Source organism: Megasphaera sp. DISK 18, assembly GCF_001682955.1.
GTDB lineage: Bacteria > Bacillota > Negativicutes > Veillonellales > Megasphaeraceae > Megasphaera > Megasphaera massiliensis.
The window spans coordinates 1-96,626 of the sequence record NZ_LUGJ01000009.1 but is presented as its reverse complement, the minus strand read 5'-3'; the positions used below and the strand labels follow the sequence as shown (position 1 = coordinate 96,626).

Sequence of the window (96,626 nt, the reverse complement as noted above, 5' to 3'; positions counted from 1 at the left end):
TTACCCACTCCGAAGTTTCACTTCGGAGTAAGCGACTCACGAAGGTTTATGCGTCCCTTCGGTCCTTTAAACCTGGTTCGCTGCTTAAACCTGCTTCTCTGCTTAGTCGCCTCCACCCGTAAAACGGGTGGAGGCGACTAAGCAGAGAAGCAGGTTTAAGCAGCGAACCAGGTTTAAAGGACCGAAGGGACGCATAAACCTTCGTGAGTCGCTTACTCCGAAGTGAAACTTCGGAGTGGGTAAGGGAATCTAGAATCAGATAATTCCGGAAAAGCGACGCATAAAACAGACTGAATCACTTACTCCGAAGCTTGACTTCGGAGTGGGTGGGGGAGTCTCGATGTAGCTTTTTTACGGATGCTGTAGGCGACAAAGCTGATGAAATCTTGCCTATGAGGCAGCTTTTAAGACGGATGCCGAAGGTGACTAGACTGTCGCCTTCAGTCCCATGGGCTTTTCTCTGACAGGAAGCCGAAAGGCGACTAGTCTAAGGTTTTCGAAATATGTGTCAGTCTTAACTGACGGATGTCGAAGACGACGAGATTGCCATCATCAGACCGATGAATCATTTAATCCATCCTTTATCACTCTCGAATACTATACCGACGATTGATCAAAATTACGCTGAATTATCAAATCTCTATAAAAAATATATCTATGTGCTTTTTGCAGAATCATAAAAACTGCCACCAGATTCCCCCGTCCGATGGCAGTTAATTTTTATTTTGATGTCTTACTGAGGTCCCTCTTGAGATACCTCGTTAAGTTCCATTTTTGTTTCTTTATCGATTCCTTTTACCGGGAAGATGACCGAAACCGTCGTGCCTTCATGTACCTTGCTTTTCAGGGTTATTTCAGCCTTGTTGGCCTTCGCAATGTATTGGGCGATAGACAGGCCTAAACCCGATCCGCCCGTAGCTTTGGTTCGCGATGAATCGACGCGGTAGAAACGTTCAAATACGCGGTTTAAATCCTTTTCCGGGATACCGATGCCGGTATCGGCAATGCGATAGATTACTTCTTTTTCATCAGCTCGGCAGGATAAGGTAATTTGTTTACCGGCAGGCGTGTATTTTATGGCATTGTCGATAAAAATGCGGAGCATCTGTTTGACACTTCCCGGTTCGGCGATGATGACGGCCTTATCGTTATCGGTAAGGCGAATGTCGTGTTCCTTATCGATAAGGGTGATTTCGCTGTAAACTTCTTGCAGCAGCTGGGCCGTGTCGATTTCCGTAAAGTGTTTGATAAGAGTGCCGTTATTGGAACGGGCGAAAAAGAGCAGTCGTTCCGTAAGCTGCTTCATATAATCCGTTTCGGATTTTATGGCGGTCAGGCCTTCGTTGAGGACGGCCGGATCTTCTTTTCCCCAGCGGTCGAGGAGATCGGCATAACCGGCGATGACCGTAATGGGGGTCCGAAGTTCATGAGAGGCGTCGCTGATAAACTGCTGCTGCTTCTTGTAGCCGTATTCGATTCGGTCTAGGGCCTGATTGATGGTTACGGCTAAGTCGTGGAGTTCATTTTTATTGTCCGATAGGGCAATTCGGTTGTCGAGGCGGTTGACTTCGATGGTCTTTACGGTGTCATTGATGACCTTTAACGGTGCCAATGATTTTCTCATGAAGTACATGCCGGTGACGATGGTTAGAATCAGGCTGATGAGAATGGAGGCTAACAGCTGTTTGGACAGGAGGGAGATGAAGTTCGTTTCTTTATCCGGCCGCTGTGAAAAACGGAGGTAATAATTCATCCCCTGTTTATTTGTCCAAAGACGGTAATAGGAGAATTCTGAAGCTTCATTCCCTTGGACCTTCGTAGGCAAGGGGTTTTCTTCAGGCGTACTGATAGCGTCGTCGATATAACGGTCGCTGAGTTTTCGAACGGCGTGAGTCGGCCCATTGTCGATGATAAGATGGCCGGCACCGTCATAGATTTGTAAATTCATCTGTGGCGGTAGATTGGCTTGGACGAAGATGGTCGTATCGACTTTTCCATACGTATCTAAATAGTGCACGGCTGCTTCGGCATTATCCATCAGTTGATCGCGCAAGGCGTTGTTCATAATATAATGAATGCTGGTAAGAGTGGCGACGGATACTGTCAGCAGGATGAAGAAGACGATGGCGGAGTAGAGCAGGACCATCTTGGCAAAGATGGGCAGTGGTGCGATAAGAACTTGCCGGATAAGCCAGCGATTAATCTTCTGCCACATAGCCGACTCCCCGAACCGTACGGATATAGTTGCGGTAGTCGGGACCGAGTTTGCCGCGAAGATAACGGATATAGACGTCGACGATATTCGTATCACCGGCAAAGCCGTATCCCCAGACTTCTTCCAGAATACGCGACCGCGATAAGACGATATTTTTATTCACGATTAGATAGACGAGAAGCTCGAATTCTGTCTTCGAGAAGCGGATTTTCCGAGGGCCGATGACGGCTTCATGGCGGTCGACAAATACCGTCATTTCACGGAGATGGAGATATCGTTCCTGATTTTCAAGCTGGCGTCGTTCTCTCAGAAGGGCACGGATACGGGCAAAGAGCTCTTTACTGTTAAAGGGTTTCGTCAGGTAATCGTTGGCCCCGCTGTCCAAGCTGTAGACCTTGGTTTCGATATCATCCCTTGCCGATAACATCATAATCGGAACATTCGATAACTCTCTCGTTCGTTTACAGATGCTCAGTCCGTCGATGTCGGGGAGCATGATGTCGAGGAGTATGAGATCGAAGCGTTCCTGGCAAATGCGGTCTAAGGCGGCGGCGCCGTTATACTCAATCCCGCAGTCATAGCCTTCGTGCTCCAGTTCCATTTGGATGAACCGAGCGATTGGTTTTTCATCTTCAACGATCAAAATACTTGTGTTTCCAGGCATATAAAAACCTCCGATCAAAAGTAGTTTTACACCCCGTTTACTTATATACTTTCTATTATAACGTATATCCTCTCTCTTTTGTACCATCGGCTTATGTCTTTTTTGTATCGCTCACCTGGACATTATCACAAAAAAGTCACAACAATTTAATCTATTTTTCATGTTTAGGCATTTACTTTTTCCGAGAACCTGTTATGATAGTAAGTGTAGAAGAGATCATCTACGAGATGTTGGAGATTTAAGTCTGTTCATTACACCCCTCGAACACCCCTTATCTTATTTCTTCAACTGCTGAGATATTGTCTTCCCCCGATGATATCTTGCAATAAGAAAAAGCCGGCCCCCCTCGCCGGCTTTTTTCTATGGGTGCAATGATGACTGTGAACTATGATTTTGAATAAATTTTGAGAAAAATATTTTGTGTTATGCCAAAAAGCTAGGAAATACCTATATCTTCACCCTTTCGGTATTCATTGACAAGTTTTTGGATTCGTGCAATAATGGAACAGACGACGGGGGTTACCCCGAAAATTGATGTTGGGAGGTGAAAAATATGCATGTTATTTCCGACGAATGCGTAAAATGCGGCGCTTGCGCTAGCACCTGTCCTACGGGCGCTATCGAAGAAGGCGAAACGAAATACGTTGTAACTGATTCCTGCATCGATTGCGGCGCTTGTGAATCCGCTTGTCCTACCGGCGCAATTTCTGCTGAATAATTGCCAGGGCAATTCAATAAGAAAAGAGACATGTATTGGCATGTCTCTTTTTTTATTGAATTGTATCCTTGTCCTATGCTAAAATAAAGTGACTGTAAGTTACATAGTAGGAGGAATTTACCTTGTATGTATTAGGCATTGCCTTGGCCGTCGCCTTTGTCGACCAACTCACGAAGTTTGTTGTGCAGCAGGAAATGGCCCTTCATGAATCCATTCCGGTTATTCCGGGATTTTTTCATATTACTTATATTTTGAATAAAGGCGCTGCTTTTGGTATTTTAGAACATCAACAGTGGCTTTTTTTAATTATTGCCCTTATTTTATTCCTTTTATACGGTATTTTTCGAAAGAAAATGCCGAAACATCCTGTAGTTTCCGGCGGAACCGGACTGCTTCTAGGAGGAGCTTTGGGCAACGCTGTCGACCGGACCTTTGCCGGTGCCGTGACGGATTTCTTTGATTTTAGAATCTGGCCGGTGTTTAATGTAGCCGACATCGGCATCGTCGTCGGTGTGGCTTTATTGTTATGGTATAGTTGGACGCATCTGTCGGATAAATGAGGTTGAAAAATGGAACATAAAGAATTTGTTATTACAGCGGAAGAGAAGGGAAAACGCCTCGATGTCTATTTGGCGGCAGCCCTCGATGTTTCGCGAAGCTATGCGCAGCAGCTCATCCAGGGAGAAGACGTTTTTGTAAATGATAAGCAGGCAAAGTCTAATTATCGTTTGAGTGAAGGCGACGTCGTCTGCGCTCAGTTAGACGTGCAGGAAGAATATAATGTGGAGCCTGAGAATATCCCCCTCGATGTCGTTTATGAGGATAAGGACATCATCGTCGTCAATAAGGCGCGAGGCATGGTCGTTCATCCGGCAGCCGGAAATTTTGACGGGACATTGGTCAATGCCCTGCTCTACCACTGTCAGGGGGAACTGTCCGGCATCAATGGCGTCATCCGGCCAGGCATCGTTCATCGCTTGGACAAGGATACGTCAGGAGTCATGGTCGCGGCTAAGACGGACGAGGCTCATAAAGGCCTTGCTGTGCAGATCAAGGCCCATTCGGCGCACCGAACCTACTGGGCCTTGGTCCATGGCAATATTTCCGAAGAAAAGGGCGTTATCGACGCTCCTATCGGCAGACATCCGAAGGACCGCATACGGATGGCGGTGACCTTTAAGGGCGGCCGCGAGGCCGTTACTCATTTCCGGGTCCTTAAACGTTACGGTGACTATACCTGGGTGGAATGTAAACTGGAGACGGGGCGGACTCATCAAATTCGCGTTCATATGGCCTATATCCATCATCCCGTTGTAAATGACCCTTTATATGGGTATAAGAAAGATGATTTTCCCATTGACGGGCAGGCACTTCATTCTCATTCGCTAGACTTAGTTCATCCAGTCACGAAACAGTTGATGCACTTTGAAGCCCCGGCGCCGGACGATTTTCTCGAATGCCTGAAGCGGGCCGAACAGAAGGAGTGACAGTATGTGGAAAGAAAAGACACTGCTCATGGATGAAAAAGCGATGGGGCGGGCCATTCGCCGTATTGCTCATGAAATCATTGAACATAATAAAGGTCTCGACAGTACGATCCTGGTCGGCATCCATACCCGAGGCGTTCCTTTAGCCAAACGACTGGGGCAGGAACTGACGGCCATCGAAGGGCGAACGGTCCCGGTCTACGATCTGGATATTTCGGCCTACCGTGACGATGGCCGCAAGAGTCCCATTGCTATTACCGATGCCAGTAAGTTCGATGCTGACGGCAAGACCGTCGTTCTCGTCGATGACGTCTTGTTTACCGGTCGGACAGTCCGGTCGGCCTTAAACGCCATCATGGAATTGGGGCGTCCGCAGTTCATCGAGCTTGCCGTCCTCGTCGACAGAGGGCATCGAGAACTCCCAATCCGGGCCGATTATGTCGGCAAAAATGTACCGACGTCACGTAGAGAAGACGTGGCCGTTCAATTGAAGGAAACGGACCGACAGGATCGCGTTATTCTGCGGGAATTGACGAAATAAAGACCCAGAGGCTGCCGCTTTGCGGCAGTCTTTTTTTATTGATTTCCCCTTTATTTATGCTATACTAAAAAAAACATATATTTTGCTATATATTCAGAAAGAAGGGGTTGTGGTCAACGACTCCTGCTTATAGAAGCGGGAGCTTGTAAGTCAGAGAAACATAGGTGCAGCGATGTTGAGAACAACATCTCCCTAATTCTGCCTACATCATCGGGCAGTTGACATTGCCCGTTTTGCCAAGGAGATTTACTCCGAGGCAGTGGTTGTCCTCTCGTAACGAGGGTGATTATTCCCCGAAAGCCATTGGGTTCCGAGGTACTGAATGTTCATAGCTCCGATTCGATCATCATTGGACTGGTATCCGCACTGGCAATGATACAGGTGTTGGTGAGGCTTACGGTTTTCCTTACGGATTGTACTGCATTTCGGGCAACGCTGAGAGGTGTATTTGGCCGAGAATTTCAATACTTCCGAGCGATTTTCGTGAGCCTTGTAGGTCAGATATTGCTCAAGCTGATAGAAAGTCCAACTCCGCAGGTCATAGTTCTGCTTTGCAGTTTTGGAGAGATTCGATGCTTCAAAGCTGACACCTGTTAAATCTTCCAGCACAAACAATGTATCTTTGCCGTATTTCGTAACGAGTGTCTTAGAAATCCGATGATTTACATCAGACATCCAACGGTTCTCTCGTCCGGAAAGGGCTTTGAGTCTACGCTTTGCAGATTTTGTGCCTTTGGATTGGAGCTGCTGTCTGATTTTGAGGAACTTATGTCGTTTGGCTGCAATCTTCCGCCCAGAAACAAATTCGGTTTTGCCTTGTTCATCGTAACTGACCGTCAGGAATCGCAATCCACGGTCTATACCGACAACATGTCGGACATTCTCCTTCCGGAAACCTTCAACCGCTTTGGTGACGGGAATATGCAGATACCACCGGCCTTTGAGTTCAACTAACTTTGCCGTGCCAAGATTCCATGAGCCATCCAGATATTTCGAAAATAGCTTGCTTTCAAAGGTGCAACGAGTTCGTTTACCCAGGGTGTTGATAGACAGGCTTTGTCCATTATCCACGAAGCTGTAATCACGGTTACGAACCAAATCCGCTTGTGGGCGCTTGAAAAAGATGGGTTTCCAAAGCCATTCGAGTGTTTTTGTTATGTATTTCCAGTTGCCATCTTCATCCTTGTATTTGTAGGGCTTTTGGAATAGCTGCTGCTTGACCGTCTTATAACGAGCAATAACTGTCTTGATTGACGACTGTGCAAGCTGCGACTTTAAGCCAAACAACGCACGAAGGTCGCGATATAGTTCTTTGTTGAGGCTTTGATAAGCAATGTTAAATTGATTGTCGAAGATGTATTGCGACACAAAATTACAAGCCTGACGGTACTGTTCGGTCATCTGTTGGAACAATATCTCTTGTTCTGGAGAAATATGGATGCGAAGTTTTATAGTTTTGGTTAGGTCGGACACTTTTTCTCACCTGCCTTTCTAAGAATATATTGCATTCATCAAGGCCACCATACCATATATTTTACTAAAACTCTAGTATTTTAAGAAAGTGAGGTGAAGCGGGCATTCCTTCCCGACCTAAGAGGTCGGAGTATCCTGCCCGTATTTAGATGAAAAAGATTTTAAATGATGTCGATAGTGTCGAAGCCGAAATGATTCAGGGTTTGGTCAAATCGGCACCGAAGATGCTGCGCAAACTCGATTACGGTACGATTGTCGTGAGAGCCAATAAAAAAGAAGGCAAGGTTGCCTTGGTCAGCGGCGGCGGAAGCGGTCATGAACCGGCCCATGCCGGTTATGTCGGAGCGGGGATGCTCGATGGTGCCGTTGCCGGTACGGTATTTACGTCGCCTACACCGGACCAGGTACTGGAAGGTATTAAAGCCGTGGCCACGGAGCAAGGCGTCCTCTGTATCGTTAAAAACTATACCGGTGATATCATGAATTTTGAAATGGCCGTTGAAATGGCCGCCGATGAAGGCATCAAGGCAGACTATGTCGTTGTCAATGATGACGTCGCCGTTCGTGACAGTCTGTATACCACGGGTCGCCGCGGTGTAGCCGGTACCGTTTTCGTCCATAAGCTTGCCGGCGCCAAGGCGGAACAGGGGGCATCGCTGGCAGACGTAAAAGGCGTTGCCGAAAAGGTCGTTGCCAACGTCCGCTCCATGGGCATGGCTATTGAACCGTGCACCGTTCCGGCAGCGGGGAAGCCGGGATTCGAACTGGCCGATGACGAAATGGAAATCGGAATCGGCATCCACGGCGAACCGGGGACTCATCGGGAGAAACTGCGTCCGGCTAATGAAATCGCCAAGATGCTCATCGATGAAATTCTATCCGACCTCGACTATAAAGGCCGGGACGTCGTCGTTATGGTCAATGGCATGGGCGGCACTCCGCTCATGGAACTGTATATCGTCAATAATTTTGTACAGGATTATCTCAAAGAGCAGGGCGTCCATGTCTATGACACGATGGTTGGCAACTACATGACCTCCATTGAAATGGCAGGATTTTCCTTGACGCTCCTGCGCTTGGACGATGACATGAAAGCCCTCTATGACGCACCGGCAGAGACACTGGCTTGGAAAAAATAAAAGGGGATGATTTCGTTGGATACGAAGCAGATGGCGGCCATCATCGAAGGAATGGCTAAGAAGATTGAAGCAGAAAAAGACTTTTTGACCCAGCTCGACAATGAAATTGGCGATGGGGATCATGGAATCAATATGGCACGAGGCTTTGCAGCCGTAGAAAAGAAACTGCCGTCTTTGCGTGACGGTGATATCGGTTCTCTTCTTAAAGGCGTGGGTATGCAACTCGTGTCGACGGTCGGCGGCGCTTCGGGGCCGCTCTATGGAACGGCTTTCATGAAAGCCGGTATGGCCTGCAAGGGCTTGACGGAACTCGATGGGCCGGCCTTTGTCAAAGCGATGGAAGCTGCTGTAGACGGTATTAAGATGCGCGGCAAGGCGACAGAAGGCGAAAAGACGATGCTCGATGCCTTGTGCCCGGCCTTAAAAGCCTTGCAGGACGATGTCGCTGCCGGCAAATCGTTAAAAGAAGCCCTGACAGATGCAGCCGCAGCTGCTGAAAAAGGGGTAGAATATACCAAGACCATTATTGCTACGAAGGGGCGGGCCAGCTATTTAGGAGAACGCAGTGTAGGCCATCAAGACCCGGGGGCGACATCGGCTTTTTATTTGCTGCAGGTCTTGGCAGAAATGGCATAAGATATAGGAGTTGAAGAAAATGGTAGGAGTCGTATTGGTTTCACATAGTCAGAAAGCTGCCGAAGGGGCGGCGGAACTCGCCCTTATGATGGCACCGGATGCGCCGGTCAAGGCTGCCGGAGGCCTCGAAGACGGTAGTCTCGGTACGAGTTTTGAAAAAATCAGTGCTGCCGTTGAAGCGGCAGATCAAGGGGATGGGGTAGCCTTGATCATGGATATGGGCAGCGCCGTCATGACGGCTGAAATGGTGGCCGAAAGCATGGACGATCGGAAGATCCGTCTCTTGGATTGCCCTTTTATCGAAGGCGCTGTCATTGCCGCTATTGAAGCGGCCGGCGGCACCCCTCTTTCGGCCATGCAGGAAAAAGTAGAATCCAGCCGGGATAGGAAGTTGTAAGCAGTCACGATGAAACACTTTTTTAAACGACTCTCCCTCATCTTTATTTGTCTGGCCGTTCTCGTCGCCGGTGTCGGCATGTATATCGGCAATATGGCCTACGAAGAATTTTACGATGCACCGTGGGATCAGATACTGGGGATTGAAAATCACAGCCGCGACGTTTCGACAATCCGTCAATGGGAACGGGAACGGGATTGGGAACCGGTCCGGGTCAATGCGCCGGACGGAAAAATCCTGCGCGGGACCTATATTGAAAATCGCCGCGACTCACACAAGACGGTTATCCTCATCCATGGTTTGTACCAAAATAGAACAATGTGTCTGCCCTACATGGACGAATACCGCCGCCTGGGTTATAACATTCTGCTCATCGATTTGCGGGGCCATGGCGAAAGTGAAGGCGACCACACCGAATGGGGGATAAGCGAAGTCGATGACTTACTGATGTGGTGTCAGTGGCTGCAAAACCGCGATCCGCAGATGACCATCGGTCTGCACGGTATTTCCCTTGGTGCCTCGATGGCCTTATTGTACGCCGGCAGTGAATACGGTCAGGATTTATCCTTTGTCGTCGCCGACAGTGCTTATGGCAATATCATCGCCCTCGGACGGGAAAAATTATGGCAGGCCGTCGGTGATAAACGGGCTATTTGGGGGTATAATCTTCTTGATCCCTTCTTCCAGGCAGCCATGTTCTACCATACTCATAAAATGGTGTCGTCCCTGGAACCGGCCCAGGCTGTAAAACGGATGAAAGTCCCGGTACTTTTTCTTCACGGCAGTGAGGATGAATTGGTTCCGGTGAAGACCGCCAGAAGTTTATATGACAACTGTACAAGTCCTAAGAAGGAAATTCATATTTTTGAAGGATCTCCTCATGCCGTTGGCATTGAGACCAATCAAAGTGAATATATGCGTGTTTTGAGCCAATTCTTAGAAGCGGATGCCGATTCAGTCTAAAAAAGGTCTGGATCTATGCATTTCCGATACTTGACTATTTTTCGATACCCGACTATTATTAGTATAGTACATTTCCGCCATCTACTAGATATGGTAGATGGCGGTTGTATGTCTACGATACATTGTTGGAGGAGGAAATGGAATGAACGAACAAGAATGGCTCGGCAGTGACAATCAGCTGGGACTCGATATTTGGAAGAATAAATACTGTGATGATGGCGAAACTTTCGACCACTGGCTTGAACGAATCAGTGGCGGCGACAGTGAAGTGGCTGATTTGATCAAAGAAAAAAAGTTTCTCTTTGGCGGCCGTATCTTGGCAAACCGCGGACTGGAATGCGAAGGCAAAAAGATAACCTTATCCAATTGCTACGTCATGACACCGCCGGAAGACAGTATTGAAAGCATCTTCGACCGGGCCGGGAAACTGGCGCGTACCTATAGCTACGGCGGCGGATGCGGCATCGATATTTCTCAGCTCAGTCCAAAGGGCGCCCGCATCAACAACGCGGCTAAAGAAACGAGCGGTTCCATTTCCTTTATGACTCTCTATTCGCTGGTTACGGAACTTATCGGCCAGAACGGGCGCCGCGGCGCACTGATGATTTCCATCGACTGTGCTCACCCGGACGTGCTGGATTTCATTAAGCTTAAAACGGACCTTGATAAAGTTACGAAGGCCAATATTTCGATTCGCCTTAGCGATGAATTCATGGAAGCCGTCAAGGAGCATAAGCAGTTCCGCCTGCACTTCACTCGTAAAGAAACAGGGCAGGTCATCGAAAGCTTGGTCAACGCAGCTGATGTATTCCGTCTCGTTGCTGAAACGAACTGGGATTATGCTGAACCGGGAGCCCTCTTTTGGGACCGCATCAAGTCGTGGAACCTCTTGGCCAATACGCCGGAATTCTCCTTTGCCGGTGTCAATCCCTGTGCCGAAGAACCCTTGCCGGCCGGTGGTTCATGCCTCCTCGGCAGCCTCAACTTGGCAAACTTCGTAACATCCCCCTTTACGCCGAATGCTTCCTTTGACTTTGACGAATTCAAGCGCTGCGTCGTCATCGCCGTTCGCGCTTTAAATGACGTTCTTGAAGAAGGTCTCCCTCTCCATCCCTTGGAAGAACAGCGGGAAAGCGTTACGGCTTGGCGCCAGATCGGCCTCGGTATCATGGGCCTTGGTGACATGCTTATTCAGATGGGACTGACCTATGGCAGTAAGGATGCCGTTGATTTCTGCCATGATATCGGCTTTGCCATGGCGGATACGGCCATTGCCGCTTCGGCGGATCTGGCACACGAACGCGGTGCCTTTGCTAAATGCCATATCGATGAAATCATGAGCACACCGTATTTTAAAGCCAATACGACGGATGCAACGGCCGAAAAGGTAAAGGAATACGGCCTGCGCAATTCCCAGTTGCTCACCATCGCGCCGACGGGAACCTTGTCGACGATGCTCGGAATTTCCGGCGGGATTGAACCGATTTACGCCAATTTCTACGAAAGAAAAACTGAATCCCTTCATGGGACGGACGTCTACTACAAAGTCTATACGCCTATCGTGGAACGGTATATGAAGGCCCGTAAGCTGAAAGATGACGGCGAACTGCCGGATTACTTCGTAACTGCCTTGACCCTCGACTACCGCGAACGCGTCGCTATGCAGGCTGCTTGGCAGCGGCACATCGATGCGTCCATCAGTTCGACAGTCAATGTACCCAACAGCTTCACCGTCGAAGATACGGAAAACCTCTACCTCCTGGCCTATGAAAACGGCTGCAAGGGCCTGACCTTATTCCGTGACGGCTGCAAACGGGCCGGCATCCTGACGACGCATGAAGAAGAAAAACCGGTACCGACGGCCGGCGAAGGCCTCGAACGCGGTGAAATCGTCAGTATCGACGACAACGTCATCGGCAAGAAGCGCAAGCTCATTACGGGCTGCGGCAGTCTGCACTGCATGGCCTTCTTTGATCCCCAGACCGGGGCCCTGCTTGAAACGTATTTGAGTAAGGGATCTACGGGCGGCTGCAATAACTTCATGATCGGCCTGTCGCGTATGATTTCTATCAGCGCCCGTGCCGGCATCGATATTTATACTATCGTCGATCAGCTCAATTCGACGGGGAACTGCCCGTCCTATTCGGTCCGCCGGGTGACGCGCGGTGATACCAGCCGCGGCTCGTGCTGCCCCATGGCCGTCGGCAATGCCCTCCTCGACATGTTCGACGAAGTCCAGCAGGAACTGCAGCAGACGGAATCCGTCGCCAGCGGTCATACCCCACCGGTGAAAAAAGCTCCGGTCCGCCCGAGAGCTGAAAAGAAAGTCACGGCTGAAAGCATCCTTTGCCCCCAGTGCGGCGAACCTTTGACCTTCGAAGGCGGCTGCAATACCTGCAAGAACTGCGGCTGGAGTAAATGCAGTTAAGGTAAGTGGGAGGGCTCATCGCCCCAAAAATCGATGCGTCATCCCACTATAGTTATGATGTCGTATCGATCCTATAGGCTGAGATGAGGGGAACCATTTATTAAAAAAATTCCTTGTGTGAATGAGAATGCAGTCTGTAAAGGCCGTAAATGTTTTTTTACTAAAGCCAGTATTGACAGACTGGGACATTATGTTTATAATATACATAATTTTACAGAAAGCGATGAAAGAGAAGCAAATTACGGGTCTTTTCAGAGAGCTGCCGGTCGGTGCGAGGCAGTAGGGCTGTAAGGCGTTCCGCTCCGGAGCTGCAAATGATGAATTTGACGGGTACGCCCGATACAGCGGTACAAGTTGGCCGAAAGGCAAGTTGGGTGGCAACGCGGGAATACAACTCTCGTCCCTTTGATGGGACGGGAGTTTTTTTTATAGCAGAAGACTTTCCCTGCGGTCTTCGCTGCACAAGAGGGGGAGAAACATGAAAAGAGTGTACAATTTCAATGCCGGTCCATCGGCAATGCCTTTGGAAGTACTGAAAGAAGTGCAAGATGAATTTCTCGATTTTAATGGAACCGGTATGAGTATCGTTGAAATCAGTCATCGCAGTGCCGCCTATCAAGCTATGCAGGATGATACGGTGGCCATGCTGAAGAAGCTCTTGGTCGTTCCGGATGATTATCATATCGTCTTTATCCAAGGCGGCGGCAGTATGCAGTTTACCATGCATGCAGCCAATTTCCTGAAAAATCGCGGCGGGTATTTGAATACCGGCGTCTGGTCCAATAAGGCTATGGAAGCGGCGTCCTTTTTCGGCGAAACCTATGAAGTCGCTTCGAGTAAGGCTGAGGGATTTTCTTATATTCCCAAAGCGGACAGCTTCGCCGTAAAAGCGGATACGGACTATGTCTATATGACGTCGAACAACACGATTCACGGGACGCAGTGGAAGAGTTTTCCCTCCTTCGACGTGCCTTTGTTCTGCGATATGTCCAGCGACTTTCTCAGCCGTCCCGTCGATATCAAGCAGTTTGATTTCATCTATGCCGGTGTTCAGAAAAATGTCGGTCCTGCCGGCGTTGTCGTAGCCATCATCAAAGATGATCTCTTGAAAAAAGTCTGCCGCGACTTGCCGGTCATGATGCAGTATAAGACCTACGTCGATCATGATTCAACGTATAATACACCGCCGGTGTTCAATATTTACTTCGTCAATAAAGTCGCTCACTGGCTTGATCGTAACGGCGGCCTCTCGGCCATGGCGAAGCGCAATCAGGAAAAAGCAGCTATCGTCTATGATGCCATCGATGAAAGCAACGGTTTTTATCGGGGCCATGCCGCGAAAGATTCACGCAGCCTGATGAACGTCACCTTCAACCTGCCGACACCGGAATTGGAAGCTCAGTTCGTTGCAGCCGCAGCCGAACAGGATCTCATCGGCATCAAAGGGCACCGCTCCATCGGCGGCTGCCGGGCTTCTCTGTATAATGCCGTTACGGAAGAAGGCTGCCGGGCCTTGGCGGATTTCATGAAAGATTTCCATAAAAAGCATTAATATTGTATATAAGGAATAGGATCTATAGGGGGATACGAAAATGAAAATTTTAGTCAGCGATGACGTATCGATGAAGGGCGTAGAGCTCCTTCGTGAAAATGGTTACGAAGTCGACGTTAAGAAAAATCTCGATGAAGACGGCCTCATTGCCTGCATTGGCGAATACGACGGCCTCATTACCCGGTCGATGACCCACGTTACGGAAAAGGTCATCGCCGCCGCAACGAAACTGAAAGTCGTCGGCCGTGCCGGTGTCGGTGTCGACAGCATCGACTTGAAGAGCGCTACTGCGCGGGGCATCGTCGTTGTCAACACGCCGACGTCGAATACGTTAGCGGCAACGGAACACACTTGTGCCATGATCATGGCCATTACCCGACACATTCCGCAGGCCCATAATTCACTCATGGCCGGCAACTGGGACCGCAAGACATTCACGGGCATTCAGCTCCAGAATAAGACCCTCGGCATCATCGGCGTCGGCCGTATCGGCTCGCGCATTGCAAAACGGATGCAGGCCATGGAAATGAAGACCATCGGCTATGACCCGTATATTCCCGAAGAACGGTTTAAACAACTCGGTGTTGAACCCGTCGATTTAGATACCCTTCTCGAACGGTCCGACTACATTACGATGCACACGCCGCTTACGAAAGAAACGACAGGCCTTATCGGTAAGGATGAAATTGCCAAAATGAAAGATGGCGTGCGGGTCATCAACGTCTCGCGCGGTGCCGTCCTCGACATCAATGCCCTGGCCGATGCCTTGAAGAGCGGCCACGTAGCCGGCGCTGCCATCGACGTATTTCCGACGGAACCGCTTACGACGGATATCAATCCCTTCGTTGGCATGGACAATGTCGTCATCACGCCGCATCTCGGCGCTTCGACCGTAGAAGCGCAGATCGGTGTTTCCGTTGACGTTGCCGAAGGCGTCATGGAAGCTTTGAAAGGGGAACCCGTTGCTACGGCTGTCAATATGGCTCCCGTTCCGCCTCATGTCTACAACGTTATCCATCCTTATTTCGACCTCATGGAACGGATGGGGAATTTAGGCGTATATTTGGCCGATGCACCCATGAAGGAAATCGAAGTCGAATATACGGGCGAACTGGCCGATACGGAAACGCGCCTCTTGACGACGGCCGTCCTCAAAGGGGCTTTAAATCCCATCCTGCAGGAATCGGTCAATTACGTCAACGCTTCTGAAGTGGCTAAGACGCGCCACATTGCCGTTAAGGAAATCAACAGTCAGTCCAACAACTACTTTGTAAACTCGGTTACTGTCCGCGTTCGGACCAATAAGGGCGAACACGCCATTGTTGGCGTCCTGTTCAATGGGACGGAAGCGAAAATCGTTCAGATCGATGAATACCGCGTCGACTTTAAACCGGAAGGCTACTTGCTCCTCGTACCCCACGTCGACCAGCCGAATATGATCGGTCAGATTTCGACCATCCTCGGCCAGGCTCATATCAACATCATGGGCATGCAGGTCGGCCGCATGACGACGACGGGCAACAACATCATGGCCATTGCCGTCCAGGATGATATTCCTAACGACATCATGGTCAAGCTCCGCTCGATCAACGGGATTCTCGACATTAAACTCATTCACTGTGACACACACTAAAAGGGGAAGATTATGGTACGCATCATACTTATTCGCCACGGCGAAACACAATGGAACATTGAAGGCCGCTACCAGGGACAGGAAGACACGCACCTCAGCGAACGGGGCCAGCTCCAGGGCCGCATGGTTGCTGACGGCTTAAAGAATACGCCCATTGACGTGGCTATTTCAAGTCCGCTCGAACGGTCCTACATGACCTGCTCTTTCTGTGCGGCGCTTCACGGTCTCACGGTCTTAAAAGATGACCGCCTCCTTGAAATCAATCACGGCGATTGGGAAGGGCGGCTGGCTGATGACATCAAGGCTCAGTATCCTGATGAATTTCAGCGCTGGCATACGGCGCCTCACACGGTCACCATGCCGGGCAAGGGCGGCGAGTCTTTGGAAGACGTCCGCAGCCGTGTCCGGGCGGCCTTCGATGATTACGTTCAGAAATATGACGGCAAGACGGTCTTGGTGGCAGCTCACGATGCCGTAAACAAGGCCATCATTTGTGACGTTCTGGGCCTTGATTTAAGCCATTTTTGGCAGATCAAGCAGGACAATACCTGCATCAACGTCTTAGAATGGCAGGATGGGACCTGGCGTTTGGTCCTGCTCAATTCGACGAATCATATGGGGTATTTGTTCAGTGGTATTGAACAAAAAGGGTTATAATACTATCGCAGCGAGGTAGTTAAAGTATATTTACAGAGGAAGGAAGCAGCTATCATGTTAGATACGAAATTCATCCGCGACCACGTAGAAGAAGTTAAGGAAAACATTAAGAATCGCCACGCCCATGCCGACGTCGACGCCTTCGTCGCCTTAGACGATAAACGGCGTGAAATCCTTCAAAAAGTCGAAGCCATGAAGAATGAACGCAATACGGTTACCAAGGAAATCAGCCAGCTCAAACGCAATAAAGAAAATGCCGACGCCCAGATTGCAGCTATGAAGAAGCTCGGCGACGACATCGACGTCCTCGATAAGGAAGTCAAGGCTGTCGAAGCCGATATGCACGCCATCCAGCTCATGATCCCTAATATGTGCCATCCGTCGGTTCCGGTCGGCAACGACGACAGCGATAACCCGGAAGTCCGCAAGTGGGGCGAACCGAAACAGTTCGACTTTGAACCGCTGAACCACTGGGACGTCGGAGAACGCTTAGGTCTTCTCGACTCTGAACGGGCCGCAAAGGTTACTGGTGCCCGTTTCTATTACTATGTCGGCGCCGGCGCCCGTTTGGAACGCGCTGTGTACAATTTCATGCTCGACCAACATACGGAAAAAGACGGCTACACCGAAGTCATTCCGCCATATATCGTCAATCGCGATTCCATGACCGGTACGGGTCAGCTGCCGAAATTTGCGGAAGACATGTATAAGCTCAATGTCGAAGGCGAAGAAATGTATATGATCCCGACGGCAGAAGTACCGCTTACCAACTATTACCGCGGTGAAATCATCGACGGCAGTAAACTGCCGATTTACTTCACATCCCTGACACCGTGCTTCCGCGCTGAAGCCGGTTCTGCCGGCCGCGATACGCGAGGCCTCATTCGCCAGCATCAGTTCCATAAAGTCGAAATGGTAAAATATTCGGCTCCGGAAACGAGCTACGATGAACTCGATAAACTGACACAGAATGCCGAAGATATCTTAAAGGCTTTGGGCCTTCCCTATCACGTCGTCTGCCTCTGCACGGGCGATATCGGTTTCTCGGCTGCCAAGACTTTCGACGTCGAAGTCTGGTTCCCGGCCCAGGGGAAATACCGTGAAATTTCTTCGTGTTCCAATACGGAAGATTTCCAGGCACGGCGGGCTAACATCCGCTTCCGCCGGAACCCGAAATCGAAGCCGGAATTCGTCCATACCTTAAACGGTTCGGGCTTGGCTGTAGGCCGCACGGTCGCTGCTATTCTCGAAAACTATCAGCAGGCTGACGGTTCGGTCGTAGTACCGGAAGTCCTTCGTCCGTACATGCACTGCGACGTCATTACGAAAGAAAAATAAAAGCCTCGTCCCTGAGATGCTGTTAAAAAAAACTCCTGTCTAAAAGCAGGAGTTTTTTACTTTGCCTAGAAATAATACTATATATGTGTTTTCGTTATTTTTAGACAAGGAGGTTCCTTATGAATCGCGTATTGACCTTGGAGTTTGTTCGCGTTACGGAAGCGGCAGCGGTAAAAGCCGGCCGTCTCATGGGGAAGGGCGATAAGAATGGCGCCGATCAACTGGCTGTCGACGGTATGCATTCGATCTTGTCGACGGTTCCCATCGACGGTACGGTCGTCATTGGCGAAGGGGAAATGGATGAGGCCCCCATGTTATATATCGGCGAAAAAGTCGGAGCCGGCGGTACGGAAGTCGATATTGCCGTCGATCCCTTGGAAGGGACGAATTTGACGGCCAAAGGGCAGGACGGATCCATTTCGGTCATGGCTATTGCCGGGAAAGGTGATTTACTTCACGCGCCGGACATGTATATGGAAAAGCTCTGCGTCGGACCGCGGGCTAAGGGGCGCATCGACTTGAATCAGTCCGTGCCGGAAAACCTGCGCCGCATCGCCGAGGGCTTAGAACGAGGCATCGATGACTTGACCGTCGTCATCCTCGACCGGCCGCGCCACAAAGACCTTATCGACGAGTGCCGCAGCGCCGGTGCCCGTATCAAGCTCATTACCGACGGCGACGTTTCACCGGCGGTCGACGCCGGTATCGAAGGTTCCGGCGTCCACGTCGTCATGGGAATCGGCGGTGCACCGGAAGGGGTTCTGGCAGCGGCCGCCTTGAAGTGCCTCGGCGGCGATATGCAGGCCCGCCTCATTCCTTATACCGACGAAGAACGGCAGCGCTGTTTGGATATGGGCATCAAAGATATTAACAAGGTCATGACCCTCGATGATCTGGTAAAAGGGGATGACTGCATTTTCTCGGCGACAGCCATTACCAATACGCCCATGATGCGCGGCGTTCAGTACTTTGGCGGCGGCGCCCGGACGATGTCCGTCGTCATGCGTTACCGCAGCGGAACGATTCGTTTTATCGATACCTTCCACCGCTTCAATAAAGAAGCGAAATGGAGTATCCACCTATAACATTTCCTTTACAAGGTATTCCTAAAAAAGGGCTTGTCGCCTAGGCGCCAAGCCTTTTTTTTTCTTTCCGTTTATGGTAGAATAATTTGATAGTAATTATATGCTCAATAGAATGGCATCTTCAGGCATCGCGTCTTTGGAGGCCATTTAGATAAAACTACTCGAATACTATTAGGAGGCACCAGAATTGGAGAAACTTGTTATTCATGGTGGAAAGCCCTTACAGGGCACTGTTCGCGTCAGTGGGGCTAAAAATGCCGTACTGCCCATTATCGTCGCATCTATGTTGGGAACGACGAAAAGTACATTGACCGAGATTCCGAAGCTCGCTGACGTCCATACCGTCTGCGACGTCATCGAATCCCTCGGCGTCCATATAGAACACCCCGAAAGAGATACCCTTATCATTGATGCCCGGGAGTTGACATCGACGACGGCACCGTATGATTTGGTCCGCCGCATGCGTGCGTCCTTTTTAGTTATGGGACCGCTCTTGGCCCGCAAGGGGAGGGCACAGATTTCCCTGCCCGGCGGCTGCTCCATCGGTGCGCGTCCGATTGACTTGCACCTCAAGGCCTTTGAAGCCATGGGCGCCGTCATCAACCTTGAAAACGGCGACATCGAAGCCGTAGCCCCAAATGGCCTGCAGGGCGCTCAGATTTACCTTGATTTCCCCAGTGTCGGTGCGACGGAAAACATCATCATGGCTGCTTCCATGGCTAATGGCAAGACGGTCCTCGAAAATGCTGCTGAAGAACCGGAAATCGTCGATTTGGCAACCTATCTGAACAGCATGGGTGCCAATATTCGCGGTGCCGGTACCAACGTCATCCGAATCGAAGGTGTCAAGGAACTCCACGGTGCCAGCCACGCTGTTATTCCCGACCGCATTGAGGCCGGTACCTTTATGATCGGCGCCGCTATGACCAAGGGCAACATCTTCGTTGAAAATGCCATTTCAGAGCATTTAAAGCCCCTTATTTCTAAGTTAAAAGAAGTCGGTGCCGAAGTGGAGGAAGAAATCGACGGTATCCGCGTCATCGGCCATGAGCCCTTGCGGCCGGCCGATATAAAGACCTTGCCTTATCCCGGATTTCCGACGGATATGCAGGCCCAGTTCATGGCGTTGACGACGCTCTGCCAAGGGACGAGCGTCGTTACGGAAACGGTCTTTGAAAACCGCTTCATGCACGTCGATGAATTTAAACGGATGGGTGCTAAAATCCGAATCGAAGGACGCAGCGCCATCGTAGAAGGCATAGAACAGCTTAAAGGCGCCTCGGTCAATGCCACCGACCTGCGTGCCGGAGCCGCCCTGGTCCTGGCGGGCTTGGTCGCTGAAGGCGAAACGGAAGTCGGTTATCTATACCACATCGACCGTGGTTACGATAATTTTGTATTAAAATTACAAAGGCTAGGTGCAGATATTGTTCGCGTCAATATTGAGGAAGAAGAAAACTAAAAAAAAGGTACAGCCGGCACGGCATTCCCGCTCGTTCTTTTTATCGAACTGGTTTGCCAGTGATATTGCCATTGATTTGGGGACGGCCAACATTATTGTATTCGTTAAAAATAAGGGCATCGTCGTCAATGAGCCGGCCGTCATCGCCGTCGATACGATGGAAAATAAGGTCGTTGCCATCGGCCGCGAAGCCCAGGCTATGATCGGGCGGACGCCGCGCAACATCCATGCCTACCACCCCCTTCGCAACGGCGTCATTGCCGACTACGATGCGACGGAGTACATGTTGCGGTATTTCATCCGTCGGGCCATTGGGAAGTCCTTGTTTTTTAAACCCCGCGTCGTCATCTGTGTCCCGTCGAGCGTTACCAACGTCGAACGGCGGGCTGTCATCGAAGCGGCCATGCAGGCCGGAGCCAGAAAGACGACGGTCATGGAAGAACCGCTGGCAGCGGCCATCGGGGCCGGCCTCGATATTGCCACGTCGAACGGGTCTATGGTCGTCGATATGGGCGGAGGCACGACGGATGTTGCCGTTCTCAGCCTGAGCGGCATCGTCATTAGCGAATCCCTGCGCATCGGTAGCAATACCTTTGATGAAGCCATCATCCGTTATTTGGAAAAGATAAAGCACGTCACCATTGGCCAGCACACGGCAGAAGAGCTGAAAATCTTAATCGGCACGGCTATGAGCGACGGCCGCCGCATGACGGCTGACGTCCGCGGCCGCAGCACGGAAACGGGACTTCCCGTATCGATTGATATCGATTCACAGGAAATCCGCCTGGCCATCGACGAACCGATTCAGACCGTCCTCAAGACGATCGTTTCCATCTTAGAAAAGACACCGCCCGAACTGGCGGCGGACATTGCCGACCACGGCATCGTCCTCACCGGCGGCGGATTACTTCTCGATAGTTTTGACCGTCTTATTTCCCGTACGACCGGCATGGCAGCCTATCTTTGCGAAGATCCGCTGCTCTGCGTGGCCCATGGTGCCGGCAAGGCCGTCCGAGAAATGGACTGCTTAAAAGATAGTTTTGATGATTTATAACTGTTTCGCTCTTTCAGTGAAATAGGAATGGAGGGAGCCGTCATGAAAAAACTTTACAGACTCGCCGTATTAGCCGGACTCGCCGGTCTTCTCGCGATGCCGGCAGCTGCGGCTGATGTATCCTATATAACCGTATTGAGCGGCAGCGTCGTCAGTGTAGCCCCTGTCGGTGCCGCTGTTAAAGAAGGAGATGTTCTTCTTACGGTCAATTCTTTAGCCGGTCCGATGCCGGCAGCCCGTTCTGATAAAGACGGTGTTGTTAAATCGGTCCTCGTCCAGCCGGGCTCGCAGGTACAGCAGGGCGCCGTTGTCGTCGTGGTGGAAACGAAATGATGAAATCCTCCATGACGAAGAAAGTCTCTGCTTTACGGCGTATGGTGGGCCGAGTCTGTCTGACTGCGGCCTTTTCCTGTCTTTTGGCGGTTTCGGCACAGGCTCAGGAATTTATGAACGTCAGTGACGTCCAAATCGGTATGACCGGCTATGCCAAGACCGTCGTTCAAGGGACGGAAATCCAGACCTTCCCCGTTGAAATCTTAGGGGTCATGAAGAACAGCGGCCCGTCGGGGGATTTGATTCTGGCCAAGTTTTCCGGCCCCCTCATCGAACAGACCGGCGGCATTGCCCAAGGGATGAGCGGCAGTCCGGTTTACATCGACGGTAAGCTCCTCGGCGCCGTTGCCTACGGCTGGTCCTTTACCAACTCCCGCATCGGTATGATTACGCCCATCAACGACATGTTGAAACTGTGGAACGTGCCGACCAAGGAAGAAATCCGGCCTTTCAACGCCCGTGAATCGTCGCTCATTCCCATTGCGACGCCGTTGATGATGTCCGGTTTTGATACGACGTCGGCCGAGTGGATGAAGAGTAAGCTGCCCGATTATAATTTCATGCCCGTCGATACGGCATCGGCCAGCACCGATGATGTCGCCATGCCTTTAGAACCCGGCAGCAGTGTGGCTGCCGCCTTCGTTAACGGCGATATGAAGATGGGTGCTATCGGTACGGTCACCTACGTTGACAACGATCACATCGTGGCCTTTGGTCATCCTTTTTTGAAAAAGGGCAGTATCAATTATTTCATGCATAATGCTTATATTTTTACGGTTGTCAACAACCTGTCCAGCTCTTTCAAATTAGGATCTATCGGTGCTGAAGTCGGCAAGATTACCCAGGACCGGGGCGCCGGCATCAGCGGTCAGTACGACTATTTGGCACCGGGCATTCCGGTTACGATCAACGTACGCGATACCGATACCAATACGGCCATGACTAAACGCGTTAAGATCATTGAAGATAATGAACTGACCCCGGTTTTAGCTGCGACGACGGTCTATAATACGGTCAATAAGACCATCGACCGCACCGGCGGCGGCACGGCGACCTTGTCCTATACCATTCGCTCGTCTAATGGCCGCGATAAGGACATTACCCGCCACAATATGTATTATTCCGAAGAAAATATCAATGAAAAGAGCATTGATGAATTGTACAATGTTCTCGATATCTTAAAGCACAACGAATTTATTGATTATCCCGTTCTCGATATCACCATGAACGTCGATATTACCCAGGCCCGCAAGTCGGCTTCCATCGTCGATGCTACAGCCGCTCCGGTTGTCGTAAGTCCCGGGGACAACGTATACTTTAAAGTAAAACTCCATCCCTACCGCGGTGTCGATGAAGTGAAGACCATGAGCTTTACCGTGCCTAAGGATCAGCCCTTGGGGGATATGGTATTAGAAGTCCGCGGCGGCGGTGTCATTCCTTTGCCGTATTTGATCGAAAAGCAGCGCTACAACTTGACCGATGAAATCATCAAACGCCTGCGTCGCTACAAAGATTTTGATGCCTTGAAAAAAGAAATCGACAAGGAAGACTCCAATAATGATTTGGTCATTGAAATCCTCGATCAGGGCGTCAGCATGATCAATGAAAGCGGGACCAAGGTGAGCAAGGAGAAAATCCGCGGTAAAGAACCGGGAACCAGTGCCAAAGATGTCATTAAGCCGAGTAAGCACAATGTGGGCGACGACAATCAAAGCGATGCCAAGTCATCCATCGCTACGCCGTACATCGTCAAAGGCGACGGCCAGATAACGATTAAAGTCGTAACACCGGAAAAACGCGATGCCTTCCTCGCCAAGAACCACAATATCAATGAAGCCAAGGCGATCATCGGTGATGAATCGGATGGAGCGTCCCAAGATGACGAACTGGTAAAATCCGACAAGACCGATGACAGCAAGGATACCGATAAAAAGAACGACAAAAATCAAGATAAGGACGGCGGTAAAGATGCGGCTTCCGTGATTCGGACAGTCGACCTCGATCTGTTCCACTGAGTGTAAAACCGGCTCTTTTACCGGACAAATCGTCCTGCTTTAATAAGACCTGAAAAGGGCTGTCTTCGGACGGCCCTTTTTACTTGCCATTTTTCGCATAAAATGCTATTATTTTACCTATGGAAACTCAAATTAGAATTTTAGTTTTCAGCCTTTATTTTCTCACAATTTAGGCACAATTAAATATTGGTGTTTTACATCCATTTTTAATAATGGTATAGTAAAAGTAGTCTACTACTTAGGGAAAGGGCGGTATTTCATGCAGAAACTTTTAGAAGACATTGGGAAGTTTACCATCCATGTCTTTGAACAAGTCGGTGTCATCGCCATCCTTTTTGCCCGGACGCTGCGCCAGCTTCCGAAGAACCAACGGCAGCTGATGTTCAACCAGATGGCTCATCTCGGCGTCAATTCCCTGCCTATCGTCAGTATGACTCTGCTCTTTGCCGGTATGGTCATGACCTTACAGATCGTCGACATTCTCCTGCGCTACGGAGCACAGTCGACCTTAGGCGGCGTCATGTCCGTTGCTATGGGGCGTGAGTTGGGTCCTATCTTAACGGGCGTCGTCATGGCCGGCCGCGTCGGTGCTGCTATGACGGCAGAAATAGGGACCATGAAGGTTACCGAGCAAATCGACGCCCTGCGCTGCATGGCCGTCAATCCTATTGCTTATTTGGTCGTTCCTCGATTTATTGCCTGCGTCATCATGGTGCCGATGCTTGCTTTTTACGGCTATGTCATCGGGACGGCCGGCGGCTACGGCGTGGCGACCCTCGGGGCCGGTCTGACGCATTTTACGTATGTAAATTCGATTGAATTATTTACGAACATAAGCGATGTCGTCCTGGGCATGGTCAAAGCTATGTTTTTTGGCGGGATCATTGCCCTCGTTGCCTGCAATGAAGGCATGAATGCTCAAAGCGGTGCTGAAGGCGTCGGTCAGGCGACGACGAAATCCGTCGTGACATCGATCATCTTTATTTTTATCTGCAATTATATCTTATCCGTTTTATTATATTGAGGAGGATCATGATTCGTCTTCGCGATGTGACCGTCGCTTATGGCGATAAGGTCATACTGGACAACATTAATTTAGACATTCATCAGGGAGAGACCTTGGCCGTCCTCGGTGCCAGCGGTTCCGGCAAGAGTACGATCCTGCGCCTCATCATCGGTCTGCAAAAGCCGACAAGGGGCCATGTTTTCTTCCATGATACGGATATTACCACTTATGATGAAGACCAGCTGATGGAGGTTCGCCGTCACATGGGGATGGTTTTTCAGTATTCCGCCCTCTTCGATTCCATGACGGTTGGTGAAAACGTAGCCTTCGGCCTTCGTCAGCATACTCACGACGATGCGGCGACGCGGCAGCGAATCGTCAAGGAAAAACTGCATCTCGTCGGTCTCGATGGGATTGAAGATATGATGCCCAATGATTTATCCGGCGGTATGAAAAAACGCGTCAGTTTGGCCAGGGCCATTGCCCTCGACCCGCAGGTCATCCTCTATGATGAACCGACGGCCGGCCTCGATCCGCTGCGCTGCATGGATATCAATCGTCTGGTCGTCAGCATGCAAAAACAGATTCACGCCACCTCGGTCATCGTTACCCACGATATGGATTCGGCTTTTTTTGTCGCCGACCGGTTGGCTTATTTACAGGATGGGCGCTTTCGGCTCATTGCCGATAAAAAAAGTTTTGCCCAAACCGATGACGAAGACGTTCAACGCTTTATCCACGGCGGTCGTCTTCCGGAAGAAAGAGGGGATAGTCTATGAAGTGGAGCTCAGAAGCCAAAGTAGGTTTCGTCACCATCGTCGCTGTCCTCTTATTCAGCGGCGTCGTCATGGGCCTGGCCCATATCGAACTCTTTGGCAAGCCGGGCTTTGTCATCCATACCGAATTTAATGATGCCAACGGGCTGCAAAAGGGAAACTCTGTCCGCTACGTAGGCGTCCATGTCGGTAAGGTCGAAAAAGTAACGCCGTCGCGAAACGGCGTCGATGTGACCATGAAAATCGATAAGGGAACAGAAATCCCGCGGGATTCGAAAATCGTCATTACGACGGACGGCCTCTTAGGGGAGAAAATCGTTTCCATTTCTCCCGGCGCCGACCGCAGCCATCTCTTAGCTGACGGCGATTATATCGACGGCAAGCAGGGCAAGACCATGGACGATATGATGGACAGTGCCAGCAAACTCATGGGGAGTGCCGATGAGATGGTCAAGAGCCTCAATGCCGTTATCGGTGATGAAAAGACCCAGGCTGCCATGCGCGGTTCCATTCAAAATATCGATGCCATTACGGGCCGGACCAGTCAGATGCTCGATGCCAACGCGGCCAATGTCGAAGCCATTACGGCTAATATGGCGGCGGTGACGGCGCAAATGAATGCGTCTATGCAGCAGCTCGATGGTGACGGTGCGACCTCGGCCAATGCCCGGGAAACGGCAGCCAACATCAAGTCCATTACCGATCGCTTTGAAAATATCGCCCAGTCTATGGAAAAGATGACGACTGACCCCAAGACCCAGGCCAATATCCAGACGACCCTCGATAATACGGCTCAGATCACGACTAAGGTCAATAAAATCCTTGGCGGTTCATCGGATATCAAAGTCGAAGGCGAGGGCGGACTCTTATATAACACGACGAAGAACGAAACGAGCGGCACTGTAAATTTTAGGGTGTACCGCGGCGATAGTTTCGGCTTGATCGGAGCTGAAAATATCGGTAACGGTACGAACCTCAACTTACAGTACGGCCGTCGTAACGGCATCTTTGATTTGAGGGCCGGATTGATCAACGGCGACCTCGGTATCGGTACTGATTTATTCCACGACGGGCCTTTTCGCCTGTCCCTTGAAGGGTACGATCCCGATGACTGGCGTTTTCGCTTAAAAGCCCAGTATCGGCTGACGTCGGATCTCTACCTTTTCAGCCAGTTCACGCGGCCCATGAGTCGTCGCGATGGCGGCAATTATTATGGTATTAACTATGCTTTTTAGCAAATTCTATATAAAGAAAACAGGGGGTACCCATGATGAACAACAAACTGTATAAGAAATTGGTCATCGCCATGATGATTACAACCATAAGCACAGTCGCCGTTGCGTCCGCTGACGATACGACGGCATCGGTCCGTCCTGTCGATCTGTCCCAGGCCGATGAAGTCCAGGCCCGGGCTAAAGCGGAAGATAAGGACATCAAAGCCCAGCAGGCACAGCAGAAAAAGGCTGCTAAGGCCGAAGCGAAAGCACGTGCCAAAGCCAATGCCCAGACCGCGGATATTACGCCGGAAATGCGTGAAACACTGGCCCAAAAGATTGCCGATGATTCGGCGAAACTGGCTGAGAAAGAAGCGGCTAAACGGGCTAAGAAAAATGAAATCGATCCGGTCATCGTCGTCGGCCGCGTGCCGACGAACGGCGTCGTCGATTTGACCTTGCCCAGAACGGTTCAGATGGCCCTCGATTACAACCGCGATATCAAGAACTCCAAGTACTCCCTGCGCAAGGCAGAATATGCCATCGATGAAGCCAGAGCCGGCAGAGCCCCCGTCGTCGACTACACCTTCAGCGCTCAGCGTACGCGGGCTACGAACGCCAGCCTCGCTTCGTCCCGGAGCACAAATGCCATTTCCAATGCCTTTGGAAACTCCCTGGCTGTGACCATTCCTCTCTATACGGGCGGTAAGGTCGAAGGCAGTATTGACGTTGCCAAATTGGGTAAAGTCGATGCCCAGGAAGAAATCCTCCGTGTCGAACAGGCGACGAAATATTCGGCTGTTGAAGGCTACTATGCCCTCTTAGCCTATCAGGAATTACAAGGCGTCTATCAGGAGGCCGTCACCAATCTCCAGGGCCATTTAGATAACGTCCAGGCCCAGTACAACGTCGGCACGAAAGCCCGCGTCGACGTCTTGTCGTCTGCTGTTTCCCTGGCCAATGCCAAGACGACAGCCGTTACGGCCGAAAATAATGTGGCCATTTCCGAATCGAATTTAAATAATATCCTCGGCCTGCCGTTACAGACGCAGCTCAATCTGGCCGATCATCAACTGCCCTTTAATACTTACAACATTTCCCTTCAGGAAGCCACGGACTACGCCATGAGATACCGTCCGGAAGTCCTCCAGGCAGCCCTTGCGGTACAGCAGGCTGAACGAAACATCTCTATTGCCGACGCCGGCAATAAACCGACGGTTTCGGTTACCGGCGGCAATAGCTGGTCGGATAATAACTTCCCGGGTGTCGATTCCGACCGCCGCAGCTGGAATATCGGCGCCGGTGTAACCTATACCTTCTATGACGGCGGCGCGACTAAAGCCAAGGTCAACCAGGCTAAGCAGGATCTCCTGGTTGCACGGGAAACGGAACAGGCCACGCGCGAATCGGTACAGCTCGCCGTCAAGCAGGCCTACCTCAATATTCGCAGCGCAGCGCAAAAGGTCGAAGAAACGCAGACCATTGTCGACCAGGCCCGCGAAAACTATCGTATCCAGAACATCCGCTATCAGGCAGGTGTCGGCATCAACCTGGACGTTCTTGATGCCCAGCTCAGCTTGAATGAAGCTCAGGTCAACCACATCCAGGCCCTGTACGACTACAACGTCGGCATTGCAAAACTTGAACAAGTCATGGGGGTCGACGTCGAATCAGGCGTCATCCACCCGTCTTCGAACGGAACAGGCGGTCAATATTAAGGGAAGAGGACGATGACAGGTTTTTAACAATTTTCGGAGAAACGTTCCGATTTGTCATCTATTTCTTGATTTTCCGCAATACCATAGGTAGAATAAAGAGAGAATTAGAACGTGTAATTCTCTCTTTTTTCGTATGTGGAGCTTGCTTATGAAGAAAAAATGGATTGCTGCCTGCGGTTTTTCCGCTTTTTTTCTATCTGCCGGCATTGCCTTGTGGATGGAAAAACCGGCTTTAACCCAAATGGCGAGCAATATGATTACGACAACTGCAAACAGTAAACTGAATGGAACCTTGGGGTTCTCTTCTCTTGATATATCTTTGACCGGCCAAGTGGTCTTGGCAAAACCGGTTATTAAAGACTCGCAGGGCCGCATCGTTTTCGAAGGCGAGGACGTCCGCATCTATGTCAATCCCGGTAAGATTGTAACGGCGTTAAAGCAGGGGGAAATCCTCCAGGCTTTGGACACAGCCGACGTCAATAAACCGGTCCTTCATCTGTGGCAGAATCGAGACGGATCGTGGAATATCACGTCGATTTTGAAACCGACGGAAAGCAGCAGTGATTCCGGCTTTCGCGGCGTGATCCGTGTTCATGACGGCACGGTACGGGCGCTGTTGCCTGACAATACCCTCGTCGTCGGGAACGACGTTACGGCTAGTGTTTCCTTCGCCAAGTACCCGTCCATGAACATCGATGCCGATATGAATGTCGACGGACAGAAAATCACGGCTCATGGAAGGTATGCTTCCAGTCGGCAGTATGACTTTGTCGTCAATGCCGATGCTGTCGACGCCCGGTATGCGTCCTTCCTCATTCCGGCCTCAAACGACGTCGTCCTTCAGAAGGGCACTGTCAAAAATGCCAAGGTCCGCGTTGCTGATAGTCACAAGGGCTTTTTCATGTCCGGTCAGGCCGATTTTGCGGACGGTAAATTGGATGTAAGCGGCGTTGCCATTGACGAATTAAAAGGGCATGCTGATCTTACGAGCAACGACGTTACCCTGTCAGGTGTCGAGGGCTTGGCCAACGGTCAGGCCTTCCGCATCGACGGTAAGGTCGTAACCAATGGGGATGTTCCCGTTTTCAATCTCAACGTCGACGTACCCGGTGCGGATGTGACGGCTTTTGCAGGCTACATCCCGGAAGGAACCAGCGGGACGGCGGATTTTAAAGGTATCGTCTGGGGCTCGACCGAAGATGTCCGAGTGAAGGGAACTGCCGGTATTCATAACTTTGCCTATAACGGCTACACCGTCGATGAGGCTTCGGCTGACGTCAACTACAGCGGTCAGATGGTGACCGTCGATTCTCTGACGGCCCGGGCTTTTGGCGCCTACATCAAGGGGAAGGCCCAATATGATGTAAATACAGGCGCCTATGCCGCCGAAGCCGACGTAAGCGGCCTTGATTTGACGGCTGTCCCCGATATGCCGGTCGGGGTTATGGGCCTCGTTTCGGGCTCGTTCCGAGCTGGAGGAAACAGTAAGGATGGCTCTATCCTGGCGACGGGGACGGTACAGGCATCGAATCTTTCCTACAATGGACTGGCAGCGGACCGGGCTCAGGCCGATGTGACCTATGACGGCCATGTCGTCAACGTCAATCAAGGTCATGCCGATGTCGGCGGCGGCAGTCTTGATATCAGCGGCTCCTATGATGTCGACCAACAACGACCGCAATTTTCCTTTACAGCCCATGATATCCCCCTCGATATGGCTTCGCCGCTATTGTCTGTGCCTATGAGCGGGACCGCGGATGCTGCCGGACATATTGACGGACAAAATTGGGACTTGGCCTTCAGTGCCAAAGACGGCCAAATCAAAGGGATGCTCTTTGACAGCATTAACGGGTCGGCTCACGGTCAGGGAAAACAGATTGAAATTCCGGCCCTCTACTGGCGGCGCGGTGAAGGCCTGCACACCTTGACCGGCCGAGCGGATCTGGACAGCCGGACTGTCGACGCCTCGCTTACGACGTCCCATATTCGCGTGGAACAACTGCTGCCCCTTGTCGGCAAGGAAGATTTGCCGCTCACGGGCTGGGCCGATAATACGGTGACGATAAAGGGAACCCTTGACAATCCGTCGGCTGCCGGTTCCTTCCGACTGACCAGCGGCTCCTACGCCGGTTACTTGTATAAGAATATCAGTGCTGACTACCGCCTCAATCAGGGAACCGTCTATTTGTCGAACGGGGATATTTCGTCCTATACGGCTTCGGTAGCCCTAGAAGGTTCTATTGGTGATACGCTGAATCTCGATGTGACCGGGAAAAATATCGACGTTTCCCGACTGGCCCCGCAGAATCAGACGCCGCGCAGCGGTTCTTTTGATCTGACGGCGCATATTGGAGGAACTATGTCCGCTCCGACGGCATCCGGGGCTTTGAAGGCAGATAATTTGGTGATCAATCATATGGTCCTCAACGACGTCCATGGTGATTTTGCCTATTACGACAGCATACTGCGGCTGACCAATCTGCATTTCTCACAGCTCGATGGCAATTATGATGCCAATTTGATGTATAATACGAAAACCTCCTTTATTCGTGGCCAGGCGACGGTCGTCAACGGCGACATTGCCGGTCTGATTAAAGTGGCCGATATGCCGGTACAGGATATTACCGGGAAACTGAACGGTCAGATTGATGTCAGCGGTACCAGTGACAATCCGACAGTCTCTATGAAAGGGAATATCAGCCAAGGTACTTTTGGCGGCGAAACCATCGATCCGTCTGATGTCGACGTCAGACTGGAACAAGGCATCGTCAATATCAATAAGCTGGCTCTTAAAATCGGAGACGGTACCTTAGCGGCCAAGGGTTCCTATGCCCTTCATGGCCCGGTGGCTTTATCGGTGGCAGCGAAACAGTTCCCGTCTAAGGCCTTGATGACTGTATTGGGCAAGAATGATTTCGTCGTCGATGCGCCCATCGATTTTGCCGCTGACCTCAGCGGGACCTCTGATGACCTTCAGGCCGACGTATCGGCTCAGCTTGGAAGCGGTACGGCCAATGGCATTTCCATCAGCGGTGCCTTTGCCCTGTTTAATATTCGTCGCGGCATGATTACGGTCCAGCAAGCCAGTGCCAGCCGCGACCCTTATAAAATCAGCGCCAAAGGGACGATTCCTGTCAGTGCCCTTTCCGGCGGTAAGACCGATGAGTCGATGGATGTCGACTTCCAGCTCTCGAATACGAACCTCGATATCCTGACCTTCCTTACCCCTTATGTAACGGATGCCGACGGTCAGATACAAGGGGCCGTTAAGGTTAGCGGAACTCTGGCGGATCCGCAGGTTACCGGTGACATTACCGTAAAAGACGGGACCATTAAGTTCAAGGATACGGTTTATCCGCTAAATGATATCAACGCCGATTTATCCTTCAAGGGACGTAGCGCCGTCCTCAGCGGCAGCGGCACTATGGATAAAAAAGGCAAGAAGGATCCCGGCAGTGTCAGTATCAGCGGAAATGCCTCGTGGAGCGGCCGCAGCCTCGATACGTACTCCTTATCGGCAGATTTTGCCAATCTCAATGTGGATAATCCTTACTATAATGGGCCCCTTACGGGGTATATCAACGTCACGCCCGGTGACGGACGACCGAAAATCGGCGGCCTTATCGATATCAACAACGCGACCATTGACGTCCCGCTGACCCTCAGCGAAAGCTCATCGACGCCTGATTTGGACCTCGACTTTACCTTATCCTTAGGCGACAAGGTCCGTCTTTATAACTCGGCTCTCTATGACCTCATGGTGACCGGCGCCGTTTCCTTTAAGGGCAGCCTGGAACATCCCAATCCGTCAGGCCGTTTTGAAGCTACGCGCGGTTCGGTTCACTACTTGGATACGAATTTCCGCGTTTCCAAGGCCATTGCCGACTTTTCACGCTACGACTCACTTCTGCCGTATATCGATGCCGAAGGTATCAGCCGCGTCGGCCAATATACGGTCATGCTGACTCTGCGCGGTCAGGCCGATAACATGGATCTCCTGCTTCGTTCGGATCCGCCGCTCACCAAGCCGCAGATCGTATCGCTCATTACCCTGCGCAATGGCAGCGGCCGTCCCCAGAGTTCCATCGGTGAAGATGATATGAATTCCCTCCTCGGTTCGGGCATCCGCATGACGCTGAACAGCTTGGGTATTACTCAGAGCCTGGAAAAAGCCTTGTCCTTAGATATGCTGACCGTAACCAACGGGTCCCTCGACCTCAATGATAGAAATACGGATGTCGGCAACAACTACTACAATATTGAAATGGGCAAATACCTGTTCAATGACTTTATGGTCACAGCGGCCTTTGGCCTCAATCACGATGACAATCGTTTCGGTATCATGTATGATTTGGGCAGCCGCTTCAGTCTCAGTGCCTGGACATCGAGCGACAACAACTTTATCGGTGCCCTCTATAAATACAATTTCTAAATCTATCTTTTTATGTGCCTCATGGAAACGATGAAAGGAGGTGAAAGGCCATGCTGGAAGATTATTTACAGGAACTGCAGAAGATAACCTTGTTGCAGCCGGAAGAAGAAGCTGCTTTGTGGCAGGCTTATAAAGAAGGCGGCGATGCCGGGGCACGCAGCCGTCTTATTGAACAGTACCAGCCCCTGGTATTTAAAGAAGCCATGCGCTGGAATATCCACACGGATCTTTTGCTCGATGCCCTGCAAGAAGGGACACTGGGGCTCATGGAAGCCGTTGAGCGCTATGACCACAGCCGCGGTGTGGCTTTTCCCTTATTTGCCGTTCATCGCATCCGCGGGGCTATCCTCGACTATTTAAAGCGGGAAGGGGCCGTCAGTGCCATGTCCCTCGATGCACCAGACGAACAGGGGATGACTCTGCAGGATACCTTGTGCGATGACAGAGAGGACCCGGCGGAAGCGGCGAGTCGCCAGTTCCTTTTTGAAAAAGTCAGCGGGGTACTGCAGCGCCTGCCTGAAAAAGAGCAGGCCGTCGTCGAAGGCGTCTATCTGAACGATGTCGAGCAGAAGCATTTAGCGAAGGCCCTCGATATCAGTCTGCCTTACGTATACCGTCTGCAAAAGCGGGGCATCCGCAGGGTGAGGGGGATGCTCAGCCGCTTTATTCACGACAGCCGGGATTAAATTTTTTGTAATTTCGTAAATTTGGCCTGTTTTTAGGTGAAAAGAATTGGAAAATGCTGTAAAATATAGATTATGGCATATTTTTGCTTTCTTTTGCCGGTATAAACTCATATGGCCTCATCCGATATTATAAGCGTATTCGTTTATACAGAAAGGAGAAGGCTGTATGAAACGCTCCCAAAACGATACCCTTCACCGTGTTCGGGCTGTTCAGTCCTGGCTGGAAAAGGCGGAAGCATCTTTTGACAAAGAGTCCGATATCAAGGGCGAACTCAATTTGATGCTGGCCGAGGCGGAAATGAAGAATTTACGCCGACACCGTCCCGCCCATAAGCGCTTTTTGCGCCTTGGAGCCATCGTCACGGCCCTTTGTTTGGTGACGGGCGGCTGGTATCTTTTCCATCAGCCGCGGCAGACTGACTTGCCGCGGTCGGTAGAAGCATCCGTTTATGGAGAACGGCCAAAGCATGAATCAGGCGATACTGCGGACAGCGCAGCCCCGCCGGCTGCAGTTTCCAAAGAAGCTGCCGGAAAGTCCGGCACGGATCAGGAAACGCAGCTCTCTGTTCAATCCTTGCCGCAAACGTCGATGGCAGCAACTCCTGCTGTTGTCGAAGAACTGGCTGAACAGCCGTCCGCTCCGGCTGCAGGCGACCAGCAAACGGCATCGCCCGCTGTGCGGGAAGAAAAGGCAGTCCTGTCGGACAGCCAATTACAAGCTACTGTACAAGAAGCGCGTCATACCCTACGCGGTACCGGTATGGCGAAATAACTAATGGAGGATTTTTATGAATATGCGGAAGAAGAAACTGCTCGCGCTGATGGTAACCAGCGCGATAATGACTTGCCCCGTCTGGGCAGAGGATACGACGGCGACGACCGGTTATGAAGCGTCGACTACCGGAACGGTTACGACTTCAGGGTCGGCGGCAGCACCGACGGATGATGACAAGAAAACAGCGGTCAATGCTGTCGTAACTTCGCCGAATGATGAGTCTAAAGAAGAAGCGATCCAAGCTGCTAAATCAGGCCTTACGGGTTATGAAACGGAAGATGAACTGGCTTCCATTGCAGCCGGGAGAAGTCCTGAAGCCGTTCAGCAGGAAGCGGAAGAAGCGGCTCGCAAGGCTGAAGAAGCCAGAAATCCCGAACCTGTCGATAAGACACCGCAGATTTCCGGTGAAAAAGTTACTTATATGAGCGGGACCAGCGATATGCAGTTCGATACTTCCATTCCCGGATATCCCATGGCGGTCATCCAACCCGGACAGGACGTATCCCTGCCCTACGGTGAAGCCGTAACCGATGCCGAACTAAAGCCTTATGTCGATAAGGTCGCGACGTCGGTTTCGGTCAGCCCCGTGCCGGAACCGCAGATTGAACAGAACATCCTGCCTCGTCTGGCTATGCGCGTCGGCGATGCCATCAACATGGACTACATCCGTCATGATCTCAATGTCATCGGGGCGACGGGTTTATTTTCAACGGTAAAACCGGCCTTTACCAACGTTCCTGAAGGCGTTGTCCTGAACTATACCGTTCAAATGAATCCTGTCGTTAAGAAAATCGACATCGTCGGCAACGAATCGATCAGCACCGGCGATTTGATGAAACTTGTCGCTACGACGCCGGGCACGACCCTCAATACGGCCGTCGTTAGCCATGACGTTGCCAATATCAATACGGCCTTTGCCAATGCCGGCTATATGATGAGTCACGTCTCTGATGTCCGTTTGGACGACGAAGGGACCCTCCATATTGCGATTACCGAAGCCCGCATTGAAAATATCAACCTCCGCGGCAATACGAAGACCCGGAATAACGTCATCATGCGTGAACTGCGCATGAAGAAGGGCGATATCTTCAATAAAAATGCGGCTAGCCGCAGTATTCAGCGTGTTTATAATACGGGCTATTTTGAAGACGTCAACGTCCGCCTCCTCCAGGGCCAGAAAAATGCCCAGAACGTCATCGTTGAAATCGACGTTACCGAACAGAAGACGGGGTCCGTTACCATCGGTGCCGGCTACTCCGATTCGGACGGCTTAGTCGGTATTCTCGGCCTCAGTGAAACGAACCTCCGCGGTACTGGTGATAAGGTCAATATCAGCTGGGAATTCGGCGGTAATACGGATTCCAATAAGAACTATATCTTCTCCTATACCCATCCCTATCTCAATGATGCCGGAGACTCCATCGGCTTCAGCCTCTTTGACCGCGAATCGGAATACGAAGACTATAACGAAAAGGGCGACTCCGTTGCCGACTACGACCGCCGGACCAACGGCTTCAACGTTACCTACGGCCGTGTCCGCAGTGAATACGTCAGCGACTATGTCACCTTAGAAACGAAGAAAACGAAGTATACCGACTATAATAGCGGGGCTGACTATCAGTCCTGGGTCGACGGGACGGGCGACTACTATGGTTATTGGGGCGGCAGTGCCGATGCCTATCGAAATTATTTAAAGAATAACTTCGGCCGGACCAACAGCATGACCTGGTCTCACGTTTTCGATAACCGCGATAACGTCTACGATCCGACGAAGGGGAAACGCTTGGCCTTCACCGGTGTTTGGGCCGGTCACGGCATGGGCGGTGACTTCGACTACTTCAAGTTCATTGCGGAAAACCGCCTCTATTATAAAGTCGGCCGTGCTCACGTCATTGCCGTTCGTCTCATGGGCGGTATTGCCACCGGTGACATGCCCTACAATGACCTCTTTACCTTGGGCGGTGCCGATACGCTGCGCGGCTATGAAGACGATGAATTCCGCGGCAACAAAATGTATGAAGCGACCATTGAATATCGTTACCCCATTGCTAAAAAAATCCAGGGCGTCGTCTTTACCGACGTGGGTAATGCCTGGGGCGGCGTAGAAAACATTCCTTGGTATAAAGAAAATAATAAGATTCACTATTCCGGCGGTATCGGCTTCCGTATTACGACGCCGATCGGCCCGATTCGTTTAGACTACGGTATCGGCAGCGAAGGCGGCAAGTTCCACTTCAGCTTTGGCGGCAAGTTCTAGGGTCGTGAAAGGTCGTGGATGATGAGAATCCGCACTTGTTTATTGACTGTCTTTACTGTCTGTGCTAGTCTTAGTAGTGTTGCCGCTGCCTCTGTAGAACAGGTGGCGGTACACCTGTCTTCTGTCCAAGAGACAATCCCGCCCTTGGTCCAGAGACGGATTGCTGCCAGTATTCAGACTGTCGGCAATCATGTATTTCTCAATCAGGACAGCGAAGACATTGCCGGCCGCTCTGAGGAATACGAGCGAATCGTCAACGATATCATCAATCGCGTCCTCATCGGCTATACCGTAGAATCTATCGCCATCAACCCGGGGAGCCGGACCGACCTCGATGTCCGTATCCGGCCTTGGGGCGATACGATTCGCAAGGTGAACCTGACCGTCGATTACGGGGCTTTGCCGGAAATGGGACGCCAGATGGTTGATAAAGACCTCAGCGGTGCCGGTGACATGGTGGAAAACCTGCTCATCGGTCTGCCTGTTGATGCCCTCGATTGGGCCAATGGTGCCGTCAAATCGGTCATGGAAACGGAATTGGAAACGAGAGTTCCCGAGTTTTATCCGCATATCGTGATTCGCGGCGGTCAGGAAACGGACGTGACGGTCTATATGATGCCTAAACTTCCGGTCGTTCGCAACGTTCGCGTAGCCATTAAAGGAGAAGATGTGCCTAAGGTCATCTTTCTCAGCGCTCGGAACAATCTGGAGCATACCTATGCCGGTTTGGAAGGGTTGCCGGTCGCTTTCGTCCGCCGTCATGAACAGGATGTCATGGCAGCCCTTTCCGGGGATGTACAGCGCCAGTGGGTCATCAAGCATTACGGACTCCACGTGACGCCGTCTCTTGCCGTCGATGAAGACACGACGATAAGCATTACTTCGGAAACTGCTTTTTACGACATCCGCGGTGGTGCCTATCTCGATATAGGCCGTCGTCATGATGAAGCGGACACGGTCCTTATGGCTCACTTGGGACGAAAAATCGGAAGTCACCATGAGATATACGGGGAGGTCAAATTCATGCCCTCGCCTCTCGATTGGAACTTTATTCCCGGGTACTTCTACCGCTTTACCGGCGGTACCGAGACGGGCTATCAGTTTGAAAGCCTCGACGACAGCCATCACCTGTGGCTTCGGCAGCCCTTGGGCAGCCGTTGGGCCCTGCGGTATGACCGCGATTTGACGCATACCGAAAATGAAGTAGGCCTTCAGTATCGCGTCGACGATTATGTCGGCTTAGAGTATGTCGTATCCGACCATGATCATTGGCTTCGAATCATAGGTTATTTGTAAGATAAAGGAGATTTTCTATTATGATGTCTGAAATGGGTAAGAAACGCAATATTAAAATTTTCTCGGCAGTCATTGCCGCTATCTTTGTATTCAGTATCGCCGGTCTTGCTATCATGCAGACGGGCAATCCGGTAAATGCTGCGCCTTCGAGCAATATCGGCGTCGTCGATACCAGCAAAATCATTACGCCGGATAACCAGGATGCCGTTGAAGTACAGAAACAGCTCCAGCAGGCCGAAGAAGATATGCAGAAACAGTTTGAACAGCAGTCGGCCAACATGGATGACCAGCAGAAACAGGAACTCTTCCAGAAGATGCAGGGCGAACTGACTACGAAACGTCAGGAACTCTTTAAAGGCCTGAAAGATAAGGTCGATACGGCTGTCGGTAATGTAGCCCAGACCAAAGGCCTCAGCTTGGTTGTTGAAAAGAGCGTCGTTCTCTATGGCGGCACGGATATTACCGATCAGGTTACGAAAGAACTGAACCAGAATTCGAGTGCTTCCTCCAGCAGCACCAGCAACAATCAGTAAGGAGTTCTTATGAAACGGATATATGCGGCAGCCGGTGCCGTGGTTCTCTTCGTTTGCCTCTTGGCCGGCTGGTGGTTTTTCAGCCATCGGGATCAATCCGTGCCAGCGGCAGCAGCGACGCCGGTCTATGCCTATGCAGACTTGGAACACGTCGTCATGAGCCATCCGCGCTACAGCGAGTATCACCGGTTAGAACTGGAATACAATGCCATGGTTGCCCAATATCAGTTTGAACAATGGAATTACTCCCGTAAGGCTCAAGCCGAAGGCGTGTCGATGCAGCAGTTTGCGGCTGTCGATGCAGCCGGTACGGCGGCTCTCAATCAGGAATTACAGGCTAAAGTCGCCATCAAGCAGGACGAGCTCAACAACCGTTTAAAACAGCAGTATGACGCCCTTGTCGAAGAAAAGAAAAAGACGACGCCGGTCATATCAGATGCCGATGCCTTAAAAATCGTCAATCTCCAGCTGAAGCTAAAGACCTTAGACCTTTCAAAAGAAGAGCGGGCAGCGACGGAAGAACAGCTGCAAGCCCTCTTGCGAGGCAGTAATGCAGAGGTGTTGGTGACGGGCAGTACGGCCAATGAAATCGCTGCGGCTATGGAGCCCTACAAGGCTCAGGCTAAGAAGGAACTCGAAGACTATGCCCAGCAGGTCAAGACCGACCTTGAAGGGCGAAAACTTCAGAGTCAAGCGGTTTTCCAACAGCAAATGGGGGAACTGAAAAATCGGCCCGAACCGGCTGTGTGGAATAAAGAGTGGAAAGATAAGCTCGAGGCAAAAGAAAAAGAAATGAACGATGTGAAAGAAGCCATCATGGCAGATATCCGTGATAAGGCGGCTGCCGTTGCCCAGGAACAGGGCATCGACATGATCTTTTCCGACTATGAAGGTGTCGGTACAGCCGCCGATGTGACCGATGATATCATTGCCAAATTGGCATAACAGGAGGCTTTTAGGAATGAAAAAAGTTTGGAAGCGCTTTGGAATCGTCGCCGTCATGGTAGCCCTTACAGGGGCTCTTGCCGGCTGCGGCGGTAAAGATAATGTAGGTGTTGTCGATATGTCGCGCATACAGAAAGAAGCGCCCCTTGTTCAGCAATATAAGCAGAAGACGGAAGATAAGCAGAAGGCTATCGATAAAGAACTGCAGGATGCGAAACAGACCATGTCTGCTGAAGATTTTCAGAAGAAGCAGCAGCAGGCTCAGCAGGAACTCAATATTTTCGGCGCCAGCATGCAGCGTCAATTCATGTCGGATCTTGAAAGCCGGTTAGGTGATATCGCTAAGGATAAAAACGTCGGCATCATCGTCATGAAAGAAGCCGTTCCTTCCGGCGGCATCGATGTTACCGATGATCTTATTGCCAAAATGCAGTAAAAAGGGGTTGTATATAGTGAATAAAACAGTACAGGAATTAGCAGTATTGCTGGGCGGGACGGTCATCGGCAACGGTGATGCCGTCATTGGTGACGTAAAAAGCCTGGAAGAAGCAGGTCAAAACGATATTACCTTTGCCGTCGATCCGTATACGGAATATTTGCCGCAGGTCCATGCCGGCGCCGTCATTGTCGACAAAGAAGTACCGGCCGGTGATAATACACTGGTCATCGTAGAAAATCCCCGTTTGGCTTTTTCGCAGCTCCTGGTCTTGTTTCACCCCCGTCAGTCGATTACTCCCGGTATTCATCCGACGGCTATCGTCGATGAGACTGCCGTCATCGGGGAAGATGTCTCCATCATGCCGTATGCCGTCATCGGCAAAAACGTTGAAATCGGTAAGGGGTCTGTCATTTATCCCTACGTCTTTTTAGGCGACCATGTCAAAATTGGCGAAGGCTCGGTCCTCTATCCCGGTGCCGTCATCCATGAACACTGCGTCCTCGGCAAAAATGCCGTCATCCGGGCCCATGCCGTCATCGGCGGCGAAGGCTTCGGCTTTGCCACGGAAAAAGGGAAGCATACCCGCATTCCGCAGATCGGAAACGTCATCCTCGGTGACGACGTCGAAATTGGCGCCTGCACCTGCTTGGACAATGCGACCCTGGGGGCGACGAAGGTTGGCAGAGGTACTAAAATCGATAACTTGGTCCACCTGGGTCACAACGTTGAAATCGGTGAAGATTGCTTCATCATTGCCCAGTCCGGCATTGCCGGCAGTACCAAGGCCGGTAACCACGTTATCTTTGCCGGACAGACGGGCTGTACGGGCCACGTCACGATTGGCGACAACGCTGTCTTTGCCGGTAAGTCAGGAATTATCGGCAATATCAAAGGCAATCAGACCTATGCCGGGTTCCCGGCACGGCCTCATATGGAATGGAGCCGTACCCAGGTATTTTTGAAGCACTTACCGGAAATGGCTAAGACCATCAAGGATTTGCAAAAAAAGATTGCCCAATTAGAACAGAAATTAGAACAGCAGTAAGAGGACAGGCTTATGTATACCTTCATGAAATGTCTGAGCTGGATTGTCTGCCATCTTCCGGACGGCTGCTGCCGCAGCCTGGGCATTTTTTTAGGTTCTTTTTTCTGGACCTTCGTCCCCAAGAAACGGAAAGTATTGGCTCAGCAGCAAATCTTGGACTGCGGCATTACCGATGACCCGAACAAGGCCATGGCTATTGCCAAAGCCAGTACCCTTCGCTTTGGTCCGATGATCATAGAAGTCTTACGGTATCCGGTCTATACGAAGGAAACCCTCGATGAAAAAGTTTCCTTTAAGGGACGCGAGCACTTAGAAGCCCTCAAGGAAAGCGGAGATGGGGCCATCATCATGGCCTCTCATGCCGGAAACTGGGAGCTCCTCGGGGCTGTACTTGCCATGAATGGCTATCCTCTCATTTCCGTAGCCCAGGAGCAGGACAGTCATAGTGCCGATAAGTTCATCAATGAATATCGGGCTATGATGAAACAGCACGTCACCTATAAGACGGGCATTCGCGACATGGTAAGACTCCTCCGGGACGGTCACTATATCGGCCTTCTCATGGACCAGGACCCGGGATATACAGGCATCATGGTTAAACTCTTTGGCCGTGATACGCTGACGGCTGACGGTCCGGCTAAGATGTCCGGCATCGCCAACTATCCCATTGTGACTATCTTTATCCGGGAAGACAGGCCATACCATCACGTCGTTGAAGTGCAGCCGCCTTTGCGGCCCTATACGTCTGATCACAAGCTCTCGAAAGCGGAAAAAGAGCGGATCATGTACGAAACGACGCAGGAACTCAACGACCGGTTAGAAGCTCATATCCGTCAATATCCGGAAGACTGGTTCTGGCTGCACAATCGCTGGAAATGGACAAAACGTTATAAAGAAAAGCAAGCTGAAAAAGAAGCTGCCCAATAGTGAACTGACCCTCTGACGTCGGATTTTTGGTCCCACGTTAGGGGGTCAGTTCCCAGGCAGCTTCTTTTTTTTGTAAATATTAACAGAATGACGACAAATGTCCGGGAAATATGGTATGATTAACAAAAGAGAATCTTTATACGGAGGAGGCAATATTATGCGCGTTCTTATGTTTTTTATAGCCCTTCTTTGTTTCGTAACGGCAGGGATTCTGGAAATTACCAATATCCCGGGCATTCTTGCTTTAATCGTCGGTCTTGTTGCCCTTCGGTTTGCCTTTCGGGGAAAGAAGTTCAAGCCTAAAGTCGTCGTTTCCAGCGGTAATGAAGAACTGGATAAGCTGAATACAGACCTCTTTAAGCGGGCCGTCGAAGACTTCAATACCCTTGATCGGGAAATGAAGACCTTAAGCGATAAGGAACTGCGCAAGCAGGTCGGTAAGATGCAGGGCATTGCCAAAAATTTTTTGACGTATCTCCAAAGCCATCCGGAACGGATCAGCTTGTCACGTCGTTTCGTCGATTATTACCAGGATCGGGCCATTTTATTGGTACAAAAGTATAAAGAACTGGAACAGACCGGCCTTGACGCTGCGGAAGTACAGCAGTCTAAGCTTCAGATTAAACGGCTCTTGAATAATTTTGATGAAGCCTATGCCGACCAATTTTCTAAGGTCCTCAATGCCCAGCTCATGGACCTCGATGCAGAAATGAAGGTTATGAAGGACAATATGGCTGCCGATGGCTTAAAGCCTGAAATTCCCGAAAGCCGAAACATTCCGGAACGCAATAATGATTTGGTCAACTCAATCATTGATTTGACGGATAAATTTTTAAATACGAAACGAAAGTAGGGTGTTATTATGGCGGAGATTAATTTGAACGACCTTTTGGATAAAAAACAGTCCGATGAGGGCACTCCCAAAAGCTATGAAAAGAAGGAACTGGTCAATTTTAATCGTCAGGTGGAAACGCTTACAGCCGAAGAACGGAAACAAGTCGATACCATCAAAGAGTCGATAAACTTGGTCACGGCCAATGCCATTGCCCAATACGGCATTGCTGCCCAAAACAATATCGCGTCTTTCTCCAACAGCATCTTATCGACCGTAAAGAGTACCGATCAGACGGCAGCCGGTGACCTTCTCAACGACCTGGTAAAGAAAGTTCACGATTTTGAAGAAGAACAAGATGGCGCTAAGGGATTCCTGGCGAATATCCCTGTCGTCGGGTCCTTATTTAAAAAGGTGCCGGCATTGCAGCAGTCTTATTTGACCTTATCGGCTCAGATTGACAATATTCAGGCCGGTCTCGATAAGCAGAAGATGATCCTCATGAAGGACGTAGCCATGTTCGACGGGCTGTACGATAAGAATTTGGAATATTTTAAGCAGCTCCAGCTCTACATCCAGGCCGGGGAAGAAAAAATTCAGGAATTGAATGAAACGACGATTCCTCAATTGGAAGCCCAGGCTCAGGCCTCAGACAACCCGATGGCGACACAGGTCGTTCAGGATTTTAAAAATTCTGTCAGCCGCTTTGAAAAGAAGGTTCATGACCTGAAAATCAGTAAGACCATTGCCATTCAGACGGCGCCGCAGATCCGGATCATCCAGGACAATGACAAAATCCTCGTCGATCGGATTCAGAGCGCTATTTATAATACGATTCCCCTGTGGAAGAACCAGATGATCCTGGCCCTCGGTCTTAGTCGGCAGAAGGAAGCCCTCCAGATGCAGCAGGCTGTGTCCAATACGACGAATGACCTTTTAAAGCGCAATGCCGCCATGCTCAAGCAGAATTCTCATGACACGGCCGTTGAAAATGAACGGGCCATCGTCGACATCGAAACGGTGAAACAGGTCAATGACGATTTGATTGCTACCATTGAAGATACGCTTCGCATTCAAAGTGAAGGCCGTCAGAAGCGGCAGGCAGCCGAACAGGAACTGCTTCAGATCGAAGACCGGCTGAAAGATGCACTCCTTAAAGGGGCCGGCCGGAACGATCCCTTATAACCAGCCGAATTTTTTACAGGCCTTTAAAATGCCGCCCTTGTCGTGGTCGTCCGTGATATAGTCGGCTCTCTCTTTGAGGGCCTCCCGGGCGTTGCCCATGGCGATGGCGAAGAATGGCTTTTCGAACATGGTGATGTCGTTGAAGCCGTCACCGAATACGACGGCGTCCTCCGGCTTTCCGCCGACGCGGGACAGCATGCGCAGGATGCCGCGGCGCTTATCCGTCGGTTCGATGAGGTACGTATGGTCGATATATTCCAAGTGAGGCAGACCGTATGAATCGGGTTCATCGTCTTTTTTCTCCGGCCGGGCGTACATGATTTTATAGACCGTCGTCAACTCGTCGATATCGATGGGTTTGACGACGGTTTTCATATAGTTGCGCGGGTCGGCATGGGGAAAGGTCTCATATGGGGTGTAACGATGGATCGTGTTGTCGGTGACGACGGCCCAGGCAAAGCCGCGCCGGTCCAATTCGTGTAGGAGGGATTTGCAGTTTTCAAGGGGAAGGCCGGTCATTTCGAACACGTCTCCGTTTAAGGACAAGCTGTTGCCGCCGTCGGCTACGACGGCCGGGATCCCATAGCGGTCGGCAAAGGACTGAGCATCGTGCTGTAATCTTCCTGAGGCGATGGACACAAAATGGCCGGCCTTCATGAGGCGGCGCAGGCAATAGAGGCTGTCAGCCGGAATGATGCTTGAAATCCCGAGTCCCAGGGTCCCGTCAATGTCAAAGAAAAAGTATTTTTTAGTCATGATCCTATCCTTTCTATGCGAAATATACAGGCCTTTTTATTATAGCATAATTCTTTTTGGCTATCCTAAATGACAGCCAAGCGAATGAATTCATATTCGAAAAGACATTTTGCCATTGACAGGACAGTCCTTTTTTTACATAATAAAGTGTAAATGTTTATTTATATTTAACGAACCTAAAAAGGAGCGATTTGACTAATGAGCACCATTGATACGACTTGTGTAAATGCCATTCGTGTATTGTCGGCGGATGCAATCCAAAAGGCAAATTCCGGCCATCCCGGACTGCCCTTGGGGGCTGCCCCGATTGCCTATGAACTTTGGGCAAATCACATGAACCACAATGCAAAAGACCCGAAATGGGCGAACCGGGACCGCTTTATCCTCTCTGCCGGCCACGGCTCGATGCTGCTGTATTCGCTGCTTCACTTGTATGGCTACGGCCTTACCTTGGATGATATTAAGCAGTTCCGTCAAGACGGCTCCTTGACACCGGGCCATCCGGAATATGCCCATACGACCGGCGTTGAAGCTACGACGGGTCCTCTCGGTGCAGGCCTTGGCATGGCTGTCGGCATGGCTATGGCCGAAGCTCATTTGGCGGCTGTTTTCAATAAACCGGACTATCCCGTCGTCGACCACTACACCTTTGCTCTTTGCGGCGACGGCTGCTTGATGGAAGGTATTTCGTCCGAAGCCCTTTCCTTGGCCGGAACCCTTGGCCTGTCCAAGCTGGTTATTCTTTATGACAGCAACAGCATTTCTATTGAAGGCAGTACGGATCTGGCCTTCACGGAAAATGTCCAGGCCCGCATGGCCGCTTTCGGCTTCCAGACTATCACCGTCGAAGACGGCACAGACATGGCCGCCATCGGCAAAGCTATCGAAGAAGCAAAAGCCGATAAAGAACATCCGTCGTTCATTACCATTAAGACCCAGATCGGTTACGGCTGCCCGGCTAAACAGGGGTCTGCCGATGCTCATGGCTCGCCTCTCGGCGAAGAAAACGTCGTTGCTATGAAGAAAAACCTCAACTGGCCGAAGCCGGAAGAAACCTTCTACGTTCCCGACGAAGTTTACACCCATTATGAAGAACTGAGCCGGAAAGCCGCAGCTGCCGAAAAGGATTGGCAGAAGCTGTTCGACGCTTACGTGGCTGCTTTTCCGGACATGAAGGCCAAATGGGATGCTTTCCATTCCGATATTGATGCAGAAGCCCTCTTAAACGATGAAGAATTCTGGGCTTATGAAGATAAACCGCAGGCAACGCGCAGCCTGTCCGGTACGATGATCAACCGCTTAAAAGACCGCATTCCGCAGCTCTTTGGCGGCAGTGCTGACCTGGCTCCGTCGAACAAGACGGAAATGAAGGGCGAAGGCTCTTTCGGGAAAGCCGATTACAGCGGCCGCAACATCCACTTCGGCGTCCGCGAACTGGCTATGGGTGCCATGACTAACGGTTTGGCCCTTCACGGCGGTGTCCGCCCCTATGCCGGTACCTTCTTCGTGTTCAGTGATTACATGAAACCGATGATCCGCCTGGCTGCTCTGATGGGACTCCCGACGACGTACGTCCTGACCCATGACAGCATTGGTGTCGGCGAAGACGGCCCGACACATGAACCGATTGAACAGCTGGCGATGCTGCGTTCCATTCCCAACGTCAATGTCTTCCGTCCGGCCGATGCTACGGAAACGGCAGCCGGTTGGTACTTAGCCGTTACCAGCCAGAAAACGCCGACGGCTTTGGTCCTCACGCGTCAGAACCTGCCGCAGCTTGCCGGCAGCAGTAAAGACGCTTTGAAGGGTGCTTACGTCATTGCCGACGCTTCGAAAGCCGTTCCCGATGCCATCATCATGGCCAGCGGCTCTGAAGTCGAATTGGCTGTCAACGCCAAGGCTGAATTGGCGAAGGATGGTATCGACGTCCGCGTCGTCAGCATGCCCTGCCTCGAACTCTTCGAACAGCAGGATGAAGCCTATAAAGAACAGGTACTCCCGAAAGCAGTTCGGGCCCGCGTCGCTGTAGAAGCCGCTTCCGATTTCGGTTGGGGCAAATACGTCGGCCTCGACGGTGCTACGGTTTCCATGAAGTCCTTCGGCGCTTCGGCCCCGGCAGGCACGCTGTTCAAAAAATTCGGCTTCACGACAGAAAATGTCGTCGAAACGGTTAAAAAGGTTGTAAAATAAGACCGATTTTCATCGGTGTCATAAAGTCGTTAACAGGTCCTTCCGGGGCCTGCTAAGGTCTTGAAAAGGGGATGCTGTATGGGCAGCAGCCCCTTTTCACATTGTCAAGGCTTGATTTTTCTTGAGTATTTTATTATACTATGTACAAGAAGAAACCCTACTGTGTACGTAAATGGTCTCGATGTTTTGAACCAACACTTTTTACATTGGGAGTTCGGTCTCTATATTGCGAGGCAATGCCTTCACTGGACTGTCGACCCATATAGGAGGACACCCACCTGCTTAGGCAGGCTCAAAACTCGGTTTATAAACGGCATGGTGGGGCTCTTTTCTTGTTCACGAATGTATGTATGTTTCCGCCGCTAAGAACCTCTTGGCGGCGTTCTATTTAGTCTGGAGAGCAAACAAATGAGCGGAGACGATTTATTTTCCATGGCCGATGAACGGAGCGGCAGGGAGTATGCGCCGCTGGCCGTCCGCATGCGGCCTGAATCATTGGACGACGTCTATGGACAGGATGAATTGATAGGTCCGGGGAGTTTCCTTCGGATGATGATTGAACGGGATACGATCCCGTCGCTCTTGTTCTATGGCCCGTCCGGCGTCGGCAAGACGACGCTGGCCCATGTCATCGCAACGGAAACGGACAGCCGCTTTGTGACCTTGAATGCCGTAACCGCCGGGACGGCAGAGCTGCGAAAAGTGATTGCAGCTGCCAAGGAAGCGGTTCATTTATACCAAAAGCGGACGATTCTCTTTATCGATGAAATCCACCGCTTCAATAAGAGTCAGCAAGACGTGCTCCTGCCTTATGTCGAAGACGGGACGGTCATCTTGGTCGGGGCCACAACGGAAAATCCTTATTTTGAAGTCAACCGACCTTTATTATCCCGGCTGCGGGTCATTTCCCTTCAGCCCTTGTCAGAACAGGCCGTCGTGTCTGTGCTGCGCAGGGCGCTGACCGATACGGTGAAGGGATTGGGAAACCTCGGCATTGAAGGCAGCGACGAAATGCTGGGAACCATTGCCCGCCTGGCTGACCGCGATGCCCGCGTAGGCCTTAATTTGTTGGAACAGGTTGCCATGGTCGTTCCTGCCGGCGGGAAGTTGACACAGGAAGCCATCGAAAAAGTAGCCGGTCATAAGGTGTATACCTATGATAAGAAAGGCGATGCCCATTATGATACGGTATCGGCCTTTATAAAAAGCATGCGCGGTTCTGATCCCGATGCGGCCCTGCATTACCTGGCCCGCATGATCGAAGCCGGCGAGCAGCCGTCCTTTATTGCCCGCCGCCTGGTCATCTGTGCTGCTGAAGACGTCGGCCTTGCCGATCCCCAGGCCTTGGTCATCGCCAATGCAGCGGCTCAAGCCGTTCAATTTGTCGGCTGGCCTGAAGGACGGATCATCTTGTCGGAAGCCGTCATCTATATTGCCTGTGCACCCAAGAGCAACAGCGCTTACCTTGCCGTCGATGCGGCCCTCAGCGATGTGCGCCGTAAAGACTGCGGCGACATTCCGCCTTATTTGCGGGACAGTCATTACAGCGGAGCCGCCAAGTTGGGGCACGGTATAAATTATCAGTATCCTCACGATTTTGACGGCGCCTGGGTCAATCAGCAGTATTTGCCGGAGGCCCTGAAAGGTGCGTCGTATTATCAGGAAAGACCTTATGGCCATGAAAAAGATATGGCCGCTGCCTGGCATAAACGCCGCAGTGACAAGTAATCTATTAGTGGAAGGTGAACTATTTTGGCAAACGGAAGGACCCCTAAAAGCCCCCGCCGCAAGCGGACGACCCGGCGGACTCGGACTGCCAAACGGGCAGAGAAGTCGCCCCTTTTAAAATATGAGATTATCGGTATTTTCTGCATCTTATTCGGCGTCTTCGCGACCGTCGGGTTTATGGGCATCGATACCGGTCGTATCGGACATAATGTGGATAATGTCTTATCGTATATCTTTGGCTTGGGACGGATTGTCGTCAGCCTGTCTTTGGTCGTTCTGGGGCTGAAGTATATTGTCGTTCGCAAGGCCTGCCCCGTATCGCGGTCCTGGCTCATCGGTACTTGGATTTATGTGCTCCTCTTAGGACTCATTCATTTGTTGGTCATTCCGGAAGGGACGGAATTCCTGCCGTCCAGCTTGTCTGTCGGAGGAGGTATCATCGGGGCCGTCGTATCCTCGGTGCTGCAGCAGTTTCTCGGCTTTTTTGGGGCCTTTATGGCCATTGTGGGAGCGGCTATCGTTACCTTTCTGATTTGGAAGAATTGGTCGATTTCTCAACCTGTAGCCGTCGTAGCCGATAAGGCCGGCCAGGAAGCGGCCCGCGTTTCCGGAAAAGCCGTCGAAGGCCTGCAGGATGCCTCCCAGTCCCTGCGCCAATGGCATGAAAAGCGGAAGATTTTCGATTTTCAAGCTCTTGATCAGGCTCCCAAGGAAGAGCCGGACAAGGCACCGACTGCCGTTCCGGAAGCACAGCCCGAGGGCATTCAGATTTCCGATGCCCGGGATCTTGGAAACGGCGTTGAAGAAGTCAGCTTTGATTCTCGTCCTATCGAGGAAAACCTGTCTTCCGAAGAGGCAGATGATTATTGGGATAACATCCTTGAACAGGGCGTAGACGATATGGAAGAGGCTCCCGATTACAGTCAGATCCATGAAACCGTCGTTTCCGATGCGGAACCGACGGCGCACGACGTTCAGCCGACCAAGGCTCCATCCTTAGCCGAAGAACGGGATGTCCTCAGCCACGATATGGACGATATCAAACCGATTGAAGTCGAACAGAGCAGTGTGGCTGTCGAACTCAGTGATGAAGGCAGCAGTGCCGTGCCTAAAGCGGAGGGCAAGAAATTGTACCGCCTGCCGTCTGTTTCCATTCTGAAGCCAGGTCCCCAGCATACGGTCGGTCTCAGTGATGAAGTTCGGGAAAATGCTGCTATTTTAAAAGAAACCCTGCAGAGCTTCAACATCGATGCCAAGATTTTAAATGCCAGCCAGGGGCCGTCCATTACACGCTACGAACTGGAACCGGCTGCCGGTGTCAAGGTCAGTAAAATCGTTCATTTGGCCGATGACATTGCCCTTAAATTGGCAGCGACGGATATCCGTATCGAAGCGCCGATTCCCGGCAAGGCTGCCGTTGGCATTGAAGTTCCGAATAAGAAACTGACCGGCGTCAACCTGCGCGACGTCATCGAAAGTGAAACCTTCCAAAAGGCCGCCAGAGGCGTTCCTGTCTGCTTGGGGAAAGATATTGCCGGCAATCCCATCGTAGCCGATTTGACCAAGATGCCGCATCTTCTGGTGGCAGGGTCTACGGGTTCCGGGAAGAGTGTCTGCATCAACACCTTCATTGCCAGCATCCTCTTTAAGCAGCGGCCGGAAGACGTAAAATTAATCCTCATCGATCCGAAAGTCGTTGAATTATCAAACTACAACGGGATTCCTCATTTGCTGACCCCGGTCGTGACCGATCCCAAGAAGGCCGCCAGTGTCCTGCGCTGGGCCGTTCGCGAAATGGATGACCGCTACAAGCGATTTGCCCTCACTCATACGAGGGATATTTCTCGTTATAACGAACTTCATCCTGAGGAAACGATGCCCTTTATCGTCATCATCATCGATGAATTGGCTGACCTCATGATGATGGCCTCCGATGACGTCGAAAAGTCGATCATCCGCCTAGGCCAGAAAGCCCGCGCCTGCGGCATGCACTTAGTCCTGGCCACGCAGCGTCCGTCTGTAGACGTCCTGACCGGCCTTATTAAGGCCAATGTGCCCAGCCGTATTGCCTTTGCCGTATCGAGTCAGGTCGATTCTCGGACGATCCTGGACATGGCCGGCGCCGATAAACTCATCGGTAAAGGGGATATGCTCTTTTATCCGCTCGGCGCTTCCAAACCGCTTCGCGTCCAAGGCGCTTTTATTTCCGACTCAGAAATCGACGAGATGGTCGAATTTATCAAGGGCCAGGACGGGCCTCATTACGATGAGTCGGTCCAAAAGGCCCAGTCTGAAAACGCCGAAGACAGCGTCGATTTTTTTGAAGATGACCTCATGCGTCAGGCCATCGATATGGTTCTCGAGACCGGCCAGGCTTCGACGTCTATGCTCCAGCGCCGCTTCCGCATCGGCTATACGCGGGCTGCCCGCATGATCGATATGATGGAAGCTATGCACATCGTCGGCCCCAATAACGGCAGTAAGCCGCGGGATATTTTGATGACTGCCGACGAAGTCCAACAGAAGTATTTGGGCTGAACCCCTGTACCCTTTGTCGTATCTGTTATATAATAAAGGATACGATTATAGTAAATAGGGAGAGAAAGACAGTGAAGGAATCTTCGATCGGTGACGTATTACGATTAGCGAGAGAACAACAGGGTCTGACCTTACAAGACGTATCGGAGGCCCTCAATATAAAGCGGGAATACTTGGAAGCCTTGGAAGCCAATGAATATGATGCCATTCCCGGCGCCGTATTCGTCAAAGGCTTTATCCGAAACTACGGCAATTTTTTGGAACTGGACGGCATTGCCTTGGTCCAAGAATATAAGGCCTCCGTTGAAGAACGGACGCCAAGACCCGAAGTGCGGACCATCGTTCCTGCCAAACATCAAAAAAATAGGAAAGACAGTAAGAAGAAAAAGACGCGGCAGGGAAATTGGCCGGAAATTACGATTGTGGCCGGCATCATCATTTTTCTGTTGCTCATCATTTGGATTTTAATGTAAATAAGGAGCCATATGCGCGAGAATTTCTTAGTAACCAGTCGGGACGATATGAAAAGACGCGGCTGGGATCAACTTGATTTTGTCTACATCAATGGCGACGCCTATGTCGATCACCCCGGTTTTGCCGCAGCCCTTATCGGCCGCGTCCTCGAAAGCCGGGGCTATCGTGTCGGCCTGATTTCCCAGCCTGACTGGCACAGTGCAGACGCCTTTAAAGCCTTAGGCCGTCCGCGGCTGGCCGCTTTGATTACGGCAGGCAACCTCGATTCCATGCTCAATGAAAAGACGGCGGCTCGAAAGTTCCGCAGTCGCGACAGTTATTCGCCGGGTGGGGAAACGGGGCATCGGCCGGAACGGGCGACGATTGTCTATGCCAATCGCATGCGCGAGGCCTATAAAGACGTGCCCATCATCATCGGCGGTATCGAGGCCAGCCTGCGCCGCTTTGCTCATTATGACTACTGGTCCGATAAGGTGCGCCACTCGATACTCCTCGACAGCAAGGCCGATATCCTCAGTTATGGCATGGGGGAACACTCTATTGTAGAAATCGCCGATGCCCTGGCTGAAGGTAAGTCCGTCGCTGAGATGTACGACATCCGCGGCATCTGCTACGTGACCGGGAAACCGCCTATTTCGGACAAGACCGTCGTCTGCCCGTCTTATGAAGAGGTCCGGGCCGATAAAGCGGCTTTTGCCAAGGCTTTTAAAATGCAGTATGAAGAGCAGGATCCTTTTTACGGAAAGACCATCATCCAGCCGTCAGAAAACCGCTTCGTCGTCCAGACGCCGCCGGCCCTGCCCCTTTCGACGGAAGAGATGGATGCCATTTACGAGCTGCCCTTTCAGCGTCGCTGGCATCCTGATTACGACGCTGCCGGTGGGGTTCCGGCTTTGCAGGAAGTACAGTTCAGCCTGACCAGTCAGCGCGGCTGTTTCGGCCACTGTCATTTCTGCGCCATTGCCAGCCACCAAGGACGCATCATCCAGCACCGCAGCCAGGAATCCCTCGTTCGCGAGACCGAACGGATGACGAAGCTGCCGGGATTTAAAGGCTATATTCACGATGTCGGCGGTCCGACGGCCAACTTTCGTCACGTGGCTTGTCAAAAGCAGCTGACTGACGGCGTCTGCCGCAATCGCCACTGTATCGGCAGTGAAACCTGTCAGAACCTCAATACGTCCCATGACGATTATCTGCAGCTCCTGCGGAAAATTCGTCATGTAAAAGGTGTGAAGAAGGTCTTCGTTCGCTCCGGCCTTCGCTATGATTACGTATTGGCCGACGGCAACAAAGAATTCGTCAAAGAACTCTGCCAGTATCACGTCAGCGGTCAGCTGAAAGTCGCGCCGGAACACGTCGTCAAACACGTGACCGACCTCATGGGAAAAGCCGATGTCAACGCATTTCTGACCTTTAAGGACTGGTTCGATGAAGCCAATCGGGAACTGGGCAAGAAACAGTACTTGGTCCCCTATTTCATGTCCAGTCATCCGGGCTGTACCTTAAAAGATGCCGTAGCCCTGGCCGAATTTCTGCGGGACATGCATATGCAGCCTGAACAGGTCCAGGATTTTATCCCGACGCCGGGCAGTTTGTCGACGGCCATGTATTATACCGGTATCAATCCCTTGACCGGGCAAAAGGTCTACGTGGCTCGCAGGGCAGAAGAAAAGCAGATGCAGCGGGCCCTTATGCAGTACAAGAACCCGGCGAATTATGATATTGTCTATAAGGCCTTATGCCTGGCGGGCCGTCGTGACCTCATCGGTTACGGGCCGAAGTGCCTCATTGCACCACGGCGTCATCAAAGTCAGTCAGGCCGTCCGCTCGGCAGCGGCCGCCATGGCCGTTCGCCTGTCCGTTCCGGACAAAGGCGGAAGGATTTGAATCGAACTAGAAAATTCAGGTGAATACAATGAAGAAATACGTGCCTTTTGTCGTGCTCAGCGTCTTCGTCATCTTACTGTTGGGTCTGGCGTGGCCCATCTTGATGAAGCACCAGCAGGAAGAAGCACAACGGGCTTATGAAGCCGGCCGTCATCTCGTCATCTTTTCGGATTTGCCCCAGGATGTCAATGACGGTTTGGCCCGAGAATTTTATAAGCAGAAGCATTTGCGGGTGCAGATTTATTCTAAGACCGACAGCGATATGCGCCAGTCGCTGGGGAATATCAACGGTCCTAAGCCGGATATCCTCATCGCTTCGGAAGATGATTTGCGTACGCAAAAGCAAAATGGCGTTCTCCAGCCGTATGAGTCGGCCTATACCGACAATATCCCGTCGTCCATGAAAGATGACGATGGCATGTGGAGCGGTTTATGGTACAATCCGATGGTCTTTGTCGTCAGTCAGTCTTATTATGAACGGCGAGGCCAGCTCCTTTCTACTTGGGATGACCTGTTGACCGATCCTCAGATGCTGCTGGCCTTTCCGGACCTGGCTGCCATGGATATGGCCGGCGAATTCCTCTGTTCTTTCGTAGAGATGAAGGGCCTCGATGAAAGTGAACGCTACCTGCGTGCCTTGCAAAGTCACGTCGCTTCCTATTCGAAATCGATGCCGGTTAACGTCCGCCGCGTTGCCAGCGGGGAAGCCGATATCGGCGTAGCCGATGCTTCGTCTGCTAAGCAGTATCGAAATGACGGAGCGCCTATTTATATCATCTATCCCCAAGACGGTACGTCGTACTGGCTGACGGGGATAGCTGTCACCAATTGGTGCGAGGACGGAGAATTAGCCAATGCTTTTGCCGATTGGATCTATTCGCCAGAGGCTAATGCCGTCTTACAGCAAAAGCACATTTTCATGAGCGATGCCCTGCCGCAGGCTCAGCCTGAGCTCGATGCCAACGGACGGGGACTCGTCTTATTCCCGGTAAAAAAATTATATTCTGATGAAGGCCGCCGCAGCTTACAGTCATGGTGGATCAAATCAATTCGCTTCGGAAAGGAAAAATAACGATACATGGAAAAGATCGGATTTGTCAGCTTAGGCTGTTCTAAAAATCTCATCGATACAGAAGTCATGCTGGGCATCCTCCGCGACCGCCACATGGAGATCACAGAGGATCTCTCCCAGTCTGACATTATTATCGTCAATACCTGTACCTTTATTGAAAAGGCAAAGCAGGAATCCATCGATACCATTTTGCAGGCAGCCCGCTATAAAACGGAGGGCAACTGCAAGATTCTCATCGTAACGGGCTGCCTCAGCCAGCAGTATAAAGAAGAACTGATGAAGGAAATGCCGGAAATCGACGCCCTCTTGGGTACCGGTTCATGGGACCGCATCTGGGAAGCCATCGATACTGTCAAAAAGGGCCGTAAAGCCTGCTTCATCGACGATGTCAGTCATTTGTACGATCAGCATACGAGCCGCATGCGGACGACGCCGACGTATAGTGCCTATGTAAAAATCGGCGAAGGCTGCAACAACGGCTGCTCTTTCTGCATTATTCCTCACGTTCGGGGGAAATTGTACAGTCGTCCCATCGAATCGATTGTAGCTGAAGTGCAGCAGCTGGCTGCCGACGGTGTAAAGGAAATCAACCTCATCGCCCAGGATACGACGAGTTACGGCGTCGATATTGCCGGCCATTCCCTGCTGCCAGATCTCCTGCGCCAATTGGTTCCCATCGAAGGCATCCGCTGGATCCGTCTGTTCTACCTCTATCCCCATTACTTTACGGATGAATTGATGGATCTCATCGTGAAGGAAGATAAAATCTGTCCCTATGTCGATTTGCCGCTCCAACACATTGCCGAACCGGTCCTGCGCCGCATGAACCGCCGCGATTCGGAAGACGATGTGCGTCGCCTCATTAAAAAACTGTGCAGTCACGGCCGCAAGCTTACCCTGCGCTCGACCTTTATCGTCGGGTTCCCCGGTGAAACGGAAGCTGAATTCCAGGCTCTCTGCGACTTTGTAAGGGAAACGGAATTTGATGACGTCGGCGTCTTTACCTATTCTCAAGAAGAAGGGACGCCGGCGGCCACCATGGACGGCCAGATTCCGGAAGAGATAAAAGAAGAACGCTATCATCAGCTCATGGCCATCCAGGCCAAGGTGTCGGAAATCCGCAACCAAGAACTGGAAGGTTCGGTGCATACGATGTTAGTCGAAAAAGTAGAACAAGAAAAAGGTGTGACCCAAGCCGTCGGACGCATTGAAATCCAGGCGCCCGATGTCGATGGCCTGACCTATTTGGAAGATGCCGAGGGTGTACAGCCCGGGGACATGATCCCGGTCCGCATTGCCCAGGGCTTTGCCTATGATCTCGTGGCTGAACGGCTCGATTAACCGAGGTGATTGGGAATGATAGTAGAACTTGTTACGACGGGCTCTGAATTATTGCTGGGGGAAATTACCAATTATAATTCGGCCTACTTATCGAAACAGCTCAATGAAATGGGATACTTCGTCGTCTATCATACGACGGTCGGCGATAACCCGAAGCGTATGAAAGATGTCTTGAAGACGGCCCTTTCCCGGGCCGACATCGTCATTACGACGGGCGGCCTCGGGCCGACACAAGGCGACATGACCAAGATTATCGGTGCCGAATTGATGAATTGCCCCCTGGTTTATGACCCGGCCATTGCCGATGCGGTCCAGGCCTGGGTGACAGCCCATCACGGTACGGTGACGATGACCGAAAACCAGAAGCGTCAGGCCATGATTCCTGAAGGCGCTGATGTCTTTGACAACGAGGCCGGCACCGCGCCGGGCGTTGCCATGCAGGGCGGTGGCAAGACCTTGGTCCACTTGCCGGGACCGCCCAGTGAAATGCGATGGATGTATGAAAATCGGCTGAAACCATGGCTTCTTCAGACTTTTGGCAGCCAAGGGTCCATCCGCTCTCTCTATATCAAGATTTATGATATGGGTGAAGCTTTTATTGAAGAACGGCTGATGGATCTCGTCAAAGACCAGTCGAATCCGACCTTGGCCATGTACGCCCGCCCGGGATTCGTCGAAGTCCGCCTCACGGCCCGCGCCGACAGTGAAGAACAGGCCGAGGAGCTTCTCTTACCGCTCGAAGAAGAAGTACGCCGCCGTCTCAATGATCAAATCGTCAGTTTTAATGATGAAACGATGGCTGACGTTCTGGGACGAGAAGTCCGTCAGGCGGGCTATATCGTCAGCGCGGCCGAATCCTGTACGGGAGGCTTGGTCGGGTCCCTTATTACCGATGTCCCCGGTGCTTCCGACTATTTTCGCGGTTCGGCCGGAACGTACTGCAATGAAATGAAAGAGAAACTCCTCGGTGTCTCTCATGAGACACTGGAACGATATACGGCCGTCAGTTCGGAAACCGCTGCTGAAATGGCGGACGGAAGCCGCCGCCTTTATGGGAGCGACATCGCTGTCAGCACGACGGGCATTGCCGGACCCGGCGGCGGTACGGAAGAACAGCCTGTAGGACTTGTCTATACCGGCGTCAGCGGCCCTTGGGGGACTTTGGTCCACCGTGACGTCTACCACGGGGGCCGTGCTGAAATCAAGCGGCGCGCAGCCGTACGGGCCATCTATTATGTAGTGCGCTATCTTGTGAACCATAAAAACAAATAACCGTTAGGAGGAATGATTTTGGACGCGAAACAGACAGCACTTGAAAATGCAATGCGCAAGATTGAAAAAGACTTTGGTAAGGGCGCTATCATGCGCCTCGGCGACATTGCTGACAAGATGAACTTAGAAGTTATCTCCTCGGGTTCCCTGGCCGTCGACTTGGCCGTCGGCGTCGGCGGATATCCCCGGGGACGAGTCATTGAAATCTATGGCCCCGAATCGTCCGGGAAGACGACCCTGGCCCTGCACGCCATTGCGTCAGCCCAGAAGAACGGCGGCATTGCAGCCTTTATCGATGCTGAACACGCCCTCGATCCGGTCTATGCCCGCCACCTCGGCGTCGATACGAACGAGCTGCTCATTTCCCAGCCGGATAACGGCGAACAGGCTCTTGAAATCACGGAAGAACTTGTCCGCAGCGGTGCCGTCGATGTCATCGTCGTCGACTCCGTAGCCGCCTTGGTTCCGAAGGCCGAAATCGAAGGCGAAATGGGCGACTCCCACGTCGGCCTCCAGGCCCGCCTCATGAGCCAGGCTTTGCGTAAATTGACGGGGATTATTTCCAAGTCGAAGGCCATGGTCATCTTCATTAACCAGCTCCGTGAAAAAGTCGGTGTCATGTTCGGCAACCCGGAAACGACGACCGGCGGCCGGGCCTTGAAATTCTATGCTTCTATCCGCATGGAAATTCGTAAAGGGGAAGCCATCAAATCCGGCGGCGACGTCATCGGCAACCGAGCTCGGGTCAAAGTCGTCAAAAATAAAGTGGCACCGCCCTTTAAACACTGCGAATTCGATATCATGTACGGTCAGGGCATTTCCCGTGAAGGGACGGTCCTTGACTTGGGCACGTCCATGGATATTATTGAAAAGAGCGGCACCTGGTACTCTTACAAAGGAGAACGACTGGGACAAGGCAAGGAAAATGTCAAGATTTTCATGAAGGAACATCCGGAAATTACGGACGAAGTCGAAAAGATCATTCGCGATACCCTGGCGGCAGAACCGGAAAAATTCGACGACGTCATGGATGAAGAAATGATGGAATCGGCCGCTGAAGCCGTACCGGAAAGCGACGAAGAGGAATAAATGACCTATCGTGAGGCCTATGAAAAAGCCCTGCAGCTGCTCAATGTTCGCTTCTTAAGTGAAGGCGAACTGCGCACCAAGCTGCGGCGGCGGGATGTCCGTGACGACGTCATCGACGAAGTGATGGCTATGCTGAAAGAGGAACACTTCATCGATGACGACCGCCTGGCTCGCCAGGTCTACGCCTACTATGTCCGGAAAAAGCAGTACGGCCATCTGTATATCGCCAATTGCCTTCGACGCCGTCAACTGACGGTGCCGGACGATATTGAACGTCCTGATGAATACACCTTGGCAGAAAATCTTGCTGAGCGAAAGTTTTCCCGCCGGTACGATGAAAAGAGAAAGGCGGCGCGATATCTCCAATACCGCGGTTTTTCTCCCTCCGTCATTGCCGAAGTCATCGCTTCCTTTACGGTTGGCGACGAGGGTTGACAATCGGTCAAAATAGGGTCGGAGACGCCAAGTCCATCTTGACATTGATATGAAAAAAAATTACAATTAAAGGAGCCGGTTTGATACACTGGTCCATATTTTGCATAATTGTAGGTTTTTTGAACATGAAGTAAATTTTACATACTCATAAAAAAAGCCGGACGGTAAGTTCGGCTTTTTTTTGTGAAGGGGAGGTGAATTTGTTACTATGCTGACTACTACTATGGCTGCTGTCGTAGCCATTGTTTGTATCCTCATCGGCGTCGGTGCCGGCTATGTCTATCGCAAGAAAATTGCTGAAGGCAAAATCGGCCAGGCTGAAGTCGAAGCGCAGCGGATCATTGCCACAGCCCAGCAGAATGCGGAAGCTCGCAAAAAAGAACTGGTCCTTGAAGGCAAGGAAGAAATCCATAAACTGCGAAGCGATGCCGAGCGGGAGAACAAGGAACGTCGCACGGAATTACAGCGCTTTGAACGGCGTTTGATGCAAAAAGAAGAACATTTAGACAAAAAGTCCGATTCCATGGAAAAGAAGGAAGACGTCTTGCAGCGCAAAGAAGAAGAAGTGACGCGCATGCAGGAAAAAGTCGAAGCCATTCACGAACAGAAGATGGCCGAATTGGAACGGATTTCCGGCTTGACTTATGAAGATGCTAAAGAACTGCTTTTGAACAACGTTCAAAGTGAAGTAAAACATGAAACGGCACAGATGATCAAGATGCTTGAAGAACAGGCTCATGAAGAGGCCGAAAGCAAGGCTCGGGAAATTATTTCCGTGGCTATTCAACGCTGTGCTGCCGACCATGTCGCTGAAACGACGGTGTCTGTCGTGTCCCTGCCGAACGATGAAATGAAGGGCCGTATCATCGGCCGTGAAGGGCGAAACATCCGGGCTATTGAAATGCTCACCGGTGTCGACCTCATCATCGACGATACGCCGGAAGCCGTCATCTTGTCGTGCTTCGATCCGATCCGTCGGGAAATCGCCCGCATTGCCTTAGAAAAACTGATTGCCGACGGCCGTATTCATCCGGCACGGATTGAAGAAATGGTCGAAAAGGCTCGTAAAGAAATCAACCAGAAGATCCGCGAAGCCGGTGAACAGGCGACGTATGAAGCCGGGGTTCACGGGCTCCATCCGGAACTCATTAAGATTCTCGGCCGCTTGCGCTACCGCACCAGCTATGGCCAGAATGTACTGCGCCATTCTATCGAAGTTTCCCAGCTGGCAGGCATTATGGCTGCTGAATTGGGTGTCGATGAAAAGCTGGCTAAGCGAGCCGGCTTGATTCACGATATCGGGAAAGCCTTGGACCATGAACTGGAAGGGACACACGTCTCTATCGGTGTCGAAATCGCCAAGAAATACGGCGAATCGAAGCTGGTTGTCAACGGCATTGCCGCCCATCACGGCGATGAAGAAGCACAGAGTGTGGAAGCCGTCTTGGTCGCTGCTGCTGACGCCGTATCGGCCGCTCGCCCGGGTGCCCGTCGGGAAACGTTGGAAAACTATCTGAAACGCCTGACGAAGCTCGAAGAAATTGCTGAGTCCTTTGATGGTGTCGAAGACTGCTTTGCCATCCAGGCCGGACGTGAAATCCGGGTTATGGTCAAACCGGATAAATTGGATGAATCCGATTGTGTCCTCTTGACCCATGACATCATTAAACGTATTGAAGCTGAACTGGAATATCCGGGACAGATTAAAGTTGTCGTCATTCGCGAAACGCGGATGGTCGATTATGCAAAATAACCTTATATGACTTGCAGGGCCGCCGTATAGGCGGCCTTTTGCATGATGCGGCAAGGCGTAGAAGCACGAATCGAAATGTCAGGCCGAATTGTCTCGAGTGTCCTGATTGGTATTGCAATTAACCCTCTGAAAAAATATTATTGAATTTAAAAAATAATACTTGCCAAAGTCATCGTTTTGTAGTAGAATAGTTTTTGTTCGAGGCACTAAGAAATACCGAGACAGCCCCGAAGAATGAAAGCAAATGGCCCCGTGGTGTAGCGGTTTAACATGTCGCCCTGTCACGGCGAAGATCGTCAGTTCAAATCTGATCGGGGTCGCCAAATGCTCAGGTAGCTCAGTCGGTAGAGCAGGGGACTGAAAATCCCCGTGTCGGCGGTTCAATTCCGTCCCTGAGCACCACCAATGCGGAAGTAGCTCAGTGGTAGAGCACCACCTTGCCAAGGTGGGGGTCGCGAGTTCGAGCCTCGTTTTCCGCTCCATTTATGGCGGCATAGCCAAGCGGTAAGGCAGAGGTCTGCAAAACCTTCATCCCCAGTTCGATTCTGGGTGCCGCCTCCATATTTTTTCTTTCGTCATGCCGAGGTGGCGGAACTGGCAGACGCAACGGACTTAAAATCCGTCGGATAGAAATATCCGTACCGGTTCGATTCCGGTCCCCGGCACCAAATCAACAACGTGTAAGCGGCGTTGGCCGTGGCCGAAGTCCTTGCAAAACAAAGGAGCTGTCTTTGGACAGCTCCTTTTCGCAGTCCGTTTAAATTATCTGAAAAATGGGTTATAATGAATCATGACTGAATACAAGTATAGAGTATCGGATTTTGAAGGACCTTTAGATCTGTTGCTCTATTTGATTGAAAAGAACAAAGTCGACATTTATAACATTCCTATCGTTGACATTGCCGATCAGTTCAATGCTTATGTAGCGGACATCGACGCCTTTGATGTCGACTATGCCAGTAAGTTTTTTGTCATGGCAGCGACCCTTTTGCAGATAAAATCGCGGCTGCTCCTGCCGAAACAGCCTAAAGTGGTTGACGACGAAGAAGACCCGCAGGAAGTCTTGGTCCGGCAGCTCGTAGAGTATAAAAAGATGAAGGCCCTGTCTCAGGCCATGGGCAGTTTGTGGGATGCCCGCAGCCTGATGATGGGACGCCTGCCGGCGCCTATGCCTTACGAAACCCGCTTCGAAGGCCATATCGATACCAAGGCCCTCTACGACGCCTTTCAGCAAGTATGTCAGGCCCTGCCGGAACCGGAAGCCGTAGAGATACGGATTCAGAAAGAAATATACAGCGTCGGCGAATGCATGCGCCGCGTCACCTACGCCCTGCGCCGGGCCAAGGGGACGATGACGGCAGCTGCCATTTTTCAGGCTTGTCGATCCCGCGTCGAACTTGTCGTAACCTTTTTGGCGGTTTTAGAATTGCTCAAGGTCGGTCAATGTATGACCGTCGCTGAGGGAAAGGATGGGAATACCATTGCCTTACGATACACGCCAAAAGGATAACCGCGAGCCGACGGCACTTCTGGAAGCCCTCCTCTTTTTGAGCGGCGACGCCATGACCGAAGCCGATATCAGTGAACACCTGGGATGGCCTTTGGAGGACGTTGAGAAAATTGCTGCCCGCCTGCAGCATCTTTTAGAAGATCAGCGGCGAGGGCTGCGTCTCATCCGCGTTGCCGGCGGCTATCAGTTAGTGACCCGGCCGGATCTTCACGATGCCCTGCAGTGGGTCCGGACGGGTAAGAAGGAACTGTCACCCATGGCCCTTGAAGTACTGGCCATCATCGCCTTCAAGCAGCCTGTGACGCGGGCTGATATTGAAAAGCTGCGCGGCGTTTCGTCAGAAAGGGTCCTGACTTCTTTGGTGCAGCAGGGATTGGTCATCGACCTCGGCCGCAAGGACAGTCCGGGACGGCCGATTTTATACGGGACGTCTGCTTATTTTTTGGAATGTATCGGCATGGATTCCCTTGCTGATTTAGCCGGCCGCTTGTCGGTAGATACTACGGAGGATGGACTTGATGGAAGAACGGTTGCAGAAAGTAATGAGTAACTGCGGAGTCGCTTCACGGCGCGCTTCGGAAAAGCTGATATTAGAAGGACGAGTCCGCGTAAACGGTGTCGTCGTCCGGGAATTAGGCACCAAGGTCAATCCTGATAAGGACCGCATTGCCGTCGACGGCAAGACCCTTGAAGTGCAGGCCAAGCATTACTACCTGTTTAATAAGCCCAAGGGCGTCATTACCACATCGAGTGACGACCAAGGACGGACGACGGTCATGGACTACTTCAAGAAGGAAAAAGACCGTATCTATGCCGTCGGCCGTTTGGACCAAAATACAGAAGGCTTGCTGCTCATGACCAATGACGGCGAACTGGCTAATATTCTGATGCATCCCAGCCGCCTCGTCGATAAGACGTATGAAGTCAAGGTCAAAGGGCAAGTTGCCGATTCGATTCTGCAGCATTTAGCCGACGGCGTCGAGCTGAAAGACGGGATGACGGCACCGGCTGATGTCGTCTACGTCGACTACGACCCTCGGACGAACCTGACCAGTCTGGAAATCACCATTCACGAAGGCCGCAATCGCCAGGTCCGCCGCATGCTGGAATACTTTGGCTTTCAGGTTCACAACCTGCGCCGTATCCAGTATGCCTTTTTGACCCTGAGCGGCGTCAAGCGCGGAGCCTATCGCTCCTTGACCCGTGAAGAAGTGGCCGAACTCTATAAATATAAATAATAGGAGTCTTTATGAAGGAAATACTCGTCATCGGTGCCGGTGCGGCCGGCATCATGGCTGCGCTGGTTGCTGCTGAATCGGGAGCCAGAGTACATTTATTTGAAAAAAATGATATTGTCGGTAAGAAGATGGGAATCACCGGTAAAGGACGCTGCAACTTGACCAACTCCTGCAGCATGGCCGATTTCATCGCCCATACACCGGGGCACGGAAAATTCCTGTTCAGTGCCTATCAGCAGTTTACCAACCAGGATCTCCTGGATAAACTGAACGGCTGGGGCCTTCTGACAAAAGAAGAACGAGGCGGCCGTATTTTCCCCCAGTCTGACAGCGCCATCGAAGTGCGAAAGCTCTTTTACCACAAACTGTGCCGTAAGAGCATCGAACTGCATTTGAAGGAAGGCGTTAAAGCCGTTAAATCTTGGGGACATCGCTTCGTCGTCCAAACGGATTCGAGAACTTATGAAGGTGATGCCTGTATCATCACGACAGGCGGCATGTCCTATCCTGTAACCGGTTCTACCGGCGACGGCTACGGCTTTGCAAAATCGCTGGGGCACGAGGTGACGGAACTCAAGCCGTCGCTCATCCCTTTTACGACGGCCGAATCCTGGCCCCATGACTTGTCGGGACTGTCCCTGAAAAACGTCGAAGGATCACTATGGCGCCGTGGGAAAAAAATCGCTGTCCACTTCGGGGAAATGCTGTTTACCCACTTTGGCGTTTCCGGTCCGATTATCCTGATGCTCAGTACGGCAGCGGCCCATAAAAAGAGCGCCGCTTTCCCTTTAGAACTTCGCATCGACTTAAAACCGGCCTTATCGAAGGAAAAACTCGATGCCCGCCTGCGTCGGGATTTTGAAAAATATATCCGCAAAGAAGCTGTAAACGGCTTAAAGGATCTGTTGCCCCAGCGACTCATTCCGGTCATCCTTCACGAAGCCGGGATAGCAAAAGACTGTCCGGTCAATCAGATTTCCCGCGAACAGCGCCAGCACTTGGTCGAAGCCTTTAAGGCCCTGCCCCTTACGGTGACCGGGACGAGGCCTATCAGTGAAGCCATCGTCACCGCCGGCGGCGTATCGGTTAAGGAAATCGACCCTAAGACGATGGAGTCGAAACTCGTTCCGGGCCTTTATTTTGCCGGGGAAGTCATCGATATCGATGCCTTTACGGGCGGATATAATTTACAGGCAGCCTTTTCGACAGGGTTTGTAGCCGGAACGGCCGCTGCTAAGGAGGGCTGACTATGAAAAAATTAACGATTGCCATCGACGGCCCGGCAGGAGCCGGAAAAAGCAGTGTGGCTAAACTTTTGGCCAATAAAGTCGGCTATTTATACATTGATACCGGGGCCATGTACCGAGCCTTTACTTGGGCGGTGCTGGAAAACGGCGTCGACATTGCCGATGACGATGCCGTCAAGGCCTTGGTGGATTCCGTTGACATCCGCCTTGAACCGATGGCCGACCTGTGTCGGGTCTACGTTGGAGATACGGAAGTCACCGAGGCCATTCGGACGCAACGCGTATCCTCTCATGTTTCTTCCGTCGCAGCTCTTGCAGTCGTACGGCAAAAACTGGTAAAATTACAAAAGGCCATGGCCAAAGAAGGCGGCGTCATCCTCGACGGCCGCGATATCGGGACCGTCGTCCTTCCCGATGCGGATCTCAAAATATTCCTTACGGCGTCTGTCGCATCCCGGGCTCAACGCCGCTATTTGGAAGTAAAGGCCAAAGGCGGCAGCGAATCGTATGACGACATCGCCGCCAGCATCGCCGCTCGCGATGACATGGATTCCCACCGCCAGGTGTCCCCTTTGAAAAAAGCCGATGATGCTGTCGTCGTCGACAACAGTGATCTCGATTTACAACAGACGGCCGATGTCATTCTCGGCCTTATGAAGGAGCGAGGCTGATGCATGAATTTATGTATAATACGATCCGCAGGATCTTCAATGTCGCAACGTACGGCTTCTTGGACATGGAAGTCATCGGCGAAGAAAATATACCTGAAAAAGGGCCTTTTATCGTAGCCTGTAATCATGCCAGCAACTTTGACCCGCCCCTTTTGGGAACGGCTATGCGTCATCATCTCATCCACTTCATGGCCAAGGAAGAACTCTTCCGAAATCCGGTCATGGGCTGGTTCCTGCGTTATGTCCATACCTTCCCGGTCCATCGCGGCCGCATCGACCGCAAGGCGGTTATGGAATCCTTCAAGGTATTGAAAAATGGTGCGGTTTTGGGGATTTTCCCGGAAGGGAAGCGGACCCGAGGCGGCTCGGTCGGCCCCTTTCATGAGGGCTTTGCCGGTATCGCTATTAAGGCCAAGGTGCCCGTGTTGCCGGCAGCCATCGTCAATTCGGAATTTCTGCCGAAAAAGACGGGGCCTGTTCGAGTCATTTTTGGAAAACCCATCATGGCTCCGGCCGGAAAAGCCTCGGATCACGACGTAGTCACGGCCTTTTCCGAAGAAATTCGCGATTCCATCGTGGCTATGCAAAATCAGTATAAAGGGGACGAAAAATGAAAGTAACTCTCGCCGCAGCCTGTGGCTTCTGCTATGGTGTCCGACGAGCCGTTGAACTGGCCGGACAGGCTGAAAAAGGAACACACACCTTAGGCCCTATCATCCATAATCCGCAAGTTGTCGGGCGTCTCGCCGAACAGGGCGTGTCGCCGGTAGACTCTTTGGATGAGGTAGAAAAAGGGGCTGTCGTCTTAATTCGGTCTCATGGCGTCGGACCGGAAATCTATGAAAAAGCCGACAAACGAGAACTAAAAGTCATAGATGCCACGTGTCCGCACGTTAAAAAGGCCCAACAAGACGCCAAAAATATCATCGAAAAAGGTGAAAAGCTTATAATCGTAGGCGAAAAGGCCCATCCCGAAGTAATTAGTATTTCACAATGGGGGGCAAATCGTGCTATTATAATAGACAGGGAAGAAGAGGCTCAACAAATTCCCTTTTGCGATTCTATGGGAGTCGTCGTACAAACGACGTTCTCTCAAGAGCAATTCAAGCGTATCGCCGCTATCCTGCAACAAAAGACTAATCATCTCGATGTGCATATGACCATATGCACGGCGACGCAGCAGCGTCAGCAGGCAGCGATAGAATTGGCAGGTCAGGTGGACGCTATGATCGTCATTGGCGGCAAGAACAGCGCCAACACCGGCCGCCTCGCGCAGGTATGCCGTGAACAGGATTGCCCGACATACCACATTGAAACAGCAGCCGAATTGGATACGGACTGGTTCAGTGGTATGAATCATATAGGCATTACAGCCGGCGCTTCTACGCCGGATTGGATAATACAGGAGGTTGTTAAGATTATGGAAAATTTGCAAGCTGAAGGCACAGAAGTAATGAGTGAAGAATTGTTGGACAAGTATGACTATGAAGAAAATCCAAAGAAAGGTGACGTGGTCAAAGGCACGGTTATTTCTGTGAATGATGATGCTGCCTATGTTTCCATCGGTACGAAAGCGGAAGCAATTCTGCCGAAAAAGGAAATGGCTGTTCCCGCTCCGGAAAAAGCAAGTGACTTTGTCAAAGTCGGCGATGAACTGACCGTTGAAATTGCCAACAACATCAAAGAAGAAGGAGCTATTGTCGTTTCCCTCGTCAAGATGAAGAAAGTCGAAGACTGGAAAGAAGTTCGCGAAGCATTCGAAAATGATCAGCTCGTCGAATGTGTTGGTAAAGAAACGAACAAGGCTGGTCTTGTCGTTTCTATCAAATCTCTCCGCGGATTTATCCCCCTCTCTCAGGGCGATATCAAATTCGTGAAGTCTTTGGACTACCTCGTCGGTGAAACCTTCCAGGTCAAAGTCATCGACATTGACGAACACAAAAACCGTCTGGTCCTGTCCCGTAAGGCTGTACTTGAAGCAGAACGCGAAGCAAAACGCGAAGAAGCCCTCAAACACATTGAAGAAGGGGCCGTCATCAAAGGTACTGTCGTTAAGATCATGCCCTATGGCGCATTCATCGATCTCGGCGGCGTAGAAGGCCTGCTTCACATTTCTGATATTTCTTGGAAGCGCATCAATGCTGTCGAAGACGTTCTCCAGGCCGGAGAAGAACTCGAAGTCCTCGTTCAGAAGTTCGATCAGGAACGGAATCGTATTTCCCTCTCCTTGAAAGCACTTCAGAAGAACCCCTGGATTGCAGCTATCGAAAAATTTGAAGTCGGCGATATCGTAAAAGGTGAAGTTAAGAAACTCTTGCCTTTCGGTGCTATCTTAGCTATCGATCCGGAACTGCAGGGCTTGCTCCATATTTCTGAATTAACTGAAAAACGCGGCGTGGCTGTCAAAGACCTGGTCGACATCGGCGATGTCATGAACGTTAAGATCATCGGCATCGATACAGATAAGAAGAAGATTTCTCTCAGCGTTCTGGCTATTCAGAAAGATGAAGAAGAACAGGAAGTTCGCGACTACCTCGCTAACCAGGATAACGAAGAAGAAAACAACTAAGGCTTTGTAAAAAGAGGATAGCCGGGCTGTACCGGTTATCCTTTTTTCGTTTATAGAAAGGATAATGCCATGTATAAACCCTTAGTCGCCGTCGTCGGTCGGCCGAATGTCGGCAAATCGACGCTGTTTAACGCGATTGTCAAGAAACGAATTTCCATCGTTGAAGATATTCCCGGCGTTACGCGCGACAGAATTTATTTTGATGCCGAATGGCTCGGTCGAGAATTTACCATGATCGATACGGGGGGCATTGAATTCGTTGATTCCAATGACCACATCTTCACCAGTATGCGCTATCAGGCAGAACTGGCCATTCGCGAAGCCGACGTGATTTTATACGTCGTCGACGGGAAAGTCGGGATCCAGCCTCAGGATGAAGAAATTGCCCATATCCTGCGTTCCTGCGGGAAACCGGTCATCTTGGTCGTCAATAAGATCGACAGTGTCGAACAGGAAATGAACATCTATGAATTTTATAATCTCGGCTTGGGTGACCCCATCGGGATTTCAGCCGTCAACTTGATGAATCTCGGCGACCTTCTCGATGAAGTCCTGAAGAATATCAAAGAAGTACCGGCCCTTGAAGAAGATGACGATACGATTCACATCTCCCTCGTCGGCCGTCCGAACGTCGGTAAATCGTCCCTTACCAATGCCCTCTTGGGGCAGGACCGGGTCATCGTCAGCAACGTGCCCGGCACGACCCGCGACTCTATCGATACACATTGGTCTTATGAAGGAACGGACTTCGTCCTCATCGATACGGCCGGCATGCGCCGCAAGGCCAAAATCGACATGCCTGTCGAAAGGTACAGCGTCGTCCGGGCTCTGCGGGCCGTCGATCGGTCGGACATTGCCGTCCTGGTCATCGATGCGACGGAAGGCGTTACCGAACAGGATACGAAGATCGCCGGCTACGTCCACGAAGCGGGCAAAGGCTGCATCATCGTCGTCAACAAGTGGGACCTCGTCGAAAAGGACAGCAAGACGAGCCATAAGTTTGAAGACGACATCCGTCGAGAACTGGCTTTCCTCCAGTACGCGCCCATCCTCTTTGCTTCGGCCCTTACGAAGCAGCGTATCAATCGCCTGGCCGATATGGTCAAATTCGTATCGGAACAGCAGCATATGCGCGTATCGACGAGCGTCTTAAATGAACTCATCGAAGATGCCCAGCTTACCAATCCGCCGCCGGCTAAAGGCGGGCGACTGCTGAAAATCTATTATATGACCCAGGCTTCGGTCCAGCCGCCGACCTTCATTCTCTTCGTCAATGAGCCCCAGCTCATGCATTTTTCGTATCTGCGCTTTTTGGAAAACCGACTGCGCGAAACCTTTGGTTTTGAAGGCACTCCCATCCGGCTTATCCTGCGTGGTAAGAAGGATGGTGACCGCTTATGATGACCGGTATCCTCTTCTTGGTTCTGGCTTATCTCGCAGGCTCCATTCCGAGCGGCCTTATCATCGGTAAGGTCCTGTATCATACGGATCCTCGTGAGTACGGCAGCCATAATACGGGAGCGACCAATGCCTACCGCGTCTTCGGCGCCGTCGGCGGCCTTTTGGTCCTCCTCTGCGACGTCGCGAAAGGCATGCTCGGTGTCTACCTGGGGCAGCTTGCTTCCCAGGCCGGCATCGGCACTCCGGCAGATCAGATCTATCTCATGATTGCCGGCGGGCTGCTTTCCATCGTCGGTCATTCGTGCTCTATTTTTCTGAAATTCAAAGGCGGGAAGGGCGTTGCCACCGGCCTTGGCATCATCTTGTTCTTGGCGCCGTGGGAAACGCTCATCGTCTTTGCCGTCTGGGTCGTCATCGTCGCCATTACGCGCATCGTCTCCCTCGGCTCCATCGTAGCCGCTGTTTTGGTGCCGATTCTGATATACGTCTTTGGCGAGCCGCTGCCGCTGACGATTTTCGGCCTCCTGGCCGCCATTCTCGTCGTCGTTCGTCATAAGGATAATATTATCCGCTTGATACAGGGACGAGAACTGAAGGTCGAACGAATTCAGAAAAAATAGATTGATATGTACTAAAAAACGTGTATAATTGATTATGTACGAGCAGGTGATCTTATGAGAATCATATCGGGTAGTGCCAGAGGGCGAATTTTGAAGTCGCCGAAAGGAATGCTGACCCGGCCGACCTTGGACCGCACGCGGGAAAGTCTTTTTAATATGCTTGAAAGCAGAGGCAGTCTGGCCGGGGCAAGGGTTCTCGATATCTTTGCGGGTACAGGTGCCTTGGGATTAGAAGCCTTGAGCCGCGGTGCCGATTCTGCCGTCTTCATCGACCATTATACGCAGGCCCTCATTCGTCAGAATGCGTCGCTCTGCGGCTTTGATGAACGCGCTGAGGTCCTTCGTCTCCCGTCGGCAAAAGCTTTGGCACGGCTGAAAGGGCGGCAGTTTGATTACATCTTTGCCGACCCGCCGTATAACAAAAATTTGGTGAACGATACAATTGTTTTGATAGGTCAATACGATTTGTTGGCTCCTGGTGGATTGATTCTGATGGAATACAGCCGGAATGAAGGCATAACGGAGAACACATTGTATGAGGTCATCAGAGAAAAATCCTATGGAAATGACACGCGGATTGCTTTTATCCGTCGTCGCCGGGAAGGAGTTTGAAAGAAGTGCGAATCGGTATTTGTCCGGGCAGTTTTGATCCTGTTACCAATGGACACATTGATATTTTTGAACGAGGGAGCAAACTAGTCGATAAACTTATCGTTGCTGTTTTTGAAAATCCCGTAAAGAAGCCGTTGTTTACGATGGCCGAACGAGAAGAGATGCTGAGAGAAACGACGAAGCATATTCCCAATATTGAAGTCGTCAGCTTTCACGGCCTTCTCAATGAATACGCCATCGATCACGGTGCGACCGTCATTATTCGCGGCCTGCGGGCCCTGAGTGATTTTGAATATGAATTCCAGCGGGCCCTGCTCATGAAAAAAGTGGAGCCCCGCATCGAAACGGTATTCATCATGACGAGTACCCAGTATTCATATATCAGCTCGACGGGCATCCGCGAACTGGCCTGCTTTGGCGGCAAGCTCGATGATATGGTTCCCGATTACGTTGAAAAGAAACTAAAAGTGAAGTTTGCAGACAAGTACAATGCTTAGGAGTGGAGACTACATGAATTCGGATAAACTGTTAGAAGATTTGGAAAGCTTAGTAATGAACGCTTCAAAAGTTCCCTTTACTAACAAAAAAATGGTAGAAGAAGAAGAAATCCTTCAAATCATCGACGATTTGAAAGAATCCATGCCGGCTGAATTGGAACAATCCAAAAAGATATTGGCCGAAAGAGACAAGGTCATTGCCGATGCCCAGCATCACGCTGACGGCATGGTAGCTCAGGCGAAAGACTACATCGCCAAATTGACCGAAGAAAGTGAACTGGTACGGCAGGCTCAGGAACGTGCCAACCAGGTTATCCAAACTGCCAATGACTCGTCGGAACAGCTGAAAAACAGCTCCATTACCTATGCCGGCGACGTCCTCAAATACGTTGAATCAACATTGGAAAAGACCTTATCCAGCATTCAGCAGAATCGCGAAAGCCTGCTGAAGAACAATGGACATCAGGATACGCCGGATCAGCAGTAGTGATGGCTTATGAGGTCCTGTCGCTCGTGCGGCAGGGCCTTTTTTTCCATGTTGATGACAGGAGGTACTATGAACGAAATTGTATCCCGCGATAACCAGTGGGTGAAGATGGCCTGTTCCTTGAAGCAGAAAAAAGGCCGCCAGGCCCATCAACGCGTCTTCGTCGAAGGCCTGCGGGTCATCGGCGATGCCGCTGTTATGGGGATTCCCGATGCCATTTGCTTTGTGTCGCCTAAGGGTCGAGACCTTTCCGGTTTTGACGAAGTCTATGCCAGAGGCCTTGAATTAGGATGGACTTTTTATGCCGTTACCGACAGCGTATACGATAAATTAAAGGATACCAAGACGCCTCAAGGGCTGGCTGCTATGCTGCCCTTTTTTGCCTATACCTTTGACGCCTTGCCGGCCGTTGCTCCGGAAAAGGCCGTCCTCTATCTGCGCTCCGTCCAAGATCCGGGGAATTTAGGGACTATCCTCAGGACGGCTGCAGCAGCTAACGTCGGAGCTGTCCTTCTCAGTGAAGGCTGTGTCGACGTCTACAACGATAAGACGGTCCGCAGCGCCATGGGGGCGATTTTTAAAGTGCCTGTCGTCCAGGATGTAACCGATGAACAGCTCGACCAATTCTGCAGCGATGAGGACCGGAACATCTATGGAACGGCAGCCGAAGGGACCGTATCCTATGTCGAAGCCGATTACGATCGGCCGGTTATTCTGGCTTTTGGCAACGAAGGGAACGGCTTGCCCGATGAATTTTTGGAATGCTGTGACGACGTACTGACCATCCCCATGCGGCCTGATACAGAATCACTCAACTTATCTATGGCCGTCGGCATCGTCTTGTATAAGGCCTGGGAAAAAAATGGTTTTCACGTATAGTCTGGAGGCGTAATCATGGAAGAAAATAAGGACACCCTTGATCTTGGTTTTGCAAAACTCGACTTACAGCGTCAAGCGCGCTGCGGCTTTCCGGAAGTCGTCTATTGTGCCGGGAAGACGACGGACCAGTCCGTACGGATTTTAGAAATTTTGATGGAAAAATATGACAATGTCATCGGCACGAGGGCTTCGAAAGAAATTTTTGACATCTTATCGGCTAAATTCCCGGCTGCCCAATACGACGAGCTGGCCAAGATGGTCTATCAGCACAAGGATAAGACCATCATCAACGGCGACCGCCTCATTTCCGTCATTACGGCCGGTACCAGCGATATTCCCGTCGCTGAAGAAGCGGCGCTTACGGCAGAAATTATGGGAAATCAAGTGGAACGAATCTACGATGTCGGCGTTGCCGGCATCCACCGATTGCTGGCACGAGTCGACGATATCCGAAAAGCCAATGTCAACATCGTCGTTGCCGGCATGGAAGGGGCTCTGGCCAGTGTCGTCGGAGGTTTAGTAGACAAGCCGGTCATCGCGGTACCGACCAGTATCGGATACGGTGCCAATTTCCACGGTCTTTCGGCCCTTCTGGCTATGCTCAACAGCTGTGCTGCCGGGATATCTGTCGTCAACATCGACAATGGTTTCGGCGCCGGCAGACTGGCCGATACGATGAACAGTCTGAGGTGAGCCGATGGAAACCTTATGGCAATTGGAAGCCAATATCGACGATATGAATCCTCAAAATATGGAATACGTCTTTTCACGGATTCTCGACAAAGGGGCGAATGACGTCTGGGCTATGCCGATGATGATGAAAAAAGGGCGGATGGCATCGATGCTCTGTGTTCTTTGCCGAAAAGAACTCCTCGACGATATGATGGAAACGATCGTTAAAGAGACGACATCTATTGGCGTTCGCTTCTTTCCCGTGAGCCGCATGGCCTGTGACCGGGTCATTATGACAGTCTGCATTGACGGCAGGGATCTTCACTGTAAAATCTGCCGGTACGGCGGACAGATTGTCAATATTTCCGCCGAATACGACGATTGTCGGGCAGCGGCAGAAGCGACGGGCATCCCTTTGAAAGAATGGCAGCGCAAGGTGAAGGAAGCGGCATACCGCCAATTTGCCGAATAGTCCCGGGGAGGATATTGTCAAAATACGATTGTCCGTGTATAATAGTCATTAAGCCGATGTGCAGTGCATCCTGAAAGGACAGGGAGCGTAAAAGATGAATAGAGTCATTATTAATGCCGATGATTTCGGAATTCATACGGAAGTGAATCATGCCATTATTGAGGCTTGTGAACAGGGCGTTCTGACCAGTACGTCCTTATTGCCAACGGGGCCGGCTTTCGAAGAAGCCGTCTCGCTGGCTCGGACTTGTCCCCGTCTCGGAATCGGGATCCACTTATGCCTCGTCGGGTCGTTACCCACCGTTTTGTCCCCGCAGGAAGTACCTACCCTGGTGACTGACAGTGGACGGGTACCGGACAGTTATCCTGAAGTCATTAAACGGGCCTGTCAGGGCCGGCTCGATTACGGTCAGGTTTACCGGGAACTCGATGCTCAGATGGAAAAAATCATGGCTACGGGACTTCCCATCGATCACATCGACAGCCATCAGCATCTGCACGTCCTGCCGCAGATCTGGAACATCGTCCAGTCGCTGATGATGAAGTACGGTATCCACCGAGTACGCATTCCGAGAGAAGCTTATTCATATAAGCTGTTTTCGGCCAATCCCGTGCGCATCGCCGGCCGCGACGGCCTGACCTACTTGTCCCAGAAGGCCATGGATGCCGTGAAGCGCCTTCATTTTACGACGACAGATTTCTTTTGGGGCATGGTAGACGGCGGCAACATGAACGAAGGCAACCTGAAGTATCTCATCGACCGCCTGCCCTTCGGAGTCCATGAAATCATGATGCATCCGGGACGCAGTACGACGGTTCTCAGCCGGAGCTTTTCCTGGGAGTATCACTGGCAGGATGAATTTCAGGCACTTTTGTCGCCGGCGATCCGCCGTCAAATCGAAAAAAGAGAGATTCAACTCATTACCTACGGCGATTTGCCGTAAGGTCCGGGAGGACTTGCCTTGCATATTTTAGTTACGGGAGGTGCCGGCTTTATCGGGTCCCGCCTTGTCAAAGCCCTGCTTGAAGCAGGCCATGAGGTTACGGCCTTTGATAACCTTTCCAAAGGAACCTTTGCTCAGGTTCCCGACGAAGCCCGCTGCATCGAAGGCGACATCGGTGATGAAAAGACCGTCGCTTCAGTATTTTCCGAAAAGCCCATCGATATCGTCTTTCATGAAGCACCGCAGCGGAGGCTTTCCGATTCGCAGGACTTTTCTGAGAACGATGTCATAGGGAGCCTTACAGGTCTTAAGGTCGTCCTTGACCAGTGCTGCCGTCACGGTGTGAAGAAATTCATTTTTTCTTCGTCAGCTGCCGTCTACGGCGAGCCCGTCCGCGTTCCTGTTCGCGAAGAAGATGAGCTTCGCCCCATCAACTTTGACGGACAGGTTAAGGCAGCTGCGGAAGATTGTATCCGCCGGCATCATGAAGCGTACGGCCTCTCATATGTCATTTTGCGCTATGCCAATGTATATGGTGAGGGTGAGGAGGACAGCGTTGTCAGCCGTTTTACCCGGGCTGTGGCTTACGGCGAAGATATGACCATCTATGGCGACGGTGAACAGTCCCGCGATTTCATCTACGTCGACGACGTCGTCCGGGCCAATCTGGCGGCCATGGCGGATGAGGGGCCGGCTGAGACGTATAATATCGGCACGCAGATGGAGACGACGATCAACGCACTGAAAGTCATCCTGCTGTATTTTACCCATGCCGGTATTTCTATCTCTTATGAAGATGCACGCCCGGGTGATGTACACTGCTCGGCACTGCATAATGAAAAAGCCGAGAAAATACTCAACTGGCGTCCTAAAATGAAACTGATGCCCGGCCTTATGGCGATGTATCAATATTTTTGCGAAAGGGAAGATGCCAAGTGAAAGACGATAAGGAGCACAAGTTTTACTTAGTCCGCGAAGATATTTTGCCTGAAGCGATCAAGAAGACCATCAAGGTCAAGGAAATCCTCAAGCGCCATCAGACGCGGACCATCAATGAAGCCGTCCAGATGATGGATTTGAGCCGCAGTGCGTACTATAAATATAAGGATTACGTCTCTCCTTTTTATGACGTTACGCAGGGCAAAATCGTCACCTTGTCGGTCATGATCTTTGACCGTCCCGGCGAATTATCCCAGGTTCTCAACACGGTTGCTGCCAACAATGGCAGTATCCTGACCATCAATCAGGGCATTCCCCAGCAGGGCATGGCAGCGGTCAGCTTGTCCATTGAAACGAAGGATATGACCGTATCGGTCGAGGACTTGATGAAAACGTTGGAAAAACTGTCCGGTGTCAGCAAGGTAAATATTATCGGACAAGCGTAAGTAAAAAAGAGGGGGTAGGTCCATGAAAAGCGTTTCTATTGCTCTATTAGGCTGCGGTACTGTTGGGAAAGGCGTCGTCGATTTATTGGCGATGAACGGTCCGCTTATTGAAGAACAGCTCGATACGAAAATCAACATCAAGCGTATCCTTATCCGTGATTTGAACAAGTATGAAAAGATGGAAGGCCTGCCCGATTCCATTAAGCTCACGACTGATTTTAACGACATCATCAATGATGATGAAATCGAAATCGTCGTCGAAGTCATGGGCAGCGCCGACTTTGCAAAAGACTGCATCGAACAGTGCTTCCGGCGCGGAAAGAGCGTTATCAGCGCCAATAAAGACCTCATCGCAGACTATGGGATTCCTTTATTGACCTTATCCTATGAGCATGACGTCGACTTTCAGTTTGAAGCCAGCGTCGCCGGCGGTATCCCTATCGTTCGTCCCATGTATTCATCGCTTAACAGCAACCGCATCGAAGAAATCATTGGCATCATGAACGGGACGACCAATTTTATTTTATCGAATATGACAGCCCATGGTTCGTCATATGAAGAAGTATTGAAAGAAGCTCAGGAAAAAGGCTATGCCGAAGCCGACCCGACCAATGACGTCAGCGGCTATGATGCAGCTCGTAAAATCGCTATTTTGGCAACCTTAGGCTTCCATTCAGCCGTTACCTTTGACGACGTTGCCGTTGAAGGTATTGAAAATATTTCCAAGGAAGATATTGAACATGCGACGGAAATGGGGTACGTCATCAAGCTTCTGGCCATTGCCCGTCAGGACGACGACGGTATTTCACTCAACGTCCATCCGGCCTTTATTCGTGAAGACCATCCCTTGGCCCATGTCGACGGTGCCTATAATGCCGTTTGCGTCCGCGGCAACGGCGTTGGCAACGTCATGTTCTACGGCCCGGGTGCCGGATCGCTTCCGACGGCCAGTGCTGTCGTCAGCGACGTCATGAACGTCATCCTCCACCGCAATTTGAAGATGACCGGTAAGCGCGGTTATGTATGGCACGAAGCGAAATTGAAGCCTCAGGCGGAAATTTGCTCGCCCTACTATCTGCGAATGATCGTCAACAATGCGCCCGGTGTCTTGTCGTCGGTATCAAAGGTCTTGGCTGAACACAATATCAGTATCCGCTCTCTGATTCAAAAGGATGAAACGACAGAAATTGCTGAAATCGTCATCCTCATCGACAAATCGGCCGATGGTCTGGTCCAGGCATCGCTCCAGAAAATCGAAGGATTGTCATGCGTTCGCAAAATTGAAAATGCCATTCGTGTAATTGAGGTGTAAGAAATGACAAAAACATTGCATGCACAGATTCCTGCAACATCCGCTAACGTCGGCTCCGGTTTCGATGCCGTCGGTATTGCGCTGAACTTGTACAATGACATTTATTTTACGGAAGAACCGGGCAAAGACACGATAACCGTGGAAATTGAAGGACTCGGAGCCAACAAGCTGCCCAAGGTTTTTGACGAAAATATGGTCGGCCATGCGATGAAGGCCGTCGCCGTCAAGAAGCGTCAGTCCCTTCCTAAGGGCGGCACGCTGAAACTGGTCAATGCCATTCCACCGGCCCGCGGTCTCGGAAGCAGCTCGGCAGCTCTCGTCGGCGGTATCCTCATCGGTGACGCCTTGACCGGCAGTACCATGAGCCGCGACGAAATGCTGTCCCTGGCGACGGTCCTCGAAGGTCATCCGGACAATGTGGCGCCTGCCATTTACGGCGGCTTATCCGTTTCTGTCATGGTCGACGGCAAAACGCTGACCAATTCGATTCCCCTTGATGATGAATTGTCTTTTGTCACGGTCAGCCCGGAAGTCGAAATTTCTACAGAAGAAGCGAGAAAAGCCCTGCCCAAGACGATTGATTACCAAAACGCCGTCTTTAACGTCAGTCGCGTCAGCTTCTTGGTATCGTCTTTATTTACGAAGCAATACGACCGCATCGCTTATGGCCTGCAGGATAAGCTCCACGTACCTTATCGGTTGAGCCTCATTCCCAGCGGTGATCTGGTCTTGAAGAAGGCTGTGGAAGCCGGTGCCCTTGGGGCTACGATCAGCGGTTCCGGTTCGACGCTCATCGCTTTTGCTACGGGCAATGAAGGAGCTATCATGGAATCCATGATCAATTGCTTTAACGACCACGGCATTGAGGCAACGGGTCACGTGTTGAAATGCAGCAATGAAGGGGCGAAGCTCGTCTGATGATTCAAGATATCGGAGATCATACGTATCATGTTGAATACCGTCCGGTGCCGTTGGCACGGGATGGTATTCTCTTGTCTTATCGCGGTCGGGAGATATTGGTAAAGCTGACCGGGGAGAAATCTTTCACCTATCCGACTTACAGCGATTATGCCGACATGGGAGAAGACCGGTTCCGCTGGCTCTTTGCCGAAGACCGTCAGCAATTTTATTTGGCTGAGGAAGCCTTGCCGGAAAAAGAAGGCTTTGCTTATGTCAATATCTTCTTTATGAGGGGTGCGTCACCGCGGCATCTGGCCTTTGCCGGCGTCGTCGGCCTGTCCCTGTCCGTCTGGTACAGCAACCATCGCTTCTGCGGCCATTGCGGACGCCCGATGAAACACAGCGACAAGGAACGGATGGTTCATTGCGACGCCTGCCATACCATGATTTATCCGCGCATCTGCCCGGCCGTCATCGTAGCCGTCCGCCATGGTGACAAGCTCCTGGTCTCGAAATACGCCGGCCGGGAATACAAGAATGTTGCCCTTTTGGCCGGATTTGCCGAAGTCGGCGAGTCTATCGAAGATACCGTCCATCGTGAAGTCATGGAAGAAGTGGGCATTAAGGTCAAGAACCTGACCTTCTATAAGAGTCAGCCTTGGTGCTTTACGGATACACTCCTCTTGGGATTTTTCTGTGATCTTGACGGCGATGATACGCTGAAAGTCGATCACAGAGAACTGGCAACGGCTGAATGGATCGACCGACAGGATATTCCTGATGACGTAGAAAAAGCCAGCCTGACCATGGAAATGATGACCCTTTTTAAACAAGGAATCTATTAATGAGAACCTTGGATGACGATTTTTCCGCCATTCAAGGTTCTTTTTTTGAGGGAGACAGAAACGCTGACATTCCTGTGTCGGCGGGACGTGAGCCATGACGGTCACGTCTTTTTTTGCCTTCAGGGCCTCAGGGATATCGTGTAGAAATCATGTAGGGCTGGTGATGATTCGAATTTCTTAGAAACGTCGGGGACTGTCAGGCAGTGAAAAATAAAAATGGATACCGTGGTTATGAAAGATGTCATGGTGCAAAAAGTATCGGTTCAAAAAAAGGCGGCATAGACGCGAAAAGACGGCACGAAATGATTCGTGCCGTCTTTAATATGAGTAGGCTTTTACATGTCAAAGGGATTTTCGTTGGGATAGAGCATGCCTTTTGGCTGGTTGAAGGCGATGTCTTCAATGCCCAGGTACTGGAAGATGGAGAAGAGGACTTTTCCGATGTGGGCAAAGGCGACGGCGCCGTGATGAGGATACTGCTTGGCGATGAGGACGTGGCGGTAGAAGCGGCCCATTTCGGGGATGGCAAAGATGCCGATGCCGCCGAAGGACTGGGTAGCAGCCGGCAGGACTTCACCTTGAGCGATATAGGCCCGGAGTTGTCCGCCGGCCGTGCTCTGAAGTCGAAAGAAGGTAATCGGGCTTTCTGCGATATCGCCTTCGAGGGTGCCGCGGGTAATGTCCGGCGTGCCGCCGTCTTCTAAGAGACGGTTTTGGATGAGTTGATATTTTACGCCGCCCTTTTTCAACTTGCACAAAGGTGTGTTGCCGCAGTGGAAGCCCATGAAGGTATCTTGTTGCGTATAGTTCGTCGTCGGTTTGATGTCCGATTCGTAGAGGTCGCGGGGGACGGAGTTGTTGATGTCGAGCAAGGTGACGGTGTCACCGCTGGCACACATGCCGATGTATTCGCTGACGGCGCCGTAGATGTCGACTTCGCAGGCGACAGGGATGCCGCGGGATACGAGACGGCTGTTGACGTAGCACGGTTCAAAGCCGAATTGGGACGGGAAGGCCGGCCAGCATTTATTGGCAAAAGCTACATACTGACGAGAGCCTTTGTGAGCTTCAGCCCAGTCGAGGAGGGTCAGTTCGTACTGTGCCATGCGAGGCAGGAGATCCGGCCAGGGGTTGCCGTCTTTGCCGAGTTCTTCCGTCATATCGGCGACGACGTCGGCAATGCGCGGGTCGTCTTTGTGAGCCTGATACGATACGAGAAGGTCGAGTTCGGAGTTTTCTTCGATTTCAATGCCTAAGTCGTAGAGCGGTTTGATTGGTGCGTTGCAGGCAAAGAAGTCCTGAGGACGCGGGCCGAAGGTAATGATTTTTAACTGGCTGAGGCCGATGAGCGTGCGGGCCATGGGCTGGAAGTCAGCAATCATGGAAGCGACTTCTTCAGCGGTTCCTACGGGGTATGACGGGATATAGGCTTTTAATTTGCGAAGGCCTAAGTTATACGAACAGTTGAGCATGCCGCAGTAAGCATCGCCGCGGCCGTTGATGAGGTTTTTGCCTGTTTCTTCGGCAGCAGCGGCGTACATGACCGGACCGTCGAAGTATTTAGCGATTAAGGTTTCCGGCGTTTCGGGACCGAAGTTACCTAAGAAGACGACGAGGGCATTGCAGCCGGCGGCTTTTGCTTCGTCGACGGCTTTGAGCATATCTTTTTCGTTTTCTACGACCGTCGGCACTTCGTAGAGGTCGCCATATTTTTTGGTATAGGCATCGACGATGGCCTTGCGACGGTTCTGGGATAAAGAAATAATAAAGCAGTCACGGCTGACAGAAATAATACCACATTTCACTTCGGGAATATTCATGATAAGGTCTCCTTTCCCATGTAAGGGTTACTTGTAATTTTTTTTGAGTGCCTAGGCACATTTCGTTAAGGGAATGATAGCACGCTTGTCAAATTTCTGTCAATACATAGTTTGACATTTTTTTACGAAAGGCAGCATTATGCAGAAAAAATACAGGTAAACCCTGAAATATAGCAAAAGTGCATGTATGGAGATTCCCGTTGACCATCTAATTTTGTCATGGTATACTTCAAACATAGACATGTGCTTAGGCACGCAATAAGGCGCGAGGACCTCGAAATAAATGAGGCACATTAGGGAGGAAGATATATGAAGTATGTAATGGGAATTGATATTGGTACGTCAGCGACCAAAACAGTACTCTTCGACGATACCTGTCAGGCTGTGGCTATGGCGTCCTGTGAGTATCCCTTGTATCAGCCCCAGAACGGTTGGGCTGAACAGAGGCCGGAAGATTGGTATCAGGCTGTTGTACAGACGATACGGGAAATCTTGGCAAAGTGCACCGTAGAAGCGAAAGATATCGTCAGTATCGGCTTATCCGGTCAGATGCACGGCTTGGTCATGTTAAATGAAAAGAACGAAGTCATCCGGCCGGCTATCATCTGGTGTGACCAACGGACGGGGAAAGAATGTATCGAAATCACCCGGACCGTCGGTGCTGAAAAGTTGATGGACATTACGGCCAACCCGGCATTGACCGGTTTTACGGCGTCGAAGCTTCTCTGGGTGCGCAACCATGAAGCGGAACACTATCGCCAGTGCCGCCATATTCTGCTTCCGAAAGATTATGTCCGCCTGCGCATGACCGGTCAGTATGCGACCGACGTTTCTGATGCCAGCGGCATGCAGTTCCTCGACGTACGTCACCGCTGTTGGTCCGATGAAATCCTGGATCTCCTCGACATCGATCCGGCATGGCTGGCTAAGGTCTATGAATCACCGGATGTGACGGGAACACTGACACCGGCCTTTGCCGCAGAAACAGGCCTCCTTCCGCAAACCATCGTCGTCGGCGGTGCCGGCGATAATGCCGCTGCTGCTGTCGGAACCGGCATCGTCAGTGACGGAAAGGCTTTTACAACCATCGGTACCAGCGGTGTCGTCTTCGCCCATACGAGCGATCTCCACATCGACCCTAAAGGCCGCGTCCACTCGTTCTGCTGTGCCGTGCCCGGGTGTTGGCACGTCATGGGTGTAACCCAGGCTGCGGGCTTGTCTCTTCGCTGGTTCCGTGATACGCTGGGACATGACTACTTAAAAGAAGCCGAACAGGCCGGTCTTGATCCTTATGTCGTCATGGACCATCACGTTGAACACGTACCCATGGGCAGCCGGCGCCTCCTTTATTTACCTTATCTTATGGGCGAACGGACGCCGCACCTCGACCCGGATTGCCGCGGTGTATTCTTCGGACTATCGGCCATTCATACGCAGGACGATATGCTCCGGGCCGTCATGGAAGGCGTTGGCTATTCTCTGACGGACTGCCAGGACATCCTTCGCGACATGGGAATCGTCGTTCAGGAAATGATGGCCTGCGGCGGCGGCGGACGAAGCCAATTGTGGCGTCAGATGCTGGCCGATATGTATAATTGCGAAGTCAAAACCGTATCTTCTAAGGAAGGCCCTGCCCTGGGGGCAGCTATCCTGGCCGGCGTCGGAGCCGGATTATTTAAGAGCGTCGTCACGGCTTGCCGCGATTTCATCGATACCAATACCTATTGCCAGCCCGACCCGACAGCTCACGCCTATTATGAAAAAGGCCACGCTTTATATCAGAAATTATATCGGCGATTAGCCGGATGTTATCAAGATTTGGCGACTTTATAAACGCCGTTAGGAGAGATGTGACCATGATGAATCAAGAAGCAGCCATGATTTGTGACGACAAGGTATTAGCAAAGTCTCACGCTTCGCGAGTACGGAAATTCATTTATTTTACGGCCGGTATGGCCGGTTTGTTGTTCGGCCTCGACCAAGGGGTTATCGCCGGTGCCCTGCCCTTTATTACGGCTGAATGGGGGCTCAACAGCGCCGCTCAGGAACGGGTCGTCAGCTGTATGATGGTAGGCGCTGCTATCGGCGCCTTATGTGCCGCTTTTATGACGGCTCGTATCGGCCGAAAGCGCAGTCTCCTTACCGGTGCCGCCCTGTTTATCGTAGGTTCTGTCGGTTCCGGCTTGGCCGTTAACGTCGACATGCTCATCGGTTTTCGTTTGATTTTGGGCCTGTCCGTCGGGATTGCTTCGTATACGGCGCCGCTCTATTTAGCGGAAATGGCCGACAAAGACTCACGAGGTCAGGTCATTTCAGGCTATCAGTTTATGGTTACCGTTGGGATTCTGTCGGCCTTCCTGTCCAATACCTATTTCAGTTACAGTGGTTCCTGGCGGATGATGCTGACGGTCATTGCCATTCCGGCTGTCGTCTTGATTCTAACCGTATTCGTACTGCCCGAAAGTCCTCGCTGGCTGGCTGCCAAGGGCCGTTTTTCGGAAGCCGAAAAGGTTTTGCAGACCCTTCATGCCGATGTTTCCTTAGCAAAATCGGAATTAAATGATATTAAAGATACCCTGAAAGTAAAACAAGCCGGCTGGTCCTTATTGAGATCGAATAAAAACGTGCGCCGTGCCGTATTCCTCGGCGTCCTGTTACAGGCCATGCAGCAGTTTACCGGTTTTAATGTCATCATGTATTATTCGCCGAAAATCCTCAGCCTTGGCGGCTTTTCCAGTACGGAAGATCAGATGATCGGCACGGTCATCAACGGGATTGTCTTCGTCCTGGCAACCCTCATTGCTGTCTATACCGTCGATAAGTCCGGACGTAAGCCGGCTTTAAAAGTCGGTTTTGCCGTCATGGCAGCCGCCATGGTTGTCATGGGTCTTTGCATGGCTGTCATTGAAGGCGGGAATCCCGCTCCTTGGGTTTGCTACCTTTCGGCTATTATGACCATGATCTTCATCGCCGGTTTTGCCATGAGTGCCGGTCCGATCGTTTGGGTTCTGTGCTCGGAAATCCAGCCTTTGAAGATGCGTGAATTCGGCGTTGCCTGCTCGACCATGACCAACTGGATCACCTGTGCTGTCGTCGGTGCTACCTTCCTCAGCCTCATCGATGCCCTCGGTTCTTCCATGACTTTCTGGATGTACGCCGGTTTGAATGCCGTATTCATCGCCCTGACCTTTGCCTTTGTTCCGGAAACGAAGAATGTTTCTCTGGAACAGATTGAAAAGAACTTGATGTCCGGCATGAAGTTGAAAAATATTGGGGTTCACGGAGGTAATCAGTAATGAAACAAGTAACGGATAAAGAATTTGCCGTCTACGGACGGGTCCTCGATGTTGATGTCAAAGAATTTGTGGACGTAATGAAAGAAGTTCCCGTTGTGTCGGAAGGGACGATGTATGAACCATCTGTCGGGGCATTTGAAGAACTGCCCTTGGCGAAAACGCTGGAAGAGGAATCCTTCGGCTTCCTTCCCATTGAATTTGGCCATTGCAGCGGCTATAATAATAAGCTCAATGCCTTAGAATATCATCGGTCTTCGGAAGTTGACATCGCTGCGACAGACCTCATCTTATTAGTCGGCCGACAGCAGGATATCGATCTATCCTCTTATACATATGATACGGCTCTCGTTGAAGCCTTTTTCGTTCCGGCCGGAACGGCAGTCGAACTCTATGCGACGACCCTTCACTTTGCACCGTGCAGTGTTGATGGCAAAGAATTTCGCTGCGGCGTCGTCCTTCCGAAAGGAACCAACGAGGCTTTGCCGGAAACGGTTGACAACAGCGGCGAAAATGCCTTGCTCTTTGCCATCAATAAGTGGCTCATCGCTCATGAAGAGAGCGGGCTGCAAAAGGATGAGGCCTGGATTGGGCTGGTTGGAGAGAATATACGGATTTAAAAGATGAGGAACTATTTATAAAGTGCGAACTTTATCGATAGTTCCTTTTATCATGCCGCGATGTTTGGTACAATAGAGGGGATCCGTTAACCTTGAATATGGGGATAAGTGAGGGAGAAGAATGGTAACGATTAAAAAAATTGCCGAACTTTGTGGTGTTTCACGAGGGACCGTAGACCGGGTCCTCAATGGCCGGGGCCGCGTCAAGCCGGAAACGGCCGAAGCCGTTATGAATATGGTGAAGCAATTAGGATATAAACCGAATCCGGCCGGTAAGGCCTTGGCTGCCAGACGGCACCGGCCCATTGTCGGCGTCATTTTGAATTCAGAAGGCAATGCTTTCTTCGATGAGATCATCCGCGGCATCGAGACGGCAGAAAGCCGCTATCAGATTTACGGCATCCAATTGACGATGCGCTTGATGAAAGGCTATGACGTAGAGGCCCAGCTGGCGCTCATTGACGAGCTGGAAGCCATTCACGTGAGCGGCCTCATCATCAGCCCTATCAACGATAAGCGTATTGCCGATGCCATCAATGCCTTAGTCGATAAAGGCGTCTTCGTCGTCACCGTCAATAACGACGTACAAGGCTGCCGCCGCCAGTGCTACGTCGGCAGTGACTATACCAATGGAGGTGAAACGGCCTGTGCCCTGCTGCAGCTCCTGAGCGGTCAGACGGCTAAAATCGGAGTCGTTACCGGTTCTCGTCAGGCTTGGGGCCATGAACTTCGTCTCGAAGGATTCAAGCGACGTATGGAGGCAGTGCCGGGCTTTTCTGTCTTAGCGACAGCCGTTAACAAGGACGATGAAATCATCTCTTATGAAGAGACGAAGAAGATGCTCGAAGAAAATCCGGACATCGATTCCTTGTTCATCGTTGCAGGCGGCGTGTATGGTGCCTGCCGGGCCGTCGTCAGCCTAAAAAAAGAAAAAGACCTGACCATCGTCGCCTTCGACAGTACGCCGACGACAGTAGACATGATGAAACAGGGTGTCTTAAAGACGATTATCTATCAGCACCCATACCAGCAGGGATACCGGGCCATGGACTTGGCTTTCCAGTACCTGGTCAATGACCAAAAACCGGAACGGGAGCGCTATATCCTGAAGAATGAAATAAAGCTCCTGGAAAATTTATAAGGTAAGCGTAACCGATGAAAAAAGGCTCTTTCCTATCGTGACAGCAAATGTCATCGTGATAAGGGAGAGCCTTTTGATGTGTTTATAGATGCGGCTGGATTAAATCACGCCCGCAGCAGCGACAAACCGTCGCTTCCGGTCGGCTGAACTCGCCGCAGTAAAGGCATTTATGCCAGCCTTTGAAGGTCTTTGCGATATCATTATCTTTAATGCATAAACTATGAATGAAGGCGATTAGAAAAAGGCAAAGTCCGTATATATACCAGATGGCAAAGCTGCGGCCTTTGCGAGATGCGATATTGGCAGGGATTAGCGCCAATACCGAGAAAATCCAATACTCTATATAGAGATCGCCTTTATTACCCAATAAGTTCACATCGGATAATAGAATGGGAACGAGAATAGAAAAGATTAAAAAAGCGGTTAACGAGTAACGTACATTGTGTGGTTTTTCCATAATGACACCTCTTGTTTATCTGGGAATTAGCCCTACTTATTATATAAATAAATCTCGGCCGCAAAAGTGACAAACGGTGGCTTCCGGTCGGCTGAGTTCGCCGCAATAAGGGCATCGATGCCATCCCTTTGCTGCTTTTGAACGTTCATTTTCCTTGATGCATAGACTATGAATAAAGGCGATTAACCAAAGCAGCATGGCATATATAAACCATAAGACGAGATTACGCCCTTTTCTTGCTGCAATGATTGCCGGAATTAAGGCAAAGAGACAGAAAAAGAAATAGCTTAATCCCGGCCAACTGTAATCGTCTCGCAATAAAACAGTAGGAATCATGATTATTGCCAGGACTATCAGTATGTCTTTGTTCTTCAGAAGATTCAAACTTACCACCTATTGTTTTATTTATACATATAGTATACAACGAATTGTTACATATATCCATTCCGAGTATCATAAAGAGAAATGAATCACTTATTTTTTCGGTGATAGAGGCATAATATACATCGGTTACTCTCCTATGATGATAAAGCCTTTACGACATGTTCAGTAAATTTGAACTTGACAAGCGCCTTTGAATCGGTTAAAATTAAAAGGTCGACGGGACGTGGCGCAGCTTGGTAGCGCGCTTCCTTGGGGTGGAAGAGGTCGCGAGTTCAAATCTCGCCGTTCCGACCAAGACATGACCATTCTTTGAATCATGTAATATGACTCAAAGAATGGTTCTTTTTTTATAGTAAAACCTTGCGGAACTCGATTATGAATAATTTTCCGTAAGGGGCGATATAGATTTCTTTTGAAGACGGGTACATGGTCCGTCTTTTTTTTGTGTGCGTTTTTTAGAGAACTGGGAAATTTTGCGAAGAACAAGGTGACTTAGCCAATGTCGGTTTTTGACAATTCATTCTTAAAATAGAATTAGAAAATGCTTTTATCTTATTTAAAACTTTCTTTATATGCGAGATGTTGATATAATATAAATACGAATAGTATAGTTACCGCCGTCGTATTGTTTTTTTGTTGTTCATTGTTAGAGGAGGTTTTTTTATCATGGGTTATATTCTCAATAAGGATCAGCAGGATCTCGTCGCCTTGGCAAGGGACTTTGCGGAAAAGAAAGTAGCTCCCTTTGTGCATGAATTGGATGAAGCCAAAGAACCGGGCCAAAAACTTTTGGATATTTACCAGGAAGCCGTTGATATCGGCTTTTGCGGCTTAGAGATTCCTGAAGAATACGGCGGCATGGGACAGGATTATTACACGGTTGCTGCTGTTTATGAAGAACTGTCTAAAGTTGACGCCGGCGTGGCTACGGCTATTGCAGCTTCGGGTCTCGGTCTCAAACCGGTTCTCCAGCACGGTAACGACGCTCAAAAGAAATTGTATGCCGAATATTTGACCGGTGAAAAGGGCAGCGGTTTCTGCGCATTCTGCCTGACTGAAGCCAATGCAGGTTCCGATGCAGCTGCCGGTACGACGGTTGCTGTCAAAGAAGGCGATGAATACGTCATCAACGGTACGAAATGCTTCATCACCAATGGCGGCGTCGCTTCCGTTTACACCGTATTTGCCATTACCGATAAATCGAAGGGCGTAAAAGGCATTTCGGCCTTCATTGTAGAACGTGACCGTCCGGGCGTTTCTGTTGGTAAAGAAGAAGACAAGATGGGTATCCGCCTGTCGAACACGACGGAAGTCATTTTCCAGGACGTCCGCATTCCGGCCGACCACCTCATCGGTGAAGAAGGCAAAGGCTTCGTCTATGCTATGCAGACCTTGGACCTCGCTCGTCCTATGGTAGCGTCCCTGGCTGTCGGTATTGCGCAAAGAGCTATTAATGAAGCTGTCAAATATGCGAAAGAACGCGTTACCTTTGGCAAACCGATCATCAAACATGAAGTTATTGCCTTTAAACTGGCTGATATGGACATGAAGACGGAAGTTGCTCGTTCGGCTATCATCAACTTCCTCAACACGTATTATGCAGAACCGAAACGGAGCTATACTCGTGAAGCGGCTATCGCTAAATGCTTTGCCGGTGACATCTCTGTAGAAGTCGCTTTAGAAGCTGTTCAGATTCTCGGCGGCTTCGGTTACAGCTGTGAATATCCGGTTGAAAAATTGGTTCGTGATGCTAAAATCATGCAGATTTATGAAGGCACCAACGAAGTTCAGCGCATGGTCATCGCCGGTTTCGTAGCGGCTCAAAAATAAGATTCTTTTATAAGAAAAGACTGTTGTACTTGGCCCCGGCTCTCATTTGTGCCGGGGCTATCGTTAAAAATACCGGTGTACGACAGTCTTTTTGTGTTCGAAACGGTGTTTTTGAGGAGCTGTAAGACAGTGTGTTTTTAGGGGAAGCACTGAGTTTGTGAAGGGGTGTAAAATCGATGTAAAGCAAGGCTGACGGCGTTGAGAAAGTTTGTTTACAGGAATATAATTAATTATATGAATAAAAATCATGAAAATGGGGTGAATTGAAGTGGAACAAGACATATATCCATCAGCGAAAGAACTTTATGGCGTTCTTTGCAGGTTACGGAAGGATGTCCTGTCGCGGGGCGATTCTTTATATCGGCAGTGGAAACCATTGATTCAGCGGAGACACTTTACATACAGTGCCTGGAATTTGGCCTTTTATCTGGCTCTTCGCTGTCATGATTTGCGAAAGATACAGCGCTCGCTCCTTCCCTTTGGTCTGTCGTCTCTCGGACGCGGCGAAGCCAGGGCTATTACCAATCTCGATGCCGTCATGGCTTCCTTGGGGCGTATCTGTCAGGAACCGGAACAGAATCTCGTTCCCTATCCGCAGCAGCGGCGATTTTTCTATGGCGACGGCCTCTTAGCGTACAATACGGGACGGATTTTTGGGACGGCCAAGACGGGGACGCGGATCATGGTAACGCTGCCGACAGAGGCTGCTGAAGACAACGGCCTCCTTATTCGCGACTTAGTCGCAGCCGGCATGGATTGTGCTCGTATCAATTGCGCTCACGACTCGCAGGAACTTTGGGGGACGATGATTTCCTATATCCGGAGGGCCGAACAGGAAACGGGAAATCATTGTAAGGTTTACATGGATTTGGCCGGACCGAAGGTTCGCATCGAATCGGTTCTGCTGCGCTATGGGGAAGCGAGGGTCATGCCCGGTGAGCAAATCTTTTTGGTATCGGGACCGATTTCCGTCTATCCTGACGATTATAAGGGAAATATCGTCATTTCGTGCAGCATCCCCGAAGCCTTTGAACACATGGAAGCCGGACAACCGGTTCTCATTGATGACGGGAAAATTCGGGCTATCGTTGAAAAAATGACGCCGGAAGGGGCCTATTTGACCATTACCTATACCAAGCCCTTAGGCGGAAAGATAAAGAATGAAAAGAGCCTGAACTTCCCCCAGACGCCGATGAACTTGTCTCCCCTTACGGAAAAAGACAAAGAAGATTTGGACTTTGTCGTACAGTATGCTGATGCCATCGGCTACTCCTTCGTTAAATCAGCGGCTGACGTGTCCCTCCTGCAGGGGGAACTTCAAAAGCGCTGCGGTAAGGCTTACCGCCAAATTGCCCTGGTAGCCAAAATCGAAAACCAAGAGGTCGTCGACAACCTGCCGGAAATCATCGTTCAGGCCGCATCTAAGCAGCCCCTCGGCATCATGATTGCCCGCGGTGACCTGGCCGTTGAAGTCGGATATCGGCGCCTGGCAGAACTTCAGGAAGAAATCATGTGGATCTGCGAAGCTGCCCACGTGCCGGTCATCTGGGCGACCCAAGTCCTTGAAAACCTGGTCAAAAAAGGCCTCCCGTCGCGAGCTGAAATTACCGACGCCGCCATGGGCGAACGAGCCGAGTGCGTCATGCTCAATAAAGGGCCGTACATCGTAGAAGCCGTCACAGCCTTGACTAACATCCTATTGCGGATGGAACAGCATCAGCATAAGAAAACATCCCAGCTCCGGGCCCTGCACATCGCCCAAAATATGTTTGAGAACGGGAAATTATAAAGAGGCAATAAAAAATCAGAGAGGGAATGAATGACCATTCCTTCTCTGATTTTTTGTTTAGTCATTATTCTTTAGGCTATGTTCATTGGCGTTAACTATTCCATCCTAAGCCAATCCTCGTGACAACACCATTTTTTATACGAAAAACCATGTCGAGTCCATTGCCTGGTTTGTACCAAAGTTCCGGATGATTCGGGGCAAAGCGAATGTCCGGTTGCCCGTAGGCTTTGATGACGTCAGCGCGAGTTGAGCCGACGTGGATTCCTGCGGGAGTGGCAAAGCCATTGTTGGCCGTGATGTTAATCATGACTATTTTAAAGGGACCGCTTGGGGAGTCACTGTGAGCATAGAGATAGACAGAATCGCCGTAATGCATTTTTTGATCATATACCTGGATGCCGGCGGCATAGCTGACCTCTTCTTTTATGGGGTCGCCATAAATTTGAACCATATCTTGTACCGGCATACCCGGATAGATGCCGCCTAAAACGGCTTCATTCAAGGGGACTTTTGCCATGGTGATACTACTGGCACAGACGAGTATTGCCAAGACGGAGAAAAGCTTCTTTTTCATTTGATAATGCACCATCCCTTCTTTGACAGGTGGATCAAATACTCGTTTATTTAGCGTCTAAGGCCTTTGTATCTCGGGTCTTACTTTTTTAGCCGCGGTCATCATGATTGAGCGGGGATATTTTTTGTGTTCTGTATGGCTCGTTCTTTTAATATGGGATAGGCATGGCGAATCGAGGTGTATATATTAGTTATTTTATGCCATTCCCCTTTTTGGTACCTATTTTGAAAATCGGATGTAACATATAAATGAGCGCTTTGCTTATACTCTTTAAAATAGACGGTGTTCTTAGAACGCATGGGATATTCTGCGGACTTATCGTAGGTAACGAAATAGTCCAGCGCGGCAATGATGATATATGCCGGCGTGTCTTTTACTACGACAGCCGAGGACAAATCCACTGCCGATCCGTGGTGGGTACCAGTATCCCAAATCAAATAATTCTGTGCATCGTCAAAATACATTGGCTTTGCCGATACGTCTTGGAGCGGAAAGGCAAGGGCAAACAAAAAGACAAACGCGCATAGTCCCTGAAGTATTCTTCTCATCACGACACCTCCTGAAAATCCACTTCCCATAGTGTATTCGATTTCTTTCTCGTACCAAACTTATATTCTCATTATACACTAAAAATATAATTTTGTTAAAATTGTATGAATTTATTTCAAGGGGGCCTTACGAGCTGATTTAGCAGAAATACGGACCAAATTATTTTACTTCCACTTGTATCGTAGTATCGTAACCATAAAGCATTCCTGCTAGGGAGATTTAACGGGCCAAGAATTTGGTTCAGACAATATGGGTGTGAGGCGCAAATAGGACGATGTATATTTCCTGGGGGGAAAATAAAAATAAATCTCTTTTGTTGCAAATGCAACGGAACTTCTTTCGTTTCTATCATATAGTAAAGGTATAGAAAAAGACCCTTATTCTAGCGAAAGGAGATAGATATTATGAAAGCTTTAGTCTTGTACTCCTCCGAAACGGGAAGAACGAAAAAATTAGCCGAAGCGGTCCGTTCTGTTTTGCCGGCGAATACGGATTTTTTGCCTATGGAACAGGCTCCGGAACACTTCGATGACTATGATATTGTCTTTGTCGGTGTTTGGTTCCTGAATCTTAGGATTGATGAAAAGTCCCGGTCCGTGTTACCGCGCTTGAAGGCAAAGAAGGTCGCCATCTTTGCTACTATGCACCGCGACCTTTTCTCGGACGATATCTCGAAGAATCTTCGCCAGGCCGTCGAGCTTCTGCCGAAAGGCGTCTGGGTTGCCGGTACGCACGCCGTCTATGTCGACGAAAGTATGGCAGAGCTGCCTTTGGGCGTCGATGAACGGCTCGACACGGAAAGCGTACAGAACTTCGCTGAAAATACATATAGTCGTCTCGAAAATGATCCGGCAGCTTAAAAATGCTTGACAGCAACCAACGGTTGATGCTATAATTTCTTTTGTAGCCAATACATGGGGGTATAGCTCAGCTGGGAGAGCGCTTGCATGGCATGCAAGAGGTCAGGAGTTCGATCCTCCTTATCTCCACCATAAGAAATGTGATAACCACGCAGTTTGCGAACTGCGTGGTTATTTTTATATACACCATGAAAGGTGGCAGGGATTTATGGAGTAAGTACGGAAGAAATATCATTGGGATTATCATCCGTGGAGGAATGCCTGTTCGTATAGATACAAACATAGGAATCGTCATCGCTCCTGTCGGGAGTCCCCGGCGGCAGTTTTTTACATCGAATCGACGGGAGGTAAAGGAAGTTGTATCGGGAAAATCATTTTTTACGATGACAAAAAACGCTTACGACATATACAGCCGACATTCTATCGAAGTGAGGTAATCGGATAAACAGGGAGTTTGTGCGGTTTTCAGCCTTCCTTCGTTGAGGCATCGGTCTTTTCATGATATAATTGTTACTTATGATGAGACTGGATTTTTATTTCTTGCAGGAGGGTAAGGTTAAGCTATATGGGCAGTATTAAGGTACAGAAGTTGGGAAAATCTTTTGGCGTGCGCACGGTCTTTCAAGATGTCAGTTTTGAAATTCGTCGCGGCGAACGTATCGGCCTGATCGGGGCTAATGGGGCCGGGAAGTCGACCCTTCTCAAGTGTCTGATCGGAGATGAGGAGTACGATGCCGGAGCCTTTATCGTATCGGAAGGTGAATCCATCGGCTATTTGCAGCAGGATGTGACCTATGCCGATGATATTACCCTCGGCCAGCTGATTACCGAGGCTTGGCAGGACGTCATGCGCCTGGAAAAGGAATTAAAAGGCCTTGAAAAGGAGATGCAGTCCCGTCCCGACGACGAAGGGTTGATGAATCGCTATGCCCGGATGCAGGAGCGGTTTGAATGGCTCGGCGGCTATGAATACGAATCGATGTCCCGTAAAATCGTCCGCGGCCTCGGTTTTTCCGAAGCCGACATGGATCGGCCGGTCCAGAGTTTTTCCGGCGGCCAGAAGACGCGCATCAATTTGGCCAAAGCCCTGGTGCGTCGTCCGGACTATCTCTTCCTCGACGAACCGACGAACCATCTCGATATGGACATGCTGGAATGGCTCGAAGGCTATCTCTTGTCTTATGGCGGCGGCATCCTCATCGTCTCGCATGACCGCTATTTCCTGGATCGAGTGGCTACGGGCATCTTAGAGCTGTCTCACGGCAAGGTGACAAAGTACAAGGGCAATTATTCGCGCTATGTCGAACAGCACGATCAGCAGCAAATGGCCCTCGAACGGGCGTATAAGAAGCAGCAGGAACATATTCACGAGACGGAAGAATATATCCGCAAGTACAAGGCCGGTATCAAGGCCAAACAGGCCAGGGGCCGTCAGTCTCAGCTTGATCGGTTGGAACGAATCGAATGGCAGCCTGATGAAGCGTCCCTTCGGTTTAATTTTAAGCCGGCTGAAGAATGCGGCCAAAAGGTACTGACCCTCGATAAGGTCAGCGGCGGTTTTGCCGACAGGCAGCTCTTTGACCATTTGTCGCTCCTCCTGCGCCGCGGTGAAGCAGCAGCTCTCATCGGTCCTAACGGGGCCGGAAAGACGACCCTCATTCGCATGATTATGGGCGAAAAAGAACCTACGGACGGCCATATCACGCTCGGCAGCAAGGTCCATATCGGTTACTTTGCCCAGGAGCATACGGAACTGCACGGGGCTTGGACGGTGCTTGATGAAATCATGAATGCCTTCAGTTACGGCGAAGATGAAGCCCGGTCGGCTTTAGGTCACTTCCTCTTCCGCGGCGACGACGTCTTTAAAGTCATCGACAGCCTCAGCGGCGGGGAGCAGGCTCGAGTAGCCCTGCTTAAACTCTTTTTGCAGGGGCCTAATTTCCTCATTCTTGACGAACCGACCAACCATTTGGACATTCCGACGCGAGAAGTCCTCGAACAGGCCCTCCTTGATTTTGGCGGGACCTATCTTGTCATTTCTCATGACCGCTACTTCCTCGATAAAATTACCCGGAGGACCTTGGTCCTCGAACATAAACAGTTGACGGACTACGTCGGTAACTACAGTTATTATCGGGAAAAAGTCCGGGAAGCCGAGGCCTTGGCTGCGGAAAACAATCCGCAGTCCCTGCCGGAGAAAGATACTGCGGCCAAGAAGCCGTCTGCCCCGGTTCAGACCGCAAAGGTACAAAAAGCGTCCGTGTACGGCCAAGCGGCGAAGCTTCAAAAGTTGGAGCTGAAGATTGCCGAACTCGAAGCGACGCTTAAGATGTATGAAGTCAAGATGAACATGCCTGAAAATCAGACTGATGCCGAGGCCATGATGAGCCTGACGGCAGCATATGAAGCGGCTCAGGCTGAGCTTGACGACGCCTACGAAAAATGGGAAACGCTAGCTGAATCTTAATCAAGCATAGAAGATATAAAAAATAAATATAATCGGTAAAAACGATGCTGCCGTAAAACGTAAAACTTTATGTAAAAATCACGTTCTTTCGTTTCAAGATTAGAAGATAAACCGGGATAATCCTAAGAAATGAAGAAAAAAGTGGCTTTACAAGTCTTTGGGATATGGTATACTATGTTCAACTTCCATGAAGAAGTGAATTTACTATAGCTTTTTGGAATACTTAAATCCAGACTGACAGAGGGGAAGCGTTTATATATGGCAGCATCATTTAATCCTGTTACACCGGAATTATTAGACGAATTACGAAATGTCCTGGGGGATAAATTCGTCAAGACTGACGAAGATTACTTGGAACGGTATCAGACCGATGAAGAAGGTAACTCTCATTATTTCCACAAACCGGAAGTCGTCGTATTCCCGGGTTCGACGGAAGAAGTGGCTGAAGTCGTTAAACTGGCCAACAAATACCTCGTTCCCATTACGCCGCGTTCGGCCGGTTCCGGCGTTGCCTGCGGCGCTATCCCCGTCTACCATGGCATCGTCGTCGAATTGGAACGGATGAATCAGATCCTGACCTTCGATGCCGACAACATGTATGCCGTCTGCCAGACCGGGGTCATTACCGGCGATTTGCAGCGCGAAGCGGCTAAACACGGCCTTCTCTATGCCGGTGACCCGTCGAGTGCCGATAGCAGCATGATTGGCGGCAACGTAGCTAATAATGCCGGCGGCAATAAGGCCGTCAAGTACGGAACGACGCGCAATCAGATTTACAGTCTGAAAGTCGTTACGCCGACGGGCGACATCCTCGATGCCGGTGCCCGCTTAAAGAAATGCTCTACCGGTCTTTGCTTGGAACAGCTCTTCGCCGGTTCGGAAGGCGTTCTCGGCATCATTACGGAAGTCACGGTCAAGCTTCGCCCCATGCCGCCTTATACCTTCAATATGGTCTGCGTATTCAAGACGGATGAAGAAGCTTTTGCCCTTCCCAATAAAATCTTGAAAGCCGGCATCGATCCGACCAGTATCGAATTCATGGACAATGAAGCCCTTCGCATGACCTGCAAGTTCTTGGATATGAAGATGCCTCACGTCGATGAAGGCTGCGACTACGTCATCGTTACGGTCGAATCGTTCAGCGAAGACGATTCGGACCGTAAGATGGAACAGCTCTGTGATCTTGCTGAAGAAAACGGTTCTATCGATGAATTTGAAGCCGATAAGCGCATTTGGAAGCTGCGCAAGCAGTTTGCCGAAGCGGCCCGCGACGTCGACAAGATGTTCCAGACGGAAGACTTCGTCGTTCCCCTCGATAAGATTCCTGATATCACTAAGCAGATTCCGGAACTTCGCGAAAAGTACGACCTCTACTGCGTCACCGTTGCCCATATCGGTGATGGGAATATCCACGTTCTTCCTTTGAATGCCAAAGGCTTGTCGCCGGAAGAATGGTTTGAAAAGATCAAGGCCTTCCACCGCGACCTCTTCCCGCGGGTCTATGCCCTCGGGGGCAAGATGTCCGGTGAACACGGCGTCGGTTTTAAGAAGCTCGAAGAGTTTGCGCTCTGTACTCCGGAAGCAGAACTAAATGTCATCAAGGCCATCAAGAAGGCTTTAGATCCCAATAATATCATGAATCCCGGTAAATTGGTACAAATTTGTTAAGTATTTCATAAAAGATTGTCTAAATTGCAAAGACGGCAACGATTATGTGCAGATAATCATTGCCGTCTTTTTATATATTTACTATAATAGTATAAAGGACATTACTAATGTACTTCTGGAATACGATAATGATGAAAACAGGTGATGACATGAAATACTACAGCCGTTTGAAGACGCTCCGATTGGAGGCGAGACTTTCTCAAGCTGATGTAGCCAAAATTTTAAAATGTTCTCAAGTTGGATATGGCATGTACGAATTGGGAAAACGAAAGATTCCCGTAGAAAAATTGATCCAGCTGGCAAAGCTGTACCATACGTCCTTAGATTACATTGCCGGTCTGACTGATGAACGGACGCCTCGACCCAATCTAAAGAGCGAAGAAGAAGTACAAGTCTTATGAAAAAGGCTCATCCCATGGCAGTAAGCTGCTGTCACGGGATGAGCTTTTTTGGCGCCGAATAGGCATGATAAAACCCCCAGTTACACTGGGGGTAAGTAAATCTTCTTATAGTAAAAAAA

General features: G+C 50.8%; 85 protein-coding genes, 7 tRNA genes and 1 other RNA gene. 84 read left to right on the top strand and 9 right to left on the bottom strand.

The window, feature by feature from the left end:
• Positions 1-733 precede the first annotated feature (733 nt).
• Both A0U42_RS02335 and A0U42_RS02330 read right to left on the bottom strand, forming a co-directional pair.
• Entirely contained in the window at positions 734-2,215 is a 1,482-nt protein-coding gene (locus tag A0U42_RS02335; protein WP_083122170.1) for a cell wall metabolism sensor histidine kinase WalK, read from the bottom strand.
• A complete protein-coding gene (locus A0U42_RS02330) occupies positions 2,199-2,879 on the bottom strand; it encodes a response regulator transcription factor (RefSeq protein WP_044503292.1) in 681 nt (226 codons plus the stop codon). Before A0U42_RS02330 ends, A0U42_RS02335 begins: the two co-directional genes overlap by 17 nt.
• Before the next feature lie 553 nt (positions 2,880-3,432).
• Here A0U42_RS02330 and A0U42_RS02325 point away from each other — a divergent pair.
• The 4 genes from A0U42_RS02325 (at position 3,433) to pyrR (ending at position 5,625) form a co-directional block, all read left to right on the top strand.
• Positions 3,433-3,597, top strand: a complete 165-nt coding sequence (locus tag A0U42_RS02325; protein ID WP_014015850.1) for a DUF362 domain-containing protein — start codon at positions 3,433-3,435, stop codon at positions 3,595-3,597.
• A 122-nt stretch (positions 3,598-3,719) separates the two neighbouring features.
• Complete coding sequence (gene lspA / locus A0U42_RS02320; RefSeq protein WP_044503291.1) at positions 3,720-4,157, top strand: signal peptidase II; 438 nt, start codon at positions 3,720-3,722, stop codon at positions 4,155-4,157.
• 9 nt (positions 4,158-4,166) lie between these two features.
• Complete coding sequence (locus A0U42_RS02315; protein ID WP_065359702.1) at positions 4,167-5,084, top strand: RluA family pseudouridine synthase; 918 nt, start codon at positions 4,167-4,169, stop codon at positions 5,082-5,084.
• Positions 5,085-5,088: 4 nt separating this feature from the next.
• Entirely contained in the window at positions 5,089-5,625 is a 537-nt protein-coding gene (gene pyrR, locus A0U42_RS02310) for a bifunctional pyr operon transcriptional regulator/uracil phosphoribosyltransferase PyrR (RefSeq protein ID WP_044503289.1), read from the top strand.
• Between the two features lie 246 nt (positions 5,626-5,871).
• On the opposite strand, the gene A0U42_RS02305 is transcribed toward pyrR, so the two are convergent.
• Positions 5,872-7,098, bottom strand: coding sequence for an RNA-guided endonuclease TnpB family protein (locus A0U42_RS02305; protein WP_065359701.1), 1,227 nt, complete (start codon positions 7,096-7,098; stop codon positions 5,872-5,874).
• 149 nt (positions 7,099-7,247) lie between these two features.
• Between A0U42_RS02305 and dhaK the strand changes: the two genes are divergently transcribed.
• The 30 genes from dhaK (at position 7,248) to A0U42_RS02155 (ending at position 43,856) form a co-directional block, all read left to right on the top strand.
• Positions 7,248-8,237, top strand: a complete 990-nt coding sequence (gene dhaK, locus A0U42_RS02300; RefSeq protein ID WP_065359700.1) for a dihydroxyacetone kinase subunit DhaK — start codon at positions 7,248-7,250, stop codon at positions 8,235-8,237.
• A 15-nt stretch (positions 8,238-8,252) separates the two neighbouring features.
• Complete coding sequence (dhaL, locus tag A0U42_RS02295; protein WP_083122166.1) at positions 8,253-8,873, top strand: dihydroxyacetone kinase subunit DhaL; 621 nt, start codon at positions 8,253-8,255, stop codon at positions 8,871-8,873.
• Between the two features lie 19 nt (positions 8,874-8,892).
• Positions 8,893-9,270 (top strand): dihydroxyacetone kinase phosphoryl donor subunit DhaM, encoded by a 378-nt coding sequence (dhaM, locus tag A0U42_RS02290; RefSeq protein WP_065359698.1) that lies wholly within the window; start codon positions 8,893-8,895, stop codon positions 9,268-9,270.
• Positions 9,271-9,279: 9 nt separating this feature from the next.
• On the top strand, positions 9,280-10,233 hold the full coding sequence (locus A0U42_RS02285; RefSeq protein ID WP_065359697.1) for an alpha/beta hydrolase: 954 nt from the start codon (positions 9,280-9,282) through the stop codon (positions 10,231-10,233).
• A 142-nt stretch (positions 10,234-10,375) separates the two neighbouring features.
• Positions 10,376-12,661, top strand: a complete 2,286-nt coding sequence (locus tag A0U42_RS02280; protein ID WP_044503284.1) for an adenosylcobalamin-dependent ribonucleoside-diphosphate reductase — start codon at positions 10,376-10,378, stop codon at positions 12,659-12,661.
• Between the two features lie 478 nt (positions 12,662-13,139).
• Entirely contained in the window at positions 13,140-14,213 is a 1,074-nt protein-coding gene (gene serC, locus A0U42_RS02275; RefSeq protein WP_083122163.1) for a 3-phosphoserine/phosphohydroxythreonine transaminase, read from the top strand.
• Positions 14,214-14,253: 40 nt separating this feature from the next.
• Positions 14,254-15,846 (top strand): phosphoglycerate dehydrogenase, encoded by a 1,593-nt coding sequence (gene serA / locus A0U42_RS02270; protein ID WP_065359696.1) that lies wholly within the window; start codon positions 14,254-14,256, stop codon positions 15,844-15,846.
• A gap of 12 nt (positions 15,847-15,858) precedes the next feature.
• Positions 15,859-16,503: a histidine phosphatase family protein gene (locus tag A0U42_RS02265; protein WP_065359695.1), complete on the top strand. Its 645-nt coding sequence runs from the start codon at positions 15,859-15,861 to the stop codon at positions 16,501-16,503.
• Positions 16,504-16,557: 54 nt separating this feature from the next.
• Positions 16,558-17,841, top strand: a complete 1,284-nt coding sequence (gene serS, locus A0U42_RS02260) for a serine--tRNA ligase (protein WP_044503280.1) — start codon at positions 16,558-16,560, stop codon at positions 17,839-17,841.
• A 119-nt stretch (positions 17,842-17,960) separates the two neighbouring features.
• Positions 17,961-18,926: a class II fructose-bisphosphatase gene (gene glpX / locus A0U42_RS02255; RefSeq protein WP_044503279.1), complete on the top strand. Its 966-nt coding sequence runs from the start codon at positions 17,961-17,963 to the stop codon at positions 18,924-18,926.
• A gap of 187 nt (positions 18,927-19,113) precedes the next feature.
• Positions 19,114-20,388, top strand: a complete 1,275-nt coding sequence (gene murA, locus A0U42_RS02250; protein ID WP_044503278.1) for a UDP-N-acetylglucosamine 1-carboxyvinyltransferase — start codon at positions 19,114-19,116, stop codon at positions 20,386-20,388.
• Positions 20,369-21,442, top strand: a complete 1,074-nt coding sequence (locus A0U42_RS02245) for a rod shape-determining protein (RefSeq protein WP_083122160.1) — start codon at positions 20,369-20,371, stop codon at positions 21,440-21,442. Before murA ends, A0U42_RS02245 begins: the two co-directional genes overlap by 20 nt.
• Positions 21,443-21,484: 42 nt before the next feature.
• A complete protein-coding gene (locus A0U42_RS02240) occupies positions 21,485-21,775 on the top strand; it encodes a biotin/lipoyl-containing protein (protein ID WP_044503277.1) in 291 nt (96 codons plus the stop codon).
• Between the two features lie 11 nt (positions 21,776-21,786).
• A complete protein-coding gene (locus A0U42_RS02235) occupies positions 21,787-23,790 on the top strand; it encodes a SpoIVB peptidase S55 domain-containing protein (RefSeq protein ID WP_065359708.1) in 2,004 nt (667 codons plus the stop codon).
• Between the two features lie 259 nt (positions 23,791-24,049).
• Positions 24,050-24,814 carry an ABC transporter permease gene (locus A0U42_RS02230; protein WP_044503276.1) on the top strand — a complete coding sequence of 255 codons (765 nt, stop codon included), beginning with the start codon at positions 24,050-24,052 and terminating at the stop codon, positions 24,812-24,814.
• Between the two features lie 8 nt (positions 24,815-24,822).
• A complete protein-coding gene (locus tag A0U42_RS02225; RefSeq protein WP_044503275.1) occupies positions 24,823-25,575 on the top strand; it encodes an ABC transporter ATP-binding protein in 753 nt (250 codons plus the stop codon).
• Complete coding sequence (locus A0U42_RS02220) at positions 25,572-26,807, top strand: MlaD family protein (RefSeq protein ID WP_065359694.1); 1,236 nt, start codon at positions 25,572-25,574, stop codon at positions 26,805-26,807. Before A0U42_RS02225 ends, A0U42_RS02220 begins: the two co-directional genes overlap by 4 nt.
• 32 nt (positions 26,808-26,839) lie before the next feature.
• Positions 26,840-28,504 carry a TolC family protein gene (locus A0U42_RS02215; RefSeq protein WP_255304078.1) on the top strand — a complete coding sequence of 555 codons (1,665 nt, stop codon included), beginning with the start codon at positions 26,840-26,842 and terminating at the stop codon, positions 28,502-28,504.
• A 148-nt stretch (positions 28,505-28,652) separates the two neighbouring features.
• Positions 28,653-32,936: a translocation/assembly module TamB domain-containing protein gene (locus A0U42_RS02210; RefSeq protein ID WP_065359693.1), complete on the top strand. Its 4,284-nt coding sequence runs from the start codon at positions 28,653-28,655 to the stop codon at positions 32,934-32,936.
• Positions 32,937-32,986: 50 nt separating this feature from the next.
• On the top strand, positions 32,987-33,622 hold the full coding sequence (locus A0U42_RS02205) for a sigma-70 family RNA polymerase sigma factor (protein WP_065359692.1): 636 nt from the start codon (positions 32,987-32,989) through the stop codon (positions 33,620-33,622).
• Between the two features lie 166 nt (positions 33,623-33,788).
• Entirely contained in the window at positions 33,789-34,394 is a 606-nt protein-coding gene (locus A0U42_RS02200) for a hypothetical protein (protein WP_044503270.1), read from the top strand.
• Positions 34,395-34,410: 16 nt separating this feature from the next.
• Entirely contained in the window at positions 34,411-36,654 is a 2,244-nt protein-coding gene (locus A0U42_RS02195; protein WP_065359691.1) for an outer membrane protein assembly factor, read from the top strand.
• Positions 36,655-36,672: 18 nt separating this feature from the next.
• Positions 36,673-37,950, top strand: coding sequence for a hypothetical protein (locus tag A0U42_RS02190; protein ID WP_255304077.1), 1,278 nt, complete (start codon positions 36,673-36,675; stop codon positions 37,948-37,950).
• Positions 37,951-37,970: 20 nt separating this feature from the next.
• On the top strand, positions 37,971-38,483 hold the full coding sequence (locus tag A0U42_RS02185; RefSeq protein WP_065359689.1) for an OmpH family outer membrane protein: 513 nt from the start codon (positions 37,971-37,973) through the stop codon (positions 38,481-38,483).
• Between the two features lie 9 nt (positions 38,484-38,492).
• On the top strand, positions 38,493-39,428 hold the full coding sequence (locus A0U42_RS02180; protein ID WP_065359688.1) for an OmpH family outer membrane protein: 936 nt from the start codon (positions 38,493-38,495) through the stop codon (positions 39,426-39,428).
• Positions 39,429-39,444: 16 nt separating this feature from the next.
• Positions 39,445-39,864 carry an OmpH family outer membrane protein gene (locus tag A0U42_RS02175; RefSeq protein ID WP_044503265.1) on the top strand — a complete coding sequence of 140 codons (420 nt, stop codon included), beginning with the start codon at positions 39,445-39,447 and terminating at the stop codon, positions 39,862-39,864.
• Between the two features lie 16 nt (positions 39,865-39,880).
• A complete protein-coding gene (gene lpxD / locus A0U42_RS02170; protein WP_044503264.1) occupies positions 39,881-40,912 on the top strand; it encodes a UDP-3-O-(3-hydroxymyristoyl)glucosamine N-acyltransferase in 1,032 nt (343 codons plus the stop codon).
• A gap of 12 nt (positions 40,913-40,924) precedes the next feature.
• Complete coding sequence (locus tag A0U42_RS02165) at positions 40,925-41,839, top strand: lysophospholipid acyltransferase family protein (RefSeq protein ID WP_065359687.1); 915 nt, start codon at positions 40,925-40,927, stop codon at positions 41,837-41,839.
• Positions 41,840-41,996: 157 nt separating this feature from the next.
• Positions 41,997-42,692 (top strand): 5-bromo-4-chloroindolyl phosphate hydrolysis family protein, encoded by a 696-nt coding sequence (locus tag A0U42_RS02160; protein ID WP_065359686.1) that lies wholly within the window; start codon positions 41,997-41,999, stop codon positions 42,690-42,692.
• Positions 42,693-42,701: 9 nt separating this feature from the next.
• A complete protein-coding gene (locus A0U42_RS02155; RefSeq protein ID WP_065359685.1) occupies positions 42,702-43,856 on the top strand; it encodes a toxic anion resistance protein in 1,155 nt (384 codons plus the stop codon).
• Here A0U42_RS02155 and A0U42_RS02150 read toward each other — a convergent pair.
• On the bottom strand, positions 43,851-44,612 hold the full coding sequence (locus A0U42_RS02150; RefSeq protein ID WP_065359684.1) for an HAD hydrolase family protein: 762 nt from the start codon (positions 44,610-44,612) through the stop codon (positions 43,851-43,853). The genes A0U42_RS02155 and A0U42_RS02150 overlap by 6 nt on opposite strands.
• A gap of 198 nt (positions 44,613-44,810) precedes the next feature.
• Here A0U42_RS02150 and tkt point away from each other — a divergent pair, with 198 nt between their 5' ends.
• The 38 genes from tkt to nudC all read left to right on the top strand — a co-directional run bounded on the left by tkt (position 44,811) and on the right by nudC (position 78,654).
• Positions 44,811-46,802, top strand: coding sequence for a transketolase (gene tkt / locus A0U42_RS02145; RefSeq protein WP_065359683.1), 1,992 nt, complete (start codon positions 44,811-44,813; stop codon positions 46,800-46,802).
• A 151-nt stretch (positions 46,803-46,953) separates the two neighbouring features.
• Positions 46,954-47,131, top strand: a non-coding RNA gene (ssrS, locus tag A0U42_RS02140) — 6S RNA.
• Positions 47,132-47,210: 79 nt separating this feature from the next.
• A complete protein-coding gene (locus tag A0U42_RS02135) occupies positions 47,211-48,530 on the top strand; it encodes a replication-associated recombination protein A (protein WP_065359682.1) in 1,320 nt (439 codons plus the stop codon).
• A gap of 24 nt (positions 48,531-48,554) precedes the next feature.
• A complete protein-coding gene (locus A0U42_RS02130; RefSeq protein WP_044503257.1) occupies positions 48,555-51,068 on the top strand; it encodes a DNA translocase FtsK in 2,514 nt (837 codons plus the stop codon).
• 71 nt (positions 51,069-51,139) lie between these two features.
• Positions 51,140-51,541, top strand: a complete 402-nt coding sequence (locus tag A0U42_RS02125; protein ID WP_081651679.1) for a RodZ family helix-turn-helix domain-containing protein — start codon at positions 51,140-51,142, stop codon at positions 51,539-51,541.
• A gap of 12 nt (positions 51,542-51,553) precedes the next feature.
• Positions 51,554-53,455: a YgiQ family radical SAM protein gene (locus A0U42_RS02120; protein WP_083122157.1), complete on the top strand. Its 1,902-nt coding sequence runs from the start codon at positions 51,554-51,556 to the stop codon at positions 53,453-53,455.
• A 5-nt stretch (positions 53,456-53,460) separates the two neighbouring features.
• Positions 53,461-54,504 (top strand): ABC transporter substrate-binding protein, encoded by a 1,044-nt coding sequence (locus tag A0U42_RS02115; protein WP_065359681.1) that lies wholly within the window; start codon positions 53,461-53,463, stop codon positions 54,502-54,504.
• A 6-nt stretch (positions 54,505-54,510) separates the two neighbouring features.
• On the top strand, positions 54,511-55,845 hold the full coding sequence (gene rimO / locus A0U42_RS02110; RefSeq protein ID WP_065359680.1) for a 30S ribosomal protein S12 methylthiotransferase RimO: 1,335 nt from the start codon (positions 54,511-54,513) through the stop codon (positions 55,843-55,845).
• 15 nt (positions 55,846-55,860) lie between these two features.
• Entirely contained in the window at positions 55,861-57,117 is a 1,257-nt protein-coding gene (locus A0U42_RS02105; RefSeq protein ID WP_065359679.1) for a competence/damage-inducible protein A, read from the top strand.
• Positions 57,118-57,129: 12 nt separating this feature from the next.
• Positions 57,130-58,206, top strand: coding sequence for a recombinase RecA (gene recA / locus A0U42_RS02100; protein ID WP_176698837.1), 1,077 nt, complete (start codon positions 57,130-57,132; stop codon positions 58,204-58,206).
• Entirely contained in the window at positions 58,207-58,641 is a 435-nt protein-coding gene (locus tag A0U42_RS02095) for a regulatory protein RecX (RefSeq protein ID WP_065359678.1), read from the top strand. It begins immediately after the preceding gene.
• Positions 58,642-58,864: 223 nt separating this feature from the next.
• A complete protein-coding gene (rny, locus tag A0U42_RS02090; protein ID WP_141669487.1) occupies positions 58,865-60,394 on the top strand; it encodes a ribonuclease Y in 1,530 nt (509 codons plus the stop codon).
• A gap of 246 nt (positions 60,395-60,640) precedes the next feature.
• A tRNA-Asp gene (locus tag A0U42_RS02085) sits at positions 60,641-60,717 on the top strand.
• Between the two features lie 3 nt (positions 60,718-60,720).
• Positions 60,721-60,796: transfer RNA gene (locus A0U42_RS02080), tRNA-Phe, on the top strand.
• 5 nt (positions 60,797-60,801) lie between these two features.
• Positions 60,802-60,876: transfer RNA gene (locus A0U42_RS02075), tRNA-Gly, on the top strand.
• A gap of 5 nt (positions 60,877-60,881) precedes the next feature.
• Positions 60,882-60,955 (top strand) — tRNA-Cys (locus A0U42_RS02070).
• An 18-nt stretch (positions 60,956-60,973) separates the two neighbouring features.
• Positions 60,974-61,062 (top strand) — tRNA-Leu (locus tag A0U42_RS02065).
• Between the two features lie 122 nt (positions 61,063-61,184).
• Positions 61,185-61,904, top strand: coding sequence for a ScpA family protein (locus A0U42_RS02060; protein ID WP_044503250.1), 720 nt, complete (start codon positions 61,185-61,187; stop codon positions 61,902-61,904).
• The gene (scpB, locus tag A0U42_RS02055) at positions 61,876-62,454 is read left to right on the top strand and encodes an SMC-Scp complex subunit ScpB (protein WP_065359676.1); all 579 of its coding nucleotides are present in this window, start codon (positions 61,876-61,878) and stop codon (positions 62,452-62,454) included. Before A0U42_RS02060 ends, scpB begins: the two co-directional genes overlap by 29 nt.
• Positions 62,423-63,142 (top strand): pseudouridine synthase, encoded by a 720-nt coding sequence (locus A0U42_RS02050; protein ID WP_083122154.1) that lies wholly within the window; start codon positions 62,423-62,425, stop codon positions 63,140-63,142. The genes scpB and A0U42_RS02050 overlap by 32 nt, the downstream gene beginning before the upstream one ends.
• A gap of 11 nt (positions 63,143-63,153) precedes the next feature.
• Entirely contained in the window at positions 63,154-64,389 is a 1,236-nt protein-coding gene (locus tag A0U42_RS02045; RefSeq protein ID WP_065359675.1) for an NAD(P)/FAD-dependent oxidoreductase, read from the top strand.
• A 2-nt stretch (positions 64,390-64,391) separates the two neighbouring features.
• Positions 64,392-65,060 (top strand): (d)CMP kinase, encoded by a 669-nt coding sequence (cmk, locus tag A0U42_RS02040; RefSeq protein WP_065359674.1) that lies wholly within the window; start codon positions 64,392-64,394, stop codon positions 65,058-65,060.
• Positions 65,060-65,674: a 1-acyl-sn-glycerol-3-phosphate acyltransferase gene (locus tag A0U42_RS02035; RefSeq protein ID WP_065359673.1), complete on the top strand. Its 615-nt coding sequence runs from the start codon at positions 65,060-65,062 to the stop codon at positions 65,672-65,674. The genes cmk and A0U42_RS02035 overlap by 1 nt, the downstream gene beginning before the upstream one ends.
• Positions 65,671-67,629 carry a bifunctional 4-hydroxy-3-methylbut-2-enyl diphosphate reductase/30S ribosomal protein S1 gene (locus A0U42_RS02030; protein ID WP_044503245.1) on the top strand — a complete coding sequence of 653 codons (1,959 nt, stop codon included), beginning with the start codon at positions 65,671-65,673 and terminating at the stop codon, positions 67,627-67,629. The genes A0U42_RS02035 and A0U42_RS02030 overlap by 4 nt, the downstream gene beginning before the upstream one ends.
• Positions 67,630-67,698: 69 nt before the next feature.
• Positions 67,699-69,030 carry a ribosome biogenesis GTPase Der gene (der, locus tag A0U42_RS02025; RefSeq protein ID WP_065359672.1) on the top strand — a complete coding sequence of 444 codons (1,332 nt, stop codon included), beginning with the start codon at positions 67,699-67,701 and terminating at the stop codon, positions 69,028-69,030.
• A complete protein-coding gene (gene plsY / locus A0U42_RS02020; protein WP_065359671.1) occupies positions 69,027-69,650 on the top strand; it encodes a glycerol-3-phosphate 1-O-acyltransferase PlsY in 624 nt (207 codons plus the stop codon). Before der ends, plsY begins: the two co-directional genes overlap by 4 nt.
• A gap of 54 nt (positions 69,651-69,704) precedes the next feature.
• On the top strand, positions 69,705-70,262 hold the full coding sequence (gene rsmD / locus A0U42_RS02015) for a 16S rRNA (guanine(966)-N(2))-methyltransferase RsmD (RefSeq protein ID WP_044503242.1): 558 nt from the start codon (positions 69,705-69,707) through the stop codon (positions 70,260-70,262).
• A 5-nt stretch (positions 70,263-70,267) separates the two neighbouring features.
• The gene (coaD, locus tag A0U42_RS02010; protein WP_065359670.1) at positions 70,268-70,759 is read left to right on the top strand and encodes a pantetheine-phosphate adenylyltransferase; all 492 of its coding nucleotides are present in this window, start codon (positions 70,268-70,270) and stop codon (positions 70,757-70,759) included.
• A 13-nt stretch (positions 70,760-70,772) separates the two neighbouring features.
• Positions 70,773-71,246 (top strand): hypothetical protein, encoded by a 474-nt coding sequence (locus A0U42_RS02005; protein ID WP_044503240.1) that lies wholly within the window; start codon positions 70,773-70,775, stop codon positions 71,244-71,246.
• A gap of 69 nt (positions 71,247-71,315) precedes the next feature.
• The gene (locus A0U42_RS02000; protein WP_065359669.1) at positions 71,316-72,125 is read left to right on the top strand and encodes an RNA methyltransferase; all 810 of its coding nucleotides are present in this window, start codon (positions 71,316-71,318) and stop codon (positions 72,123-72,125) included.
• 15 nt (positions 72,126-72,140) lie between these two features.
• The gene (larB, locus tag A0U42_RS01995; protein WP_065359668.1) at positions 72,141-72,818 is read left to right on the top strand and encodes a nickel pincer cofactor biosynthesis protein LarB; all 678 of its coding nucleotides are present in this window, start codon (positions 72,141-72,143) and stop codon (positions 72,816-72,818) included.
• Positions 72,819-72,822: 4 nt separating this feature from the next.
• Positions 72,823-73,269 carry a nickel insertion protein gene (larC, locus tag A0U42_RS01990; protein ID WP_065359667.1) on the top strand — a complete coding sequence of 149 codons (447 nt, stop codon included), beginning with the start codon at positions 72,823-72,825 and terminating at the stop codon, positions 73,267-73,269.
• 94 nt (positions 73,270-73,363) lie between these two features.
• Positions 73,364-74,212 carry a ChbG/HpnK family deacetylase gene (locus A0U42_RS01985; protein ID WP_065359666.1) on the top strand — a complete coding sequence of 283 codons (849 nt, stop codon included), beginning with the start codon at positions 73,364-73,366 and terminating at the stop codon, positions 74,210-74,212.
• A gap of 18 nt (positions 74,213-74,230) precedes the next feature.
• Complete coding sequence (locus tag A0U42_RS01980; protein ID WP_065359665.1) at positions 74,231-75,151, top strand: NAD-dependent epimerase/dehydratase family protein; 921 nt, start codon at positions 74,231-74,233, stop codon at positions 75,149-75,151.
• Positions 75,148-75,597, top strand: a complete 450-nt coding sequence (locus A0U42_RS01975) for an ACT domain-containing protein (protein ID WP_065359664.1) — start codon at positions 75,148-75,150, stop codon at positions 75,595-75,597. Before A0U42_RS01980 ends, A0U42_RS01975 begins: the two co-directional genes overlap by 4 nt.
• A 22-nt stretch (positions 75,598-75,619) precedes the next feature.
• On the top strand, positions 75,620-76,909 hold the full coding sequence (locus tag A0U42_RS01970; protein WP_065359663.1) for a homoserine dehydrogenase: 1,290 nt from the start codon (positions 75,620-75,622) through the stop codon (positions 76,907-76,909).
• Between the two features lie 3 nt (positions 76,910-76,912).
• Entirely contained in the window at positions 76,913-77,827 is a 915-nt protein-coding gene (gene thrB / locus A0U42_RS01965; RefSeq protein WP_065359662.1) for a homoserine kinase, read from the top strand.
• On the top strand, positions 77,827-78,654 hold the full coding sequence (gene nudC / locus A0U42_RS01960) for an NAD(+) diphosphatase (protein ID WP_065359661.1): 828 nt from the start codon (positions 77,827-77,829) through the stop codon (positions 78,652-78,654). The genes thrB and nudC overlap by 1 nt, the downstream gene beginning before the upstream one ends.
• A gap of 335 nt (positions 78,655-78,989) precedes the next feature.
• Here the strand turns inward: nudC and A0U42_RS01955 are convergent, their stop codons facing one another.
• On the bottom strand, positions 78,990-80,474 hold the full coding sequence (locus tag A0U42_RS01955) for an L-fucose/L-arabinose isomerase family protein (protein ID WP_065359660.1): 1,485 nt from the start codon (positions 80,472-80,474) through the stop codon (positions 78,990-78,992).
• A 309-nt stretch (positions 80,475-80,783) separates the two neighbouring features.
• Here A0U42_RS01955 and xylB point away from each other — a divergent pair, with 309 nt between their 5' ends.
• The 4 genes from xylB to A0U42_RS01935 all read left to right on the top strand — a co-directional run bounded on the left by xylB (position 80,784) and on the right by A0U42_RS01935 (position 85,528).
• A complete protein-coding gene (gene xylB, locus A0U42_RS01950; protein ID WP_065359659.1) occupies positions 80,784-82,307 on the top strand; it encodes a xylulokinase in 1,524 nt (507 codons plus the stop codon).
• Positions 82,308-82,330: 23 nt separating this feature from the next.
• Entirely contained in the window at positions 82,331-83,770 is a 1,440-nt protein-coding gene (locus A0U42_RS01945; RefSeq protein ID WP_083122150.1) for a sugar porter family MFS transporter, read from the top strand.
• Positions 83,770-84,387, top strand: a complete 618-nt coding sequence (locus A0U42_RS01940) for a DUF4867 family protein (protein ID WP_065359658.1) — start codon at positions 83,770-83,772, stop codon at positions 84,385-84,387. The genes A0U42_RS01945 and A0U42_RS01940 overlap by 1 nt, the downstream gene beginning before the upstream one ends.
• A gap of 121 nt (positions 84,388-84,508) precedes the next feature.
• The gene (locus tag A0U42_RS01935; RefSeq protein WP_065359657.1) at positions 84,509-85,528 is read left to right on the top strand and encodes a LacI family DNA-binding transcriptional regulator; all 1,020 of its coding nucleotides are present in this window, start codon (positions 84,509-84,511) and stop codon (positions 85,526-85,528) included.
• An 82-nt stretch (positions 85,529-85,610) separates the two neighbouring features.
• Here A0U42_RS01935 and A0U42_RS01930 read toward each other — a convergent pair whose 3' ends face one another.
• Both A0U42_RS01930 and A0U42_RS11555 read right to left on the bottom strand, forming a co-directional pair.
• Positions 85,611-85,985, bottom strand: a complete 375-nt coding sequence (locus tag A0U42_RS01930) for a hypothetical protein (protein WP_083122146.1) — start codon at positions 85,983-85,985, stop codon at positions 85,611-85,613.
• Between the two features lie 39 nt (positions 85,986-86,024).
• Positions 86,025-86,369 carry a hypothetical protein gene (locus tag A0U42_RS11555; RefSeq protein ID WP_141669485.1) on the bottom strand — a complete coding sequence of 115 codons (345 nt, stop codon included), beginning with the start codon at positions 86,367-86,369 and terminating at the stop codon, positions 86,025-86,027.
• Between the two features lie 217 nt (positions 86,370-86,586).
• Between A0U42_RS11555 and A0U42_RS01925 the strand changes: the two genes are divergently transcribed.
• From A0U42_RS01925 to A0U42_RS01915, 3 genes are all read left to right on the top strand, one after another.
• Positions 86,587-86,663, top strand: a tRNA-Pro gene (locus A0U42_RS01925).
• 372 nt (positions 86,664-87,035) lie between these two features.
• On the top strand, positions 87,036-88,199 hold the full coding sequence (locus tag A0U42_RS01920) for an acyl-CoA dehydrogenase family protein (protein ID WP_065359656.1): 1,164 nt from the start codon (positions 87,036-87,038) through the stop codon (positions 88,197-88,199).
• Positions 88,200-88,467: 268 nt separating this feature from the next.
• On the top strand, positions 88,468-89,988 hold the full coding sequence (locus tag A0U42_RS01915; protein ID WP_083122142.1) for a pyruvate kinase: 1,521 nt from the start codon (positions 88,468-88,470) through the stop codon (positions 89,986-89,988).
• 91 nt (positions 89,989-90,079) lie between these two features.
• On the opposite strand, the gene A0U42_RS01910 is transcribed toward A0U42_RS01915, so the two are convergent.
• Both A0U42_RS01910 and A0U42_RS01905 read right to left on the bottom strand, forming a co-directional pair.
• Complete coding sequence (locus A0U42_RS01910; RefSeq protein ID WP_065359654.1) at positions 90,080-90,562, bottom strand: hypothetical protein; 483 nt, start codon at positions 90,560-90,562, stop codon at positions 90,080-90,082.
• Positions 90,563-90,663: 101 nt separating this feature from the next.
• Positions 90,664-91,110, bottom strand: coding sequence for a hypothetical protein (locus A0U42_RS01905; RefSeq protein ID WP_065359653.1), 447 nt, complete (start codon positions 91,108-91,110; stop codon positions 90,664-90,666).
• A gap of 405 nt (positions 91,111-91,515) precedes the next feature.
• Here A0U42_RS01905 and A0U42_RS01900 point away from each other — a divergent pair, with 405 nt between their 5' ends.
• The 5 genes from A0U42_RS01900 (at position 91,516) to A0U42_RS01880 (ending at position 96,507) form a co-directional block, all read left to right on the top strand.
• Entirely contained in the window at positions 91,516-91,971 is a 456-nt protein-coding gene (locus A0U42_RS01900) for a flavodoxin family protein (protein WP_065359652.1), read from the top strand.
• Positions 91,972-92,027: 56 nt separating this feature from the next.
• A tRNA-Ala gene (locus A0U42_RS01895) sits at positions 92,028-92,103 on the top strand.
• 433 nt (positions 92,104-92,536) lie between these two features.
• Positions 92,537-94,438 carry an ABC-F family ATP-binding cassette domain-containing protein gene (locus A0U42_RS01890; protein WP_065359651.1) on the top strand — a complete coding sequence of 634 codons (1,902 nt, stop codon included), beginning with the start codon at positions 92,537-92,539 and terminating at the stop codon, positions 94,436-94,438.
• 258 nt (positions 94,439-94,696) lie between these two features.
• Positions 94,697-96,106 carry an FAD-binding oxidoreductase gene (locus A0U42_RS01885; RefSeq protein WP_065359650.1) on the top strand — a complete coding sequence of 470 codons (1,410 nt, stop codon included), beginning with the start codon at positions 94,697-94,699 and terminating at the stop codon, positions 96,104-96,106.
• Between the two features lie 128 nt (positions 96,107-96,234).
• Positions 96,235-96,507 (top strand): helix-turn-helix domain-containing protein, encoded by a 273-nt coding sequence (locus A0U42_RS01880; RefSeq protein WP_227163151.1) that lies wholly within the window; start codon positions 96,235-96,237, stop codon positions 96,505-96,507.
• Positions 96,508-96,626: the final 119 nt, after the last annotated feature.

Coding starts and splice junctions, on each gene's coding strand:
- A0U42_RS02335 (WP_083122170.1), bottom strand. CDS start 2,215: ATGTGGCAGAAGATTAATCGCTGGCTTATCCGGCAAGTTCTTATCGCA.
- A0U42_RS02330 (WP_044503292.1), bottom strand. CDS start 2,879: ATGCCTGGAAACACAAGTATTTTGATCGTTGAAGATGAAAAACCAATC.
- A0U42_RS02325 (WP_014015850.1), top strand. CDS start 3,433: ATGCATGTTATTTCCGACGAATGCGTAAAATGCGGCGCTTGCGCTAGC.
- A0U42_RS02315 (WP_065359702.1), top strand. CDS start 4,167: ATGGAACATAAAGAATTTGTTATTACAGCGGAAGAGAAGGGAAAACGC.
- pyrR (WP_044503289.1), top strand. CDS start 5,089: ATGTGGAAAGAAAAGACACTGCTCATGGATGAAAAAGCGATGGGGCGG.
- dhaK (WP_065359700.1), top strand. CDS start 7,248: ATGAAAAAGATTTTAAATGATGTCGATAGTGTCGAAGCCGAAATGATT.
- dhaM (WP_065359698.1), top strand. CDS start 8,893: ATGGTAGGAGTCGTATTGGTTTCACATAGTCAGAAAGCTGCCGAAGGG.
- A0U42_RS02285 (WP_065359697.1), top strand. CDS start 9,280: ATGAAACACTTTTTTAAACGACTCTCCCTCATCTTTATTTGTCTGGCC.
- A0U42_RS02280 (WP_044503284.1), top strand. CDS start 10,376: ATGAACGAACAAGAATGGCTCGGCAGTGACAATCAGCTGGGACTCGAT.
- serC (WP_083122163.1), top strand. CDS start 13,140: ATGAAAAGAGTGTACAATTTCAATGCCGGTCCATCGGCAATGCCTTTG.
- serA (WP_065359696.1), top strand. CDS start 14,254: ATGAAAATTTTAGTCAGCGATGACGTATCGATGAAGGGCGTAGAGCTC.
- A0U42_RS02265 (WP_065359695.1), top strand. CDS start 15,859: ATGGTACGCATCATACTTATTCGCCACGGCGAAACACAATGGAACATT.
- serS (WP_044503280.1), top strand. CDS start 16,558: ATGTTAGATACGAAATTCATCCGCGACCACGTAGAAGAAGTTAAGGAA.
- glpX (WP_044503279.1), top strand. CDS start 17,961: ATGAATCGCGTATTGACCTTGGAGTTTGTTCGCGTTACGGAAGCGGCA.
- A0U42_RS02240 (WP_044503277.1), top strand. CDS start 21,485: ATGAAAAAACTTTACAGACTCGCCGTATTAGCCGGACTCGCCGGTCTT.
- A0U42_RS02235 (WP_065359708.1), top strand. CDS start 21,787: ATGACGAAGAAAGTCTCTGCTTTACGGCGTATGGTGGGCCGAGTCTGT.
- A0U42_RS02230 (WP_044503276.1), top strand. CDS start 24,050: ATGCAGAAACTTTTAGAAGACATTGGGAAGTTTACCATCCATGTCTTT.
- A0U42_RS02225 (WP_044503275.1), top strand. CDS start 24,823: ATGATTCGTCTTCGCGATGTGACCGTCGCTTATGGCGATAAGGTCATA.
- A0U42_RS02220 (WP_065359694.1), top strand. CDS start 25,572: ATGAAGTGGAGCTCAGAAGCCAAAGTAGGTTTCGTCACCATCGTCGCT.
- A0U42_RS02215 (WP_255304078.1), top strand. CDS start 26,840: ATGATGAACAACAAACTGTATAAGAAATTGGTCATCGCCATGATGATT.
- A0U42_RS02210 (WP_065359693.1), top strand. CDS start 28,653: ATGAAGAAAAAATGGATTGCTGCCTGCGGTTTTTCCGCTTTTTTTCTA.
- A0U42_RS02205 (WP_065359692.1), top strand. CDS start 32,987: ATGCTGGAAGATTATTTACAGGAACTGCAGAAGATAACCTTGTTGCAG.
- A0U42_RS02200 (WP_044503270.1), top strand. CDS start 33,789: ATGAAACGCTCCCAAAACGATACCCTTCACCGTGTTCGGGCTGTTCAG.
- A0U42_RS02195 (WP_065359691.1), top strand. CDS start 34,411: ATGAATATGCGGAAGAAGAAACTGCTCGCGCTGATGGTAACCAGCGCG.
- A0U42_RS02190 (WP_255304077.1), top strand. CDS start 36,673: ATGATGAGAATCCGCACTTGTTTATTGACTGTCTTTACTGTCTGTGCT.
- A0U42_RS02185 (WP_065359689.1), top strand. CDS start 37,971: ATGATGTCTGAAATGGGTAAGAAACGCAATATTAAAATTTTCTCGGCA.
- A0U42_RS02180 (WP_065359688.1), top strand. CDS start 38,493: ATGAAACGGATATATGCGGCAGCCGGTGCCGTGGTTCTCTTCGTTTGC.
- A0U42_RS02175 (WP_044503265.1), top strand. CDS start 39,445: ATGAAAAAAGTTTGGAAGCGCTTTGGAATCGTCGCCGTCATGGTAGCC.
- A0U42_RS02165 (WP_065359687.1), top strand. CDS start 40,925: ATGTATACCTTCATGAAATGTCTGAGCTGGATTGTCTGCCATCTTCCG.
- A0U42_RS02160 (WP_065359686.1), top strand. CDS start 41,997: ATGCGCGTTCTTATGTTTTTTATAGCCCTTCTTTGTTTCGTAACGGCA.
- A0U42_RS02155 (WP_065359685.1), top strand. CDS start 42,702: ATGGCGGAGATTAATTTGAACGACCTTTTGGATAAAAAACAGTCCGAT.
- A0U42_RS02150 (WP_065359684.1), bottom strand. CDS start 44,612: ATGACTAAAAAATACTTTTTCTTTGACATTGACGGGACCCTGGGACTC.
- tkt (WP_065359683.1), top strand. CDS start 44,811: ATGAGCACCATTGATACGACTTGTGTAAATGCCATTCGTGTATTGTCG.
- A0U42_RS02135 (WP_065359682.1), top strand. CDS start 47,211: ATGAGCGGAGACGATTTATTTTCCATGGCCGATGAACGGAGCGGCAGG.
- A0U42_RS02120 (WP_083122157.1), top strand. CDS start 51,554: ATGCGCGAGAATTTCTTAGTAACCAGTCGGGACGATATGAAAAGACGC.
- A0U42_RS02115 (WP_065359681.1), top strand. CDS start 53,461: ATGAAGAAATACGTGCCTTTTGTCGTGCTCAGCGTCTTCGTCATCTTA.
- rimO (WP_065359680.1), top strand. CDS start 54,511: ATGGAAAAGATCGGATTTGTCAGCTTAGGCTGTTCTAAAAATCTCATC.
- A0U42_RS02105 (WP_065359679.1), top strand. CDS start 55,861: ATGATAGTAGAACTTGTTACGACGGGCTCTGAATTATTGCTGGGGGAA.
- recA (WP_176698837.1), top strand. CDS start 57,130: ATGATTTTGGACGCGAAACAGACAGCACTTGAAAATGCAATGCGCAAG.
- A0U42_RS02095 (WP_065359678.1), top strand. CDS start 58,207: ATGACCTATCGTGAGGCCTATGAAAAAGCCCTGCAGCTGCTCAATGTT.
- rny (WP_141669487.1), top strand. CDS start 58,865: ATGGCTGCTGTCGTAGCCATTGTTTGTATCCTCATCGGCGTCGGTGCC.
- A0U42_RS02060 (WP_044503250.1), top strand. CDS start 61,185: ATGACTGAATACAAGTATAGAGTATCGGATTTTGAAGGACCTTTAGAT.
- A0U42_RS02050 (WP_083122154.1), top strand. CDS start 62,423: ATGGAAGAACGGTTGCAGAAAGTAATGAGTAACTGCGGAGTCGCTTCA.
- A0U42_RS02045 (WP_065359675.1), top strand. CDS start 63,154: ATGAAGGAAATACTCGTCATCGGTGCCGGTGCGGCCGGCATCATGGCT.
- cmk (WP_065359674.1), top strand. CDS start 64,392: ATGAAAAAATTAACGATTGCCATCGACGGCCCGGCAGGAGCCGGAAAA.
- A0U42_RS02035 (WP_065359673.1), top strand. CDS start 65,060: ATGCATGAATTTATGTATAATACGATCCGCAGGATCTTCAATGTCGCA.
- A0U42_RS02030 (WP_044503245.1), top strand. CDS start 65,671: ATGAAAGTAACTCTCGCCGCAGCCTGTGGCTTCTGCTATGGTGTCCGA.
- der (WP_065359672.1), top strand. CDS start 67,699: ATGTATAAACCCTTAGTCGCCGTCGTCGGTCGGCCGAATGTCGGCAAA.
- plsY (WP_065359671.1), top strand. CDS start 69,027: ATGATGACCGGTATCCTCTTCTTGGTTCTGGCTTATCTCGCAGGCTCC.
- rsmD (WP_044503242.1), top strand. CDS start 69,705: ATGAGAATCATATCGGGTAGTGCCAGAGGGCGAATTTTGAAGTCGCCG.
- A0U42_RS02005 (WP_044503240.1), top strand. CDS start 70,773: ATGAATTCGGATAAACTGTTAGAAGATTTGGAAAGCTTAGTAATGAAC.
- A0U42_RS02000 (WP_065359669.1), top strand. CDS start 71,316: ATGAACGAAATTGTATCCCGCGATAACCAGTGGGTGAAGATGGCCTGT.
- larB (WP_065359668.1), top strand. CDS start 72,141: ATGGAAGAAAATAAGGACACCCTTGATCTTGGTTTTGCAAAACTCGAC.
- larC (WP_065359667.1), top strand. CDS start 72,823: ATGGAAACCTTATGGCAATTGGAAGCCAATATCGACGATATGAATCCT.
- A0U42_RS01985 (WP_065359666.1), top strand. CDS start 73,364: ATGAATAGAGTCATTATTAATGCCGATGATTTCGGAATTCATACGGAA.
- A0U42_RS01970 (WP_065359663.1), top strand. CDS start 75,620: ATGAAAAGCGTTTCTATTGCTCTATTAGGCTGCGGTACTGTTGGGAAA.
- thrB (WP_065359662.1), top strand. CDS start 76,913: ATGACAAAAACATTGCATGCACAGATTCCTGCAACATCCGCTAACGTC.
- nudC (WP_065359661.1), top strand. CDS start 77,827: ATGATTCAAGATATCGGAGATCATACGTATCATGTTGAATACCGTCCG.
- A0U42_RS01955 (WP_065359660.1), bottom strand. CDS start 80,474: ATGAATATTCCCGAAGTGAAATGTGGTATTATTTCTGTCAGCCGTGAC.
- xylB (WP_065359659.1), top strand. CDS start 80,784: ATGAAGTATGTAATGGGAATTGATATTGGTACGTCAGCGACCAAAACA.
- A0U42_RS01945 (WP_083122150.1), top strand. CDS start 82,331: ATGATGAATCAAGAAGCAGCCATGATTTGTGACGACAAGGTATTAGCA.
- A0U42_RS01940 (WP_065359658.1), top strand. CDS start 83,770: ATGAAACAAGTAACGGATAAAGAATTTGCCGTCTACGGACGGGTCCTC.
- A0U42_RS01935 (WP_065359657.1), top strand. CDS start 84,509: ATGGTAACGATTAAAAAAATTGCCGAACTTTGTGGTGTTTCACGAGGG.
- A0U42_RS01930 (WP_083122146.1), bottom strand. CDS start 85,985: ATGGAAAAACCACACAATGTACGTTACTCGTTAACCGCTTTTTTAATC.
- A0U42_RS01920 (WP_065359656.1), top strand. CDS start 87,036: ATGGGTTATATTCTCAATAAGGATCAGCAGGATCTCGTCGCCTTGGCA.
- A0U42_RS01910 (WP_065359654.1), bottom strand. CDS start 90,562: ATGAAAAAGAAGCTTTTCTCCGTCTTGGCAATACTCGTCTGTGCCAGT.
- A0U42_RS01905 (WP_065359653.1), bottom strand. CDS start 91,110: ATGAGAAGAATACTTCAGGGACTATGCGCGTTTGTCTTTTTGTTTGCC.
- A0U42_RS01900 (WP_065359652.1), top strand. CDS start 91,516: ATGAAAGCTTTAGTCTTGTACTCCTCCGAAACGGGAAGAACGAAAAAA.
- A0U42_RS01890 (WP_065359651.1), top strand. CDS start 92,537: ATGGGCAGTATTAAGGTACAGAAGTTGGGAAAATCTTTTGGCGTGCGC.
- A0U42_RS01885 (WP_065359650.1), top strand. CDS start 94,697: ATGGCAGCATCATTTAATCCTGTTACACCGGAATTATTAGACGAATTA.
- A0U42_RS01880 (WP_227163151.1), top strand. CDS start 96,235: ATGATGAAAACAGGTGATGACATGAAATACTACAGCCGTTTGAAGACG.